A 94,137-nucleotide genomic window follows, 5' to 3' on the forward strand; every position below is an offset into this window, starting at 1 on the left:
CGGCTCGCAGGCGGTGACCAGCTCCCGCAGCGGATACCGGGCCAGCAGCACATCCACCTCCGGGGCCAGCGCCGCCGCGAGCCGCCAGGCGGCCGGCCGGTCCTCGTCCCGCAGAGCCGCGACCGCCTCCTGGAGGACCGGCCGCTGCGCCTTCGGCACTCCGGCGGCCGCCCGCTCGTACAGCAGCGCGCCCTCCTGAAGGACCAGCCCGGTGTCGATGCCCGCCGGGATCTTGATGCGGGCGTGGTGCCGCCAGGTGGCGACCGGATCGGACCAGGCCTCCACCGTGAAGGTCCAGCGGCCCGACTCGCCCGCGGTGACGGTGGCGCCCCAGCGGTCGGTGCCCGGGGCGAGTTCACGCATCGGCGTCCAGGGGCCGGCCCGGCCGGCCGGATCGCGCAGCACCACGCCCGCCGCGACGGCGTCGTGCCCCTCCCGGAAGACGGTGGCGGACACCTCGAACGCCTCTCCGGTCACCGCTTTGGCGGGCCTGCGCCCGTGCTGGACCACGGGGCGCACATCGAGGACGGGGATGCGGCCGAGGACGGTCCGCGCCGTGGCGGGCTTCGCGGCCTTCTTGGCCGTGGTCTTCGTGGCTGCCGCTTTCTTGGCCGTTGTCTTTTTGGCCGGGGTTTTCTTCGCCGCTGTTTTCTTTGCCGGTTTTTTTCCGGCCGGTTCCGTCTCTGCCGCTGCCGTGGTCTCGCTGCTGGTCGGAGGTGCTGGCGAATGGTGCGTGGCGGGCATGACCGCTCCTGTCCGCGTCAACGTGGGTGTGGGCGGAGGGATGTGGGGAGGTGGGTCCTGCGGAGGTGCTGTGGGACGCCTGTGGGGTCTGTACCGGAGGAGCCTTCCCACCCTGTTCGGGTGGGCAATCCGGAACTTTGTTAACTACTCACGCGTATGTCCACCCGCAAGACCAGCCGGGTTTTCGGCCCCTCTCTCCAGGTGCCCGGCGATGGCCGGTCCACGCCCCGACACCCCCGTCCGGCAGGTCCCCACCGACGCCCGGGTAACCACTACCGTCGAGGATGACGACGAGACGTGCGGTGCCTGCCGTACGTCTCACCCCGTAACGCGCCCGAGGTGGAATGTGAAGGCGATCCGTCGGTTCACCGTCCGTCCCGTTCTCCCCGAACCCCTCCGGCCGCTGAGCGACCTGGCGCGCAATCTGCGCTGGTCCTGGCACGCGGAAACGCGCGATCTGTTCCAGTCCGTCGACCCCGAGGCCTGGGCCGCCGCCGAGAGCGACCCGGTGCGGATACTGGGCCGGGTGCGGCCGGCGCGGCTCGCCGAGCTGGCCGGGGACCGGCGCTTTCTGCGCCGGCTGACCGCGGTCGCCGACGACCTCGACGACTATCTGACCGGCGACCGCTGGTATCAGGCGCAGGCGGACGGCATGCCCGTCGCCGTCGCCTATTTCTCCCCGGAGTTCGGCATCACGGCCGCGCTGCCCCAGTACTCCGGCGGCCTCGGCATCCTCGCCGGCGACCATCTGAAGGCCGCCAGCGACCTGGGCGTACCCCTGATCGGTGTCGGTCTCCTCTACCGTCACGGCTACTTCCGCCAGACCCTGTCCCGCGACGGCTGGCAGCAGGAGCACTACCCGGTGCTCGACCCCAACGAGCTGCCGCTCACCCAGCTGAAGGAGGCCGACGGCGCCCCGGCGCGGCTCTCGCTCGCCCTGCCCGGCGGCCGGGCGCTGCACGCCCGGATCTGGCTGGCCCAGGTCGGCCGGGTGCCGCTGCTGCTGCTCGACTCGGACGTGGAGGAGAACGACCTCGGCGAGCGCGGGGTGACCGACCGGCTCTACGGCGGCGGCAGCGAGCACCGGCTGCTGCAGGAGATGCTGCTCGGCATAGGAGGTGTGCGGGCCGTGCGGACGTACTGCCGGCTCACCGGGCACCCGCGGCCGGAGGTGTTCCACACCAACGAGGGGCACGCGGGCTTCCTCGGTCTGGAGCGGATCGCGGAACTGTGCGCGGACGGGCTGGACTTCGACCCGGCGCTCCAGGCCGTGCGCGGCGGCACGGTGTTCACCACGCACACCCCGGTCCCGGCCGGCATCGACCGCTTCGACCGGGAGCTGGTCGCCCGGCACTTCGGGGCGGACGCGGAGCTTCCCGGCATCGAGGTCGACCGGGTGCTGCGGCTCGGCATGGAGACCTACCCGGGCGGCGAGCCGAACCTGTTCAACATGGCCGTGATGGGGCTCCGGCTGGCCCAGCGGGCCAACGGGGTGTCGCTGCTGCACGGACAGGTCAGCCGGGAGATGTTCGCGGGACTGTGGCCGGGATTCGACGCCGAGGAGGTGCCGATCACCTCCGTGACCAACGGGGTGCACGCGCCGACCTGGGTCGCCCCCGAGGTGCTGCGGCTCGGCGCCCGGCAGGTCGGCCCCGCGCGGGCCGAGGACGCGCTGACCGTCGGCGGCTCCGAGCGCTGGGACTCGGTCGCCGAGATCGCGGACCAGGAGATCTGGGAGCTGCGCCGCACCCTGCGCGAACAGCTGGTGCTGGAGGTACGGGAGCGGCTGCGCGCCTCCTGGCGGCAACGCGGCGCGGGGAACGCCGAGTTGGGGTGGATCGAGGGGGTCCTCGATGCGGACGTCCTGACGATCGGGTTCGCCCGCCGCGTGCCGTCGTACAAGCGCCTGACCCTGATGCTGCGCGACCGCGACCGCCTGATGGAGCTCCTGCTCCACCCGGAACGCCCGATCCAGATCGTCGTCGCGGGCAAGGCGCATCCGGCGGACGACAGCGGCAAGCGGCTCGTCCAGGAGCTGGTCCGCTTCGCCGACGACCCACGGGTGCGCCACCGCGTCGTCTTCCTGCCCGACTACGGCATGGCGATGGCGCAGAAGCTCTATCCCGGCTGCGACGTCTGGCTGAACAACCCGCTGCGGCCGCTGGAGGCCTGCGGTACGAGCGGGATGAAGGCGGCGCTGAACGGCTGTCTGAACCTCTCCGTCCTGGACGGCTGGTGGAACGAATGGTTCCAGCCGGACTTCGGCTGGGCCATCCCGACGGCGGACGGCGCGGGCACGGACCCGGACCGCCGCGACGACATCGAAGCGGCGGCCCTCTACGACCTCCTCGAACAGCGCATCACCCCCCGCTTCTACGAACGCGGACGCGCCGGGCTGCCCGACCGCTGGATCCAGATGGTCCGTCAGACCCTCACCCTGCTCGGCCCCAAGGTGCTGGCCGGCCGTATGGTCCGCGAGTACGTCGAGCGCCTCTACGTCCCCGCCGCCCAGGCACACCGGGCGCTGACCGCCGACGCGGCCCGGGAACTGGCCGAGTGGAAGGCACGGGTGCGCGCGGCCTGGCCCCAGGTGAGCGTCGACCACGTCGAGACGACGGCGACGACGGCCACCGCGGAGCTGGGCACGACGGTGGGCCTGCGGGTCCGGGTCGGCCTCGGTGAGCTCACCCCCGACGACGTGGAGGTCCAGGCGGTCTCCGGCCGGGTGGACGCCGCGGACCGCATCACGGATGCGACGGTGGTCCCGCTGAAGCCGGCCGGCGCCCCGGACCTGGAGGGCCGGCTGGTGTACGAGGGCCCCCTCGCCCTGGACCGCACCGGCCCCTACGGCTACACGGTCCGCATCCTCCCCGCCCACCGTCTCCTCGCCTCCGGCGCGGAACCGGGCCTGGTGGCGATGCCCTCGCAGGACGTGGCGGAGGGGGCGGGGGTGCTGCTGCGCTGAGCGGTGCGGGACCCGCCGGGCGGCTACGGAATGAGCGGACGCATGCCCGAGCAGTCGTCCCCGCCCGACGGGTCCGGGGCGTAGAGCCAGTAGACGCCGGCCAGCAGGAGCAGTGCCGCAAGGACCGAGAGTGCCGCCGACGCGGCTGTGATGCCGCGTCGTTCGGCGCGGGGCAGGGTGGCGAACGCCAGCAGGGCGCCGAGGGCGCAGGCGAGGCCGGTCCACGAGGTGACGTACATGCGCGTCGACGGGCCCAGGTAGCGGCAGTGCTGGAAGGTGTCGGAGTCCCAGGCGACGCGGGCGACGAGCAGCGCGACGGAGGCGGCCGTCTGCAGCGGGACGAGCAGTGCTCTGCGGGTCATGGGTGGGTTTTCGGTCATTCCTCGGACAGTCCCTCGCACAGCTTGCGCAGGACCGCACCGCAGCGGCGGGCGTACGCGTGCTGCAGGCCGCGGGTGGCCGGGCCGCCGGCCCGGGCGTACCACTTGGCTCCCTTGCTGAAGGCCGCGACCGTCAGCCACACCGTGCCGTCCCCGGTGCGGTCGACCAGGAAGGCCTCCTCGCCGCACTCGGGGTGGCCTTCGAGGGTGCCGTAGGCCCAGCCGGCCCGGCGGGGTTCCTCGGTGGTCCAGATGATGCGGCAGGGGGCCTTGATGACTCCCGCGAGGGTGACCGTGACGTCGACGTCGGGTGCCGCGCGGTCGGCGCCGGCGTCGATGCCCACGCCGAGGGCGCGGTGCATCTCCCAGGTGAGGACCGCGTCGGCGGCCCGGTGGAAGAGTTTTTGTCCCTCGCCGAGGCGGGTGCGGACGAGCAGGGGATGGAAGCCGGGCGGGCAGTACGTCAGGTCGTCGCGGGTCGCGCCGACCGGCTCGTAGGTGAAGGGCGCCGAGGACATGGGTCACAAGGGTAGGGCGGCACCCGGGACGATTTCCGTCCGGGTGCCGCCCGGTGTCACCTTCGGGTGCGTCAGCTGACGTTGACGGCGGACCAGGCCGCCGCCACCGTCTTGTACTCGGTGCTGCCGGCGCCGTACAGGTCCGAGGCCGCCTTCAGGGTGCCCGAGCGGGCGTCCGAGTAGTCGGTGGTGGACGTGAAGTACGTGGTCAGCGCCTTGTACCAGATCTGCAGCGCCTTGTCCCGGCCGATGCCGGTGACCTTGGAGCCGTCGGACGTGGGCGAGTCGTAGCTCACGCCGTTGATCGTCTTCGCGCCGCTGCCCTCCGACAGCAGGTAGAAGAAGTGGTTCGCCACGCCCGAGGAGTAGTGGACGTCCAGGTCGCCGACGGAGGAGGACCAGGAGTCGGCCGAGCTGCCGTCCTTGCTGGGCTTGTCCATGTAGCGCAGCGGGGTGCCGTCGCCGTTGATGTTGATCTTCTCGCCGATGAGGTAGTCGCCCTTGTCGGACGCGTTGTTGGCGAAGAACTCCACACCGGTGCCCATGATGTCGCTGGTGGCCTCGTTCAGGCCGCCGGACTCACCGCTGTAGTCCAGGCCCGCGGTGTTGGCGGTGACGCCGTGGCTCATCTCGTGGCCGGCCACGTCCAGCGAGGTCAGCGGGTCCTTGTTGCCCTCGCCGTCGCCGTAGGTCATGCAGAAGCAGCTGTCGTCCCAGAAGGCGTTGACGTAGCTGCTGCCGTAGTGGACGCGGGAGTAGGCGCCGACACCGTCGTTCTTGATGCCGCTGCGGCCGAAGACGCTCTTGTAGAAGTCCCAGGTCTCCTGCGCGCCGTAGGCGGCGTCGGCGGCGGCCGTCTGGTCGCTGGCGGAGGTGGAGGCGGTGCCCGTGCCGAAGGTGTTGGTCGAGCTGCTGACCAGGGTGCCCTTGCCGGACGTCTTGCGGGCCAGGCTGTACGTCTTGTGACCGCCGCGGGAGGCGTCGGTCAGGTTGTACGAGGAGCCCGACTGGGTGGTGGTGAGGCTGACGGTGCCCGAGTACAGCGTCTTGCCGGTGCCGGTCGCGTTCTCGATGCCCTGGTACTGGAAGAGCTTCTTGCCGGTGGCGGCGTCGGTGATGACGTGCAGCTGGTTCGGGGTGCCGTCGTCCTGGAGGCCGCCGACGACCGTCTCGTAGGCGAGGACGGGCGTGCCGGAGCCGGCCCAGATCACCTTGCGGGCGCCGTTCGCGGCGGACTTGGCGGAGCCGAGGGTCCGGGCGGCGGAGACCGCCTGCTGCGCGGCCTTGGCGGCGGTGATCTGCGGCTTGAGCGAGGCCACCTTGATGGTCGCCTTGGTCGCCTTGGTGACGCCCTCGGTCTTGCCGGACTTGGCGGTGTGGACGACGAGGTCGCCGCCGAGCACCGGCAGGCCCGCGTAGGTGCGCTCGTAGCGGGTGTGGACGGTGCCGTCGGTGTCTCTGACGACGTCCTTGACGACCAGCTTCTCCTTGGCGCCGAGGCCTATGTGCTGCGCCGTCGCGGAGGCGTCGGCCTCCGCCTTCTGTATGAGGGAGGTGCGGGCGGCGGCGGAGAGCGAGGTCGGGGCGGCGGCCAGGGGTTCGGCGGCGGCACCGGCCGGGGTCTGGGCGGAGGCGCTGGTGGCCAGACCGGTGGAGATGAGGGCTCCGGCGGCAACGGCGGTGGCGATGGCCAGAGTGGTGCGCTTGTGACGCGCATAGAGGGGGCTCACGCAAGCTCCTTCTCGTGGGGGAGTCCGGTCAGCGTGGGGATACTGGCCGGAGTTGTGTGGTGAAGCTCAGCGGCGGGTGAAGGAAGGGTGACATCAGGGGCGCGTACATGTCAGGGCCCTGAAGTGATGTTGGCCGAAAACCGACTGACCGAGAAACGTTGCAGGTGTGTTAACGGGCGCCGCCCGAGGGTGCCGCACCCTCGGACGACGCCCGGTTTCCGGGCTTGTTGCGGATGATTTACGGGAACGTCAGCTTCCATCCGTTGATCGTTCCGGTGTCGTACGTGGCCTGATCCTGCACCTTCAACTTCCAGGTGCCGTTGGCCTGTTCGGTGGCGGCGTTGACCGTGAAGGTCTGCTTGACGTTGTCCGCCGAGTCCGAGGAGCTGAAGTTCTTCAGCCGGTACGTCTTGCCCGACGGGCCGACGAGGTCGATCACCAGGTCACCGCGCCAGGTGTGGGTGATGTCGACGCCCACCTGAAGGTTGCTCGGCGCGTTGCCGGTTCGGCCGGAGACCGTGATGGGCGAGGTGACGGCGGGCCCGTTGTCCGGGATGGCCACCTGGGTGTTGCTCTCGTACGTCGAACCGGTGTCGCCGCCGCCGGAGCGCGCGCCGACCGCCACCCCCGCCCACGCGTCCTGCACCGCCTTGTACTCGGCGCTGGAGGTGCCGTACAGCTCGCCGGCCGCCGCGAGGGTGCCGGTGCGGGCGGCGGCGTAGTCGGTGGTGGAGGTGAACTTGGTGGTCAGCGCCTTGTACCAGATCTGCAGCGCCTTGTCCCGGCCGATGCCGGTGACCGGAAGTCCGTCCGCCGTCGGCGAGTCGTAGCTGACGCCGTTGATCGTCTTGGCGCCGCTGCCCTCGCTCAGCAGATAGAAGAAGTGGTTGGCGACGCCCGAGGAGTAGTGCACGTCGAGGCCGCCGACGCCCGAGTACCAGGAGTCGGCCGAGCTGCCGTCCTTGCTGGGCTTGTCCATGTAGCGCAGCGGGGTGCCGTCGCCGTTGATGTTGATCTTCTCGCCGATGAGGTAGTCACCGACGTCCTTGCTGTTGTTGGCGTAGAACTCCACGCCGGTGCCCATGATGTCGCTGGTGGCCTCGTTCAGGCCGCCGGACTCGTCGCTGTAGTCCAGGCCCGCGGTGTTGGATGTGACGCCGTGGCTCATCTCGTGGCCGGCCACGTCCAGCGAGGTCAGCGGGTCGTTGTTGCCCGATCCGTCGCCGTACGTCATGCAGAAGCAGCCGTCGTCCCAGAAGGCGTTGACGTACGCGTTGCCGTAGTGCACGCGGGAGTAGGCGCCGACGCCGTCGTTCCTGATGCCGCTGCGGCCGAAGGTGTTCTTGTAGAAGTCCCAGGTCTCCTGCGCGCCGTAGTGGGCGTCCGCGCCCGCGGTCGCGGCGTTCGACGTGGTGCCGTTGCCCCAGGTGTCGTTGGACTGCGAGAACAGCGTCCCGGTGCCGGAGGAGCCGTGGTTGAGGTTGTACGTCTTGTGGCCGCCGCGCGCCCCGTCGGTCAGCGTGTACGTCGAACCCGACTGGGTCGTGGTCAGGTTCACCTGCCCGCTGTACTGGGTGTTGCCGACGCCGGTCTCGATGCCCTGGTACTCGTAGAGCTTCTTGCCGGTGGCGGCGTCGGTGATGACGTGCAGCTGGTTCGGGGTGCCGTCGTCCTGGAGGCCGCCGACGACCGTCTCGTAGGCGAGGACGGGCTTTCCGCTCGCCGCCCAGATGACCTTGCGGACGGAGTCGGCCGCGGACCTGCTGCCGCCGCGCGCCTTGGCCCGCTGGACGGCCTGCTTCTCGGCAGCGGCCTTCGAGACGGCCGGGGTGAGGCCGGAGACCTTCACCGTGGCGCGGGTGGCCTTGATGACGTCCATGGTCTTGCCCGAGGCGGAGGTGTCCACGACGAGGTCGCCGCCGAGCACCGGCAGGCCGGCGTAGGTGCGCTCGTAGCGGGTGTGGACGGTGCCGTCGGCGTCCTTGAGGACGTCCTTGACGACCAGTTTCTCCTTGGCGCCGAGGCCCAGTGAGCGGGCGGTGGCGGCCTTCGTGGCGTCGGCGTGGCGTATCAGCTCGACGCGCTGCGAGGGCGTCAGCCCGACCGCGACATGGGCCGCGTTCACCTTGGCCGGCTGCGGCTTCGCCGGTGCGGCGCTGGCTGCGCCCGACTGGACGGCGGCGGCGATCAGGGCGGCGACACCGGCGAGGGCGACGGTGGCGGTGCGGTGGTGCCCCGTGGGGCGCTGCGCTGTGTGGGAGGTGCGTCTGCGAGAGGAACTGCTTCTCAACACTGACTCCTTCTGCGTGACCGCGGGTCGCGCGGCCAGGGGAGACCGGACGGTGGGTTGGGACGTCCGGGCAGAACAGGGCGTTACGCGGAACCACGTGCAGGCCGCTCATCGACAGCGGATGGGTCTGTGGGGTTGCTGTGAGTCGGCCTGGGAAGAGTGACAGGGGATCAGCACGCCTGTCAGGACCGCGTCACAAACTTGGCCGGAAATGCTCCGTTGACCGGATGTTCACGTTCGATATGCGAACCGCTCACCGGGGGAGAGGGTGCGGTCACCGGGGCGGCGGACCGGGACGACGGTCCCGCCACCAGTCGTACACGGGGGCGCGGTTGTCTGGTTCCGGGCGCCGCGGGTCACGCCCCTGCCGCGGTGTCGCCGTGCCAGGTCCGCCACAGGGCGGCATAGGCGCCGCCGGCCGTCACCAGGTCCTCGTGCCTGCCCAGCTCCGTCAGGCGGCCGTCCTCCATGACGGCGACCCGGTCGGCGTCATGGGCCGTGTGCAGACGGTGCGCGATGGCGATGACCGTACGGCCCTGGAGGACGGCGGCGAGCGCGCGTTCGGCGTGCCGGGCCGTCGCCGGGTCCAGCAGGGCGGTCGCCTCGTCCAGGATCACGGTGTGCGGGTCGGCCAGCACCACCCGGGCCAGGGCGAGTTGCTGCGCCTGGGAGCCGTCGGTGGCGCAGCCGCCCTCGCCGAGCCCGGTGTCGAGGCCGTCCGGCAGCGCACGGACCCAGTCGTCGGCCCCGACCGCGGTGAGCGCCGCCCACAGGCCGGCGTCCGTCGCCTCCGGCTCGGCGATCAGCAGGTTGTCGCGGACCGAGCCGAGGAAGACATGGTGCTCCTGCGTCACCAGTACCACCTGGCGGCGCAGCACCTCCGGCTCCAGTTCGGCGACCGGCACCCCGCCGACCGTCACCGTGCCGCTCCCGGGCCGGTCGATGCCCGCGAGCAGCCGGCTGAGCGTCGTCTTCCCGGCGCCGGAGGGGCCCACCACCGCGAGCCGCTCCCCGGGCCGTACCGTCAGGTCCACCCCGCGCAGCACCTCGCCGCCCCGCTCGTACGAGTACCGCACCCCGCGCACGTCGATCCGGTCGTCCGCCGGAACCGGCGAGCCGGCCGCACTCTCCCCGCGCGGTGCCTGCGCCAGCCCTTCCACACGGGCGAACGAGGCGCTGCTGGACTGCAGTTGCTCCACCCGCATCAGGATCTCGTCGAGCGGCTCGGTGAACTGCCGCAGATACAGCGCCGCGGTCACCACCGCGCCGACCCCGATCGCAGCGCGCTGGTGCAGCCACCCGCCGAGCAGCAGCACACCCGCCACGGGCACGGTGTACGTCACCTCGACCGCCAGGAAGAACACCGTCCGCAGGGACAGGGTGTACAGCCGGGTACGGAGGGACCGCTCCAGGGCGTCCCGGCTCGCCGCGATGCGCCGCCCGCGCAGCCCGAACGCCTCGACGGTCCGGGCCCCGGCCGCCGTGGCGGCGACGATCTCCGCGACCTCGGACGTGGCCGCGCCCTCCGCGAGATAGCCGTCCCGGGCCCGCCGCAGATACCAGCGCAGCGCCAGCCAGATCGGCGTCAGTCCGAGCACCCCGAACGCCCCGAGCACCGGGTCGAGCGCGAACACCGCGACCAGTACGAACAGCGCCTGCACGGTGTTGACCAGCAGCTCCGGGCCGACGTCGCGCAGCGTGGTGCCGACGACCGCCACGTCCGCCGTGCCGCGCGCCGTCAGATCGCCGGTGCCGGCCCGCTCCACCGTCGACGCGGGCAGCGCCAGCACCCGCTCGACGTACTCCTCGCGCACCCGGGCCAGCGTCCGCTCCCCGAACCGGTACCCCACCAGGCGCGCCCAGCGGGCCAGCAGCACCTGCGCGAGCGCGCACAGCAGGATCCACACTGCGAGCCGGTCCACCGTGCCGACCCCGTGCCGGGCCCGCACCTCGTCGACGATCCGCCCGACCAGCCACGGCCCGACCAGCCCCGTCCCGGCCGCCAGCGCGTTCAGCACCAGCGCGGCGGCGAACGCCCGCCCGTCGGCGCGCACCAGCCGCAGCGCGGCGCGCCGCACCCGGCCCCGGTCCGCGACCGGCAGCAGCCCCTCGCCCGCCGTCATCGCACGGCCCCTTCCGGGTCCCGCTCCGGATCCTGCCCCGGACCCTTCTCTGTGTCCTTCGCTGTGTCCTGCTCCGTGTCCCGGGCGACGAGTGCCCGATAGCCCGGCTCCGCTGCCAGCAGCCGCCGGTGCGGTCCGCTCGCCGCGACCTTCCCGTCGACCAGGAACACGACCGTGTCCGCGCGGTCCAGCAGCAGCGGCGAGGTGGAGGTCACCACCGTCGTACGGCCCTCGCGCGCCGCGCGCAGCCGCCGGGCGACCGCCGCCTCCGTGTGCGCGTCCAGCGCCGAGGTCGGCTCCACGGCGAGCAGCACCTCGGGATCGGCGAGCAACGCCCGCACCAGCCGCACCCGTTGCCGCTGTCCGCCGGAGAGGCTGCGGCCCTGCCCGGCCACCGTCGACTCCGGCCCGCCCGGCAGTGCGCGTACGACGTCCTCGGCGGCGGCCGCGTACAGCGCCCGGGCGAGCGCCGCCTCGTCGGGGGTGTGCCCGGTGGCCACGACCTCGCGCAGCGGCCCGGCGAACAGATCGGCCTCGTTGTCCGCGACCAGGATCCGCCGCCGTACGTCGTCGAGCGGGACCGCGTCGAGCCGTACCGCACCCCAGGTGGCATCGGTCGGCCCGAACCGGCCGAGCCGGTCGACCACGGCGGCGGCCTCGGCGGGCCGGGCCGCGGCCAGCGCGGTGAGCCGGCCCGGCACCACCCGCACCCCGGACACCGGTTCGTGCAACTCGGCCGGCCCCTCGGGCGCCGGGTGGATGCCGTCGTCCGGCGCCGGCTCCAGCCGCAGCAGCCGGACGATCCGGCGGGCGGCCACCACGCCCCGGTTCATCTGGTAGCTCATCTCCACGAAGAAGGCCACCGGACCCACCAGCACCGCCACATAGCCGTACACCGACACCAACTCGCCGATGCTGACAGCCCCTTGGGCGGCGAGCCGGGCCGCCAGCCAGGTCACCACGGCCAGGAACAGGGTGGGCAGCCCCACGCCGAGCGCCTGCACCCAGCTGGCCACCGCGCCCACCCGGTAGCCCTGCGCGCGCAGCCGCCGCGAGTCCGTGCGGAAGGCATCCGCGAACAGCCCCTTGCCGCCGAGCCCGTTGAGCACACGCAGTCCGCCCGCGAGATCCCCGATGCGCGCCGTCAGCACCCCCTGCCGCTCCCGGTACCCGCTCTCCGTGCCCTGCAGCCGCAGCGTCAGCGGCCCCGTGACCAGCGCGATCACCGGCAGCCCCAGCAGGACGACGGCGGCCAGCGGCACCGAGATCGTGAGCAGCAGTCCGGCCACCACCGCATAGACGACGGCCGAGCCGACGCCCGGACCGACCACGGTCATCGCCTGCGCGATGGTCTGTACGTCGCCCACCCCGATCGTCACCACCTCACCGGCCCCCGCCCGGCGCGGCAGCACCGCCCCGAGCCGCACCACCTGGCCCACGACCACCTTCACCGTGCGGAAGTTGGCGTCCATCCGCACCCGGGTCATCGTGCGGTGCCGCATGATGCTCAGCCACGCGTTCACCGAGCCGAGCACGAACATCGTCCCGGCCCAGCCGGCCAGCACCCCGAGCCGCCCCGGCACCAGCCCGTCGTCCACGGCCCGCGCCATCAGATACGGCTGCGCGGCCAGCAGCACCATCCACACACTGCCGAGCAGCGCCCCGGCCACCGCCCGCCCCGGCTGGCGCAGCACCAGCCACCACAGAAAGTGCCACCCTCCGCGGATGTCGGGCGTGCCCGGATCCTCGTACGCGTCGATCACCGTCGTCCCCCGGTCGGCTCGCCCCCGCTGGGAAACCCCGAATTTATCGGGACCGGGGACACCGGCTCCATCGAATATCGCGGGGACCAGGCCCCACGGCAGCATGGGACGATGACCGCCATGGCAGGTCAGATCTGGGTGTCACTCATATCGTTGGGCGGCGTCGTCCTCGGCGGCTTGTTGTCCTACCTCGTCCAGCACCGGACCCAGCTGTCGGCGGAACGTGCCGAACAGCAGCGGCAGCGGATCGCGTTGTCGGAGACCCGGCGCGCGGAGCGGCTGGCGCTGCTGGAGCGGTTCATCGAGGCATCGGCGGAGGCGGAACGATGCGCCTACACCCGGCCGTCCGAGTGGGACGACACCGATGACTGGTACCTCGTGACCCGGGACGTCATGTCCAGGTTCTGGGTCGCGGACCGGCTCCTGCGCGTCCAGTTCCCCCGGCCTCTGCCCGACGCCGCACACGCGCACTTCCTCGACCTCAACAGGACCGTGTGGCAGGGCCTGCCCGACGGTGAGAGCGTGCGGGACTACCTTGAGGGAAACCGGTCGGCGTTTCTCGACGCGGCCCGTGAGGTCATGGGGTAGCGCACCGCCGGTCAGCAGTGCGGCTCAGCCCAGGATCCCGCGGTCGTACCCCGCCGCCACCGCCGCCGCCCGGTCGTTGACGCCGAGTTTGGTGTAGAGGTGGGTGAGGTGGGTCTTGACCGTGGCCTCGCTGATGAAGAGTTCGCGGGCGATCTCGCGGTTCGAGGTGCCCCTGGCGACCAGGGCCAGGACCTCGCGTTCGCGGGCGGAGAGGGGCTCGTCGCCGGGCCGGCGGGGAGTGCGGACCGCGAGGACCAGGCGGGAGGCGACGGCCGGGGAGAGGACGGTTCGGCCCTCGGCGGCGGCGCGGACGGCGGTGAACAGCTCGTCGCGCGGGGCGTCCTTCAGCAGATAGCCCGTCGCGCCCGCCTCGATCGCGGGCAGGGTGTCGGAGTCGGTGTCGTACGTGGTGAGGACCAGCACCTTGGCGCGGGCGCCGCGCCGGGTCAGCTCGCGGATCGCGTCCACCCCGGAACCGCCGGGCATCCGCAGGTCCATGAGGATCACATCCGGGTCCAGGGCCGCGGCCCGCTCCACCGCCGCCGTGCCGTCCGGGGCCTCGCCGAGCACGGTGAATCCGGGGGCGGACTCGAACATGCCGCGCAGGCCGTCGCGGACCACGGGGTGGTCGTCCACGATCAGGAGGGAGATGGGGGCGTCAGTGGTCATCGCGCACCAACGGTACGCGAGCCGACACCGCCGTGCCGCAGCCCGGTTCCGACTCGACCGTGAGGGAGCCCGCGATGCGTTCGGCACGGGCCCGCATGCCGTCCAGACCGAAGCCGCCGGTGGGGGTCCCCCCGCTCGAGCGAAGCCGAGAGTGGGGGACGGTGCGTCGCGGTACGGCGGCCGGGTCGAAGCCGGTGCCGTCGTCACGGATGTCCAGCGTGACCTCGTCGCCCATGAAGGACAGGGTCACCCCGACCCGGGCCGGGCGGGCGTGCCGGGCCGCGTTGGACAGGGCCTCCTGGCAGATGCGCAGAAGGGTCGCCGCGACCTCGTCGTGCAGCTGCTCGATGGTGCCGGTGACCGTGAAGTCGGCGCGCGCACCGGTGCGTTCGCCCCACTCCGTGACCGTCTTCTTCAGTGCCTCCGGCAGCCCGTCGACGGCGAGGGCGACCGGCGTGAGGTTGTGCACCGAGCGGCGGGCCTCGCCGAGGCTGTGCCGGGCGAGGCCGGAGGCGCGCTCCAGGTGGGTGCGGGCCGTGTCCAGGTCGGGGGCGTTCGCCACCACCTGGAGCTGGGCGATGATCCCGGTCAGGCCCTGGGCGATGGTGTCGTGGATCTCGGCGGCGAGCCGGCGGCGCTCGTCGGCGACGCCCGCCTCCCGGGCCTGGACGAGGAGCTGGGCGTGCAGGGCCGCGTTCTCGTCCAGGGCCTGCTGCAACGCCGTGTTGGTGCGCTCCAGTTCGGCGATGATCCCGGCCTGGGCCTGGGTGAGGGCCTGTTCCTGCCGGCCGAACCGGGTGAAAACGGAGACCAGTCCGAGGTTGGCGCCGAAGACCACGACGAAACCCGTCCACGCCAACAGCCCCTGTGGCGGCAGCCCGCCGATCTGGCTGCCGGCCATGGTGATCGCGGTCAGGCAGAGTCCCGGCATGACCAGCCGGCGCGGCAGATGCCGGTCGGCGCTGTAGTAGCCGGCGGCGGCGTAGAAGGCGAAGAACGGGTTCAGCCAGGCGAGGACGAAGCCCAGTGCCCAGCGCGTGAAGTACAGCGCCGCGCTCCACCGGTTCGGTCCCGGCGTGTTCTGCCTCGCCCGCCCCAGGCGCATCTGGAGCGGCACGGCGGTGACCGCCAGCGCGCCGGCCGCGTACATCTCGTCCCGTGTCATGCCGAGCGCGCGGGCCGCGCCCGCCGCCGTCACGACCGACACGGCGAGCAGCACGTAGGGTCCCCAGGAGTCGAAGAAGACCCGGCGCAGCGGTTCCACGGTGTTCGTCATGCCCTCAGTGTCCGGCACGGCTCGCTCCCCCCCCGGGGGGCTCTCCCCGCTCACTCCCAGCGGAACCAGCGCGCGGCACCGGCCGTCAGCAGTACCGTCCACAGGACGAGCACGCCGAGGTGCGCCCAGCCGGGCCAGTGCCCGGAGGCCGCCTCGTTCAGGGCGCGGGCCGCCGCGCCGAACGGGGTCAGCTGGACCACCCGGGCCAGCGTGTGCGGCATGGACTGGATGGGCAGCCAGACCCCCGCACAGAACATCATCGGGAAGAACACGGCCGAGCCGATCGCGCTCGCGATCTTCGTGGTCCGGGACAGCGCCGAGACGACGTTGCCGAGGGCGAGCGCGGCCGCCGCGGCGAGCAGCAGGGCGAGCAGATAGCCGGCCGGCTGCTGAGGCAGTGTCACATCGAAGGCGACACGGCCGACCACGACGACGAGCAGCGCCGAGGCCAGGGCGACCACGCCCTGCACGAGCATGTGCGCCGACAGCAGGGCGGAGGGCCGTACCGGAGTGGCGGACATCCGGCGCAGGATGCCCCGCTCCCGGTAGCCGGTCAGGGCCTGCGGCAGCGCCTGCACCCCCGACATGAGCAGGGCGACCAGCACGGCCACCGGCACATAGGCGTCGATGGGCCGCAGCCCGCCCATCGATGTGTCGACGTGCCGGAACGAGGGGATCGAGCCGAGGATCACCAGCAGCAGCGTCGGGAACAGAAAGATCCAGAACCAGGCCGCGGGCTCGCGGCGGAACAGACGGAACTCGGTGCGCAGCACGGCGGTGTTCATGCCGCGGCCTCCTCGGTGTGGTCACGGGTCAGGTCGAGGAACGCGTCGTCCAGGGTGGCGTCGGTGACGCGCAACTGGTGCGCGGTGATGTGATGGCGGGCGAGCAGCGAGATGACCGCGTCGACCGTCTCGTCGGTGCCGGTGAGGGTGATCCGGCCGTCCCGGTGCTCCACGGAGGCCAGCGCGGGCAGCCCGGTCAGCTCCCGTTCGTCCAGCGGCGCCGACGGTGTGAAGGACACGACGGTGGCCCCGGCGGAACGCCGGATGAGACCGGCCGGTGTGTCCAGCGCCGCGACCCGCCCCTTGTCGATGACCGCGATACGGTCGCAGAGCCGCTGCGCCTCCTCCATGAAGTGGGTGACGAGCAGCACGGTCACCCCGCTCGCCCGGACGTCCTCGATGAGCTGCCAGGTGTCGCGGCGGGCGCGCGGGTCGAGGCCGGTGGTCAGCTCGTCCAGCACCACGACGCGGGGACTGCCGATGAGCGCCAGCGCGATGAACAGACGCTGCTGCTGCCCGCCGGACAGCTTGCCGAACCGGGTGCCCAACTTGGGCGTAAGGCCCAGGCGTTCGGCCAGCGGCCGCCAGTCGGCCGGGTTCGGATAGAAGGCGGAGTACAGCTCCAGCGCCTCCCGCACGGTGAGCTTGGCCTGCAGTTCGCTCTGCTGGAGCTGGGCGCCGAGGATCCTGGCGACCTCGTCGTGGTCGGCGACGGGGTCGAGACCGGCGACCCGGATCCGGCCGCCGTCGGGGACGCGCAGCCCTTCGACGCACTCCACGGTGGTGGTCTTGCCGGCGCCGTTCGGGCCGAGGATCCCGAAGATCTCGCCCTCCTCGACGGTGAAGGAGACGCCGTCGACGACGGCCCGGCCGCCGTACGACTTGCGCAGTTCGGTGACTTCGATGACGGATGGCATGACATGAGAATCCCGTTCCGGCGGGGCCCGGCACATCGGCCGGCCCGCTCGAAGCGGCATCAGCCGATCGGTTGATGCCGGGCTACGACCCCTCGTGACCAGGGTGTGGGGGGTATCCAGCCCAGTTGGACGGCCTGGCCGAGGTCGTCGTGGTTGGCCCAGTGCTCGATCAGCCGCCCGTCGGCGATGCGGCACCAGTGGGTCTGGGGGACGGAGAAGGTCTTCCCGGTCGGGGGGAAGGCCCCGTCGGGCCGGGCGTTCTCGTCGTAGGTGACGAACGTGCCCGTGTGGCGGGCCGACTTCGAGGCGCTCATCCACCCCGAGGCGGTCAACCGGGAGAGCCGAGCCGCCGTCGGCCATCAGCCGCAGACAGCGGATCGCGAGGTCGCGCGGGCTGAGCTGGGAATCGGTCATGATCGGGTCCTCTCCGCAAGCGTCGGCGCTGCCCGCAGGGTCGCCGGACGGCATGTCAACCGGCTTACAGCGAGCCGTCACGGCCACCCGGGCAGCGCGGTGACGGCGTCGGTGAACAGCGTGACCATCTCGTCCCGGGCCAGGGGAGCGCTGCGCACGGGAGGCAGCGACGCGAGCAGTCGGGTCACCCGGTTCTCCAGGCGCGGTCCGGCGAACCGCCGGCAGCGGCCGGGATCGGTGCCGCTCCGTGCGGCGTGGTCGGTGACGGCGGCGTGCAGCCGCGCCGCGGTCTCGGGGACACCGAGGACGGCCAGGGCGACGACGCCCGCGTGGAGCGCGCCGAGTTCGTCGGAGCCGTTCGGCTGCCGCTCGAACACGGCGACCGCGCGCACCAGGAGATCGAGGGCCCGGCGCGCGCCTTCGCGGGCCCCTGCCGGACCGGCCGGCAGATACCAGGCCGGCTGGAGATCGCTGATGGCTTCCCCCGAGGTGAAGCCGGACCGCGCGGCGATCGAGCGTGCCCTGGTCAGGGTCGCGACGACGGCCGGCATGTCCCCGTCCTGGAAGTGGACCAGGGCGATGCCCCACAGCGCCGACCAACGACGGGATCTTCGGCGGCACGGTCAGCGGACCGAGCTGGTCCGGCCGATCCGGAAGACTGCGGTTCGGTGCGCGTTCACGCGGGCTATGGTGGATGGTCGACGGGACGTCACACCGCCTCGCCCGCGTGTCCGAAGCCCTTTCCGGGCCCGTCGCCAAGGCCGCTTCAAGCCTCAGTCGCGCGCTGCTCTCGCGCGGACAAACGTTCAACCAAATGAGCCCTCGGTCGGGCAAAGAGGTCTACCCGCATAGATGGTCCCGGTGCTGTCATGCCCATGACCGGCCCGGTTCTGCCGGGCACCCCCACCGGGAGACCCCCACATGTCCCGAATATCGCGCCCCGTGGTCACCGCCCTCTCCGCCCTCGCCCTCGCGGCCGCGGGCCTCGGCGTCACCACCGGCTCCGCCCACGCCGCCAGTTGCAGCCAGTCCAACCTCCCCCTGCCCGACCCGGCCTGTACCCCCGGGGACTTCAACCCCGACGTCACCCAGTCCACCATCGACTCCACCATCTGCGTCCCCGGCTGGACCGGGACCGTGCGGCCCCCCAGCTCCTACACCACCGCGCTGAAGAAGAAGCAGATCGTCGAGTACGGCTACGCCGACACCAACCCCTCGGACTACGAGGAGGACCACTTCGTCCCGCTCGAACTCGGCGGCGCCCCGCGGAGCGAGCAGAACCTCTGGCCCGAGCCGCACAACGGCGACAAGACCTCCGCGGACAAGGATGTCGTCGAGAACAAGCTGAAGAAGGCCGTCTGCGGAGGCGAGGTCACCCTCGCCGCCGCGCAGAAGGCCATAGTCGACGACTGGACGACCGCCCTCTCCACCCTCGGCCTCGGCTGAAACCTTCCCTCAACGCGGGTGCCGGTCCCTCCGGACGCGAGGAACCGGCACCCGCCGGGTCGGCTCCGCGCCGACTCGGTGTACTGCGCCACCGAAATGCGCCACCGAAAGACGTCCGGCAGCGGGGATCACGGCACCCCCAGCTCGAACAGGACGTATCCCGCGTACGACCCGGAGGCGAGGGCCGCGATGCCGAGCAGGGCGCACTGCACGGGCAGGCTCAGCCGGCGCATCGCGGCCGCGAGCGGCAGGAACAGCGGGAAGCAGGGCAGCAGATAGCGGGAGACGTTCGCGAAGATCTGCTGGCTGCCGAGGACCAGGGCGAGCGTCAGGACCGTGTGGACCACCAGGATCGACGGCGGGCGCAGCCGCAGCAGCAGCGGGAGCAGCGCGAAGGCCAGCAGGACCACGCCGACACCGATGACGTCCGCGAAGGGGTACGCGAACAGATAGTCCCCGAAGTGGCCCACCGGCACGGACGTCAGCACGTCCAGGGTCTGCTTGCCGTAGTCGAACTCGTGCGCCCAGGCACCCGACTGGAGCTTGAAGTAGCCGCCCAGGTCACCCATGCGGTTGCCGACCCAGAGCAGGTAGCCGAACAGGCCCAGCGGGGCCATTGCCGCGGCCAGCAGCGGGCGCGGGACGCCGTCCTCGTGGCGGCGCAGGGACAGCAGCGCGGCGACGCCCACCCCGGCGATCAGCGCCGCCGCCGTGGGGCGGTTGAGGCCGGCCGCGAAGGCGAGGACACCGGCGGTGAGCCAGCGGCCGGTGATGACCGTGTAGCAGGTCCAGGCGGCCAGGGCCACATAGAGGGAGTCCGAGTAGAGGGCCCACTCCACTCCCGAGCCCGGCCACACCGCCCACAGCCCGGCCGCGGCGAGCCCGGCCCGCCGCCCGCCGAACCGCTCGGCGATCGCGTAGACGCCGAGGGCGGCGGCGAAGGAGGCGAGCACCGACACCAGCATGCCCGCGCCGTACGGGCCGAGGCCGGTGACCGCCATGACCATCCGGACCAGGGCCGGGTACAGCGGGAAGAACGCCGCCGAGTTGCCCTCCAGCGTGATCAGTCCGGTGGCGCCGGGGACCTCGACGAGCTTCGGGTCGTAGCCGTGCAGGGCGATCTGCTGGTACCACCAGCCGTCCCAGGTGGCGAGCACGTCCCAGGCGTGCGCTCCGCCGCCGAACCGGGGGTCCCTGGTGCGGTAGTCCCCGGCGGAGGACAGCAGATACATGAAGGAGAGGAAACCGGTCAGCTTGAGCGCGCCGAACAGCGCGAGCACGGGGCCGTGCCGGCGGCCGGCGGCCCGCAACCGGGAGCCCGGCCGAGAGCCGGGGCCGGAGCCGGAGCCGGGTCGTGCGGTGGGGCTCTGCGGCCGGGACAGGGTCGCGGTCATCCGACGCCCCGTCCGCCACGGCGACGGCGCTGGGCCAGGGTCCGGCGCATCCGGATGATCCCGCGCACGTCGGCCAGCGCGGTCGCGACGATGTCGACGCTGCTGTCGGGGTCGTCCACCCAGTCCACCGGGACCTCATGGATCCGCAGGCCCGCCCGCTCGGCCAGCACGAGCAGCTCCGTGTCGAAGAACCACTCCCCGTCCCGCACCAGCGGCAGCAGCCGCTCGGCGGCCTCGCGACGCACCGCCTTGAAACCGCACTGCGCGTCGGAGAAGCCGACGGTCAGCGTGCAGCGCAGCAGGACGTTGTAACAGCGCGAGATCACCTCGCGCTTGGGGCCGCGCACCACGCGTGCGCCGGGCGCGAGCCGGGTGCCGATGGCCAGGTCGGAGTGGCCCGACAGAAGCGGCGCGACCAGCGGCAGCAGCGCCGCGAGCCCGGTGGACAGATCCACGTCGAGGTACGCCAGCACGGGCGCCCGCGAACCGGTCCAGGCCGCCCGGAGCGCCCGGCCGCGGCCCTTCTCGGGCAGCCGCAGCGAGACCACCTCGGGCAGTTCGCCGGCGAGCCGGGCGGCGATCACCGGGGTGGCGTCGGTGCTCGCGTTGTCGGCGATGGTGATCCGGAACGGGTAGGGAAAGGTGTCCCGCAGATGGGTGTGCAGCCGCCGGACGTTCGGCTCCAGGTCCTTCTCCTCGTTGAACACCGGTACGGCCAGGTCCAGAACCGGTTCCTCGGCATGGGGCGGCAACGGGGCACGCCGGGGTGCGGGGGTGGGGGCGGGCGCCGGTGCCGACGACCGGCCCGGTCGGAGTTTCATCATGTTGCTCCCCGTTTGTTCCTGTCAGGAGGGCATGCCGAAGGCACGCGGATGGGTGGGGACGGGTGGGGGCGGGCGGGAAGGGGCGTCAGCGGGTCGGGCTGATCACCGATGAGGGGGTGTCCGAGGGGTCGGGCGGCGCGCTCTCCGTCGCGGAGGCCGGCGGTGCGGTGGTGCTCTGCGCGGTGGCCGTGGACGTGGCTGGCGGCTGTTGCGTGCTGGTGGCCGAACTTCCGCCCGCGCCGGGCGCGTTCGAGGTCGTCGGGGTCGAGTCCGGGGTGGCGGTGCCGGTCGAGGACGAGGACGGCGGCCCGCTCGGCGAGTCGGTGCTGCTCGGTGGTGCCGACGGGCTCGGCGAGGTGCTCGGGACGGGGACCGGGCTGGTCGCGGGGTGGGGGCGCGGGGCGCTGGGCCGGTCCTCGACACGACCGTGCGGCCACAGGAACAGCCCGAGCCCGAGACCGGCCACCGCCAGCAGCGAACCGGCCGCCCGGCGCGCCGTGCGCACCCGGCGCCGGGCCCGCACGCCCGCGTGCAGCCGGTCCCGGCGCGGGATGTCGTAGGACGTCTGCTCATGGGCGCCGTGCATGAGCAGCGCGAGCTGCCGCTCGAAGTGGTCCTTGTCCTCCACGTGCTCTCCGTGCTCCATGTCTCCCCCCTCACCCCACCGGCTCGATGACGTCGGCCAGCAGCCGGCGCAGGCGGGCCACCCCGCGCGCGGCATGGGACCGGGCGGTGCCCACCGGGCAGCCCAGAATCTCCGCGACCTGACGGTCGGGCAGGTCCTGGTAGTAGCGCAGGACGACCGCGGCCCGCTGCTGCGGGCTCAGGAGGGCCAGCGCCGCCTCCAGCCGGGAGCGCTCGGCCACGGCCGCCGACAGATCGCCGGCCGCCGCCACCTCGGGCAGCTCCTCCACGGGCCGCTCGCCCCACCAGCGCCGACGGGCCGAACGGGCCGCCGCCCGCGCCAGCACCGTGCGGACGTACGCCTCGGGTGCCTCGTCGGCCACCTTCGGCCAGACGAACCACAGCTTGACCAAGGACTCCTGCAACAGGTCCTCGGCCCGGTGCCGATCCCCTCCGGTGAGCAGACGGGCCAGATGGAACAACACCGACCAGCGGGCCGCCACGAACGCGTCGTACTCACCGGCCCGAGCCTGCTCCATCCTCACGGTCCCTGTCCTCGCCGGCTGTCTACACCAGGAGAAAGGCCCTGGACCCCCGCCGGCGCTGCACCCGGCGAGCGTGATCCGCGTCACGCTCAGCCGTCACACAGGGGCCACCCGCAGCAACAGCACCGCCCGCTGCGGAACCGTCAGCTCCGTTCCCGCCGCGTGCACCGTGCCCGGCGCCTCGGCCTGGTCCTCGCGGGAGGTGTCCACGACCACCTCGTACCGTTCGGCCCACGGCGGACCCGGCAGGGCGAAGGTCGTCGGGGCGTCGCCCGCGTGCAGTACGGCGAGAAAGCTGTCGTCCTCGACCGGCGCACCCCGCTCGTCACGGCCCGGGATGTCCCGCCCGGAGAGATACATGCCGAGCATGGCCGCCGGGGCGTACCAGTCGGCCTCGGTCATCTCCGTGCCCCGCGCCGTGAACCAGGCCAGGTCGCGCAGTCCGTCCGCCGAGTGCGCGCGGCCGGAGAAGAAGGCGCGGCGGTGCAGCACCGGGTGCCGGTGGCGCAGTGCGATCAGCCGGCAGGTCAGCTCGAACAGCGGGCGCCAGGCCGGGTCGTCCAGCAGCGACCAGTCCACCCAGCTGACCTCGTTGTCCTGGCAGTAGGCGTTGTTGTTGCCGCGCTGGGTGCGGCCCAGTTCGTCGCCGGCCACCAGCATCGGCACACCGGTGGACAGCAGCAGGGTCGTCAGCAGGTTCCGCAGCTGGCGGCGGCGCAGCGACCGTACTGCCTCCTCGTCCGTCTCGCCCTCCGCCCCGCAGTTCCAGGAGCGGTTGTCGTCGGTGCCGTCGCGGTTGTCCTCGCCGTTGGCCTCGTTGTGCTTGTGCTCGTACGACACCAGGTCGCGCAGGGTGAGACCGTCGTGCGCGGTGACGAAGTTGACCGAGGCGTACGGCCGCCGGCCGCCCCAGGCGTACAGGTCGCTGGACCCGGACAGCCGGTAGCCCATCTCGCGGACGTCGGGCAGAGCATGCCGCCAGAAGTCGCGGACCGTGTTGCGGTAGCGGTCGTTCCACTCCGTCCACAGCGGCGGGAAGGCGCCCACCTGGTAGCCGCCGGAGCCGATGTCCCAGGGCTCGGCGATCAGCTTGACGCGCCGCAGGACCGGGTCCTGGGCGATGACGGCCAGGAAGGGGGAGAGCATGTCGACGTCGTGCATCGAGCGGGCCAGCGCCGCCGCGAGGTCGAAGCGGAAGCCGTCGACGCCCATCTCCGTCACCCAGTAGCGCAGCGAGTCGGTGATCAGCCGCAGCACCTGGGGCTGGACGACGTGCAGGGTGTTGCCGCAGCCGGTGTAGTCGGCGTACCGGCGGGCGTCGTCCTGGAGCCGGTAGTAGCCGCGGTTGTCGATGCCCTTCAGGGACAGCGTCGGGCCCAACTCGCCCGCTTCCGCCGTGTGGTTGTAGACCACGTCGAGGATCACCTCGATGTCGGCCGCGTGCAGTGCGCGCACCATCCGCTTGAACTCGCCGACCTGCTGTCCCGTCGTACCGGAGGCCGCGTAGGCGGCGTGCGGGGCGAAGTAGCCGATGGAGTTGTAGCCCCAGTAGTTGCGCAGGCCACGGCGCAGGAGATGGTCCTCGTGCGCGAACTGGTGGACGGGGAGCAGTTCGACGGCCGTCACGCCCAACCGCACCAGGTGCTCGATCGCCGCCGGATGCGCCAGACCGGCGTAGGTGCCGCGCAGCTCCTCGGGGATGCCGGGGTGCAGCCGGGTGAAGCCGCGCACATGCAGCTCGTAGATCACCGAGTCCGCCCACGGCGTCTTCGGCCGCCGGTCGTCGGACCAGTCGTCGTCATCGTGGACGACGACGCCCTTCGGGACGTACGGCGCCGAGTCCCGGTCGTCGCGCACGGTGTCGGCGACCGACTGCTCGGGCCAGTCCCGGACATGCCCGTACACCTCGGGCGGCAGCCGGCAGAAGTCGTTGCCCGCGGCGCCGTCCACCGCCCGCGCGTACGGGTCCAGCAGCAGCTTGGCCGGGTTCCAGCGGGCGCCGGTCCACGGGTCCCAGCGGCCGTCCACCCGATAGCCGTACCGCTGCCCCGGCATCACGCCCGGCACGAAGCCGTGCCAGATCTCGTGCGTCAGCTCGGTCAGCGCGAGCTGTGTCTCCCGGCCCCGCTCGTCGAACAGACACACCCGGACCGCCTCCGCACCGGCCGCCCACAGCGCGAAGTTGGTGCCCGCGACCCCGTCCGGACCGACCCGGAACCGGGCCCCGAGCGGGGTCGGCGCGCCCGGCCACACGACCGGGACCGGCACCGCGGCGCGCCGGGCGCCGTTCACCACGGCCGGCTGCTGCCCGGTCCCGGCGGCCGGCTCCCCGGCCGGTGCCCGCTGCTCGGCTGCGCTCGTCACCTGTCGGCCCCTCTTTCAGTGGCTCGCCCCGGAGCGGCGCAGTCGGCCGTGCCGAAGGGCCGGGTGTGCCCCACGGCACCCCCCGGCCACCCGGTACGGCTGCGCCCCGGCAGGAGGGGGTGCCTTCCCGACCGGCGGCGGCCGTACTCGTCCCTTACGGCCGGCCGATCCAGAAGGCGCCCCCCTTCGGCGCGGGCGCGGCGGCTCCCCAGCATGTCGTCCTTCCCACTGTTCTGCCCAGTGCGTGCGTCGCACTCACGTTTCCCCGGAGCGGGCCCGGTCGTTGAGCCCGGCGTGAGGCACGTACAAGGACGCGCACGGCGCGCGGGAGCCGTGCTGGCCGCGGTCATGACATGGGCGGGCCTGCTCGCGGGCTGCTCCGCCGTCGGTTCCGGCCCGCTCGGCCTGGCCGGAGCACCGGGCACACCCCCGGCACCCGAGGACTACGTCCAGGTGACCCCCGTCGACGCCGCCAAGGCCGTCCGCCCAGGTCAGAGGCTACGGGTCCGGGTGTCCCGAGGGCGCCTGGAGAAGGTGGCCGTCGTCCGGTCGCAGGACGCCCAGGACACCACGGTGCACGGGCGGATCAGCGCCGACGGGCTGACCTGGCGGCCGGACGAGGACCGGCTGGCGCTCGCCGCCCGGTACACCGTCGACGCGGTGGCGCTCGCCCCGGACGGCCGCCGCTCGGCCCGGCACACCACCTTCACCACACTCGTCCCCGGCGAGCGGTTCGTCGGCTACGTCACCCCCGAGAACCGCGCCGTCGTCGGCACCGGCATGATCGTCTCGCTGGCCTTCAACCGGGAGATCACCGACCGCGCCGCCGTCGCCCGCGCCGTCCGGGTCAGCGCGCAGCCCCCGGTCGAGATCCGCCCGCACTGGTTCGGCGGGAACCGGCTGGACTTCCGCCCCGAGCAGTACTGGAAACCCGGCACCGAGGTCACCGTCGACCTGAACCTGCGGGACGTCCAGGGGGCGCCCGGTGTCTACGGCCTCCAGGACAAGACCTTCTCCTTCACCGTCGGCCGCAGCCAGGTCTCCCTGGTGGACGCGGCCCGGCACACCATGCAGGTACGCCGGGACGGCCGGCTGCTCGCCACCGTGCCGATCACCGCGGGCGCCCCGCAGAACCCCACGTACAACGGCAGGATGGTGGTGATGGACATGCTCGACGTCACCCGCATGAACAGCCACACGGTCGGCTTCGGCGGCGAGTACGACATCCCCGACGTCCCGCACGCCATGAAGCTCACCGACTCCGGCACCTTCCTGCACGGCAACTACTGGTCGCCGGACGCCCCCGGGCGCGTCAACGTCAGCCACGGCTGTGTGGGCCTCAGGGACGTCAGGGGCGGCGGCTCGGACACCCCCGCGGGCTGGTTCTTCGACCGCAGCCTCATCGGTGACGTCATCGAGGTCGTCCACAGCCACGAGAAGACCGTCGCCCCCGACAACGGACTCGGCGGCTGGAACATGACCTGGGCGCGGTGGACGGCGGACACCGGGGCGCAGTGACGGCGGGCAGCGCGGCGCAGTGACGGCGGGCAGCGCGGCCGCGTGACCAAGTCCCCGCATACCGGCACGCTTTCGGCCCGGGACGGGTAGACGTCCCAGGGGCGGGGTCCGGGGCGGGCGGGCCCGGCGCAAGTTGCGACGGAACGGTGACATTCACCTGACACCTCGCCCAGAACCAGACAGTTAATATGCGCGCACCAGTGTGGTGGGAGCGGGTCTGACCAGGCCCGGCGAGGGGAGAACGAGTTGAACGTACGGCCTGTATCGGGGGCGTCGGCGGCGGGGCGGCGAGGTCGTAAGGGACTGGCACTCATGGCCGGCACCCTGGTGCTGTCCCTTGCCGCGTGCGGCGGGGGCGGCGGCAAGAGTTCGGACGACGGCAAGGGCAAGGACGGCGGCGGCACTCAGCAGGCCGAACGGCAGTCCACCGCCGCCGTCACCATCGTGCCCAAGTCCGGTGCCACCGGCGTCGACACCAGCGGCGCGCTGAAGGTGGACGTCGCCAAGGGCAAGCTGACCGAAGTCACCGTCAAGGACGCCAAGGGCGCGACGGTCGACGGATCCATATCCGGCGGCGGCGCGTCCTGGACGCCGTCGGCCCATCTGGCCGCCGCCACCAAGTACACGGTCCACGCGGTCGCCAAGGACTCCGACGGCCGCGCGGCCGCCGAGGACTCCACCTTCACGACCCTGACCCCGAAGAACACCTTCCTCGGCGACTTCACCCCCGAGGACGGCTCCACCGTCGGGGTCGGCATGCCGTTCTCCGTCAACTTCACGCGGGGCATCACCGACCCGAAGGCCGTCGAGAAGGCCATCAAGATCACGACCAAGCCCGCCGTCGACGTCGAGGGCCACTGGTTCGGCAACGACCGCCTGGACTTCCGCCCGGAGAAGTACTGGAAGGAAGGCACCAAGGTCACCGTCGACCTCGACCTCGACGGGGTCGAGGGCCGCTCCGGTGTCTACGGCAAGCAGCGCAAGACCATCACCTTCACCATCGGCCGCAACCAGGTCTCCGTCGTGGACGCCAAGAAGCACACGATGAAGGTCACCCAGGACGGCAAGGTCATCAAGACCATCCCGGTCACCACCGGCAAGCCCGGCTACGAGACCTGGAACGGCCAGATGGTCATCAGCGAGCGGCTCAGCGTCACCCGGATGAACGGCGAGACCGTCGGCTACGGCGGCGAGTACGACATCAAGGACGTCCCGCACGCCATGCGCCTGACCACCTCCGGCACCTTCCTGCACGGCAACTACTGGGGCGGCGACGCCTTCGGCAACTACAACGCCAGCCACGGCTGCGTCGGCCTGAGCGACGTACGCGGCGGCTACGACAAGTCCACCCCGGCCGCCTGGATGTTCGACCACTCGATCCTCGGCGACGTGGTGATCGTGAAGAACGCCCACGACCAGACGGTGGCCCCGGACAACGGCCTCAACGGCTGGAACATGTCCTGGGCGGACTGGACGAAGTGACCTTTCCCTGACGTACGGGCCCGGTGCTGTGAGGTACGGCACCGGGCCCGTTCCCGTTCGCACCTGACCAGCCGCCGTTGATCCCCGTGCTGTGTCTGCCTGGGGGCAACCCCCGGACCCCCGGCCGAATGTGATCGACCGCACCGGACCAGCCGCCGTTAATCCCCGTGCTGTGTCTGCCTGGGGGACAACCCCCGGACCCCCGGCCGAATGTGATCGACCGCACCGGACCAGCCGCCGTTAATCCCCGTTAACCTGCCTCCATGACCGTCAATCTCGAAGTCGCCGAAGGTGTCGGAATCCTGCGTCTGGACCGGCCGCCGATGAACGCGCTGGACGTCGCCACCCAGGACCGGCTGAAGGAGCTGGCCGAGGAGGTCACGCGCCGTGACGATGTGCGCGCCGTGGTGATCTACGGCGGCGAGCGGGTGTTCGCGGCGGGCGCGGACATCAAGGAGATGCAGAACATGGACCACCCCGCGATGGTCCTGCGCGGGCGCGCTCTGCAGGACTCCTTCACGGCCGTGGCCCGTATCCCCAAGCCCGTCGTCGCCGCCATCACCGGCTACGCCCTCGGCGGCGGCTGCGAGCTGGCGCTGTGCGCCGACTACCGCATCGCCGCCGAGAACGCCAAGCTCGGCCAGCCCGAGATCCTGCTCGGCCTGATCCCGGGCGCCGGCGGCACCCAGCGGCTGCCCCGGCTGATCGGCCCCTCCAAGGCCAAGGACCTCATCTTCACCGGCCGTATGGTCAAGGCCGACGAGGCCCTCGCGATCGGCCTGGTGGACCGGGTCGTCCCGGCCGCCGAGGTCTACGAGCAGGCGCACGCCTGGGCCGCGAAGCTCGCGCAGGGCCCGGCGATCGCCCTGCGGGCGGCGAAGGAGTCGGTCGACAGCGGACTGGAGACCGACATCGACACCGGCCTCACCGTCGAACGCGGCTGGTTCGCGGGCCTGTTCGCCACCGAGGACCGCGAGCGCGGCATGCGCAGCTTCGTGGAGGAGGGCCCGGGCAAGGCCAAGTTCCTCTGACCGCCGGTGGCTGAACCTCCCCGTAACTCTCGTGGCACTCCTGGCAATTGACGCCTCGTCGCATCGGCGTCCCTCGATGGAGCGGTTTATGGGAGCCTTAAGGCACCCTGAAGTCCGTGCCGTCGAGGGAGCCTGACGATTGCCCGGAAGCGAGCCGTCCTCGCAGGTCAGTCAGGCCCTACCGGCCAGTGACATGACGTCGGCATATGCCGGTCGCGCGGCGTGGAACAGGGGCGTGCAGGGGGCGCATTCCTCCGGAACGGCCCCCAAGAGGCCTCCGGGCCGCCATCATGGGGGCATGGCGGGGCTGGAGGGCATCGAACAGCCGCGGGGACACAGCCGTGCGGCCGCGGCTCGCTGGTCGCCCGCGGTCGAGGACGAACAGGCGCTCAAGGCGCTCGAACTGTTCGGCAACCCGGCGGAGGCGGAGGTACCCCTGCCGTCCCGCCCGGAGTCCGCGGCCACCGCGCGCCGCCTCGCCCAGGTCGTCGTTCTGCGCACCTGGCGGCTGTCCCCCAAGCTCACCGAGGACGCGGTCTTACTCGTGTCCGAACTCGTCGGCAATGCCGTACGGCACACCGGTGCCCGGGTCTTCGGCCTGCGGATGCGCCGCCGTCCCGGCTGGATCCGGGTAGAGGTCCGTGACCCCTCGCGCGGGCTGCCCTGTCTGATGCCGGTTCAGGAGATGGACATCAGCGGCCGCGGCCTTTTCCTGGTGGACAAGCTGTCGGACCGCTGGGGCGTCGACCTGCTGCCGAGAGGCAAGACGACATGGTTCGAGATGCGGGTCGCCGACCGCTGAGCGCGTCGCAGGGGCGCGGAAGCCGCCCGGAGCGCTATCGCATTGGCCCGACGCGACCCGAAATCATCCCCCTTTCGGGGCAATCGGTGGTTTTCTTACCTATCGCCCCTTAAATGGTGCGGGTGACCACCACCAACCGACGCGAGGTGCTGCGCGCGGGCGCCGGGCTCGTCGCCGGCGGCGCGCTCGCCGCCGGTTGCGGCGCGGGCCAGGCCGCCCCGTCCCACGCTGCGGACTCCGCGCCCCCCTCCGCCTCTCCCTTCGGCCATCGCACCGCCGGCGCCTCCGCGTCCGGCGCCGGCACGGCCCCCGCCCCGCGCGCCTATCCCGGGCAGCCCGCCCAGATCACCCACGGCCCGCGCAGCCGCCCCGAGGTCGCCCTCACCTTCCACGGCCAGGGCGACCCCGGCATCGCCCACAAGCTGCTCGACACGGCGGAGAAACACGGCTCCCACCTCACCGTGCTCGCCGTCGGCACCTGGCTGGACGAACATCCTGACATCGCCCGCCGGATCCTCGACGGCGGCCATGACCTCGGCAACCACACCCAGCGGCACATCTCCGTCAACACCCTGGCCGAGGCGGACGCCCGCAAGGAGATCACCGACTGCGCGGACCGGCTGAAGCGGCTCACCGGCTCCATCGGCACCTGGTTCCGCCCCTCCCGCGCACCGACCGCCTCCCCGCTGGTCGCCCGGCTCGCCCGCGCCGTCGGCTACCCGCACGTGCTGTCGTACGACGTCGACTCGCTCGACTACACCCGGCCCGGCGCCGCCGCCGTCACCCGCAAGGTCCTCGCCGAAGTGCGCGGCGGATCGGTGGTGAGCCTGCACTTCGGGTACCCGGACACGGTCGCCGCGCTGCCCGATCTCCTCCACGAACTCGACCGGCGTGCACTGCGCGCGGTCACCACCACGGAGCTGCTGAGCTGATGCGAACCACGAAAGCCGCCCGCCTGCTGGCCGCGGGCGCCGCCCTCACCGCCCTGACGCTGCTGTCCGCGTGCAGTTCCGGCTCCCGGCGGCACGAGAACGAGGCCCTCGACAGCAAGGCCCCGGTGCGGCCGCGGGTCGACGCGCAGCGGGTGAACGTGCTGCCCGGGATGCCGCCGGTCGACAACCCCAAGGACCTCTACGCCGCCGACCGCCCGAACCGGCTCTCGCCGGTCGTCAGGGACTTCCCGTCCCGGGTGTACGTCCCCAACACCATCTCCGACACGGTCAGCGTCATCGACCCGCAGACCTACAAGGTCATCGACACCTTCCGGGTCGGCCGCCAGCCCCAGCACGTCGTGCCGTCCTGGGATCTGAAGACCCTCTGGGTCAACAACGACCTCGGCAACAGCCTCACCCCCATCGACCCGAGCACCGGCAAGGCCGGCAAGCCGGTCGCCGTGCACGACCCGTACAACCTGTACTTCACGCCCGACGGCAAGTACGCCGTCGTCATGGCCTCCATGGACCGTCAGCTGGTCTTCCGCGACGCGCACAGCATGAAGGTCGTCAAGGCCGTCCCGGTCCGCTGCTACGGCGTCAACCACGCCGACTTCTCCCCGGACGGCCGCTACTTCATCGTCTCCTGCGAGTTCAGCGGCGAACTCCTGAAGGTCGACACCGCGCGGATGACGGTCGTCGGCCAGCAGAAGCTGCCGTTCCGCGGCGCGATGCCGCAGGACGTCAAGATCTCCCCGGACGGCAAGCTGTTCTACATCGCCGACATGGTGGCCAACGGCATGTGGATCCTCGACGGCGACCGGTTCGGCCCGCCCCGGTTCCTGCCCACGGGCAAGGGCGCCCACGGCCTCTACATCAGCCGTGACTCCCGCCAGATGTACATCTCCAACCGGGGCGAGGGCACCATCTCCGTCTTCGACTTCACCGCGGACCGGCTCACCGAAAGGTGGCATCTGCCCCACGGCGGCAGTCCCGACATGGGCGGGGTCTCCGCCGACGGCAAGATCCTGTGGCTGTCCGGCCGTTACAACTCCGAGGTGTACGCCATCGACACGAAGACCGGAAAGCAGCTGGCCCGCATCAAGGTCGGCAGGGGCCCGCACGGTCTCGCGGTCTATCCGCAGCCGGGCCGCTACTCACTCGGCCACACGGGCATCTTCCGCTGAACCGAGCGCGGAACGGACCGAATCCAGCCGGACACGCCGCCGTTCGGGTGACAGTCCGCGTGCCGCCGCAGCGGAGTGGGGATCGTGCTGGGCATGATCTCAACTCGCCTGCGGCGGCAGTTCGTTGCCGCCGTCCTGTCCCTGGGCGCCGTCCTCGCCACGACGGCCGCCACCGCTCCCACGACCCGTGTCGCGGCGGCGTCCGCCAAGGCCGCACCGTCCTGCCCCCCGTTGGAGGACAAGCTCCGGGCCGCCGCCGACCGGAACGTGGACCTCGGCCGGATCACCCCGGAGCCCGCCTGGCGCACCACCTGCGGCACCCTGTGGCGCAATGACAACCGGGCGCCGGAGGCCATCTTCGAACAGGGCTTCTTCCCGCGGGACGTGGTCAACGGCCAGTACGACATCGAGAAGTACGTCCTGGTCAACCAGCCCTCGCCGTACGTCTCCACGACATACGACCACGACCTCTACAAGACCTGGAAGTCGAAGTACAACTACTACATCGACGCGCCCGGCGGCATCGACGTCAACAAGACCATCGGCGACACCCACAAATGGGCCGACCAGGTCGAGGTCGCCTTTCCCGGCGGCATCGCCCGGCAGTACATCGTCGGCGCCTGCCCGGTCGACAAGCCCACCAAGACCGAGATCCTCAGCGACTGCGTGAGCAACCCGTACTACCGTCCCTGGCACTGACACCTCAAGGAGCGGGCCGCCCGGGCCCGCTCCTTGAGTCTCCACCCGCTGGAAGGGGCAGACTCGCAGACATGACCGAAGACGGCACCGGACTGCTCACCATCGGCGCGCTGGCCCGCGCCACCGGACTGACCGTGCGCACCATCCGCTACTGGTCCGACGAGGACGTCCTCACCCCGGTGGCCCGCTCCACCGGCGGCTACCGGCTCTACGACACCGCCGCCGTCGCCCGTCTGGAGCTGATCCGCACCCTGCGCGAGCTGGGGCTCGGCCTGGACGAGGTACGCAAGGTGCTGGCCGGGGAGCGCACCGTCGCCGAGGTCGCGGCCCCCCATGTCGCGGCCCTGGACGCGCAGATCAGCGCGCTGAAGGTGACCCGCGCGGTGCTGTCGACGGTCGCCCGGCGAGGCTCGGACGCCGAGGAGGTGACCCTGCTGAACAAGCTGGCCCGGCTGCCCGCAGCGCAGCGGCAGCGGATCGTGGACCGCGTCGGCGTGCAGTTGCCGGACGACCCGCCCCCGGAGCAGGCCGACGTCTGGGCGGAGCTGGCGGAGCTGCTCCGGAACCCGGACTCCCGGGCCCTGCTGCGCCGGATGATCGAGTTCGACGCGGCCGACCGCACCCCGGACACCCCGGCCCGCGCCTCGGCCGGCGTTCTCCGGACGGCTGGTCGAGCCGGCCGTCGCCGCCCGGGGCCGCGGAGTGACCCCGCGCTCACCCGGGGCGGACACCGTGCCGACCGAACCGCTCGGCACGGACACCGACCGCCCGGTCGTACGGCGCCGTCGGCCTCGGTGACGAGGCCGCCCGCCACCGTGAGCCGGCGGCCGTGGCACTGAAGGCCTGGCCGGGCCGTTAATCTGACCAGCGTCAGTACGCCAGCACGGCAGCAGAAACACGACTAAAAGGGGCGGATCGGTGGCGGACATCGAGGAAGCACGCAAGCAGTTCGACCGGATCGACGCGAACGGCGACGGATTCATCACGGCCGCCGAGTTCAAGTCCGCTCTGGCCCAGGAGGGCGACTGGAACGTCACCGAGGCGGTGGCGGAGTCCATCATCAGGCAGCGCGACCTCAACGGCGACAAGGTCCTGTCGTTCGACGAGTTCTGGGCGTACCTGAACAAGTGACGTGCCGAGAGGGGCCCTCCGCGGGGAGGGCCCCTTCGTCATGCCCGCCGGATCCGCACGCTCCACCGGCCCTCGCGCCGCTCCAGGACGAGCGGCAGGCCGAAACACATGCCGACCCGGTCGCCGGTGAGGACCTGTGCGGCCCGCCCCTGCGCGATCACCCGGCCCTCCCGCAGCAGCACGGCGTGGGTGGTACCGGCCGGCAGCTCCTCCAGATGATGGGTGACGAGCACGGTCGCCAGCCGCGGACGCTCCGCCCGCAGCCCGTCCAGCGCCTCGATCAGCTGTTCCCGGCCGGGAAGATCCAGGCCGGTCGCGGGCTCGTCCAGGAGCAGCAGCCGGGGTTCGGGCATCAGGGCCCGCGCGATCAGTGTCCGGCCGCGCTGCCCCTGCGAGAGCGTCGGCCAGCGGGCCTCCCGCAGTGCCGCGAGCCCCAGCGTCCCGATCAGCGCCTTCGCCCGCTCCCGATGTTCCGGGGACGGCCGCCACCTCGGCACCGGCGCCACGGAGTTGGTGGCCCCGGTGAGCACCACCTCCCGTACGGTGAGCGGCGCGGTCAGCGGATGGCGCGGGTCGACGTGCCCGACAAGCGCCCGCAGCTCCCGCAGATCGACCCGGCCCAGCCGCCGTCCGAGCACCTCGACCGTGCCCCGCGTCGGATGCGCCACCGCCCCGAGCAGCCCCAGCAGACTGGATTTGCCCGCGCCGTTGGCGCCGAGCAGCGCCCAGTGCTCACCGGCCCGGACCGTCAGGGACACCTCCCGGAGGATGGGCCGCCCGTCCCGGACGAGATCGACACCCTCGGCCCGCAGCACCTCGCTCACCGGGCCGCCGCCCGGTTCACCGCGGACAGCACCGCGCGCACGGCGGCCGACGGACCCGTGCCCGCACCCCAGGCCGTGACGCCGTCGACCCGGCACTCGGCGAAGGCCGCCGTCCCGTCCTCCGAGAAGTCCAGGACGTCCACCGCGAATCCGGCACCCGCCAGGGCGTCGGCGAACGCGGTCAGCTGCCCCGCGCCCGTGCCCTCGAAGTCACCGACCCGGTCGCCGGCCTCCAGCGTGCAGACGAAGCGGTGCACGCCGGGCGGCTGTTCGTGCACGGACCAGGTGTGCAGTCGTACGGGCCCGTCCGCGAGGTAGGCCGCCCGGAACAGCTCGTACAGCTCCTTGGGTGTCGCCTCGCGCCCGCTGTCGTCCGTGGCCGTCTGGACGATCCGGGAGAAGCCGGGCCGCATGCGCGGCGGCAGGTCGATACCGTGGTGCGTGCGCAGCAGATACGCCACCCCGCCCTTGCCCGACTGGGAGTTGACGCGGATCACCGCCTCGTACGACCGTCCCACGTCCGCGGGATCGATCGGCAGATACGGCACCTCCCATGGCGCCTGCCGCTGCGACACTCCCAACTCGGCCGCGCGCCGGGCGTGTTGGGCGAGGCCCTTGCTGATCGCGTCCTGGTGGGTGCCGGAGAACGCCGTGTGCACCAGCTCGCCGGCGTACGGGTGGCGCGGATGCACAGGCAGCCTGTTGCAGTGCTCGACCGTCTCCCGTACGGCGTCCAGGTCGCCGAAGTCGACCATGGGATCGACCCCTTGGGCGAACAGGTTCAGGGCGAGGGTCACCAGGTCGACGTTGCCGGTGCGCTCGCCGTTGCCGAACAGGCAGCCCTCCACGCGCTGAGCGCCGGCCAGCACGGCCAGCTCGGCGCAGGCCACACCGGTGCCGCGGTCGTTGTGCGGGTGCACCGAGAGGATCACCGAGTCCCGGCGGGAGAGATTGCGGTGCAGGTACTCGACCTGGTCGGCGTAGACGTTCGGGGTGGCGATCTCCACGGTCGCCGGGAGATTGTGCGTGACCGGCCGGTCCGGGCTCGCGTCCCACAATTCGGTGAGCCCGTCGCACAGGTCCAGGACGAGGTCGGGCTCGGTCAGATTGAAGGTCTCCGGCGAGAACTGGAACCGGATGCCGGGCGCGTCCCCGGCCCGCCGCGCCATGCGCTCGGCCGCCTCCCGCACCGTCCGCCGCACCTCGGCCCGGCTCCGCCCGAGCACCACCTCCCGCCAGACCGGCGAGGTCGCGATGTACAGATGCACGACGGCCCGCGGCAGCCCCTCGACCGCCTCGAAGGTCCGGTCGATCAGATCGGCCCGGGCGGGGGTGAACACGACCGGAGTGACATCGTCGGGCACGGCCCCACAGGTCACCAGGTGCCGTACGAAGTCGAAGTCGGTGCGGCTCGCGGACGGGTAGCCGACCTCGATCTCCTTGAAGCCCACGCGCACCAGCAGATCGAAGAAGCGCCGCTTGCGGGGCGTGTCCATGGGTTCGGCCAGCGCCTGGTTGCCGTCGCGCAGATCGACGGGGACCCAGAGGGGCGCGTGCCCGATCCGGGCCGAGGGCCAACTCCGGCCGTCTGCGGGGACGTTCACCCGGTCCTGGTAGGGGCGGTAGCGGTGGTACGGCATGGGGCTGGGGTGCTGTGGGTTCCAGAGGGTCTTCATCGGCGGTCACTGCCTTCGGGCCGGGTGGGACGGTGACCGGCAGCACGGCGTCCCGCGGCGGGGCGCCGGTCGCGTCAAACCCCGCCGCGGCAGCCGAGAAGAAGGAGACCGCGGAGCGTCACACCGGGTACGCTAGCGACACCTCAGCTCCTCAGACAAGTGGGTGAACCACATGCCGCTCGGGCCCCTCCGCCCCAGCCCCCTGGTCGAGCAGGCCGCCGACCGGCTGCGCGACCGGATCGCCGCAGGCCACTGGCCGGTCGGCGGCAAGCTGCCCGGCGAGACCACGCTCGCCAAGGAGCTGGGTGTCGGCCGCTCCACGGTCCGCGAGGCGCTGCGCGCGCTCGCCGGCGCCGGGCTGGTTCGGCCGCGGCACGGCGCCGGTGTCTTCGTCATCGCCGTCGAGCCGGCCGAGGACTGGCCCACCCGGCTCGGCCGGGCCGCCGTCACGGACGTCTACGAGGTCCGCATGGGCGTCGAGGTACAGGCCGCCCGCCTCGCCGCACAGCGCCGCACCCCCGAGGACGTCACCGCGCTGCGAGCCGCGCTGAAGGGCCGCCGGGCGGCGGCCGCCGCAGCGGACACCGCTTTCGTGGACGCCGACATCGCCCTGCACACGGCCGTGGTCGCCGCCGCCCACAACCCGGTCCTGACCGACCTGTTCACCGAGTTCGTCCCCGTCCTCCGGGAAGGTCTGGTGACCCTGCTGCACCTCACCCGCCTGCGTGAGAAGGTCCCCGACACCGGCGACGACTCCCATGCGGCACTCGTCGAGGCCATCGCGGACGGCGCCGCCGAACAGGCGGTCGCGGTGCTGCTGGGGGAGCTGGAGCAGACACTGGAGCTGCTGCGGGGGAGCGGCTGACTACGAGACACCCCTTCGATACCGCCCCGGTGCCACCCCGTACTCCCGCTTGAACGCCTTGGCGAAGGCGAACTCCGAGGTGTAGCCGGTGCGTTCGGCGACCTGGCGCAGGGAGAGGTCGTCATGGCGCAGCAGCCGGCTCGCCGTCGTCATCCGCCACCACGTCAGATACGTCAGCGGCGGCTCGCCCACCAGCGCCGCGAACCGGCGGGCGAAGGCCGCGCGGGACAGCCCGCCGGCGGCGCCCAGCTCGGCCACCGTCCAGGCGCGCGCCGGTGCGCCGTGGATCGCGCGCAGCGCCGCCGCGACCGCCGGATCGGCCAGCGCCGCCGCCCAGCCCCGCGCCCGGCCCGCCGCCCGCTCGCTCTCCCACCAGGCCCGCAGGATGTACAGCAGCAGCGTGTCGAGCAGTGAGGTGACGATCGCGTCGGTGCCCGGCCGCTGTTCCTCAAGCTCCATCCCGAGCAGTTCCACCGCGGCCTGCAGCGAGCGGTGGCCGCCGACCCGGGCCGGCAGATGCACGACCTCCGGCAGCTCGGCCAGCAGCCGGTGTGCCCGCTCCCGGTCCAGCCGGTAGACCCCGCACAGCGTGACGGTGTCCGGGCAGCCCTCCCCCGGCCCCTCGGGTGCCGTCCCGCTCCAGGTGCCGTCGGGCAGCAGCGCTACGTCCCGCACGGCCACGCCGGGCGCACTGACCAGGCAGTGCCCGAGCCCGTGCGCGAGGAAGACCACATCCCCGGGTGCCAGCGCCACCGGCTCCCCGTCCTGCGGTATCAGCCAGGCCGAGCCACGCAGCACCACATGGAACCCGACCTCGTAGGCGGCGGCGAACCGCAGCCCCCACGGCGCGTACTTGTAATGGCGGGCGGAATGCGGCCGGCCGGCCCGCATGGCCGCGACGACATCGCTGAGCACGTCCATGCCCCCACCCTAGTCGGCGCGTTCCCACCCGGAAGACGTACGGACATGAAAACAAGACCAGGAGACATGGAGCGTCTGGCGGAGGGGCCATAGCGTCGACGGCATGACAACAACGTCCGCACGCACAGTGCTCTTTCACGAGATCGGCGGCCCCGACGTGCTCACGGTCGAGGAGGCCGCGCTGCCCGCACCCGGACCGGACGAGGTCCTCGTGCGATGGGAGACGCTCGGCCTCAACCGCGCCGAGGCCCTCTTCCGCGCGGGTACTTACTACTACCAGCCCACCCTGCCGGCCTCCCGCATCGGCTACGAGGCGGCCGGCGAGGTCGAGGCCGTCGGCGCGGACGTGACCGCGTTCGCGCCGGGCGACCGGGTGCTCGCCGCCGCCAACTTCCCCCTCGGCTCGCACGGCGTCCACGCCGAACGCTCCGTCCTGCCGGCCGCCGCCCTCGTCCCGTGCCCCGCCGGCCTCGACGCCGTCACCGGCGCCGCCCTCTGGCTCACCTACACCACCGCCTACGGCGCCCTGGTCGAGCGGGCCGGGCTGCTCCCCGGGCAGCGGGTGCTGATCACCGGGGCCTCCAGCGGGGTCGGCACGGCCGCGATCCAGGTCGTCCGGCGGGCCGGGGCCGTACCGATCGTCACCACGCGCACCGAGGGCAAGCGGCGGCAGCTGCTCGAACTGGGCGCGGAGCACGTGATCGTCAGCGACGACGAGGACGTGGTGCATCAGGCGCGCCGGCTGACCGACGGGCGGGGCGTGGACATCGTGCTGGACGCGATCGGCGGCCCCGGCTTCGCGGAACTCGGCGGCGCGATCGTGCGGGACGGCACCCTGGTCAGCTATGGCTGGCTGGACGAGCGGCCCATCGCGCTGCCCCGGCAGTGGCCGCTCACCGTCCACGGATACGCCAACATCGTCCTCAGCGGCGACGCGGCCGGCCGCCACCGCGCAGCCCACTACCTGGCCGCCGGTCTCGCGGACGGCAGTCTGCGCCCGGTGATCGCCGAGGTCTTCGACGGCCTCGACAGCATCCGGGACGCGCACCGCCTGATGGAGTCCAACCGCCATACGGGCAAGCTCGTCGTACGCCTGTGACCTGAGCCGCGGCGAACGTCCACCCGTTCGCCGCCGGGCCGGAATACTCCCCGGCCGCCCCGGGTTGAGTCCCACGAAGGCGCATGCGTGTGCATGCAACTGTCACTCATCCGGAAGGCCTGTCATGAAGATCGGCATCATCGGTGCGGGGAACATCGGCGGCAACCTCACCCGGCGGCTCACCGCCCTCGGCCACGACGTCTTCGTGGCCAACTCCCGCGGCCCCGAGACACTCGGGCAACTGGCCGAGGAGACCGGCGCGACCCCGGTCCGGGCCGAGGACGCGGCCGAGGGCGCCGAGATCGTCGTCGTCACCGTCCCGCTCAAGGCGGTCCCGAACCTCCCCTCCGGCCTGCTGGACGGCGCCGCCGAGGGAGCGGCGGTGATCGACACCGGCAACTACTACCCGCGCGAACGCGACGGACGGATCGCCGCCATCGAGGACGAGCACCTCACCGAGAGCCGCTGGACCGAACAGCACCTCGGCCACCCGGTGATCAAGGCCTTCAACGGCACCTACGCCCAGGACATCCTGGACCGCCACCGTCCCGCCGGCGACCCGGAGCGCCTCGCCCTCCCGGTCGCCGGCGACGACGACCGGGCCAAGCGGGCCGTCCGCGCCCTCATCGACGAACTCGGCTTCGACACGGTCGACTCGGGCGGCATCGACGACTCCTGGCGCCAGCAGCCCGGCACCCCGGTCTACGGCCTCCGCGCAGGCGCGGACGAAGTGCGCAAGGCCCTCACGGACGCCTCCCCGGAACGCCCGGCGGACTTCCGGGGCTGACGTCCCCTACGGCGTTGCCCTGCGGCGTTGCTTCTACGGCGTCGGCCTTACGGTGTAGCCCAGTCCTGGAGTGCGGCCTTGCTGGCGAAGTCCGCCACGTCCTTGTCATGGGGCGTGCTGGTGTACTGGTGGAAGCGCCACTTCGCCTTGATGCGCGGATGGCCCGCGCTCACATAGTCCGCGATCCACAGACCGTCGGCCGCGTAGGACGTGGTGTCGAGGTTCAGCCAGAACTCGCGGTTGCAGTACAGGATGACCCGGTGGCCCGGCCGCAGGGCCTTCACCTTCCTGAGGAACGAGTCCTTCTCCGCATTGCTCGCGTGGGTGCCGTCGCCGGTGGTCTCCCAGTCGACGGCGAGGATGTCGCCCGCCTTCGACGGGGCCTTGGCCACGAAGTACTCCGCCTGGGCGGTGAGGTTGCCGGGCCACAGGAAGTGATAGAAGCCCACGACCAGTCCGGCGTCACGGGCGGTCTTCGCCTGGGCGCCGGCGTGGGGGTTGACGTACGAGTGGCCCTCCGTCGCTTTCATGAAGGCGAAGGAGAGGCCGCTCGTGTCGTAGGAGGACGACTGGAACGCGCTGACGTCGATGCCGCGGAGCATGTGGGGGACTCCTTGGTGTGCCGGTGAGGGATGAGGAGTTGCTGGTTGAGTGATGCCCCGCGACGGCCCGCCCGATCCGCCTCGGGCGGGGGGAACGTCAGCTCCGGGGGACCGTCGAACTCAGGACCGACGCGGACTTCGTCGACCAGTCGGAGGTGATGATGCTCGCGTGGTTCTTGGCGAGCAGCGCCAGCCTGGCGGCGACCTCGGCGTCCGTCGGGTCCGTGGAGGAGATGGCCGGGGAGACGCCGGCGGCATCGGTCATGATCGAGATGTAGTGGTTCGTGGAGTAGAACGCGGTGTCGTAGCCCTTGTTCACATAGGTGGCCGCGTCACCGTCGAAGAACACGAACCAGGGGCGGATCGAGGGGTCGGAGGTCCAGCGGGTCGCCCGCGGGTCGCCGCCCGCCGCGCCCAGCACCGCGGGGAAGGCCTCGGCCCGGGAGATCTGCCCGGCCGCGTACAGATCGCGCAGATGGTCGCCGTACTCCTGGTCCGTCCAGTAGTGGTCGAACGGGTTGGCCTGCTCGACGGTGCCCGGGATCATCTCGAAGAGGAACTTGCCCTTGAGGGAGTCGCGGCTCGGCCAGGCGTTCGCCTTCGCCGCCGCGTCGAGCGAGCTGTAGGTGCCCCCCAGCAGATCGGCCGGCTTGTAGACGCTGCTGCCGAGCTTCTGCGCCACGAGCGCGTCGAACTGCCCCGGCCCCATGCCCCCGTTGTTGTTGAAGCCGACCTTCATCTCCACCTTGATGACGATCGGCGGGTGGTCGGGGTGGAGCTGGTTCCACGCGGCCATGTTGTCCAGGCAACTGCCGAGATCCTGGTCGCGGTTCTTGCTGTACAGCTCGCCCGGGGTCTTCGCCGCCTCGCAGTTGTTGTTGTCGCCCAGCGGATTGCTGTGGCTGACCCGCCAGCGGTGGGTGAGGCTGTCCACGTACACGTCCAGCTCCAGCAGTGAGGCGCCGGAGTCCAGCGCCTGCGCGAAGTACGTGTACTTGGCCTTGTCGTACGCGTTGTGCGTGCCGATCGCCGTCGTCCCGGAGAACGCGGGGGCTGCCGCGTGCGCGGTGCCCGGCCCCACCATCAGCACGGCGGCCGCTCCCAGGACCGCCGCCGCCCGTCCCACTGCGCCCATCGCTCAACTCCCGTTCCGTCGAAACCAGTTGGCGCAAGAGTAGGAGCAGGCGGTTACTGCGCGGTAGCTCCCGGAGGAACAGCAGTCACTCCCGGCCGGTGTGTGACGGGTCCGGACTGAGGTGCGACTGGCGGCTAGATTGCTAGCATGCTAGCGTCGAAGGCGTGGGAGACGAGGAAGTCAAGCAGTTCAACGTGTACCTGCCGATCGGGCTGATCAAGCAGGTCAAGTACCGCGCCATCGAGTCGGGTTCGTCCCTGTCCGCGCTGGTCGCGGACGCGCTGCGGGCCTACCTCGACGACGCCCATGGGCAGGGAAAAGGACCGCAGCCGACCGAGAAGGAGACCTGACATGGCGACCGAAGGCATCGAGGCCGTGTTCCTGGAGACCCACAACTGGGGAAAGGCGGCCCAGTTCTTCCAGGCGCTGGGCTACGACCTGGAGTTCGAGACCGACCACAACTCCGGCCAGTTCCGCAACGGCGAGGGACCGTACGTCTTCATCGCCGAGATCCCCGAGGACCGCGAGCCCCGGACGCAGCTCGTGCTGAAGGTGCCGGACGCGGACGCGTTCCGTGCCGATCCCGCCGTCGAGGTGGTCACACCGTTCGAGGACACCCACTTCGGCACGCGCCTGATGACGGTCCGCGATCCGGACGGACGCCTGTGGAGCCTCCAGGCCCCCCGCAAGGACCAGCCGTGACGGCCGAGGGCACACCGGACAACACCGCCGTGCGATGCGCCCTGTGGCGGGCGATGCACGTCCTGACGGACCCGCCTCCGCATGTCCTTCGGGACGAGGTCGGTCTGCGCCTCGCGGATCCGGGCGACGGCTGGCGCGAGCGCCCCGACATGGATCCGCGGGCCACCCGTGGGTTCCGGGCGGCCGTCGTGGCCCGCGCCCGGTTCATCGAGGACCTGGTCGCCGAGCAGGCCGCGCGGGGCGTCGACCAGTACGTCCTGCTGGGCGCCGGCCTCGACACCTTCGCCCAGCGCGTCCCGGAGACCGCCTCCCGGCCGCGCGTCTTCGAGGTCGACCAGCCCGGCCCGCAGCAGTGGAAGCGCGACCGCCTCACGTCTCTCGGCTACGGCATCCCCGACTGGCTGCGCCTGGTGCCGGTCGACTTCGAGGCGAGCGGCGGCGCCTGGCGGGAGCAGCTCACGGCGGCCGGATTCGACCCGGGCCGGCCGGCGGTCGTCGCCTCCAGCGGCGTCACGATGTACCTCACCAAGGAGGCCACGGCGGCGACCCTGCGGCAGATCGCCGGGCTGGCCCCGGGCTCGACCCTCGCCATGACCTTCCTGCTGCCGGAGGACCTCGTGGCCGAGGCCGACCGTCCGGGCCTGCGCGCCAGCAAGGCGGGCGCACGCGGCTCGGGCACGCCCTTCCTCAGCTTCTACACCCCCGAGGAGATGCTGCACCTGGCCCACGAGGCGGGCTTCCCCCAGGTCCGGCACGTCCCGGGCACCTCACTCGCCGAGCGCTACTTCACCGATCGCAGCGACGGCCTGCGCCCGTCGACGGGGGAGGACCTGCTGCTGGCGACGGTGTGAGGGGCTGCCACCGGAGAATCCCGGCGCTTCGAGTGCCTCCTCAGCACTCGATGATGTTCACCGCCAGCCCGCCTCGCGCCGTCTCCTTGTACTTGACGGACATGTCCGCGCCGGTGTCCTTCATGGTCTTGATGACCTTGTCCAGGGACACCTTGTGGGAGCCGTCGCCGCGCATGGCCATCTTGGCGGCGGTGACCGCCTTCACCGCGGCCATGCCGTTGCGTTCGATGCACGGGATCTGGACCAGGCCGCCGACCGGGTCGCAGGTCAGGCCGAGGTTGTGCTCCATGCCGATCTCGGCCGCGTTCTCGACCTGCTCGGGGGAGCCGCCGAGGACCTCGGCCAGCGCGCCCGCGGCCATGGAGCAGGCGGAGCCGACCTCGCCCTGGCAGCCGACCTCGGCGCCGGAGATGGAGGCGTTCTCCTTGAAGAGCATGCCGATCGCGCCCGCCGCGAGGAGGAAGCGGACCACGCCGTCCTCATCGGCGCCGGGGACGAAGTTGATGTAGTAGTGCAGGACGGCCGGGATGATGCCGGCCGCGCCGTTCGTGGGGGCCGTGACGACGCGGCCGCCGGCCGCGTTCTCCTCGTTCACGGCCATCGCGTAGAGCGTGATCCACTCCATGGCGTGGGCCAGCGGGTCTCCCTCGGCACGCAGCTGGCGGGCGGAGACGGCCGCGCGGCGGCGGACCTTCAGACCGCCCGGCAGGATGCCCTCGCGGGACATACCGCGCCGCACGCACTCGCGCATCACCCGCCATATCTCCAGCAGGCCCGCGCGGATCTCGTCCTCGGTGCGCCAGGCCCGCTCGTTCTCCAGCATCAGCGAGGAGATCGACAGGCCCGTCTCGCGGGTGAGGCGCAGCAGCTCGTCGCCGGTGCGGAACGGGTACTTCAGGACCGTGTCGTCCAGCTTGATCCGGTCCGCGCCGACCGCGTCCTCGTCCACCACGAAGCCGCCGCCGACCGAGTAGTAGGTCTTCGACAACAGCTCCGCCCCGGAAGCGTCGTACGCCCAGACCGTCATGCCGTTGGCGTGGTACGGGAGGGTCTTGCGGCGGTGCAGGACCAGGTCCTTGTCGAAGTCGAAGGCGATCTCGTGCTCGCCCAGGAGCCGGATCCGTCCCTCCGCCCTGATCGCCTCCACGCGCGCGTCCGCCGTCTCCACGTCCACCGTGCGCGGCGAGTCACCGGCGAGGCCCAGCAGGACGGCCTTCGGGGTGCCGTGGCCGTGCCCGGTCGCACCCAGGGAGCCGTACAGCTCCGTGCGGACGGAGGCGGTCCTCTCCAGCAGGCCTTCGTTGCGCAGCCGGCGGGCGAACAAGCCTGCCGCGCGCATCGGGCCGACCGTGTGGGAGCTGGACGGGCCGATGCCGATCGAGAACAGGTCGAAGACCGAGATGGCCACGGTCACTCCTCAGGAAACAGGGGGTGGCGGGACACCCACCGGCGCTCTGCGTCAGCCGCCGGAGGGCGCCCCACCAGGGACTTACGGGTCGGGCCTACTTGTTCAGGCCCGCGTACAGCGGGTGCTTGTCGGCGAGCGCCTTCACGCGCGCCTTGAGGGCCTCGGCGTCGTAGGACGGCTTCAGCGCCTCGGCGATCACGTCCGCGACCTCGGCGAAGTCCTCGGCCGTGAAGCCGCGGGTCGCGAGGGCGGGCGTGCCGATGCGCAGTCCCGAGGTGACCATCGGCGGGCGAGGGTCGTTCGGGACGGCGTTGCGGTTGACCGTGATACCGACCTCGTGGAGGCGGTCCTCGGCCTGCTGGCCGTCCAGCTCGGACGCGCGCAGGTCGACCAGGATCAGATGCACGTCCGTGCCGCCGGACAGCACGTTCACCCCGGCCTCGCGGGCGTCCGCCGCCGTCAGCCGCTCGGCGAGGATACGGGCACCCTCAACAGTACGACGCTGGCGCTCCTTGAACTCCTCCGAGGCCGCGACCTTGAAGGAGACCGCCTTCGCCGCGATCACATGCTCCAGGGGGCCGCCCTGGAAGCCCGGGAAGACGGCCGAGTTCAGCTTCTTCGCGAAGTCCTTGCCGCGGGCGAGGATGATGCCGCCGCGCGGGCCGCCGAGCGTCTTGTGCGTGGTGGAGGTCACCACGTCCGCGAACGGCACCGGGTTCGCGTGCAGGCCGGCCGCGACCAGGCCCGCGAAGTGCGCCATGTCGACCCACAGGTACGCCTCGACCTCGTCGGCGATCCGGCGGAACTCGGCGAAGTCCAGCTCACGGGGGTACGCCGACCAGCCCGCGATGATCACCTTCGGGCGGTGCTCCTTGGCGAGCCGCTCGACCTCGGCCATGTCGACCAGGCCGGTCTCGGCGTCCACGTGGTAGGCGACCACGTTGAACTGCTTGCCGGAGAAGTTCAGGCGCATCCCGTGGGTCAGGTGGCCGCCGTGCGCGAGGTCCAGGCCGAGGATGGTGTCCCCGGGCTGGGCCAGCGCGAACAGGGCCGCCTGGTTCGCGGAGGCGCCGGAGTGGGGCTGCACATTGGCGTACTCGGCGCCGAACAGCTCCTTGATCCGGTCGATGGCGATCTGCTCGGCGACGTCGACGTGCTCGCAGCCGCCGTAGTAGCGGCGGCCCGGGTAGCCCTCGGCGTACTTGTTGGTGAGGACCGAGCCCTGGGCCTCCATCACCGCGAGCGGTGCGAAGTTCTCGGAGGCGATCATCTCCAGCGTGGACTGCTGGCGGCCGAGCTCGGCGTCGACCGCGGCGGCGATCTCCGGGTCCAGCTCGTGCAGGGGCGTGTTCAGGACGGTCATACGGCTACGACTCCTCAGCTGCCGGAAAACTCGGTGTACTCGGCGGCGGAGAGCAGGTCGCCCGGCTCCTCCGCGACGCGTACCTTGAACAGCCAGCCGCCCTCGAAGGGGGCGGAGTTCACCAGCGACGGGTCGTCGACGACGTCCTCGTTGACCTCGGTGACCTCACCGGAGACCGGCGAGTACAGATCGGAGACCGACTTGGTCGACTCCAGCTCGCCGCAGGTCTCGCCCGCGGCCACGGTGGCGCCGACCTCGGGGAGCTGCACGAAGACGACATCGCCGAGCGCGTTGGCCGCGTGCTCCGTGATGCCGACCGTCGACACGCCGTTCTCGGCGGCCGACAGCCACTCGTGCTCCTTGCTGTAGCGCAGCTGCTGGGGGTTGTTCATGGCCTGAATTCTCCTGTACGCGCGTGTGTGCTGGTGAAGGGGGGACTGCTGGAGACGCACGCGAGCAGCGGTGATGTGCCCGACGTCACATGCTGGGGCTGCTCGGGGCTACGACGGTGTCACTTCCGGCGCTTGTAGAAGGGCAGCGCCACGACCTCGTACGGCTCGTGGCTGCCCCGGATGTCCACGCCGACGCCCTCGGTACCCGGCGCCGCGTGCGCGGCGTCGACGTAGGCCATGGCGATCGGCTTGCCGAGGGTGGGGGAGGGGGCCCCGGAGGTGACCTCGCCGATCACCTCGCCGCCCGCGACGACGGCGTACCCGGCGCGCGGGACGCGGCGGCCCTCGGCGATCAGCCCGACCAGGATCCGCGGCGGGTTCTGCTCCGCCTCGGCGGCGGCCTCGGTGAGCGCCTCGCGGCCCACGAAGTCGCCCTCCTTCTCGAACTTCACCACCCGGCCGAGCCCGGCGTCGAACGGCGTCAGAGCCGTGCTCAGCTCATGCCCGTACAGCGGCATGCCCGCCTCCAGGCGCAGCGTGTCCCGGCAGGACAGACCGCACGGGGCCAGACCGGCGCCCTCGCCGGCCTTGGTCAGCGCCTGCCACAGCTCCACGGCGTGCTCCGGCTTCACGAACAGCTCGAAGCCGTCCTCGCCGGTGTAGCCGGTGCGGGCGATCAGCGCGGGGACGCCGGCGACCGTGCCGGGCAGGCCCGCGTAGTACTTGAGGCCGTCCAGGTCGGCGTCGGTGAGGGACTTCAGGATGCCGGGGGACTCCGGGCCCTGGACGGCGATCAGGGCGTACGCGTCCCGGTCGTCGCGCACCTCGGCGTCGAAGCCGGCAGCGCGCTCGGTGAGCGCGTCCAGCACCACCTGGGCGTTGGAGGCGTTGGCCACCACCATGTACTCGGTCTCGGCGAGCCGGTAGACGATCAGGTCGTCCAGGATGCCGCCGTCGGCCCGGCAGATCATGGTGTAGCGGGCGCGGCCGACGCCGACGGAGGCGATGTTGCCGACCAGGGCGAAGTTCAGCAGGGCGGCCGCCTGGGCGCCGGTGACGGTGATCTCGCCCATGTGGGAGAGGTCGAAGAGGCCCGCCTTCGTCCGCACGGCGAGGTGCTCGTCGCGCTCGGAGCCGTAGCGCAGGGGCATGTCCCAGCCGGCGAAGTCGGTCATGGTCGCGCCGAGCGAGCGATGCAGCGCATCCAGCGCGGTGTGGCGCAGCTCGGTGGGTTCGGTACTGCTCATCGGTCGGTCGTCTCCCAGGGCAGGCATGACGGGCGAGGAACGTTCCTCCCCATCTGTCATCGGAACCTGAGAGGTTCGCCGGGACCGCCACGGGGACGATCACGGCTTGCACCTTGGGTGGAGCCACTGACACAGCGGCCCGCTTTTCAGATGTGCCTCGCCCGCGCGGTAACGGGGCCTGAGAGATTCAAGGGAGGGACTTGCTCCTTCGGCGCCCCAGCGAAGGCTGCTGAGGACTCTCCCGCGCGGATTCAAGCGGCCGGTATGCAGTTGGCGGCCACATCATTGCACGCCACACCCCCACCCGTCAGGGCCCCATCTGTAACCGACCTGTGGCAGTAGGCGAACCCCGCTGTCGACGATCGTCCATTACCTTCTCTTTACGCATTGCGGGCAGGGCTATTACCAAGCCGACCGGGAAGGACGATCACTGTGAACAGCACCTCGGCGTACGCCACCGCCGGCACCGCCCTCGCGGTGCCCGCGCAGCCCGGTGCCCCGGCGCGCGAGCGCCGCGCCGGGCGCCCGGCCCAGGTCGTCCGCGATCTGCGCGACCGCGCCGGCCGCAGCCCGCGCGCCCTGGTCTTCGGCCCCGCCGACCTGGTGGTGATGACCGGCCTGCCCGGCAGCGGCAAGTCCACCCTGATGCGGCGCGCGGTCCCCGGCCGCGCGATCGACTCCCAGGACACCCGCGACCGCTTCGCGGCCCGCCTGCCCCGCTTCCTCCCCTACGCGCTCTACCGCCCCCTGGTCCGCCTCGCCCACTACGCCGGCCTGCGCCGGGCCCTGCGCTCCGGACAGGGCGTCGTCGTCCATGACTGCGGCACCCAGTCCTGGGTGCGCGACTGGCTCGCCCGCGCCGCCCGCCGCCGCGGCGGCACCCTGCATCTGCTGCTGCTCGACGTCACCCCCGAGACCGCCCGCGAGGGCCAGCGCGAGCGCGGCCGGGGCGTCTCCCGCTACGCCTTCCGCCGGCACCGCCGTACGGCCGCCCGGCTGCTCGGCGCGGTCGAGCGGGGCGAGCTGCCCGCGGGCTGCGGCTCGGCGGTGCTGCTGGACCGGGCCGCGGCGGACGCCCTGCGGCGGATCGCGTTCACCGGGTGAGGCCGCGGGTGCACCCGGAGGGGGCGCGAAAGGTGAGGTCCTGTCACAGCCACCCGCTAGCCTTCATGGTCACAGCAGTTGTTCCCAGCAGGCGGTAGGCAGATGGACTTCCCGGCGGACATTCCCGCGGACTTCCCGGCACAGGCGCACCCCCAGCCGCACAGCGGCTGGCCCGGCAACGAGCTGGAGGAGGTGCTCTCGGCCTCCCTCGGCGTACCCACCGCGGCGGGCCGGATCATCGAGGTCCTCGGCCGGAGCCTGCTCTGGGTCCCGCTGCCGAGCGGCGGCGGCCCGGGCAGCGGCCCGCTCGACCTGCCCACCCTGGACATCGCCGGGCAGGTGTACGTCCCGGTGTTCAGCTCCGAGGAACAGCTCCGCCAGGTGACCGGCACCCATATGTCGTACACCATCGCCCCCGCCGTGGAGTTCGCCCGCGGGCTGCCCCCGCAGGTCGGCATCGCGGTGAACCCCGACGCCCTGATCGGCATACCGCTGCCGCCCGACGCGGTGGCCGAGCTGTGCCGGGCCGGCCGCACCCCGCTGGACGGCCCCGCCAGCGGCGGCCGGGTCCGCCTCTTCGAGCCCGACTGGCAGGACGACCCGGTCGACTTCCTCTCCGCCGCGTCCGCCGAGTTCACCGAGACCGGTGTGGTCCGCACGGCCCGCCGCTGCCTGGCCGCCATCGAGACGGACGACCCGGTCATGTTCGTCGGCGTCGAGCTCTCCCAGTGGGAGGGCGACCTGCGCGATCTCCCGATGCAGGCCCTGGGCAGAGCCCTCGGTAAAGTCTCCGTCAAGTGGCCGGTCACCCTGGTCCTCCTGGACGTGACCGACGACCCGGTGGCCGAATGGCTCAGGTCTCACGTCCGCCCCTTCTATCAGTACGGTCACTGACGTACCTCAAGGGGCGCGAGGAGTCGCGCGAATACCACCCGTGAACCCGCGCTCGCGCACGAACCCGAGGCCGCACCCCGGTAGGCGCTTAAGCTGTCTCCGAACGCGGGGCACGGAAAACAGAAGGGCACGACAGGTGAGCGCGAGCCACAGCGGCAGCGTCGAGCACATGCTGCGCCAGGTCACCCCCGGCCGCTACGACGCCTACGAGGCTCTGCTGCGCGCCCTCGCCGCCCCGTCCTCCGGCCAGATCTGGATGCTGCTCTGGCACGGCCAGGCCGGCTCCCCGGACGCCCAGTACGGGGACATGGAGGTGGACGGCTTCCACTACGCCCCCTGTGTCACCTCCGCCCAGGAACTCTCGGCCAGCGGCTGGAACCGGTCGTACGAGGTCGTCGACGCCCTCGACGTGGCCCGCACCCTCTATCCGGACCACTACGGCCTCTGGCTCAACCCGCACGGTCCGGGCGGCGGCGTCGGCATCCCCTGGCTGGACCTGCGCCGTATCGCCACCGGCCTGGACCGCCAGCCCGCCGGACCCCTCCGGCTGACCGAGCCCGGCATCGAGATCCCGCAGTTCTACGCCCTGATCGCACAGAACGCCCATCGCACCCCGGCCCTGCGCTCGCTGCGCCGCGCCTGGGTGCAGCCCGCGCTCGGCGCGCCGTATCTCGCGATCGGCCTGGACGTCTACGAGACCTCCCCGGCCGCGGTCGACTCGGTCCGCGCGATGATGCAGCAGTCCGTCGGCGCCGTCCCCGAGGGCCTGCCGGTGTCGACGGTCGCGATGACCGACGACTACGACCCGGTGGTCATCTGGATGCGAGCCAACGCGCGCCCGTTCTACGACCGCGAGGTCCACGCGGCCCCGCCCCAGCCCCAGCTGCAGGCCTCCCCCCAGCAGGCCCCGGCCGCCGGATACGGATATCCGCCGGTGCGCGGCAGTTACTGACCGCGGTCGTTGACCTGCGCCGAAGGGCCGTCGAGCGCCCTTTTCGCGCGGCCTGTTCGTGCCGTCGTGTCCCGCTTTGTACCGTCCGGTCGTCGTGACTTCCTGTCCGCATAACAGGAAACGCCTGCTTGCATCACGGTTGCGCATCCATTCGTTGTCAAGGCTGGCGGCTGATCGCGCCAGCGTTGAAGACTCCCCCTTCAAGGGGTTCGCCCCTGTGTACGCAAGGGGTTCGCCCCTGTGTACGACGGACTGTTTGATGCCGCTACCAGCGGCAAGTGCGGGCCGGCTACCGCCGGTTGAGAGGGGTCCCAGCCTAATGACGGCACCATTGCACGAACCGACCGCGGAAGCGGCCCCGGGTGCGGCAGAGGAAGCGGCGGTCGCAGCCACCGACGCGAAGGCCGTCCAGGGCCGGTCCCTGGGCCGGATCGCCTGGGAACGCCTCAAGCGGGACAAGCTCGCCCTGACGGGCGGCGTCGTCGTGCTCCTCCTCATCGTGATCGCGCTGCTCGCACCGGTGATCACGAGCCTCGTCGGCCAGGACCCGGACGTCTACAACCAGGGCTTGATCGACCCGCTGTTCAGCACCCCCAAGGGTTCCCTGGGCGGCATGAACGGCGACCATCTGCTCGGTGTCGAGCCGGTCAACGGCCGCGACATCTTCGCCCGCATCCTGTACGGCGCCCGGATCTCGCTGCTCGTCGGCTTCCTGTCCGCGGTGGTCGCCGTCATCCTGGGTACCGTCCTCGGTATCCTGGCGGGCTTCTTCGGCGGCTGGGTGGACTCGGTCATCAGCCGCGTCATGGACGGCCTTCTCGCCTTCCCGCAGCTGCTGTTCATCATCGCGCTGGTCTCCGTGATGCCCAACCAGATGCTGGGGCTCACCGGCACGGGCGTGCGGGTGTTCGTGATGATCCTGGTCATCGGCTTCTTCGGCTGGCCGTACATCGGCCGGGTGGTCCGCGGCCAGACGCTCTCGCTGCGTGAGCGCGAGTACGTCGAGGCGGCCCGTTCGCTCGGCGCCGGGCAGTTCTACATCCTCTTCAAGGAACTGCTGCCCAACCTCGTCGCGCCGATCATCGTGTACACGACGATGATGATCCCCACGAACATCCTCACCGAGGCGGCGCTCAGCTTCCTCGGCGTGGGCGTCAAGCCGCCCACGTCCTCCTGGGGGCAGATGCTGTCGAGCGCGATCGACTACTACGACTCGGACCCCATGTACATGGTGATCCCGGGCGTGGCGATCTTCATCACGGTTCTTGCCTTCAACCTCTTCGGCGACGGCGTGCGGGACGCGCTCGACCCGAAGGGCTCCCGCTGAAGTGCCGTACCCCAAGCGTCCCGTGAGTTCATCCACGGGGTCTCTCATCAATTCCGGAGGATCCGAGATCGTGACTACCCAACGCACCTCAGGGCGGCGCAAGCAGGCCCTTGCCGCTGCCGCAGTGGTCGCCGGGCTGCTGACCACGGCGGCGTGCGGCGGAGGCAACGGCAGCTCGAAGGACGGCGCGGCCGGCTTCGACGCGGCGAACAACAAGGTGGCCCAGGCCGACCAGGTCAAGAAGGGCGGCACCCTGAAGTTCGTGAGCACGCAGGACGCCGACTCGTGGGACACCACGCGCGGCTACTACGGCTTCATGTGGGACTTCTCCCGCTACTACAGCCGTCAGCTGCTCACCTACAAGACGGCGCCGGGTGCCGAGGGCGCGAAGCTCACCCCGGACCTCGCCACCGACATGGGCAAGGTCTCGGACGGCGGCAAGACCTACACCTTCACGCTGCGTGACGGCGGCACCTGGGAGGACGGCAAGCCGATCACCTCCCAGGACATCAAGTACGGCATCGAGCGCTCCTGGGCGCAGGACGTCCTGTCCGGCGGTCCGGTCTACCTCCAGCAGATGCTGGACCCGAAGAACACCTACAAGGGTCCGTACAAGGACACCTCGAAGGACCACCTGGGTCTGAAGGCGATCGACACGCCGGACGCGAAGACGATCGTCTTCCACCTGCCGACGGCCAACTCGGACTTCCTCCAGGTGCTGGCGATGACCGCGGCCTCGCCGGTCCGCCAGGACATGGACACCAAGTCCAAGTACGGCCTGCACCCGTTCTCCTCGGGCCCGTACAAGTTCGAGTCGTACAGCCCGGGCAAGAACCTGGTCCTGGTCCGCAACACCAGCTGGAAGGCGTCCTCGGACCCGGTCCGCAAGGCGTACCCGGACAAGGTCACCCTGGACATCTCCACCAACCAGGCCGACTCGGACCAGCGCCTGATCGACGGCGACTACGACATCGACGCCTCGCAGACCGGCCTGGGCCCGCAGGGCCGCCAGATCGCCCTGAAGCAGCACAAGGACAACCTGGACAACCCGGTCTCCGGCTTCATCCGCTACGCGGTCTTCCCGCAGAGCGTCAAGCCGTTCGACAACGAGCACTGCCGCAAGGCCGTGATCTACGCCGCCGACCACGTGTCGCTGCAGACCGCCCGTGGCGGCCCGATCGCCGGTGGTGACATCGGCACCAACATGCTCCCGCCGTCGGTCGCCGGTGGCGAGGGCCAGAAGTACGACCCGTACAAGATCGCGACCAAGAACAAGTACGGCAACGTCAACCTGGCCAAGCAGGAGCTCAAGGCCTGTGGTCAGCCGAACGGCTTCTCGACGACCATCGCCGTCCGCAACAACAAGGCGCAGGAAGTCGCCACCGCCGAGTCCCTGCAGGCCGCGCTGAAGAAGGTCGGCATCAACGCCGACATCTACCAGTACGACGGCTCGCAGAGCCCGGGCATCATCGGCTCCCCGTCGAACGTCGAGAAGAAGAAGCTCGGCATCATCATCATGGGCTGGGGTCCGGACTTCCCGACCGTCCAGGGCTACGGCATCCCGCTGTGGGACAGCAAGTACATCCTGCAGAGCGGTAACAACAACTACGCCCTGATCAAGGACAAGACGATCGACGGGCTCTTCGACCAGTACACCACCACGCTGGACGAGGCGAAGAAGACCCAGATCTCCACGGAGATCAACCACAAGGTGATGGAGGGCGCGTACTACCTGCCCTTCACCTTCGAGCGGCTGCTCAACATCCGCTCCTCGCGTCTGGGCAACGTGTACACGACGAACGCGTACAGCGGTTACTACGACTTCGTCAATCTCGGCCTGAAGTCCACGAAGTAGTCCCGGCACACCCGCCGAACGGCACGAAAGGCAGGTGAAGGCCGGCGCGGCGAGCCGCGGGCCCACCGGAAGATCTCCGGGGGCCCGCGGTCCGCGGCGGGCCGTTAGCTGTGCTCGCTTACCTCATCAGGCGGCTGTTCGCCGCCATAGTGATGCTGGTGGTCATCATCCTGGTGGTCTTCAGCATCTTCTTCCTCGTCCCCAAGTGGGCGGGCGTGGACATCGCCACGAGTTTCGTGGGCAAGCAGGCGGACCCGCACGCCGTCGAGGCGGTGCGCGAGAAGCTCGGTCTGAGCGACCCGATCTACTCGCAGGTCTGGCACTTCTTCAAGGGCATCTTCGTGGGCCGCACCTACGCGGCCGGCGGCGATGTCACCCACTGTGCCGCGCCGTGCTTCGGCTACTCCTTCCGCAGCGAGCAGGCCGTCTGGCCGGTGCTGACCGACCGCTTCCCGGTGACCCTGGGTCTCGCGCTCGGTGCCGCCGTGCTGTGGCTGGTCCTCGGTGTCGCCGCGGGTGTGCTCTCCGCCCTCAAGCGGGGCAGCCTGTGGGACCGCGGTGCGATGGTCGTCGCCCTCAGCGGTGTCTCCCTGCCGATCTACTTCACGGGTCTGCTCTCGCTGGCGATCTTCAGTTACGGACTGAACTGGATCAACGGCCAGTACGTCTCGATCTCCGACAGCTTCTCCGGCTGGCTGGGCGGCATGATCCTGCCCTGGATCACCCTCGCCTTCCTGTACGCGGCGATGTACGCCCGTATCACCAGAGCCACCATGCTGGAGATCCTCGGCGAGGACTACATCCGCACCGCCCGCGCCAAGGGCCTCACGGAGCCGGTCGTCATCGGCAAGCACGCCATGCGCTCGACGATGACCCCGATCCTGACCATGCTCGGCATGGACCTCGGCGCCCTGATCGGTGGTGCGATCCTCACCGAGACCACGTTCAGCATCCCCGGCCTCGGCCAGGCCGTGCTGACCGCCATCAAGAACCAGGACCTGCCGATCATCCTGGGCGTCACCCTGATCACCTCCCTCGCGGTGCTCATCGCCAACCTCGCGGTGGATGTGCTGTACGCCGTGATCGACCCCCGAGTGAGGCTCGCATGACCGAACTCAGCAAGACCGGAGCAGCCGTGGGCGAGCCCACCGACTCCTCGCCCAAGCCGAGCTCCTTCCTCGAAGTGCGCGACCTGAAGGTGCACTTCCCGACCGACGACGGCCTGGTGAAGTCCGTCGACGGCCTCAGCTTCCAGCTGGAGAAGGGCAAGACCCTCGGCATCGTGGGCGAGTCGGGCTCCGGCAAGTCCGTGACCTCGCTCGGCATCATGGGCCTGCACACCGCCGGCCAGTACGGCAAGCGCAAGGCACAGATCTCCGGCGAGATCTGGCTGAACGGCACCGAGCTGCTGTCCGCCGACCCCGACCATGTGCGCAAGCTGCGGGGCCGCGACATGGCGATGATCTTCCAGGATCCGCTGTCCGCGCTGCACCCGTACTACACGATCGGCGCGCAGATCGTGGAGGCCTACCGGATCCACCACGACGTCGACAAGAAGACCGCCCGCAAGCGGGCGGTCGAGATGCTCGACCGCGTGGGCATCCCGCAGCCGGACAAGCGGGTGGACAGCTACCCGCACGAGTTCTCCGGCGGCATGCGCCAGCGCGCCATGATCGCCATGTCGCTGGTGAACAACCCCGAGCTGCTCATCGCGGACGAGCCGACCACCGCGCTCGACGTGACGGTCCAGGCGCAGATCCTGGACCTGATCCGCGATCTGCAGAAGGAGTTCGGCTCCGCGGTCATCATCATCACCCACGACCTGGGCGTCGTCGCCGAACTGGCCGACGACATCCTGGTGATGTACGGCGGCCGCTGCGTGGAGCGCGGTCCGGCCGAGAAGGTGTTCTACGAGCCCCGCCACCCCTACACCTGGGGTCTGCTCGGCTCGATGCCGCGCCTGGACCGCGACCAGCAGGAGCGCCTGATCCCGGTCAAGGGCTCCCCGCCCTCGCTGATCAACGTCCCGTCCGGCTGCGCCTTCAACCCGCGCTGCCCGTACGCCGACGTCCCGAAGGACAACCTGACCCGCACGGTCCGCCCCGAGCTGACCGAGGTCGGAACCAAGCACTGGGCCGCCTGCCATATGTCGCAGGAGCAGCGGGAACGGATCTGGACCGAAGAGATTGCGCCGAAGCTGTGAGTGAGAACGCAGAGGACAAAGAGGTGAAGGCGGCCGGTGCGGCCACCCTCAGCAAGGACGCCGCGCCCGGCGAGACCCTGCTGAAGGTGACCGGGCTGCAGAAGCACTTCCCCATCAAGAAGGGCCTGTTCCAGCGACAGGTCGGTGCCGTGCGCGCGGTCGACGGCCTGGACTTCGAGGTCCGCTCCGGGGAAACCCTCGGTGTCGTGGGCGAGTCGGGCTGCGGCAAGTCGACGATGGGCCGGCTGATCACCCGGCTGCTCGAACCGACCGCGGGACAGATCGAGTTCGAGGGCAAGGACATCACGCACCTCGGCGTGGGCGGTATGCGTCCCATGCGCCGCGATGTGCAGATGATCTTCCAGGACCCGTACTCGTCGCTGAACCCGCGGCACACCATCGGCACGATCGTCGGCGCTCCCTTCCGGCTCCAGGGCGTCGAGCCCGAGGGCGGCATCAAGAAGGAAGTCCAGCGGCTGCTGTCGGTGGTCGGCCTCAACCCCGAGCACTACAACCGCTATCCGCACGAGTTCTCCGGCGGTCAGCGCCAGCGCATCGGCATCGCCCGCGCGCTCGCCCTGAAGCCGAAGCTGGTCGTCGCGGACGAGCCCGTCTCCGCGCTGGACGTGTCGATCCAGGCGCAGGTCGTGAACCTCATGGACGACCTCCAGGAGGAACTGGGCCTGACATATGTGATCATCGCGCACGACCTCTCGGTCGTCCGGCATGTCTCGGACCGTATCGCGGTGATGTACCTCGGCAAGATCGTCGAGCTGGCCGACCGGGAGTCGCTGTACAAGGCGCCGATGCACCCGTACACCAAGGCGCTGATGTCGGCGGTGCCGATCCCGGACCCGCGGCGCAAGAACGCCAAGAGCGAGCGCATCCTGCTCAAGGGCGATGTGCCCTCGCCGATCTCGCCGCCCTCGGGCTGCCGCTTCCACACCCGGTGCTGGAAGGCGACGGAGATCTGCCGGACCACGGAGCCCGCGCTGCTGGAGCTGAAGCCCGGTCAGCGGGTGGCCTGCCACCACCCGGAGAACTTCGAGGACCAGGCCCCGCAGGACACGGTCCTGCTGACCGCCGCGAAGGAGGCGGCGGAGCTGGTCGCCGACGAGGTCCTCGCCGAGTCGGCGGAGACGTCGGCGGCGGTGGCGGCGGAGCTGGCGGAGGAGGACACGTCCGAGGAGAGCACGTCCGAGGAGAGCACCTCCGAGGAGGCCACCTCCGAAGCGAGCACCTCCGAGACGAGCGCTCCCGAAGCCGCTGCCTCCGACGAGAGCACCGAGGAGACCGGGTCCCAGGAGTCAACCGACAAGTAGCACATGACAACTGGGCAAAGTCATGCACATGCCCGAACGGGAGAGCGCAGAGTCGTCCGTGTCCGACCACTGATCGGTACACGCTCGAAAGGGACGACTCATGGCACTCTCCCGTTCGGCACGTCTGGGCACCCTCGCCACCGCGGCGGTCTCCTTCCTCGTGATCGCCGCCGCCCCCGCCCCGCACCCCGGCGCCCCCGGCATCGGTGACCCCTACTTCCCGGACCTCGGCAACGGCGGCTTCGACGCCCTCCACTACGACCTCGACGTCGCCTACGCCCCGGACACCGGCCGCCTGGACGGCCGTACGACCCTCACCGCGCGCGCCACGCAGAACCTGTCCTCCTTCGACCTCGATCTGCAGCAGCTGGACGTCAGCCGGGTCGAAGTCGACGGCAGACGCGCCGAGTTCACCCGCACCGGGGACGAACTCGTCATCACCCCGCGCCACAGCCTCGCCCGGGGCCGCGCCTTCCGGGTGAGCGTCACCTACGGCGGCATACCACAGCCCCTCGGCGGGCCCATCGTGTTCGGCTCCAAGTACGGCTGGATGAAGACCGCCGACGGTGTCTTCGTCGCCTGTGAGCCCAACGCCGCCTCCACCTGGTTCCCGTCCAGCGACCACCCCTCCGACAAGGCCACCTACGACATCCGGATCAAGGCGCCCGAGGGACTGACCGGTGTCTCCAACGGCCGGCTGGTGTCGACGTACGCCAAGGGCGGCTCGACGTACACCCACTGGCGCGAGTCCAAGCCCATGGCGACCTATCTCGCCACCGCCACCATCGGGAAGTTCGATGTGCGCACCGGCCGGACCCCCGCCGGCACCCCGATCTATGTGGCGATCGACCCCGTACTGAAGAACAGCAACAAGGTCGATGTGTACGCCGTCACCGCCGCCGCGACCGACTACTGGTCGAAGGTCTTCGGGCCGTATCCGTTCGAGGAGACCGGCGCGATCGTGGACGACATGCCCGAGGCGGGGTTCTCGCTGGAGGTGCAGAGCAAGCCCGCCTACTCGGCGGTGCGCAGCGAGACGACGATCGTGCACGAGCTGGCCCACCAGTGGTTCGGCGACTCGGTGAGCGTGGCGCAGTGGAAGGACATCTGGCTCAACGAGGGCTTCGCCACCTACGCCCAGTGGCTGTGGGCGGAGCACCAGGGCACCCGCTCGGCCCACGACTCCTTCCTCGCCGCCTACAACGCCCGCCAGGCGGACGACGCCTTCTGGCAGATCAAGGTGGCCGACCCGCAGCGCGACACGATGTTCGCCTCCGCGGTCTACCTGCGCGGTGCGATGACGCTCCAGATGCTCCGGGAACGGATCGGCGACCAGGCCTTCTTCAGGCTGCTGCCCGCCTGGACCAGGCTCCACCGGTACGGCAACGCGAACACCGCCGACTTCATCCGCCTCGCCGAGCGCGTCAGTGGGCAGCAGCTGGACGGCCTCTTCGACACCTGGCTGTTCACCACAGGGAAACCCGCCCTGTGAGCCTGGCTTTGTAAGGTTCACGTCGTTCGGCAGGTGAGAATACCGGGGTGCAGCTCCAGCAGATCTTCAGTCCCTCCGTCCAGCACACGCTCGATGTCATCGGCATCTTCGTGTTCGCCATCTCCGGCGCGCTGCTGGCCGTCCGCAAGAACTTCGACGTGTTCGGCATCGCCGTGCTCGCCGAGGTGACCGCGCTGGGCGGGGGGCTGTTCCGCGACCTGGTCATCGGAGCCGTGCCCCCGGCCGCCTTCACCGACCTCGGGTACTTCGTGACCCCGCTGCTGGCCGCGCTGGTCGTCTTCTTCCTGCATCCGCACGTGGAACGCATCCAGGCGGCGGTGCTGGTCTTCGACGCGGCCGGCCTCGGGCTGTTCTGCGTGAGCGGTACGACGAAGGCGTACAGCTACGGACTCAACCTGACCGCGTCGGCGACGCTCGGCCTCGCCACCGCGGTCGGCGGCGGTGTGCTCCGGGACGTACTGGCCAACGAGGTGCCCTCACTGCTGCGCTGGGACCGCGATCTGTACGCGGTCCCAGCGATCGTCGGCGCCACGATGGTCGTGCTGTGCCTGCACTACGACGTGCTGACCCCGTTCACCAGCGGGCTCGCCGCCGTCACGGCTTTCGTGCTGCGCCTGCTCGCGATGCGGTTCCACTGGCGAGCTCCGCGCGCGTGGAACCGCCGGTCGACGGTGACCGAGGAGTAGACCCCATGGCTCCGGCGGCGTTCCCGGTCAGGGTTCCGGGGGGCTTGGTAAGAGAGCGGTCCTGCCCCTTGGCGTGGTTCTGGCCCATCTGCAGGGTCAGCCAGCGGAACACCGTGTCGACCTGGGGCTTCCACAGCGCCATGTTGTGACCGCCCGCGCTGCGCGGCAGGAACACCACGTGCACGGTCGTCGGCGCCTTGGCGATGGACTCCAGCGCCACGCCCGCCTGATAGCCGTCACCGGACTCGCCGGAGACGTAGAGCGCGATCGGCGGCGGCACGGCCGACTTCTTCAGGATCAGGTAGGGGTTGTTCTCGTTGCGCACGGTGGGGTTCTGCGCGGCGAGGGAGTTGCGCTCGCCGATCGGGTCGTTGTAGCCGGACAGGCTCACGGCCGCCCGGTAGCGGTCCGGGTGCGCCACGGCCAGCTTGACCGCGCAGTGGGCGCCCGCCGAATACCCGGCCACGGCCCAGCCCTTCGGTGCCGGCTCGGCCCGGAAGTTGTCCATGACCATCTTCGGCACGTCGATGCTGAGCCAGGTGTCGGCGTTGACCTGGCCGGGGATGTTCGCGCAGCCGGTGTCGACGCCGGCCAGCAGGTTGGTGCGCGGGGCGACCAGGATGAAGGGGGCCACCTGACCGCTCTTCATCAGCGGCAGCAGCTGCTCGTGCGTCTTCATGGAACCGAACCAGGCCTTGGCGGAACCGGGGTAGCCCGGCAGCAGCTCGACCACCGGGAACTTCTTGTTGCGGTAGGCCGGGTCGTTGTACTGCGGCGGCAGCCAGACGTAGACCTCGGCGTTCACCCCGGAGACCCGGCCCTTGAGCTGGGTGACCCGCACGCCGCCGGCCTGGCCCATACCGGGGCCGGAGGCCTTCGTGAAGTTCTGCTTGACCTTGGGCAACCGTTTCACCGCTATGCCGCCGGTCCCGTCCTTGCCCAGGTCCTGGGCCTGCTGGACGTGGTCGCCGGTGCCGAGCAGGTCGGCCCAGTTGTCGTACAGGTTGTTCTGGTTGTTGACCATCACGAAGATCAGTGTGACGGCGGTGCCCTGGGCGAACAGCAGCATCAGCAGGCGTGAGGCGGCGCGCAGGGGTTTGGGACCGCGCACTCGCGACCACAGCACGAGCGGCAGTATCAGTGCGACCACAGCCAGCACGATGGTCGTGTAGAGGAACGGAGTCCCGGTGAGGCTCATGCCCCCATAGAGGGGAATCTGCCGCTTGAGGTTGTGGACGTGTCCGGACACTTACCGAGAAATTGCCAGAACCTCACTCGTTCGAGGGATCCGGCGGGTCCGGCGGAGTGATCCGAGACTACTCCGTCATCCGCCGTCTCCGCACAAAGCTACCGCTTAGTAGTTTCCTGTTATACCGTTCCTCCATGCCAGAAGCAGCTTCCGCACCCTCCCCGTCGCGAGCCGTGATCGGCGACAGCGAGTTCGACCGCGACAGCGCGGTCACCCGGCGCGAGCCCGGTGTCTACGACATCGAGCTGTCCGCCGGCTGGACCATCTTCGGTGCCGTCAACGGCGGCTTTCTGCTGGCCGTGCTCGGCCGGGCCCTCGCGGACGCGCTCCCGCACCCCGACCCGTTCGCCCTCTCCGCGCACTATCTGACCGCCTCCCGGCCCGGCCCGGCGGTGGTGCGCACCGAGGCCGTCCGTACCGGCCGTACCCTCTCCACCGGCCAGGCCTCGCTCTTCCAGTACGACGACGAGGGCAACGAGGTGGAACGCATCCGCGTCCTCGCCTCCTACGGCGACCTCGCCGCCCTCCCCGACGACGTCCGTACGACGGCGGTGCCGCCCGCGATCCCGCCGCTGGAGCAGTGCTTCGGCGCCGACGACGCACCGGAGCCGGTGCCGGGCGGTTCGGCGATCGCCGGCCGGCTGATGCTCAAGCTCGACCCCGCCACCCTCGGCTGGGCGCTCGGCGCGCCCTCCGGCAAGGGCGAGATGCGCGGCTGGTTCGGTCTGGCCGACGGCCGTGACCCGGACCCCTTCTCGCTGCTGCTGGCGGTGGACGCCCTGCCGCCCACCGCCTTCGAGATCGGCATCCAGGGCTGGGTGCCCACGGTGGAACTCACCGTCCACGTCCGCCGGCGCCCGGCCCCAGGACCGTTGCGGGTGTCCATCACCACCCGCAACCTGGCCGGCGGGTTCCTGGAGGAGGACGCCGAGGTCTGGGACAGCGAGGACCGCCTGGTCGCCCAGTCCCGCCAACTGGCCCGGGCGGGGCTCGGTCGAGCGGACGAGCCGAGCGGACGAGTCCAGCGGACGGATTGACAGCCGGCGGACAGGGCGCGCCCAAGTACCGCCAAGGCGCCGTTGGTTGAGTGCGGCTCTCAGGACTTCCTCATATTTCCCGGAGCTGAATCTCATGAAGCGCGTCCGTCTCGTCCCCGCCGTCGCCCTGCCGGCGCTGTCCCCGCTGCTGCTGACCGCGTGCGGCTCGGGCGACTCGTCGTCCTCCGGCGGTTCCTCCGGCAGCGGTACCTCCGGTCGGCAGCAGAGCTGTCAGCGGCCCTCCGGCATGCCCGCCGGCGGCGCCAAGGGCCACCGCCCGAGCGGGTTGCCGTCGGGAGCGTCCCGCGTGAAGCCGACCGGCGCACCCAGTGGTACGCCCACCGGTATGCCCTCGGGCATGCCGAGCGGCGCGCCCGGCGGCCGGGGCGGGGCCGGGGCCGGGGGCGGCCAGGGTGGCGGCTGCGGCGTTCCCGGCGGGGGCCGGGCGGGCGGGCGGAGCGGGGGCCAGGCCGGGGGCCGGGCTCAGCAGGGCTGACCGGCGGTCGGGACCGAGGGTCGTACGACGACAGGGGCGGTGTGCCGGGCGTGCCGCCCCTGTCAGGTGTCCGTGGCGGCTCGGCCGGCCTGGTCCAGCCAGTGGCTGCGGCCGACGGTGATGAGCCGCAGCTGCCGGGTGGCGACCTGGGTGACGCGCTCCCGGTCCTGCGCCGGGGCCTCCAGGGCCTCCAGGAACAGGGAGGCGGTGATGAGCATCTGGTCGACGTAGAGGTGCGCGAGCATCAGCAGGTCGTCGTCGTTCCAGCCCGCCGCCTCGGGGTCCTTGGCCAGCTCGGCCTTCACCTCCTCGGCGAACCGGACCAGTTGGGCCCGGATGGCCTCCCGTACCGGCTGCACCCCGCCGTGCCGCTCCCTGGCGATGAACCGGACGTGCGCGGGGTGGGTGTCCACGTGCCGGGCGATCAACTCGATGGCCCGTGCGATGCGTTCCTCGCTGCCGCCCGCCGTGGACACCGTCGTCCGCACCATCGGGTGCAGGCTGCCCAGCGCCTCGTCGACCAGTGCGACACCGAGGTCGGCGGTCGAGCGGAAGTGGCGGTAGAAGGCGGTCGGGGCGACGCCGACGGCTCGGGTCACCTCGCGCAGACCCAGGCTGCTCAGGCTCTGCTCCTCCAGCAGCGCGAGCGCGGCGTCGAGGAACGCCTGCCGGGTCTTCTGTTTCTGCGCCTGCCGGATGCCGAGGGTGTGACTCATGTCATCCAGTTAACAACTGTTCTCTGGAATTGGAAAGCCGTGCGGCACGCTAGAGTAGAAGTCAGTGAACAAGTGTTACTACAACTGTTCACCGAAACTTCACACCAGCCCGCATCGCAAGGCATCCCGGAGGGGGATCTGATCCCATGCTGTTCCTCGTCGCCGCACTCATGCTGCTCGGCGTCGTCCTGGGCACCGTGGCCCACGCACCGCTGACCGTCACCGCCGCCGTCGCCGCGGTCATCGCCGTCTGGCTCGGCATCTTCGCGATCCGCGAGCGCCACGGCCGCCGGCGCCGTACGTCGGCCAACTGACCGTCCGCCACGACTTCCAGGAGCTGAACATCATGCAACTCACCGCACCCGTCACCACGAGCGACGCGACCCGTCCCGCCGCACGTGACGCCGACGGCATGGCCGTCGCGTCCTTCATCCTCGGCCTGCTCGGCCTGCTCGTCCTCAACATCTTCCTCGGTCCGGTCGCCATCGTCCTCGCGGTGGTGTCCCTCTGGCGCGGCACCGCCCGCCGTGGCCGAGCCCTCCTGGGCCTGGCCCTGGGCGTCGCCGACCTGGCCGTCCTGGCGATCGCCATGCAGGTGTCCCATACGCTGTCGTGGAGCCTGTGACCCAGGACCGTCCCGCCGCAGCCGGAGCCCCGAGGACGACGGGGCCCCGACCGCTGCCGCACGGCGCACGGCCCGGGCCGATCGCGGGAACCCGGCGCCGTAGAATCGCCTCACCATGGCTTACCTCGACCACGCCGCGACAACCCCGATGCTCCCGGAGGCGGCAGAGGCACTGACCGCCCTGTTGAGCATCACGGGCAACGCTTCTTCCCTCCACGCGTCCGGCCGCCGGGCACGCCGTACGGTCGAGGAGTCCCGCGAGACCCTCGCGGAAGCACTCGGCGCCCGCCCCAGCGAGGTCGTGTTCACCTCGGGCGGCACCGAGGCCGACAACCTCGCCGTCAAGGGCCTGTACTGGTCCCGCCGCACCGCCGACCCGGCCCGCACCCGCGTCCTGGCCAGCCCCGTCGAGCACCACGCCGTCCTGGACGCGGTCCATTGGCTCGGCGAACACGAGGGCGCGACCGTCGAGTACCTCCCGGTCGACTCCTACGGCCGGGTCCACCCCGACGCCCTGCGCGAGGCGATCGCCCGCAACCCCGACGATGTCGCCCTGGCCACCGTGATGTGGGCCAACAACGAGATCGGCACGATCCTGCCGGTCCGTGAACTCGCCGACGTGGCGGCCGAGTTCGGCGTCCCGATGCACGCGGACGCGGTCCAGGCCTTCGGTCAGGTCCCGGTCGACTTCGCCGCCTCCGGCCTCGCCGCGATGACCGTCTCCGGCCACAAGATCGGTGGCCCGTACGGCATCGGCGCCCTCCTGCTCGGCCGCGACCACGCCCCCGTACCCGTGCTGCACGGCGGCGGCCAGGAGCGGCATGTCCGCTCCGGCACCCTCGACGTCCCCGCCGTCGCCTCCTTCGCCGTCGCCGGCCGGCTCGCCACCGAGCGGCGCGCGACGTTCGCCCGCGAGATCGGCGCCCTGCGCGACCGGTTGATCGCGGCCGTCCGTACGGCCGTCCCGGACGCCATCCTCGGCGGCGACCCGGCACCCGGGGGCCGGCTGCCGGCCAACGCGCACTTCACCTTCCCCGGCTGCGAGGGCGACTCCCTGCTGCTCCTGCTGGACGCCCAGGGCATCGAGTGCTCGACCGGTTCCGCCTGTACCGCGGGTGTCGCCCAGCCCAGCCATGTGCTGCTCGCCACCGGCACCGACCCGGACCTGGCCCGGGGTACCCTGCGCTTCTCCCTCGGGCACACCTCGACGGAGGCGGATGTGGAGGCGGTCGCCCGGGCGATCGGACCGGCGGTGGGGCGGGCGCGCGCCGCGGGCCTGAGCTGAGACATGACCTGAGCCGAGGCGCGAAGACCCGTGCCGAGGCATGAAGCGACCTACGAGGCGGGTTCCCTTCGCCGGCATTGTCCGGATCAGGTAGTTGGGGGTCGCCTTCCGGTCCAGTCCTTGCGACCTTCCAGCCTCTCAGCCCGAGCGTCGACGTCGGCACCAGCGGAGACGATGTACCTCTCGATGAAGAGAACAGGTATCTCTCGCTGACGTCGGCTACTCCGCTTGAACTCCCTCACTCGTCCCGTAGGTCTTCTCCCAGCATAGAACTGCCCATAGCAGACAAAAAGGGCCTACGCCTTGATTTTTTAGCCGGCGACCCGGGTTCCCGCGGCCCCGTACCCTGGAAGGGCTATGACTGAGACCCCGCAGCGCCCCCTCCGCGTCCTCGCCGCCATGTCCGGCGGTGTCGACTCCGCCGTCGCCGCCGCGCGTGCCGCGGAAGCCGGCCACGACGTCACCGGCGTCCACCTCGCGCTCTCCGCGAACCCGCAGTCCTTCCGGACCGGCGCCCGGGGCTGTTGCACCATCGAGGACTCCCGCGACGCCCGCCGCGCGGCCGACGTCATCGGCATCCCCTTCTACGTCTGGGACCTCGCCGACCGCTTCCGTGAGGACGTCGTCGAGGACTTCGTCGCCGAGTACGAGGCCGGCCGCACCCCCAACCCCTGTCTGCGCTGCAACGAGAAGATCAAGTTCGCGGCGCTGCTCGACAAGGCGCTGGCCCTCGGTTTCGACGCGGTGTGCACCGGCCACTACGCGAAGGTGATCCTGCGCGAGGACGGCTCCCGCGAGCTGCACCGCGCCTCCGACATGGCGAAGGACCAGTCGTACGTCCTCGGCGTCCTGGACGAGAAGCAGCTCGCCCACGCGATGTTCCCGCTCGGCGACACGGTCACCACCAAGGAGGAGATCCGCGCCGAGGCCGAGCGCCGGGGCCTCGCGGTCGCCAAGAAGCCCGACTCGCACGACATCTGCTTCATCGCCGACGGCGACACCCAGGGCTTCCTGGCCCAGCGGCTCGGCAAGGCGGAGGGCGACATCGTCGACGAGTCCGGCGCGAAGGTGGGCACCCACGAGGGCGCGTACGGCTTCACCATCGGCCAGCGCAAGGGCCTGCGCATCGGCACCCCGGCCCCCGACGGCAAGCCGCGCTACGTCCTCGACATCTCCCCGGTCACCAACACGGTCACCGTCGGCCCGGCCGCGGCCCTGGACGTCACCGCCCTCACCGCGATCAGGCCCCGCTGGTGCGGCACCGCCCCCACCGGTCCCGGCGGCTACACCGCCCAGCTGCGCGCCCACGGCGGCGAGACCGAGGTCACCGCGGAACCGGTCGACGGCGAGCTGCGCGTGACCTTCACGGAGCCGGTCCGCGGTGTGGCCCCCGGTCAGGCGATCGTCCTGTACGACGGCACACGCGTGGTGGGTTCGGCGACGATCGCGACGACCACGCGCACACCGGCCGCGGCGCTGTAGCCGCCGCTCACCCGGCGACGAACTCCGCCAGCACCGGTCCCAGCACCTCCGGCTCCACCCTGTGGGTCTGCCGCTCCAGGACCCGGTACGTGCCCTGGGGCACGGTCTGCGCGACCGCGCGGGACGCCTCGCGCATCCACTGCGGGCTCGCCCCGCCCGCGACCGACAGCACCGGCACGGGGATCGCCGCGAGCCGCTCGCGCGGGAGCAGGCCGTCGCCCATCACCGTGTCGTCGTACGCGAGACTCGGCGCCACCGCCTCCATCCCGGCCCACATCGGTGACTGCCGGGCGCCCCGGATAATCTCCTCGCCGAGCCCGGTCAGCCGCAGGAACAGCTCCACCGCGTCCCCGCGCCGGCCCGCCGCGAGCGCCTCGGTCAGTGCCGCCTTGTACGCGGCCTCCCGCTCGGCGCCGCCCTGGAGCGTGTCGGCGTAGGGCACCTCGTACACCGCCGCCCGGGGGACCGGCAGCCCGCTCGCCGCCGCCCGGAGCACCAGCGCGCCGCCCGAGGAGACCCCGAACAGCACCGCGTCACCGCCCACGGCGTCGTTCAGCGCGGCCAGGTCCTCGATCTCCCGCTCGACCGCGTACGGCGCGGTGTCACCGCTCGCGCCGCGGCCCCGGCGGTCGTAGACGACGGCCGTGCAGCGGTCCGCGAGCCGCTGGGCCAGGGGCGCCAGGGTGCCCCCGGTGGACATGGCGCCGCTGACCAGGATCACCGCCGGCCCCCGGCCGCTCACGCCGTACGCGAGGGCGGTGCCGTCCCGCGAAGTCGTCTTCTTGTCCATGCCGGTGCAGACTGCCCTACCGGCCGGAACTCATCGCTCACGACACGTCGGCGGCGTAGAAGCAGAAGTGATCCTTGATCTCCGCCACGTCCGGCTTCGGTTCCGGGTACGCCCACACCAGGTCCGGCGCGTCCGGCAGCGACCAGTAGGACGCCGTGCCCTTGAAGGGGCACACGGTGTGCGTGCCGGAGGGGGTCAGCAGGTCGAGGCGTACGTCCTCGGCGGGGATGTAGTACCGCACCGGACAGCCCGTCTCGCGCAGCACCAGCGGCCGGTCGGTCTCCGCGAGCACCTGGCCGCCGTGCACCACACGCACGTGCTGCCCGCTCTTCTCGATGGTGATCGTGTGTCCCTGTGTCATATCCGGTCAGCACCGGCGGGCCCGCGCTTCTTCCCCGTATCCGGCCCGGCCGTACGGTAGGGGCCATGAACATCTGTGTCTTCCTGTCCGCCGCCGACCTCGACGAGCGCTACACGCGCCCCGCGCGCGAGTTCGCGCAACTGCTGGGAAAGGCCGGGCACACCCTGGTCTGGGGCGGTTCCGACGTCGGTCTGATGAAGGTCGTCGCCGACGGGGTGCACGGTGCGGGCGGCCGGCTGCTGGGCGTGTCCGTGGAGTTCCTCGCCAACACGACGCGGCCCGGCGCCGACGAGATGGTCATCGCCGCCGACCTCGCCGAACGCAAGAAGCTGCTGCTGGAGAAGGCGGACGCCGTGGTGATCATGGTGGGCGGCACCGGCACGCTGGACGAGGCCACCGAGATCCTGGAGCTGAAGAAGCACGGCCGCACCGAGAAGCCGGTCGTCCTGCTGAACACCGCGGGCTTCTACGACGGCCTCAAGACGCAGTTCCGTCGCATGGAGGACGAGGGCTTCCTGCCCCGCCCGCTGTCCGAGCTGGTGTTCTTCGCCGAGGAGCCGGCGGCCGCGCTGGCCTACCTGGAGGCACACCTGTCCGGCCGCTGATGCGAGCATGGCGGACATGGCTACTCATGTGATCACCGGGGCGGGGTCCGGCATCGGCGCCGCCGTCGCCCGCCGTCTGCAGGCGCGCGGGGACGAACTCGTCCTGCACGCGCGCGACGCGGGCCGTGCGAAGGAACTGGCGGCGCGGTTCCCCGGCGCCCGGACCCTGGTGGGCGACCTCGCCGACCCGGACAAGCTGTCCTGGGCGTTCTCCCACCAGAGCCTCCCGGACCGGGTGGACTCGCTGCTCCACATCGCCGGGGTCGTCGACCTGGGCGAGGTCGGCGAGCTGACGCCCAAGTCCTGGCGCCACCAGCTCAACGTCAACCTGATCGCCCCCGCCGAGCTGACCCGGCACTTCCTGCCCCAGCTCCGCGCGGCCCGCGGCCATGTGATCTTCGTCAACTCGGGCTCAGGCCTCAACGCCCACGCCGGCTGGTCCGCGTACGCCGCCTCCAAGCACGGCCTGAAGGCCCTCGCCGACTCCCTGCGCCAGGAAGAACACGCAGCCGGCGTCCGGGTCACCTCGGTCTACCCCGGCCGCACGGCGAGCCCCATGCAGGCCAAGGTCCATCAGCAGGAAGGCAAGGAGTACGACGCGGCGAAGTGGATCGACCCGGAGTCGGTGGCCACGACGATCCTGATGGCCCTGGATCTGCCGAGGGACGCGGAGGTCAACGACCTGACGGTGCGGCCGGGGCACTGACCGCTCGGCCGGTCGGCATACCCTGCCGGGGTGAGTGAGAACAGCGAGTTCAGGTTCCCGCCGGCCACCGGAGTGGGGTCCATGCCGGGCGGCGATGCGCGGGAGGCCGCCAAGACGGTCACGGGCAGCTTCGAGGACTTCCCGTTCCTGCCCGAGCTGCCCGCGCGCGGGCCCGGCGCCGACATGATCGGCCGCACCGCCGGCATGCTCGTCGAGCTGTACGCGCGCGTGGAGCCCAGCGGCTGGCGGATCGGGGACCGGCCGGGCCGGGACACGAAGCGGGCCAGGTCCTGGCTGAGGGAGGACCTGGACGCCCTGGAGGAGTTCACCCAGGACTACGAGGGCGATCTCAAGGTGCAGGCCGTCGGCCCCTGGACGCTGGCCGCCGCCCTGGAGCTGAGGAACGGCGAGTCGGCCCTCTCCGATCCCGGCGCCTGCCGTGACCTCGCCGCCTCCCTCGCCGAGGGCCTGCGGCTGCACCTCGCCGAGGTCCACCGCCGGATCCCCGGCGCCCGCCTCGTCCTCCAACTGGACGAGCCCTCCCTCACCGCCGTACTGCGCGGCCAGGTCCGTACCGCCAGCGGCTATCGCACGCACCGCGCCATGGACCGGCAGATCGTGGAGTCCGCCCTGCGGGACACGATCGCGGCGCACCACGGCGGGCCGGTGGTCGTGCACTCCTGCGCCCCCGACGTGCCGTTCGCCCTGCTGCGCCGGGCCGGCGCGGCCGGTGTCTCCTTCGACTTCTCGCTTCTCACCGAGCGTGACGACGACACGATCGGCGAGGCCGTCGAGGCCGGCACGCGGCTGTTCGCCGGTGTCGTGCCGGGCACGGACGGCCCATTGTCAGACCCTGCCGGTAGCGTCATGGGTGTCAGGACGCTGTGGCGCAGGCTGGGGCTGCAACCGGGGCTGCTCGCCCGGGCGGTCACCCTCACCCCGGCGTGCGGTCTGGCGGGCGCTTCCCCCGCTTTCGCACGCCAGGCGCTCGCCCACTGCGTCCGGGCGGCGAGATCCCTCGCGGACAACCCAGAGTAACGGGAGGACAACACGGTGGCCGGCGACAAGCAGCAGGCGGAGACGGCAGTGCCCGCCGAGGCACGTGACAAGCACGCGCAGCTCGCTGAGCAGATCGAGGAGCACCGCTTCCGGTACTACGTGAAGGACGCTCCCGTCATCAGCGACGCCGAGTTCGACAGGCTCCTGAAGACTCTGGAGGCCCTGGAGGAGCGGTATCCGGAGCTGCGCACCCCGGACTCGCCCACCCAGAAGGTCGCGGGGTCGTACGCGACGGAGTTCACGGCGGTCGAGCACCGCCAGCGCATGCTCTCGCTCGACAACACCTTCAACGACGAGGAGCTGGCCGCCTGGGCCGACCGCATCGCGCGTGAACTGGGCGACCAGGAATACCACTTCCTGTGCGAGCTGAAGGTCGACGGCCTCGCGGTCAACCTCACGTACGAGCAGGGCCGCCTCACCCGCGCGGCCACGCGGGGAGACGGCCGTACCGGCGAGGACATCACGCCCAACGTCCGTACGATCACGGAGATCCCGGACCGCCTGAAGGGCGACGAGGTCCCGGACCTCGTGGAGATCCGCGGCGAGGTCTACTTCCCGATGGAGAAGTTCCTCGAACTGAACGAACGCCTGGTCGCCGCCGGTGACAAGCCGTTCGCCAACCCCCGCAACGCCGCCGCCGGTTCACTGCGCCAGAAGGACCCGCGGGTCACCGCCACCCGCCCGCTGCACATGGTCGTCCACGGCATCGGCGCCCTGGAGGGCTTCACGGGCATGACCCGCCTCTCCCAGGCGTACGACCTGCTGAAGGCCTGGGGCCTGCCCACCTCCTCGCACAACCGCGTGGTCGACGACCTCGACGGCGTACGGCAGTTCATCTCCCACTACGACGGCGAGATGCGCCACTCGGTGGAGCACGAGATCGACGGCGCCGTCATCAAGCTGGACGAGATCCGCCTCCAGGGCCGCCTCGGCTCCACCGCGCGCGCACCCCGCTGGGCGATCGCGTACAAGTACGCGCCGGAAGAGGTCAACACCAAACTCGTCGACATCAAGGTGGGCGTCGGCCGCACCGGCCGGGTCACGCCGTACGCCCAGGTCGAGCCGGTCACGGTCGCGGGCAGCGAGGTGGAGTTCGCCACCCTGCACAACCAGGAGGTCGTCAAGGCCAAGGGCGTCCTCATCGGGGACACGGTCGTCATCCGCAAGGCCGGTGACGTCATCCCGGAGATCCTCGGCCCGGTGGTCGACCTGCGCGACGGCGGCGAGCGGGAGTTCGTGATGCCGGGCGAGTGCCCCGAGTGCGGGACGCCGCTGCGGCCCATGAAGGAGGGCGACATCGACCTCCGATGCCCCAACGCCCGTACCTGTCCGGCCCAGTTGCGCGAGCGGGTGTCCTACCTCGCGGGCCGCGAGTGCCTGGACATCGAGCACTTCGGCGCGGTGGCCGCGGCCGCGCTCACCCGCCCGCTGGAGCCGGCCGACCCGCCGCTGGTGGACGAGGGCGACCTGTTCGACCTGACGGTGGAGAAGCTGCTGCCCATCAAGGCCTATGTCCTCGACCCCGACAGCGGTCTGCCCAAGCGGGACCCGAAGACGGGCGAGGAGAAGGTCGTCACGGTCTTCGCCAACCAGAAGGGCGAGCCGAAGAAGAACACCCTCGCCCTGCTGGAGAACATCGAGGCGGCCAAACAGCGCCCGCTGGCCCGTTTTCTGAACGGCCTGTCCATCCGGCACGTCGGCCCGGTGGCCGCACAGGCCCTCGCCCGCGAGTTCCGCTCCGTCGACCGCATCGAACAGGCCACCGAGGAGGAGCTGGCGGCCACCGACGGCGTCGGCCCCATCATCGCCGCCGCGCTCAAGGAATGGTTCGCCGAGGACTGGCACCGCGAGATCGTCCGCAAGTGGAAGGCCGCGGGAGTCCCGCTGGAGGACGAGTCGACCGGCGAGGACGAGGGCCCGCGCCCGCTGGAGGGACTCACGGTCGTCGTCACCGGCACGCTGGAGCACTTCACCAGGGACGGCGCCAAGGAGGCCCTGCAGAGCCGGGGCGCGAAGGTGACCGGATCGGTGTCGAAAAAGACCTCGTTCGTCGTCGTGGGTGACAACCCCGGATCGAAGTACGACAAGGCTGTCCAGGCGAAGGTTCCGGTGCTGAACGAGGACGGTTTCACCGTCCTCTTGGAGCAGGGCCCCGAAGCGGCGGCCGAAGTCGCGCTTTCGGCCGACGAGTAGCGGTTGAAGGCCACCCGTTCGGCGCATATCAGTTGCATACGGGTGGCCCGGGCGCATTCGGGCAACCGTCGACGACCGGTGCCCGTGGAAGCCTTCCGCGGCCTACTGTTGTGGTGTGCACCTGCCGTGCCCAGCTGCGGTTGGGGCATTCCCGTGCGCTCCCAGGGCGCGGGGAAGGGTTCTTCGACGCGGAGCTGCTGATGGGTGTCGGACATCGGCCCGCGTGGCGTGGGCACCGCCGGCTGTGAGAGGGACGGGAATGGAACCGACCGAGAGCGTCGCCCCGGACTCACGGCTACGCCTGTGCCGCCGCGCGGTCACCTGGCGGGGCCTGCGATGGACGGGACGGGGCCACGGCCGTACGGCCGGCCGGGCCCGCGCGGCCGCAGGGGGCACCGCCGCCGACGCCCACCCGCGGATACCCCTGGCCATCGAGCCCGCCCCCGGTCTGCCGGGCGCCGACTCCGAACGGCATCTGTCCTGGCCCGCACTGCCCGCGGCCGTCGTGGCCGCCGCCGCGTTCGTCCTCGGCGCCGGCTTCTACCGCGGCTTCAGCGGCCATCACGCCCTCTTCCCGAGCGGCACCGCCGGCTGGTCGCTGGCCCTGCTCACCGGCGTCATCGTCGGCCATCTCGTGATGCTGGGCCGCGCCCGCTGGTGGGGCGGCACCGGCTCCGGCGCCGCCCTCACCCTGGCCGTCCTGCTGCTGTACGGCTGGGTGCCCGCCGGCATGGTCAGCCTCACCGTCGTCGTCCTGGTCGGCATCGCCCGGCGCCACCGCTGGCGGCAGGGCGTGCTGCACGGCGCGGTGGACATCCTCGGCATCGGCGCCGGCGCCCTGCTGCTCGGCGCGTTCGGCCGGGTCCCGAGCGTCGAGACGCCCTGGTGGCCGGACAGCTGGAGCATCGCGACGGCACCCGAGGTCGTCCTCGCCGCCGTCGCCTATCTCGCGGTCAGCCGCGGCCTGCAGTGGTATCTGTACGCCCCGCGCGACGGCAAGGTACCCACCGTGGCCCGCACCGCCCTGGTGAGACAGGGCCTGGTCGCCGTCGCCCTGCTGGGCATCGCACCGCTGCTGTGTGTCGTCGCCGACGCCCGGCCGGTCCTGCTCCCGCTGTTCGCCATCCCGCTCATCGCCCTCGACTCCTCCCTGTGGATGGCCCGCGCGCGTGCCGAGGAGCAACTGCGCGACCCGCTGACCGGGCTGCCCAACCGGCAGTGGCTGCTGGAGCGGATCTGGACGGCCCTCGACGACGCCGAACGCATCGGCGCCCGCTCCGCCCTCATGCTGATCGACCTCGACCGCTTCCGGTCGGTGAACGACACCCTCGGTCATCTCGCCGGTGACCGGCTGCTGCTGCAGATCGCCGACCGGCTGCGGCTCGCCCTGCCGCGCGGAGCGGAGGCCGCGCGACTCGGCGGCGACGAATTCGCGGTCTTACTCCCCGTCGCCGACTCCACCACGTCGGCCACGCGCGTCGCCCGCGGTCTCGTCGCCGCCCTCAGCTCCCCCCTGGACCTCGACGGGCTCACCCTCGTCCTGGAGGCCAGCGCCGGCGTCGCCGTCTTCCCCGACCACGCGCTGGACGCCGAAGGGCTGCTGCGGCGCGCCGATGTGGCGATGTACCAGGCGAAGCGGGACCGTACGGGCGTGGAGGTGTACGAGTCCAAGCGGGACTCCAACACCCCGGACCGGCTCGGCCTGCTGGGCGATCTGCGCCGGGCGCTCGACGCGCACGAGGTGCAGCTGCACTACCAGCCCAAGGTCCGCTTCGACGGACAGGTCGCGGGCCTGGAGGCGCTGGTGCGCTGGGTGCACCCCGAGCGAGGGAAGGTTCCGCCGGACGAGTTCATCGCGATCGCCGAGTCCTCCGGGCTGATGCCCCATCTGACGGAATACGTCCTCGACACCGCGCTCGCCCAGGTCGCCAGGTGGCGTGCGCAGGGGCTGCGGGTGCCGGTGGCGGTCAATGTCTCGCCGCGTGATGTGCACACACCCGGTTTCGCGGGATCGGTCGCGGCCCGGCTGGCCCGGCACGGGGTTCCCGCGGGTGCCCTGCAGCTGGAGATCACCGAGCATGTGCTGCTGGAGGACCCGCAGCGGGCCGCCGACACCCTCGCCGGACTCACCGGGCACGGCGTGAAGATGTCCCTGGACGACTTCGGCACCGGGTACTCGTCCCTGGTGCATCTACGGCGGCTGCCGGTGAGCGAGCTGAAGATCGACCGCTCCTTCGTGGCCCGGCTCGCGGTCGACAACGAGGACGCGGAGATCGTGCGCTGCACGGTCGACCTGGCGCACTCCCTGGGACTGCTCGTCGTCGCCGAGGGCGTGGAGGATGACGAGACCTGGGAGCGGCTGCGGGACCTCGGCTGTGACGCCGTGCAGGGATGGCTGGTCGCCGCGGCGATGCCGCCCGAGGAGACGACGGCGTGGCTGCGGGCCCGTGGGTCCCGCGGGTGGCAGCGGCCGCGCGCCGCGCTGCCTGCCGCCGAGTAGTCGGCGATCAGTAGCCTCAGGCCTTCCTCGTGAGCCGCGAGCAACTCGCCGAACGCCTCCCGGAGCGCCGCGGGGCCTCCTCCGTGGCGGAGGCCAGGTCGACCAGGTGGGTGAACATCGCGTCGTAGAGGGCGTCGTAGAGGGCGGGCCGGCTGTACTCGATCTCGACGGCCAGCCCGCGGGTGGTCACCGCGTCCCAGCCCTCCGCCTCGGCCGGTTCCCGCGCGGCCGTCACGATCAGCTGCTCACCAGCGTCGCTGTTGTTCCTGGCGTTGCCAGGAAGCAGAAAGCAGAGTCCTGCGGCACGGCGGGGCGAAGGCGGTCGCCTTCGGGATCCACCTCGCCACCGCGGTCGTTGTACTGATCAGCGCGGGGCCGCTGTTCGCCGTCTGATCACCGGACCACGCGCTGCCGGACCAGTCGCTGCCTGATCACTCACCGCCCGATCACTCACTGCCGGACCACTCACCGGGGGAGCCCTCATGTCGCTGTTCGTGCCGCATTTCGACGAGTCCGTGATCGTCCGTGCCGCCGAGGCCGAGGTCGTCGGCCGCGCACCCACCACTGTCCGTCTGCTGGCCGACAGCAGCGCCACCGGCGGCGCCCTGTCCACCCAGCGCGTCACCCTCGCGCAGGGCGCCGACGGCGCCAAGCCGCACTGGCACGACAACTCCGCCGAGATGTTCTTCCTGCTCGACGGCGCCGCCGACATCCTCTCCGGCGACGACGTCGTCACCGCGGGCCCCGGCGACCTCGTCGTCGTGCCGCCCGGCAAGCCGCACGCCTTCGCCGCCGTACCGGGAGCCGACGCCGACCTGCTCATCGTGATCACGCCCGGCGTCGAGCGTTTCGAGTACTTCCGCCACCTCCAGCGCATCCGCCTCGGCGAGGCCACCCCGGAGAGCCTGCTGGAGGTCCAGGAGCTGTATGACAACCACTTCCTGAAAAGCGCCGTGTGGGACACCCGGCGCCGCTGAGCGCGAGCCCACGGGAAACCGTTTCACGGGCACCGGGTCCCGCCCCATAGGATTGGGGACTGGCGTCACATTTCCGCCTGCCGCGCGACGCCTGGCACGCACGCTCGCTGCGTTGCCGAATCGCCCACGTGGCTCCGCCACGCGGGCGCTCCGGCGCCTTGCGATCGCACGCACCAGACGCCGTGCGGCCCGCCCTTCGGGCGGACGGCGGAAATGTGACGCCAGCCCCCAGCCCCAAACCACACACACTCACCCCAGAGGATCGCTGCATGCCTGGCATCACGCGCGAGGAGGTCGCCCACCTCGCCCGGCTGGCGCGTCTGGAGCTGAAGCCCGAAGAACTCGACCACTTCGCGGGACAGCTGGACGACATCATCGGCGCGGTCGCCCGCGTCAGCGAGGTCGCCGACCAAGACGTACCGCCGACCTCGCACCCGCTCCCGCTGACGAACGTCATGCGGCCGGACGAGGTCCGTCCCTCGCTCACCCCCGAGCAGGCGCTCTCCGGCGCCCCGGCCCAGGAGCAGCAGCGTTTCAAGGTGCCGCAGATCCTGGGGGAGGAGTGACCGACATGACGGACAGCAACATCATCAAGCTCACGGCCGCGCAGATCGCCGGGAAGATCGCCTCCGGCGAGCTGACGGCCGTCGAGGTCACCGAGGCCCACCTCGCCCGCATCGAGGCCGTCGACGAGAAGGTGCACGCCTTCCTGCACGTCGACCGCGAGGGCGCCCTCGCCCAGGCCCGCGCTGTCGACGAGAAGCGCGCGCGGGGGGAGGAGCTCGGCCCGCTCGCCGGCGTGCCCCTCGCCCTCAAGGACATCTTCACCACCGAGGGCGTGCCCACGACCGTCGGTTCGAAGATCCTCGAAGGCTGGATCCCGCCGTACGACGCGACGCTCACCAAGCGGCTGAAGGCCGCCGACGTCGTCATCCTCGGCAAGACCAACATGGACGAGTTCGCCATGGGGTCCTCCACCGAGAACAGCGCGTACGGCCCGACCGGCAACCCGTGGGACCTCACCAAGATCCCCGGCGGCTCCGGCGGCGGTTCCTCCGCCGCGCTCGCCTCCTTCGAGGCCCCCCTCGCCATCGGCACCGACACCGGCGGCTCCATCCGCCAGCCGGCCTCCGTCACCGGCACCGTCGGCGTGAAGCCGACGTACGGCGCGGTCTCCCGCTTCGGCATGGTGGCGTTCTCGTCCTCCCTCGACCAGGGCGGGCCCTGCGCCCGTACGGTCCTGGACGCGGCCCTGCTGCACGAGGTCATCGCCGGGCACGACCCGCTCGACTCCACCTCCATCGACGCCCCGGTCCCGCCGGTCGTCGAGGCCGCCCGCAACGGCAGCGTCCAGGGCATGCGCGTCGGCGTCGTCAAGCAGTTCCGTGGCGAGGGCTACCAGGCCGGTGTCATCCAGCGCTTCGACGAGTCCGTCGAACTGCTGAAGGAGCTGGGCGCCGAGATCGTCGAGCTGGACTGCCCGTCCTTCGACCTCGCGCTGTCGGCGTACTACCTGATCGCGCCCTCCGAGTGCTCCTCCAACCTCGCCCGCTTCGACGGCCTGCGCTACGGCCTGCGGACGGGTGACGACGGCACGCACTCCGCCGAGGAGGTCACCTCCTTCACCCGCGAGGCCGGCTTCGGACCCGAGGTCAAGCGCCGCATCATGCTCGGCACGTACGCCCTGTCGAGCGGGTACTACGACGCGTACTACGGCTCGGCCCAGAAGGTCCGCACGCTCATCACGCGCGACTTCGAGAAGGCCTTCGAGCAGGTGGATGTGATCGTGTCTCCCACGACGCCCACCACCGCCTTCGCGATCGGCGAGCGCGCCGACGACCCGATGGCGATGTACCTCGCGGACCTGTGCACCATCCCGACCAACCTGGCGGGCAACGCGGCCATGTCCCTGCCCTGCGGTCTCGCCCCGGAGGACAACCTCCCGGTGGGCCTGCAGATCATCGCCCCGGCGATGCAGGACGACCGCCTGTACAAGGTGGGCGCCGCCGTCGAGGCCGCCTTCGTGGAAAAGTGGGGACACCCGCTGCTGGAGGAGGCTCCGTCGCTGTGAGCAAGCTGTCCAAGGCCAAGGACTTCAAGAAGTCCAAGTCCGGTACGTACCTGTCGATGGCCACCACCGCGTTCGGCGCGATCGGGGTCACCAAGCAGATCAAGAAGGCCCGCGCCGAGCACGACACGCTGCGGCTGATCGACGCCACGGTCTCCGCCGTGGCGATCGTGACCGGCCTCGCGATCCTCTACCGCGAGCTGAAGCGGCTGGGCGACGACGACGTCCTGCTGGGCTGAGAGGGAAGTTTTCACCGTGACCACCACGACCGACCTGGTGTCGTACGAGGACGCGCTGGCGTCGTACGACCCCGTCATGGGCCTTGAGGTCCATGTCGAACTCGGCACCAAGACCAAGATGTTCTGCGGGTGTTCGACCGAGCTGGGCGCCGAGCCCAACTCGCAGACCTGCCCGACCTGCCTCGGCCTGCCCGGCGCCCTGCCCGTCGTCAACGCGACCGGCGTCGAGTCCGCGATCAAGATCGGTCTCGCGCTGAACTGCGAGATCGCCGAGTGGTGCCGCTTCGCCCGGAAGAACTACTTCTATCCGGACATGCCGAAGAACTTCCAGACCTCCCAGTACGACGAGCCGATCGCCTTCGGCGGCTACCTCGACGTGCAGCTGGAGGACGGCGAGACCTTCCGCGTGGAGATCGAGCGCGCCCACATGGAGGAGGACACCGGCAAGTCGACGCACGTCGGCGGCGCCACCGGCCGTATCCACGGCGCGTCCCACTCCCTGCTGGACTACAACCGCGCCGGCATCCCGCTCATCGAGATCGTCACCAAGCCCATCGTCGGCGCCGGCGAGCGCGCCCCCGAGGTGGCCAAGGCGTACGTCCGTGAGCTGCGCGAGGTCATCCGTGCCCTCGGCGTGTCCGAGGCCCGCATGGAGATGGGCCAGATGCGCTGCGACGTGAACTTGTCGCTGATGCCGAAGGGCGCCGAGAAGTTCGGCACCCGCAGCGAGACGAAGAACGTCAACTCGCTGCGCTCGGTGGAGCGCGCGGCCCGCTTCGAGATCATGCGGCACGCGGCCGTGCTCGGCGACGGCGGGACGATCATCCAGGAGACCCGCCACTTCCACGAGGACACGGGGTCCACGACCTCGGGCCGCGTGAAGGAGGAGGCCGAGGACTACCGGTACTTCCCGGAGCCCGACCTGGTCCCCGTCGCACCCTCGCGCGAGTGGGTCGAGGAGATCCGCGCGGCGCTGCCCGAGCTGCCGCTCGTCCGCCGTACCCGGCTGCTCGCCGAGTGGGGCATCACCGCCACCGACATGCAGGCGATCCTCAACGCCGGCGCCCTGGACCCGATCGTCACCACGATCGAGGCCGGTGCCGACGCGGCCTCCGCCCGCAAGTGGTGGATGGGCGAACTGGCGCGCAGCGCCAACGAGTCCGGTGTGTCCCTGGACGAGCTGGCGATCACGCCGCAGCAGGTCGCTCGGGTCACCGAGCTGGTCAGCTCCGGCGACCTGAACGACAAGCTGGCCCGCCAGGTCATCGAGGGCGTCCTCGCGGGCGAAGGCACCCCGGACGAGGTCGTCGACAAGCGCGGTCTCAAGGTGGTCTCCGACGACTCGGCCCTCGGCACGGCCGTCGACGAGGCCATCGCCGGCAACCCGGGCGTCGCCGACAAGATCCGCGGCGGCAAGGTGGCCGCGGCCGGCGCCCTGGTCGGCGCGGTCATGAAGGCGACCCGCGGTCAGGCCGACGCGGCCCGCGTGAAGGAACTGATCCTTCAGAAGCTGGGCGTGAGCGAGGGCTGAGCCCGACGCGCACACGGTACGGCCCCGGAAGGCCCGCCCTCCGGGGCCGTACGCGTGTCGTGCGGCCCCGCCGCACCTGTTCGGGGCCGAAGGCACTACGCTCGCCCGCCATGAGTGGACGCACCGATTCCGATGTCGGACCCGCGATAGCGGAGAACGCGGAGCAGCCGGGGGGAGACCAGCCGATCGGGGAGGCCCGGCGGGCCCGTTGGGTCGCGGCCGCCACCGGGGCGCTGCTCGCGCTCGCGGGGCTGGCGGCCGCCCTGGTGCGGTTCACCGGTGCCGCGCCGGCCCGTGTCCCCGCCGCGTTCGCCCTCGGCGCCGCCGTGTGCGCGCTGGCCGCGGTGCTCGGAGCCAGGGGCCGTACCCGCAGGGCCTTGTGGCTGTTGATCGCGGGGACCGCGATCATGGCGTTCGGAGACCAGTCCGACTGAGGCCGGCGAAGTGCCGCTCGGGATGACGGAGTTCGCCGGGATGTCCTGTGACGTCCCTCCCACTCCTGTGAATAACCCCACGAACGCGGCAAACGATCATATTCGCCTGCAAGAGTGTCCTGCGGTTGCTCATACCTTCTTTGCGGGCTGTTCGGCTTTTGGCGATCGTTCCCGGCCAAAGAACCACACATCGTCCTCTGGGAGCACGTCCGTGGCAGACCTCGCCCGTTGGTGTGTCCGGCATCGGCTGATCACCGTGCTGCTGTGGCTCCTCGCCTTCGGCGGCGTCACCGCCGCCGCCACCGTGGCCGGTTCTTCGTACTCGAACGACTACGAGGTCCCCGGCACCGAGTCCGGCCGCGCGACGCGACTGCTCGAAGAGGGCTTCCCGGGCCTCGGCGGAGACAGCGACACCGTCGTCTGGCACACCGTCACCGGCACCGTCCGCGCCGCCGACGTCGAACAGACCATGAACAGCACCCTGGACCGGATCGCCGCCCTGCCCGGCGTCGCCTCGGTCAGCGGCCCGGACGACGGTGACGGCACGCACCGGATCAGCGCCGACGGCCGCACGGCCTACGCCACCGTCACCTTCACCCGGCCCGTCGAGGACATCGGGGCGTCCGAGGCACGGGCCGTGGTGGACACCGCCAGGGCCGCCAAGGGCGACGGACTCCAGGTCGAGCTGGGCGGCAGCGCCATCGGGCTCACCCAGTCCCCGCGCGAGCACACCGCCGAGCTGGTCGGCGTACTCGTCGCGGCCGTCGTGCTGTTCCTCGCCTTCGGCTCGCTCGCCGCTTCGCTGCTGCCGATCGCCACCGCGCTCGTCGGCGTGGGCACCGCCTACGCCGGCATCGGGCTGCTCGGACACGCCATGACGGTCGCCGACTTCGCCCCCATGCTCGGCATGCTGATCGGCCTCGGCGTCGGCATCGACTACGCGCTGTTCATCGTGACCCGGCACCGGCGCGGACTGAAACGCGGCCTGAGCGTCACCGAGTCCGCCGTACACGCCGTGGCCACCACCGGGCGCGCGGTCGTGTTCGCGGGTGCGACGGTGTGCATAGCCCTGCTGGGGATGCTGACCCTGCGGCTGGGCTTCCTCAACGGGGTCGCCGTGGCCGCGTCGCTGACGGTGGTGCTCACCGTCGCCGCCTCGGTCACCCTGCTGCCCGCCCTGCTGTCGTACCTCGGCCCCCGCGCCCTCAGCCGCCGCGAGCGGCGCCGGCTCGCCGAGCACGGGCCCCGCCCGGAACTGCCCACCGGCCTCGCCGCCCGCTGGTCGGCGCTCGTCGAACGCCGCCCCAAGCTGCTCGGCACGCTCGCCGTCGCCGTCATCGCCCTCCTCGCCCTGCCGACCCTCTCCCTCCATCTCGGCACCTCCGACCAGGGCAACGACCCGCGCACCGCCACCACCCGCAAGGCCTACGACCTGCTCGCCGACGGTTTCGGACCCGGCGTGAACGGCCCGCTCACCCTGGTGACCCGGGTGGACGGCGGCGCCGACAGGCTCGCCCTGGACAACCTCGACGACACCCTGCGCGCCACCCCGGGCGTCGCCTCCGTCACCCCGGTCACCTACGCCACCGGCGGCGGCACCGCCTCCCTCACCGTCGTCCCCGACTCCGCACCCCAGTCGCAGCACACCAGCGACCTCGTGGACCGGCTGCGCACCGAGGTGCTGCCGCGCGCACAGACCGGCACCTCCCTCGACCTCCAGGTCGGCGGGGTCACCGCCGGCTACGACGACTTCGCGGATGTGATTGTCGGCAAACTGCCGTTGTTCGTCGGCGCGGTCATCGGGCTCGGCTGCCTGCTGCTGCTCGTCGCGTTCCGCTCGCTCGGCATCCCGCTGAAGGCCGCCGCGATGAACATCGCCGCCGTGGCCGCCGCGTTCGGTGTCGTCGTCGCCGTCTTCCAGTGGGGCTGGGGCAGCGAACTGCTCGGCCTCGGCCGGGCCGGTCCCATCGAGCCGTTCCTGCCGGTCATCATGGTGTCGGTGCTGTTCGGCCTCTCCATGGACTACCAGGTCTTCCTGGTCAGCCGGATGTACGAGGAGTGGCTGGAGACCGGTGACAACCGGCGCGCCGTCCGCGTCGGCCTCGCCGAGACCAGCCGGGTGATCAACTCCGCCGCCGTCATCATGATCTCGGTCTTCCTCGCCTTCGTGCTCAGCGGCGACCGTGTGATCGCGATGTTCGGCATCGCGCTGGCCGCCGCCGTCGCCCTGGACGCCTTCGTGCTGCGCACCCTGCTCGTGCCCGCGCTGATGCATCTGCTCGGCGCCGCCAACTGGTGGCTGCCCGGCTGGCTGGCGCGCCGGCTGCCCCGCGTCAGCATCGAGCCGCCCGAGTGCCGGGCCGCCCATGAGAGGCTCGGCGGGGTCCAGGTGGAGGAACTGCGGGAGGAAGAGCACCGCGATGTACGCGATATCCCTGGGTGACGACGGCGCCGAGCTGCGGCCCCTGGAGGTGTGGCACGCCGAGGAGCTCCTCGCCCACATCGACCGGGGACGGGAGTTCATCGGCCGGCACATCTCCCTGCCCGAGGTGGTCTGCGACCTGGAGGGCGCCCGGTCCTGGCTGAAGTCGTACGCCGACCGGCGCGCCGTCGACGGCGGCGGCCTGCACGGCATCTGGCTGGACGGGAAGCTGGTCGGCGGGGTGCTGTTCCGGGTGTGGGACACCCCGGGCGGAGTGTGCGAGGCCGGCTGCTGGCTGGAGCCGGCGGCGGCCGGGCGCGGACTGGTCGCCCGGGGCATGCGGGTGCTGCTGGACTGGGCCTTCGAGGAGCGCGGCATGCACCGCGTGGAGTGGCACGCGTCCTCGGCCAACGAGCCCAGCATCAACGTGGCCCGGCGGCTCGGCATGACCCGCGAGGGCGTGCTCCGCGAGAACTTCCCGCACCGGGGCGTGCGCACCAGCACCGAGATCTGGGCCGTGCTCGCCCCGGAATGGCGTGCGGCACGCGCGCGTACGGCGCACGGCGATCATTAGACGATCATTAAGAGACCTCTCAGACAGCGTCCGTACGGTGCCTGGCATGGCTACGAAGACTGAGGAAGGCGCCGAGGCGCGAGACGACGAGAAGACGGAGGTCACGGAGGGGACGGAGGCCACGGAGGCCGGGGAGGATGCGCGGGCCGAGGCCGGGGAGGCCGAGGGCCTGGACGCGGCCGAAGGGGCGCAGAACGCCGACGGCGACGGCGACGCGGACGCCGGGACCGAGACCGATGCCGACCTGGATGCCGACGCGGACGGCGACGCGGACGGCGGCGACGTGGCTTCCGGGGTCGGGCAGGGCGCCGGTGCCGTCGTCTCCGCCGCGCTGGGCCTCGTCTCGCTCAGCGGCGGCTGGATCGGCACCGTCGCCGGTGCCCGCCAGCAACTCGAAGGCCAGCTGCGGACCTCCTCCACGGCGAGCGTCGCCACCCAGATCAAGGCGGTCTACGGCAACGCCTGGCACAGCACCGCCCTGTGGGCCGGCCTGTTCGCGCTGGCGGCGCTGCTCACGGCCGTGGTCGTGCTCGTGCGGCCCGCCTTCGGCACGCCCGGCCGCCCGCAGGCCCCCTGGATCAGGTCGGTCGCCTGGGCGGGTGTCTGGCTCGGCGCCATCGGCCTGCTGCTGGCCGTCCTGAAGTACTCCGACGCCCTCCTCGGCCTGCCCTCGACGGGCTGAGAACCCGCAGGTCCCAGGGGCCTTAGGGAATCCATGAGCACCTTATGGACTCTCTGAGGCCCCTTACGCGCGCGCACGGCCCGTACGCCGCCCCAAGATGCGGAACTCTCCCGATGTGGCACACCCCCCTGGGAGACGAAGGTGGAGGCATCGCAGAAAGCGACGCACCACACCGACTCTCCCCGAAGGACACACCGTGATCGAGTTCGAGTACCACAAGATGCGCTCCGCCCAGCTGATCCGCGAGGCCGAGCAGCAGCGCCTGGCCCGCGCGGTCGTCCGAGCCCGGCGCACCGTCCGTGGCGCCGCCTCCGCCGGCCACGAGGCCCCGGCCGCCGAGTCCCATACCGACCGCCCCCGCAGGCGCCGGATCCCGCGCACCGCGTGAGCCCCGGACCGGCGGGCCGGGCCCGGCCCGCCAGCCTGGTGGCCGTACGGGGGTCGGCCACCGGTACGACGATCGCACCGGACCTGTGGAAAACCACTGCCGTGCTGTCCGGGCCTCGTGCGATGCTCGGGCCCGTGGAGACCAGGTCCGTCAGTCCCGTGTTCGTCGGCCGCGCCGACGAACTGCACACGTTGAACGGCGCGCTCGCCCGCGCCCGCGCCGGCGAGCCGCAGGCGCTGCTGCTCGGCGGCGAGGCGGGAGTCGGCAAGACCCGCCTCGTCGAGGAGTTCGCCGCGGCCGCCGGCCGGCATGCGGTCGTCGCGGTCGGTGGCTGTGTGGAGATCGGCGCCGACGGACTGCCGTTCGCGCCCTTCTCCACCGCCCTGCGCGCCCTGCGTGACGCCCTGCCCGAGGAGTTCGCCGCCGCCGCGCGGGGTCAGGAGGAGGAATTGGCCCGCCTCCTGCCCGACCTGGGCGAGGCCGGCGCCGGCCGCCACGACGAGCAGGGCATGGCCCGCCTGTTCGAACTGACCGCCCGTCTGCTGGAGCGGGTCGCCGCCGAGCAGCCGGTCGCGCTGGTGCTGGAGGACCTGCACTGGGCCGACGCCTCCACCCGCCACCTCCTCGCCTACCTCTTCCGCACGCTGCGCGCCGGCCGGCTCCTCGTCCTCGCCAGCTATCGCTCCGACGACATCCACCGCCGCCACCCGCTGCGCCCCCTGCTCGCCGAACTGGACCGGCTGCGCACCGTCCGCCGCATCGAACTCGCCCGCTTCACCCGCGAGGAGGTCGGCCGCCAGATCGCCGGCATCCTCGCCGCCGAACCCGACCCCGCCCGGGTGGACGAGATCTTCGAACGCTCCGACGGCAACGCGTTCTTCGTCGAGGAACTCGCCGTCTCCGACTGCGAGGGCAACTGCACCGGTCTCACCGACTCCCTGCGCGACCTGCTGCTGGTCCGGGTCGAGACACTGCCCGAGAGCGCCCAGCGGGTCGCCCGGGTCGTCGCCGAGGGCGGCTCCACCGTGGAGTACCGGCTGATCGTCGCCGTCGCCGGGCTCACCGAGGACGATCTCATCGAGGCGCTGCGGGCCGCCGTCGGCGCCAACATCCTCACCGTCGCCCAGGCCGGCGACGGCTACCGCTTCCGGCACTCCCTGGTCCGCGAGGCCGTCGCCGACGACCTGCTGCCCGGCGAACGCTCCCGGCTCAACCGCCGCTACGCCGAAGCCGTGGAGGCCGACCCCACGCTCGTCCCCGCCGACGCGCGCGTGATGCGCCTGGCCAGCTACTGGTACCACGCGCGGGACGCCGCCAAGGCCCTGCCCGCCGTCCTGGCCGCCTCCGTCGTGGCCCGCCGCCGGCACGCCTACACCGAGCAACTCGGGCTCCTGGAGCGGGCGATGGAGCTGTGGGACAGCGCTCCGGAGGAGGTGCGCTCCGCCCTGCGTCCGGTCGACTGCATCGAGGTCTATCCTCCCCCACTGCCCGAAAGGCGTGGCGGGACCACCAGCGGCGGCGACACGGCCACGACTCCGCTGAGCTATCTCGACCTGATGGCCGAGGCCGCCGTCGCGGGCCGCTTCGGCGGCGAACGCGAACGCGCACTGAAGATCACCAAGCGGGCGCTGCGCCTGCTCGACGACGACCCGGACCCCTTGCGCGCCGCCTGGTTCTGGGTGCAGCGCTCCCGGCTCGTCCAGGCCCAGGCCCGCGGTGACGGCTGGCAGGCACTGGCCACCGCCCAGGACCTGGTGCGCGGACTGCCCCCGTCCGAGGTGCACGCCGAGGTGCTGGCCCTCGTCGCCAACTGGTCCATGCTGCACCGGCCCGGACCCGAGGCCTTCGCCGCCGCCGAGCGCGCCGTCGAGTACGCGCGCATGGTCGGCGCCCGCGACATCGAACTGCACGCCCGCCTCACCCTCGGCGTTCTCAAGGTGGACTCCGGCGACTACGAGACCGGGCTCGCGGAGATGCGACAGGTGCTGCGGGACACCCTCGCGGAGGGCGTGCACGATGTCGCGGGCCGTGCTTATGTGAACCTGCCGTCCGAGCTCCAGAGCGTTGGCCGCAGCCGGGAGGCCGCCTCCCTCCTGCGCGAAGGCATCGCCTTCGCCCGCGAGTACGGGCTGATGGACTCCGAGGCGTGGATGCGGGGCAATCTGTCCGCGGCGCTCTACGCGCTCGGACAGTGGACCGAGGCCGCCGAGACCGCCACCCACGCGACCGGGGTCGGGCACAGCGCCAAGCCGCGCGGCGCGGGCGCCCTGCGCCTGGCCCATCTCGCCCTGGCCCGCGGCGACCTCGCCGAGGCCGGCCGGCAACTCGCCGCCGCCCGCGGCCACTGGGGCACCCACGACCCCATGCCCCAGCAGTCCCTGCCGCTGGCCCGGGTCGCCCTCGGCGTCGCCGCCGAGGAGGGCCGGATCGACGACGCGCGCGCCGAGCTGCTCCGTGCCCTGGACGCCGGTTTCCCGCCCGGCACCCAGCGCTACGGCTGGCCGCTGCTGCGGGCCGCCGCCACCGCGGAGGCCGAGACCCGCGCCCTGCCCGCCGGCCGGGCCGGCCGCACCGAGATCCTCGACCGCCTCCGCGAAGCCGCTCGGTCACTGGCCACCGGCGCCCCGCTCTGGCAGGCCTACGACCTCTGGACCCGCGCGGAACTGCGGCGCGCCGAGGCCACGGACACCCCCGACGACTGGTCGCCGGTCGTCACCGCCTTCGAGTGCCTGGACCGCCCCTACGAACTGGCCCGGGTCCGCCACCGCCTCGCCGCGGCACTCCTCGCCGTCGGCGGCGACGAGGAGCGCGAGCGCGCGACGGAGCTGCTCCGGCTGGCCGCCGCGGTCGCCGCGCACCTCGACGCCCGGTCCCTCGCCGACGCCGTCACCCGCCTCGCGCAGCGCGCCCGCCTCATCCTGACCCGCGCGGCCGGTGCGGCCCTCGCCCCCGCCGACCCGGCCGAGGCCCTCGGCCTCACCAGCCGGGAGCGGGACGTGCTGCGCCTGGTCTCGGCCGGCCGCACCAACCGGCAGATAGCCGAGGAGCTGTTCATCTCCCCGAAGACCGCGAGCGTCCATGTCTCCAACATCCTGGGCAAGCTCGGCGTCTCGGGCCGGGGCGAGGCGGCGGCGATGGCGCACCGGCTGGAACTGTTCCCGGCCGAGACGCTCACCGTCTGAAGGGCGCGCCCGGACGTACGCTGAAGAAAAGCCACAAGGGGGAGAAAGCGGGGGGACCGTGTTCAACGCCTTCGAGGAACTGTTCGCGCCCGGCCGCAAACACACCCGGGACGAGCAGAATCGTTTGGAGCTGACCCGCGAGGACGTGGGAGACGCCGATCCCGGGCGGGGTCCGATAGATCTGTCGTCGGGCAGGGCGGTCATACGCCTGGCCGGCCCCTCGCCCGCCGAGGAGGAGCGGTCGGACGGTCGCCGAGAGGACACCGAAGGCGCGCGGGAGGACGCCGAAGAGGTGCGAGAGGACGCCGCAGAGGCGTGAGCGGTCCGCCGGACAGGCCCTAGGACACCTCCACCTCCAGCACACGGTCGTCTCCCTTCCGCGGGTGGCCCCGGCCGTCCGTGTTGCTCGTCACCAGCCACACCTTGTCGCCGCCCGCCGGGACCACCGTGCGCAGCCGGCCGTACTGTCCGCCGAGGAAGGCCTGGGGTGCCGCCGCGGCCTGGACGCCCCGCAGCGGGATGCGCCACAGGCGCCGGCCCTTCAGACCGGCCATCCAGATCACGCCCTTGACATAGGCGATGCCGCTGGGCGAGGCGTCATCGGTGTGCCACTGGGCGACCGGATTCTGGAACGCGGCATCGGAGGACCTGCCTTCGGCCCGCGGCCAGCCGTAGTCTCCGCCCGGCTTGATCGCGTTGAGTTCGTCCCAGGTGTCCTGGCCGAACTCCGAGGCGAACAGCCGCTGTCGGTCGTCCCAGGCCAGGCCCTGGACATTGCGGTGGCCCTGCGAGTACACGGGGGAGCCGGGGAAGGGGTTGCCCGGGGCCGGTTCGCCCTCCGGGGTCAGGCGCAGGATCTTGCCGCCCAGGGACTTCCGGTCCTGGGCCAGGCCACGCTCGCCGCTCTCCCCGGTGCCCGCGTACAGCATCCCGTCCGGGCCGAACGCGATCCGGCCGCCGTTGTGGACACGGCCCTTGGGGATGCCCTTGAACACCGTGTCCGGGGCGCCCAGTTGCTCACCGGCCGGCTTTCGCTCGTCGTACAGCACACGGACGACGCGGTTGTCGGACGCCGAGGTGAAATAGGCGTAGATCATGTGGTCCGAGGCGTAGCCGGGGGAGAGGGCGATGCCCAGCAGACCGCCCTCGCCCGCCGGGGAGACCCCGGAGACCGTGCCCAGTTCGGTCCTGCGGCCCGTCTTCTCGTCGATCCGGGTGATCGTCCCGTCGTCGCGGGAGGACACCAGCAGACCGCCGTCGGGCAGCGGGGCCAGTCCCCACGGTGTCCTGAGGCCCTCGGCCACGGTGCGCAGCACCTTCACCGAGCCCTTGGCCGGCGGCACCGGCCCGGTGGCCCGGCCGGAGGGGGTCGTACCCGCGGCCGGGTCCGTGGGGGCCGTCCGCCCGCCGGCGCCAGGGGATACCCCTGCGCCGGAGGAGCAGCCGGCGGCGAGCAGGAGGGCGGCCACGGCCGACACGGCCGGCACGGCTCGACGTCGCACGATCACGGTCCCTTCGAGGTGGTGCCCACAGACAGTTGCTACCTCTCCTACCCCGTCTACCCCGCCGGCTCCGCCCGGGTTCCCGCTCGGCCTCGATCGACTCCGCAAACCCCCGACGCCCGGTCGGCGCGAGCCGCTTGCCGTAAGCCACCCGCCGAACCCGGGCGACCCCGTCGGCCCCCAGACGCAGACGCGCCCGTCGACCCCCAGAACTCAGACGTGCCCGTCGGCCCCAGCCGCAGACGCCCCCCTCGCCCCCAGACCCGCGCCCGTCGGCCCCCAGACCCAGACGCCTCCGTCGGCCTCGACCCAGACGCCCCCGTCAGTCCCAGGACCCCTGTGCCGGCGGCAGGCGGGAGATCTCCGTCAGGTCCTCTCCGGTCAGCCGGACTCCGCTCGCCGCGGCGTTCTCCACGGCCCAGCGTTCCTGTTTCGTACCCGGGAGGGCGATCACATGGCGGCCCTGGGCCAGGACCCAGGCCAGGGCCACCTGCGCCGGGGTGACGTGCTCACCGTGGCGGCGCGCGACGCGGCGCAGGCCCGCGACGATCGGCTGGTTGGCCGCCATCATCTCGGCCGTGAAGCGGGGGTGGCGGGCCCGGACGTCGTCCGGTTCGAAGCCCTCGCCGGGGGTCAGCGTGCCGGTCAGGAAGCCGTTGCCCAGCGGCATCGCCGCGAGGAAGCCCACGCCCCGCGCCTCGCACCACGGCAGCAGCGCCCGCAGGGCCTCCGCCGACCACACCGACAGCTCCGCCTCCACGGCGGCCACCGGGAACACCTGCTGAACTCGCTGCAGCTGGCGCAGGGTCGCATCGTGCATCCCGCCCCCGGAGCGGCGGCCACCGCGCGCGCCCACCGCGCACAGGCCCAGCGCCCGCACCTTGCCGGCCCGCACCAGCTCGGCCATCGCACCCCAGGTCTCCTCGACGGGTATCTCGGGGTCGGCGCGGTGCAGCTGGTAGAGGTCGATCACATCCGTCTGCAGCCGCCGCAGCGAGGCGTCGCAGGCCCGCTTCACATAGCCGGGGCGGCCGTTGGCCACGATGTGCTGCTCGCCCACCAGCAGCCCTACCTTCGTGGACACGAAGGCGTCCGCGCGCCGCTCCTTCAGCACCCGGCCCACCAGCAGCTCATTGGTGAACGGGCCGTACATGTCCGCCGTGTCGAGGAGGGTCGAGCCCGCGTCCAGCGCCCGGTGCACGGTCCTGAGCGAGGCCTCGCCCCGCTGCCGTGATCCGCTGTACGCCCAGCTCATCGGCATGCACCCGAGTCCGACGGCCCCCACCGCGAGCGCCCCCGCGCCGATCGTCCTGCGCTCCACCTGCTCGTGAACCTCCCTCTGCCCGGCCCCCAACCTAACCTCTGCACGCGCGCGTACCTGACATAGCCTCCATGCCATGACTGCTGATGTGTGGCTTCCCATCGAGCCGGTGCGGATCGAGGGGCTTCCCGAGGGCCCCCGGTATCTGTTCTGGGACGGCGGCGAGGACGGTGACCAGCCCTTTCCCGGCGACCCGGCACAGTGCGTGCTGTACGTGGTGCCGTACATGAAGCGGTTGTCGGTCAGGACCCGTCCGCTGGCGCGGATGACCGGTGTCCGGGTCATCCAGACCCTGACGGCCGGCGTCGACGACATCACCGCACAGCTGTCGGTCATCCCGCCGGGCGTGCGGCTGTGCAACGCGCGAGGGGTGCACGAGGCGAGCACCGCCGAACTCGCCCTCACCCTGACCCTCGCCTCCCTGCGCGGCATCCCCGGATTCGTCCGCGCCCAGCAGCAGGAACGCTGGGAGAACGCCTTCCATCCGGCGCTCGCCGACAAGAGCGTCCTCATCGTCGGCTACGGCTCGATCGGCGCCGCCATCGAGGACCGGCTCGCGCCTTTTGAACTCGCGCGGGTGGCGCGCGTCGCGCGCTCCGAGCGCACCACGGCGCGCGGTCTGGTGCACCCGCTCACCGAATTGCCCTCTCTGCTTCCACACGCCGATGTCGTGATTCTGTCCACGCCCTTGACGCAGGAGACGCGGGGGCTGGTGGACGCCGAGTTCCTCGCGCGGATGAAGGACGGGGCGCTGCTCGTCAACGTGGCGCGCGGTCCCGTCGTCGACACCAAGGCACTGCTGGCGGAGCTGGAGAGCGGCCGTATCGGCGCGGCGCTCGACGTCACCGACCCCGAGCCGCTGCCGCCCGGACACCCGCTCTGGCAGGCCCCTGGCCTGCTCATCAGCCCGCATGTGGGCGGGCCCTCCTCGGCCTTCCTGCCGCGTGCCAAGCGGCTCCTCGTCGACCAGCTGACCCGCTTCGTGCACGACCAGCCGCTGCGCAACGTGATCGTCACGACCGGGGTGTAGTCCTCCCCGCCCCCTGCCTCGTTAGAGCGGTAGGGCGTCCGTCCGGCACCCTCCGCAACCTCTCGGACGCGGCCTGTACTTGCATACGCGCTGGTCGTCACGGAGCGTAGAGAAGCTATGTCCCTGAGTGACGATCCTGGTGTATCGTCCCGACAGGGGCTGCGCCGTCCACATTCGGCGCCGGGGATGGACATTTCAGATTTGTGAGGGGGGCGACGGGCGATGCACGGCCTATGGACGAACGATCCGACGCGGCGGAGCCGCCGACGGCGGCCCTGGCGCACGGCCGCGCGCAGGCGCGACCACCACACCAGCCATCACCAGCGGAGGCCGAGCGGCCGCAGGAGGCACACGCATCCAGCGCACCGGGACCGTCGGGACCCGGGAGCGGCGCGGACCGGGAGGCCCCGGTGAGCGCGCCGCCCTCGATGACGACCGCCCTCGACGGAGCGGTGCGCGCACCGCTCACGCAGCAGGCGCCGCCGCCCCACCGGCCGGCCGCCGACGAGGGCACCCGCACGCTGGAGCAACTCGTTCTCGCCCTGGTCTGCGCGGCCTACGCCGTGGGGGCCGCGTTCGACTGGGGTTCGGGCGAAATGGCGCTGATCATGGGCGACTTCGGGCTGAGCGCCGCGGCGGGCGCCGCCGCCGTCTCCTGCTTCCTGTACGCCCGTAACGCACGCGTCCGCTTCCGTTCGGCATGGCTGCTGTTCGCCCTCTCCTCGGCGATGGCAGCCCTCGGCAACGCGGTCTGGGGGTGGTACGAAGTGGTCCTCGGACGGCCCGTGCCCAGCCCCTCCTACGCCGACCTGTTCTTCCTGTGCTTCGCGCCGCCCGCCATCGTGGGCCTGCTGGTGCTCGCCAAGCGCCCGGTGACCAAGGCCGGCTGGATCTGCCTGGGGCTGGACGCCTGGCTGATCGGCGGCTCGCTGCTCACGCTGTCGTGGAGCCTCGCGCTCGCCCAGGCGGCCCGGTTCGACGGACCGAGCGTGGCGCACACCGCGCTGTCGCTGGCGTACCCGCTGCTCGACATCGCGCTGGTCAGCATGGTGCTCGCGCTGCACTTCCGGCGCTCCCCGGGCAACCGCACGGCGGTGAACACGGCGATCGGCGCGCTCGCGCTGACCGTGATGTGCGACGCGCTGTTCACCTCGCCGCTGCTGCACAGCAGTTACCACTCCGGCCAGCTGCTGGACGCGGGCTGGTTCGCCGGTTCGCTGCTCCTCGCTTACGCCCCCTGGGCCGCACCGCGCGGCAAGGGCGCACAGGAGACGCACGTACCGGACGGGCACACCCGCGTGGTCCACGAGCATCTGCCGGGACAGCGCGGCACGGTCCACCAGCACGTGTCCGTGCCCGCCCCGGGAGGTGATCACAGCCGGTATCCGGCCGGCAGGCCGCTCACCGGCTCCCTCGCCGCGCTCACCCCGTATCTCGCCGCCGCCGTGTGCACCCTGGGCATCCTGTACAACGTCCTCAACGGCCGCCGGCCCGACCACGTGGTCCTGATCACCGCGGGCGCCGTCGTCCTCGCGCTCGTCATGCGCCAGGGCATCATGCTGCTGGACAACATCACCCTCACCCAGGAACTGGCCCAGAAGGAGAACCACTTCCGCTCCCTGGTGCAGGGCTCCAGCGACGTGATCATGATCGCCGCGCCCAACGGCGTCCTGCGGTACGTCTCCCCGGCCGCCGCCGGGGTCTACGGCCGGCCCGCCGAGGACCTGGTGGGCAGCGAGCTGGCCTGTCTGATCCACCCGGAGGACCTGGGCTGCGTGGTGCACGAGGTGCGCCGCTTCCTCGCCGCGAGCCCGCTGGATGAACCCACCACCCGTATCGAGTGCCGTTTCCGGTCGGGCGAGGGCGGCTGGCTCAACGTGGAGTCGACCGTCAACCGTCACCACGGCGGGCTGATCTTCAACAGCCGGGACGTGACCGAAAGAGTGCGCCTGCAGGCGCAGTTGCAGCACAACGCCGAGCATGACCCGCTGACCGACCTGCCCAACCGCGCTCTGTTCACCCGGCGTGTCCAGCAGGCCCTGTCCGGCCGCCGTGCCACCGACCGGGGCGCCGCCCTGCGCAACACGGCCGTGCTCTTCATCGACCTGGACGGCTTCAAGGCCGTCAACGACACGATCGGGCACCAGGCCGGGGACGAACTGCTCGTCCAGGCCGCCCGCAGACTCCAGGACGCGGTCCGGCACGGGGACACCGCGTCCCGGCTGGGCGGCGACGAGTTCGCGGCCCTGATCGTCGGGGACGGCACCCGGGACCGCGCCGCCCGGGAGCGCAACATCCTGGAGCTCGCCGACCGCCTCAGGCTGACCCTCTCCCAGCCGTACGCCATCGACGGCAGGGACGTGCGGGTCAACGCCTCCATCGGCGTCGCCTTCGCCGAACCGGGACTCGGCGCGGGCGAGCTGCTGCGCAACGCCGACCTCGCGATGTACCGCGCGAAATCGGCCGGCAAGGGCCGGGTCGAGCTGTACAAGCCGCAGATGCAGCAGGACGTCGTACGCAAGGCGGAGCTGGCCACCCGGCTGCGCGCCGCGCTGCACGACGGCGAGTTCGTGCTGCTGCACCAGCCGGTGGTGTGTCTGGACGGCGGTCGGATCACGGCGGTCTCGGCGCAGGCGCGCTGGCGCTCCTCGCAGGGGGTGCTGTTCACCCCGGCGGAGTTCCTGCGGTTGGCCGAGGACGGCGACAAGACCGCCGAGCTGGACCGCTGGATCCTGCAGGAGGCCGTCGAGCAGGCCGCCGAGCGGGCGGCCACCGGGGTCGTGGTCCCGGTGACCGTACGGATGAGCGCCCGGCGGCTGCTGGACCGCTCCATGCCGCTCGGCTCGGTGGAGGCGCTGCTGACCCGGCACGGGCTGCCGCCCGGCGCGCTGGTCGTGGAGCTGTCCGACACCGATCCGCGGATCTCCCTGGACGAGCTGGAGCGCCGGCTGACCGCGCTCAGCCGGCTCGGGGTGCGGATCGCGCTGGACGGCTTCGGCAGCGGCTACGCGGCCATCACGGCCCTCAGAAGGCTCCCCGTCGACGTCCTGAGGCTCGATCGCAGCCTGGTCGAGGGTGTCGTGGAGTCCGCGCGGCTGCACAAGATCACCGGCGGTCTGCTGCGGATCGCCGGCGATCTCGGGCTGCAGTCCGTGGCCGAGGGCGTGGATCTGCCGGAGCAGGTCGTCGCGCTGCGCGCGATGGGCTGCACGCACGGACAGGGCATGGCGTTCGCCGGGCCGCTGGACGAGTACCGGCTGCGCCGGGCGCTGGGCACCGGGCACTACCCGGTGCCGCACGCACCGGCGGAACCGGCGTTCGCGGGCGGTCTCAGGGAGCCGCAGGGGCGTGCGGGGGTGTACACAGGTGGTGTCCCCGCTGTCCTGGGAGGCGGCAGTGCCCTTCGCTCACATTCTGAGACTCCTGTCCCACCCACTTGACACTCGGTGCGCGTCGGGGGGAGGGTCAGTGCCATGCGCACCCGAATTCTCGTACTTGGACAGCGCGTCGGCTGAGCTGGGACCCACCGGAGGACGATCCGGAACCCCCAGCGACCACACCGGCGCGCTCCCCTCGCTTGCCCTACGGCACGAGGGGTTTTTTGTTGCACATGTGCTTTTCGTGCAGCGCTTGAACTCCGTACAAACCTCGCAAAAACCCTCAGCATCGAGAAGAGAATGCCGATGACCGAGCAGGCCACCGGGGCCCATCCGCAGCCGCGGCCCCGATCCGGAGGACAGCAGTCCGCCCCCGTCGAGCATGTGACGGGTGCGCAGTCCCTCATCCGTTCCCTTGAGGAGGTCGGCGCGGACAC

The 94,137-nt window shown here is 71.6% G+C and carries 85 protein-coding genes, 3 pseudogenes and 2 riboswitches; of the genes and pseudogenes, 54 read left to right on the forward strand and 34 right to left on the reverse strand.

Going from position 1 to position 94,137, the window contains the following annotated elements:
• Positions 1–744 (reverse strand): maltotransferase domain-containing protein (locus tag IE277_RS34110; RefSeq protein WP_189957606.1); only part of this gene is annotated, 744 nt, incomplete at its 3' end.
• 346 nt (positions 745–1,090) lie between these two features.
• Between IE277_RS34110 and glgP the strand changes: the two genes are divergently transcribed.
• Positions 1,091–3,709 (forward strand): alpha-glucan family phosphorylase, encoded by a 2,619-nt coding sequence (gene glgP, locus IE277_RS34115; RefSeq protein ID WP_189957607.1) that lies wholly within the window; start codon positions 1,091–1,093, stop codon positions 3,707–3,709.
• 23 nt (positions 3,710–3,732) lie between these two features.
• On the opposite strand, the gene IE277_RS34120 is transcribed toward glgP, so the two are convergent.
• From IE277_RS34120 to IE277_RS34145, 6 genes are all read right to left on the reverse strand, one after another.
• Entirely contained in the window at positions 3,733–4,071 is a 339-nt protein-coding gene (locus IE277_RS34120; protein WP_189957608.1) for a hypothetical protein, read from the reverse strand.
• Between the two features lie 14 nt (positions 4,072–4,085).
• Entirely contained in the window at positions 4,086–4,607 is a 522-nt protein-coding gene (locus tag IE277_RS34125; protein WP_189957609.1) for a DUF1990 domain-containing protein, read from the reverse strand.
• 71 nt (positions 4,608–4,678) lie between these two features.
• Positions 4,679–6,337, reverse strand: a complete 1,659-nt coding sequence (locus IE277_RS34130; RefSeq protein ID WP_189957610.1) for a M4 family metallopeptidase — start codon at positions 6,335–6,337, stop codon at positions 4,679–4,681.
• Between the two features lie 238 nt (positions 6,338–6,575).
• A complete protein-coding gene (locus IE277_RS34135) occupies positions 6,576–8,627 on the reverse strand; it encodes a M4 family metallopeptidase (protein WP_189957611.1) in 2,052 nt (683 codons plus the stop codon).
• Positions 8,628–8,983: 356 nt separating this feature from the next.
• Complete coding sequence (locus IE277_RS34140; RefSeq protein WP_189957612.1) at positions 8,984–10,750, reverse strand: ABC transporter ATP-binding protein; 1,767 nt, start codon at positions 10,748–10,750, stop codon at positions 8,984–8,986.
• Positions 10,747–12,513 carry an ABC transporter transmembrane domain-containing protein gene (locus tag IE277_RS34145; RefSeq protein WP_189957613.1) on the reverse strand — a complete coding sequence of 589 codons (1,767 nt, stop codon included), beginning with the start codon at positions 12,511–12,513 and terminating at the stop codon, positions 10,747–10,749. Before IE277_RS34145 ends, IE277_RS34140 begins: the two co-directional genes overlap by 4 nt.
• 111 nt (positions 12,514–12,624) lie before the next feature.
• Here IE277_RS34145 and IE277_RS34150 point away from each other — a divergent pair, with 111 nt between their 5' ends.
• Positions 12,625–13,101: a hypothetical protein gene (locus IE277_RS34150; protein WP_189957614.1), complete on the forward strand. Its 477-nt coding sequence runs from the start codon at positions 12,625–12,627 to the stop codon at positions 13,099–13,101.
• A 24-nt stretch (positions 13,102–13,125) separates the two neighbouring features.
• On the opposite strand, the gene IE277_RS34155 is transcribed toward IE277_RS34150, so the two are convergent.
• From IE277_RS34155 to IE277_RS34180, 6 genes are all read right to left on the reverse strand, one after another.
• Entirely contained in the window at positions 13,126–13,770 is a 645-nt protein-coding gene (locus IE277_RS34155; RefSeq protein WP_189957615.1) for a response regulator, read from the reverse strand.
• Positions 13,760–15,046: a sensor histidine kinase gene (locus IE277_RS34160; protein WP_189957616.1), complete on the reverse strand. Its 1,287-nt coding sequence runs from the start codon at positions 15,044–15,046 to the stop codon at positions 13,760–13,762. Before IE277_RS34160 ends, IE277_RS34155 begins: the two co-directional genes overlap by 11 nt.
• A 50-nt stretch (positions 15,047–15,096) precedes the next feature.
• Complete coding sequence (locus IE277_RS34165) at positions 15,097–15,831, reverse strand: ABC transporter permease (RefSeq protein WP_189957617.1); 735 nt, start codon at positions 15,829–15,831, stop codon at positions 15,097–15,099.
• Positions 15,828–16,748 (reverse strand): ABC transporter ATP-binding protein, encoded by a 921-nt coding sequence (locus tag IE277_RS34170; protein ID WP_189957618.1) that lies wholly within the window; start codon positions 16,746–16,748, stop codon positions 15,828–15,830. The genes IE277_RS34165 and IE277_RS34170 overlap by 4 nt, the downstream gene beginning before the upstream one ends.
• Positions 16,749–16,807: 59 nt before the next feature.
• A complete protein-coding gene (locus IE277_RS34175) occupies positions 16,808–17,062 on the reverse strand; it encodes an ester cyclase (RefSeq protein ID WP_189957619.1) in 255 nt (84 codons plus the stop codon).
• A 177-nt stretch (positions 17,063–17,239) separates the two neighbouring features.
• Positions 17,240–17,713 carry a hypothetical protein gene (locus tag IE277_RS34180; protein ID WP_189957620.1) on the reverse strand — a complete coding sequence of 158 codons (474 nt, stop codon included), beginning with the start codon at positions 17,711–17,713 and terminating at the stop codon, positions 17,240–17,242.
• Positions 17,714–18,083: 370 nt separating this feature from the next.
• Here IE277_RS34180 and IE277_RS34185 point away from each other — a divergent pair, with 370 nt between their 5' ends.
• Positions 18,084–18,608, forward strand: coding sequence for a hypothetical protein (locus tag IE277_RS34185; RefSeq protein ID WP_189957621.1), 525 nt, complete (start codon positions 18,084–18,086; stop codon positions 18,606–18,608).
• A gap of 128 nt (positions 18,609–18,736) precedes the next feature.
• On the opposite strand, the gene IE277_RS34190 is transcribed toward IE277_RS34185, so the two are convergent.
• From IE277_RS34190 to glgX, 5 genes and pseudogenes are all read right to left on the reverse strand, one after another.
• Positions 18,737–20,002, reverse strand: a complete 1,266-nt coding sequence (locus tag IE277_RS34190) for a putative hexosyltransferase (RefSeq protein ID WP_189957622.1) — start codon at positions 20,000–20,002, stop codon at positions 18,737–18,739.
• A gap of 29 nt (positions 20,003–20,031) precedes the next feature.
• A pseudogene (locus tag IE277_RS34195) lies at positions 20,032–20,823 on the reverse strand (dolichyl-phosphate beta-glucosyltransferase); the annotation flags it as partial.
• Positions 20,824–20,911: 88 nt separating this feature from the next.
• Positions 20,912–21,472, reverse strand: coding sequence for a hypothetical protein (locus IE277_RS34200; protein ID WP_189957623.1), 561 nt, complete (start codon positions 21,470–21,472; stop codon positions 20,912–20,914).
• A gap of 10 nt (positions 21,473–21,482) precedes the next feature.
• A complete protein-coding gene (locus IE277_RS34205) occupies positions 21,483–21,989 on the reverse strand; it encodes a SigE family RNA polymerase sigma factor (protein ID WP_189957624.1) in 507 nt (168 codons plus the stop codon).
• A 102-nt stretch (positions 21,990–22,091) separates the two neighbouring features.
• Entirely contained in the window at positions 22,092–24,359 is a 2,268-nt protein-coding gene (glgX, locus tag IE277_RS34210) for a glycogen debranching protein GlgX (RefSeq protein ID WP_189957625.1), read from the reverse strand.
• 294 nt (positions 24,360–24,653) lie between these two features.
• Between glgX and IE277_RS34215 the strand changes: the two genes are divergently transcribed.
• The 9 genes and pseudogenes from IE277_RS34215 (at position 24,654) to IE277_RS34255 (ending at position 33,141) form a co-directional block, all read left to right on the forward strand.
• A complete protein-coding gene (locus IE277_RS34215; protein WP_229882167.1) occupies positions 24,654–25,877 on the forward strand; it encodes a L,D-transpeptidase in 1,224 nt (407 codons plus the stop codon).
• A 246-nt stretch (positions 25,878–26,123) separates the two neighbouring features.
• Entirely contained in the window at positions 26,124–27,359 is a 1,236-nt protein-coding gene (locus IE277_RS34220; RefSeq protein ID WP_373310952.1) for a L,D-transpeptidase, read from the forward strand.
• 263 nt (positions 27,360–27,622) lie between these two features.
• Positions 27,623–28,390 carry an enoyl-CoA hydratase/isomerase family protein gene (locus tag IE277_RS34225; protein WP_189957628.1) on the forward strand — a complete coding sequence of 256 codons (768 nt, stop codon included), beginning with the start codon at positions 27,623–27,625 and terminating at the stop codon, positions 28,388–28,390.
• A gap of 298 nt (positions 28,391–28,688) precedes the next feature.
• Positions 28,689–29,192: an ATP-binding protein gene (locus IE277_RS34230; protein ID WP_189957629.1), complete on the forward strand. Its 504-nt coding sequence runs from the start codon at positions 28,689–28,691 to the stop codon at positions 29,190–29,192.
• A gap of 113 nt (positions 29,193–29,305) precedes the next feature.
• Positions 29,306–30,124 carry a polysaccharide deacetylase family protein gene (locus tag IE277_RS34235; protein WP_189957630.1) on the forward strand — a complete coding sequence of 273 codons (819 nt, stop codon included), beginning with the start codon at positions 29,306–29,308 and terminating at the stop codon, positions 30,122–30,124.
• On the forward strand, positions 30,124–31,311 hold the full coding sequence (locus tag IE277_RS34240) for a YVTN family beta-propeller repeat protein (RefSeq protein ID WP_189957631.1): 1,188 nt from the start codon (positions 30,124–30,126) through the stop codon (positions 31,309–31,311). Before IE277_RS34235 ends, IE277_RS34240 begins: the two co-directional genes overlap by 1 nt.
• 93 nt (positions 31,312–31,404) lie before the next feature.
• Positions 31,405–32,010 (forward strand): ADP-ribosyltransferase, encoded by a 606-nt coding sequence (locus tag IE277_RS34245; RefSeq protein ID WP_189957632.1) that lies wholly within the window; start codon positions 31,405–31,407, stop codon positions 32,008–32,010.
• 71 nt (positions 32,011–32,081) lie between these two features.
• A pseudogene (locus tag IE277_RS34250) lies at positions 32,082–32,796 on the forward strand (helix-turn-helix domain-containing protein); the annotation flags it as partial.
• Positions 32,797–32,928: 132 nt separating this feature from the next.
• Positions 32,929–33,141: an EF-hand domain-containing protein gene (locus IE277_RS34255; RefSeq protein ID WP_189957634.1), complete on the forward strand. Its 213-nt coding sequence runs from the start codon at positions 32,929–32,931 to the stop codon at positions 33,139–33,141.
• A 38-nt stretch (positions 33,142–33,179) separates the two neighbouring features.
• On the opposite strand, the gene IE277_RS34260 is transcribed toward IE277_RS34255, so the two are convergent.
• Positions 33,180–33,965: an ABC transporter ATP-binding protein gene (locus IE277_RS34260; protein WP_189957635.1), complete on the reverse strand. Its 786-nt coding sequence runs from the start codon at positions 33,963–33,965 to the stop codon at positions 33,180–33,182.
• Positions 33,962–35,641, reverse strand: coding sequence for a 2-isopropylmalate synthase (locus tag IE277_RS34265; protein ID WP_189957636.1), 1,680 nt, complete (start codon positions 35,639–35,641; stop codon positions 33,962–33,964). The genes IE277_RS34260 and IE277_RS34265 overlap by 4 nt, the downstream gene beginning before the upstream one ends.
• Positions 35,642–35,813: 172 nt before the next feature.
• Here IE277_RS34265 and IE277_RS34270 point away from each other — a divergent pair, with 172 nt between their 5' ends.
• Positions 35,814–36,506, forward strand: coding sequence for a FadR/GntR family transcriptional regulator (locus IE277_RS34270; protein ID WP_189957637.1), 693 nt, complete (start codon positions 35,814–35,816; stop codon positions 36,504–36,506).
• Here IE277_RS34270 and IE277_RS34275 read toward each other — a convergent pair whose 3' ends face one another.
• Positions 36,507–37,427, reverse strand: a complete 921-nt coding sequence (locus IE277_RS34275) for an AraC family transcriptional regulator (RefSeq protein WP_189957638.1) — start codon at positions 37,425–37,427, stop codon at positions 36,507–36,509.
• Between the two features lie 103 nt (positions 37,428–37,530).
• On the opposite strand from IE277_RS34275, the gene IE277_RS34280 reads away from it, so the two are divergent.
• Positions 37,531–38,526, forward strand: a complete 996-nt coding sequence (locus tag IE277_RS34280; RefSeq protein WP_189957639.1) for a zinc-dependent alcohol dehydrogenase family protein — start codon at positions 37,531–37,533, stop codon at positions 38,524–38,526.
• Between the two features lie 124 nt (positions 38,527–38,650).
• The gene (locus IE277_RS34285) at positions 38,651–39,313 is read left to right on the forward strand and encodes an NADPH-dependent F420 reductase (protein WP_189957640.1); all 663 of its coding nucleotides are present in this window, start codon (positions 38,651–38,653) and stop codon (positions 39,311–39,313) included.
• 47 nt (positions 39,314–39,360) lie between these two features.
• On the opposite strand, the gene IE277_RS34290 is transcribed toward IE277_RS34285, so the two are convergent.
• Positions 39,361–39,915 (reverse strand): glycoside hydrolase family 25 protein, encoded by a 555-nt coding sequence (locus IE277_RS34290; RefSeq protein ID WP_189957641.1) that lies wholly within the window; start codon positions 39,913–39,915, stop codon positions 39,361–39,363.
• A 97-nt stretch (positions 39,916–40,012) separates the two neighbouring features.
• Entirely contained in the window at positions 40,013–41,050 is a 1,038-nt protein-coding gene (locus tag IE277_RS34295; protein WP_189957642.1) for a phosphatidylinositol-specific phospholipase C domain-containing protein, read from the reverse strand.
• Positions 41,051–41,214: 164 nt separating this feature from the next.
• Between IE277_RS34295 and IE277_RS34300 the strand changes: the two genes are divergently transcribed.
• Genes IE277_RS34300 through IE277_RS34310 form a run of 3 tightly spaced genes read left to right on the forward strand, consistent with a single transcriptional unit; the run spans position 41,215 to position 42,603 of the window.
• Positions 41,215–41,400 carry a ribbon-helix-helix domain-containing protein gene (locus IE277_RS34300; protein WP_189957643.1) on the forward strand — a complete coding sequence of 62 codons (186 nt, stop codon included), beginning with the start codon at positions 41,215–41,217 and terminating at the stop codon, positions 41,398–41,400.
• A gap of 1 nt (position 41,401) precedes the next feature.
• Positions 41,402–41,752, forward strand: a complete 351-nt coding sequence (locus tag IE277_RS34305) for a VOC family protein (RefSeq protein ID WP_189957644.1) — start codon at positions 41,402–41,404, stop codon at positions 41,750–41,752.
• The gene (locus IE277_RS34310; protein WP_189957645.1) at positions 41,749–42,603 is read left to right on the forward strand and encodes a class I SAM-dependent methyltransferase; all 855 of its coding nucleotides are present in this window, start codon (positions 41,749–41,751) and stop codon (positions 42,601–42,603) included. Before IE277_RS34305 ends, IE277_RS34310 begins: the two co-directional genes overlap by 4 nt.
• A 40-nt stretch (positions 42,604–42,643) precedes the next feature.
• Here IE277_RS34310 and IE277_RS34315 read toward each other — a convergent pair whose 3' ends face one another.
• From IE277_RS34315 to gcvT, 4 genes are all read right to left on the reverse strand, one after another.
• Complete coding sequence (locus IE277_RS34315; RefSeq protein ID WP_189957646.1) at positions 42,644–44,011, reverse strand: L-serine ammonia-lyase; 1,368 nt, start codon at positions 44,009–44,011, stop codon at positions 42,644–42,646.
• 94 nt (positions 44,012–44,105) lie between these two features.
• Complete coding sequence (gene glyA, locus IE277_RS34320; RefSeq protein WP_189957647.1) at positions 44,106–45,374, reverse strand: serine hydroxymethyltransferase; 1,269 nt, start codon at positions 45,372–45,374, stop codon at positions 44,106–44,108.
• Between the two features lie 14 nt (positions 45,375–45,388).
• A complete protein-coding gene (gcvH, locus tag IE277_RS34325) occupies positions 45,389–45,766 on the reverse strand; it encodes a glycine cleavage system protein GcvH (RefSeq protein WP_189957648.1) in 378 nt (125 codons plus the stop codon).
• A gap of 119 nt (positions 45,767–45,885) precedes the next feature.
• Entirely contained in the window at positions 45,886–47,013 is a 1,128-nt protein-coding gene (gcvT, locus tag IE277_RS34330) for a glycine cleavage system aminomethyltransferase GcvT (protein ID WP_189957649.1), read from the reverse strand.
• 43 nt (positions 47,014–47,056) lie between these two features.
• Positions 47,057–47,169: riboswitch (glycine riboswitch) on the reverse strand.
• A riboswitch (glycine riboswitch) is annotated at positions 47,170–47,267 on the reverse strand. It lies immediately after the preceding riboswitch.
• A 172-nt stretch (positions 47,268–47,439) separates the two neighbouring features.
• Here gcvT and IE277_RS34335 point away from each other — a divergent pair.
• The 10 genes from IE277_RS34335 to IE277_RS34380 all read left to right on the forward strand — a co-directional run bounded on the left by IE277_RS34335 (position 47,440) and on the right by IE277_RS34380 (position 58,869).
• Positions 47,440–48,117: an AAA family ATPase gene (locus IE277_RS34335; RefSeq protein WP_189957687.1), complete on the forward strand. Its 678-nt coding sequence runs from the start codon at positions 47,440–47,442 to the stop codon at positions 48,115–48,117.
• A gap of 102 nt (positions 48,118–48,219) precedes the next feature.
• Entirely contained in the window at positions 48,220–49,011 is a 792-nt protein-coding gene (locus tag IE277_RS34340) for an enhanced serine sensitivity protein SseB (protein ID WP_189957650.1), read from the forward strand.
• A 169-nt stretch (positions 49,012–49,180) separates the two neighbouring features.
• Positions 49,181–49,963 carry an enhanced serine sensitivity protein SseB C-terminal domain-containing protein gene (locus IE277_RS34345; RefSeq protein WP_373310955.1) on the forward strand — a complete coding sequence of 261 codons (783 nt, stop codon included), beginning with the start codon at positions 49,181–49,183 and terminating at the stop codon, positions 49,961–49,963.
• 319 nt (positions 49,964–50,282) lie between these two features.
• Positions 50,283–51,290, forward strand: a complete 1,008-nt coding sequence (locus IE277_RS34350; protein WP_189957652.1) for an ABC transporter permease — start codon at positions 50,283–50,285, stop codon at positions 51,288–51,290.
• Between the two features lie 70 nt (positions 51,291–51,360).
• Positions 51,361–53,145, forward strand: a complete 1,785-nt coding sequence (locus IE277_RS34355) for an ABC transporter substrate-binding protein (protein ID WP_189957653.1) — start codon at positions 51,361–51,363, stop codon at positions 53,143–53,145.
• A 110-nt stretch (positions 53,146–53,255) separates the two neighbouring features.
• Positions 53,256–54,254: an ABC transporter permease gene (locus tag IE277_RS34360; protein ID WP_189957654.1), complete on the forward strand. Its 999-nt coding sequence runs from the start codon at positions 53,256–53,258 to the stop codon at positions 54,252–54,254.
• Positions 54,251–55,348 (forward strand): ABC transporter ATP-binding protein, encoded by a 1,098-nt coding sequence (locus IE277_RS34365; protein ID WP_189957655.1) that lies wholly within the window; start codon positions 54,251–54,253, stop codon positions 55,346–55,348. The genes IE277_RS34360 and IE277_RS34365 overlap by 4 nt, the downstream gene beginning before the upstream one ends.
• Positions 55,345–56,670 (forward strand): ABC transporter ATP-binding protein, encoded by a 1,326-nt coding sequence (locus IE277_RS34370; protein WP_189957656.1) that lies wholly within the window; start codon positions 55,345–55,347, stop codon positions 56,668–56,670. Before IE277_RS34365 ends, IE277_RS34370 begins: the two co-directional genes overlap by 4 nt.
• A gap of 100 nt (positions 56,671–56,770) precedes the next feature.
• Positions 56,771–58,162 carry a M1 family metallopeptidase gene (locus IE277_RS34375; RefSeq protein WP_189957657.1) on the forward strand — a complete coding sequence of 464 codons (1,392 nt, stop codon included), beginning with the start codon at positions 56,771–56,773 and terminating at the stop codon, positions 58,160–58,162.
• A 47-nt stretch (positions 58,163–58,209) separates the two neighbouring features.
• Complete coding sequence (locus tag IE277_RS34380) at positions 58,210–58,869, forward strand: trimeric intracellular cation channel family protein (RefSeq protein ID WP_189957658.1); 660 nt, start codon at positions 58,210–58,212, stop codon at positions 58,867–58,869.
• Here IE277_RS34380 and IE277_RS34385 read toward each other — a convergent pair.
• Positions 58,778–60,067: an alpha/beta hydrolase gene (locus IE277_RS34385; RefSeq protein WP_189957659.1), complete on the reverse strand. Its 1,290-nt coding sequence runs from the start codon at positions 60,065–60,067 to the stop codon at positions 58,778–58,780. The genes IE277_RS34380 and IE277_RS34385 overlap by 92 nt on opposite strands.
• 185 nt (positions 60,068–60,252) lie before the next feature.
• On the opposite strand from IE277_RS34385, the gene IE277_RS34390 reads away from it, so the two are divergent.
• Positions 60,253–61,155, forward strand: a complete 903-nt coding sequence (locus IE277_RS34390) for a thioesterase family protein (RefSeq protein WP_189957660.1) — start codon at positions 60,253–60,255, stop codon at positions 61,153–61,155.
• Between the two features lie 94 nt (positions 61,156–61,249).
• On the forward strand, positions 61,250–61,651 hold the full coding sequence (locus tag IE277_RS34395; RefSeq protein WP_189957661.1) for a hypothetical protein: 402 nt from the start codon (positions 61,250–61,252) through the stop codon (positions 61,649–61,651).
• Between the two features lie 62 nt (positions 61,652–61,713).
• On the opposite strand, the gene IE277_RS34400 is transcribed toward IE277_RS34395, so the two are convergent.
• Entirely contained in the window at positions 61,714–62,367 is a 654-nt protein-coding gene (locus tag IE277_RS34400; RefSeq protein WP_189957662.1) for a TetR family transcriptional regulator, read from the reverse strand.
• Between the two features lie 146 nt (positions 62,368–62,513).
• On the opposite strand from IE277_RS34400, the gene IE277_RS34405 reads away from it, so the two are divergent.
• The 4 genes from IE277_RS34405 (at position 62,514) to mnmA (ending at position 65,759) form a co-directional block, all read left to right on the forward strand.
• Positions 62,514–62,681: a hypothetical protein gene (locus tag IE277_RS34405; protein WP_189957663.1), complete on the forward strand. Its 168-nt coding sequence runs from the start codon at positions 62,514–62,516 to the stop codon at positions 62,679–62,681.
• A 32-nt stretch (positions 62,682–62,713) separates the two neighbouring features.
• Positions 62,714–62,992 carry a DUF4190 domain-containing protein gene (locus tag IE277_RS34410; RefSeq protein WP_189957664.1) on the forward strand — a complete coding sequence of 93 codons (279 nt, stop codon included), beginning with the start codon at positions 62,714–62,716 and terminating at the stop codon, positions 62,990–62,992.
• 115 nt (positions 62,993–63,107) lie between these two features.
• Complete coding sequence (locus IE277_RS34415; RefSeq protein ID WP_189957665.1) at positions 63,108–64,277, forward strand: cysteine desulfurase family protein; 1,170 nt, start codon at positions 63,108–63,110, stop codon at positions 64,275–64,277.
• Positions 64,278–64,634: 357 nt separating this feature from the next.
• Positions 64,635–65,759, forward strand: coding sequence for a tRNA 2-thiouridine(34) synthase MnmA (gene mnmA, locus IE277_RS34420; RefSeq protein WP_189957666.1), 1,125 nt, complete (start codon positions 64,635–64,637; stop codon positions 65,757–65,759).
• 7 nt (positions 65,760–65,766) lie between these two features.
• Here the strand turns inward: mnmA and IE277_RS34425 are convergent, their stop codons facing one another.
• Together IE277_RS34425 and IE277_RS34430 are read right to left on the reverse strand one after the other, a co-directional pair.
• Positions 65,767–66,549: an alpha/beta fold hydrolase gene (locus IE277_RS34425; RefSeq protein ID WP_189957667.1), complete on the reverse strand. Its 783-nt coding sequence runs from the start codon at positions 66,547–66,549 to the stop codon at positions 65,767–65,769.
• A 37-nt stretch (positions 66,550–66,586) separates the two neighbouring features.
• Positions 66,587–66,910 carry a DUF427 domain-containing protein gene (locus IE277_RS34430; RefSeq protein WP_189957668.1) on the reverse strand — a complete coding sequence of 108 codons (324 nt, stop codon included), beginning with the start codon at positions 66,908–66,910 and terminating at the stop codon, positions 66,587–66,589.
• A 65-nt stretch (positions 66,911–66,975) separates the two neighbouring features.
• Between IE277_RS34430 and IE277_RS34435 the strand changes: the two genes are divergently transcribed.
• The 5 genes from IE277_RS34435 (at position 66,976) to IE277_RS34455 (ending at position 73,973) form a co-directional block, all read left to right on the forward strand.
• Positions 66,976–67,515 (forward strand): LOG family protein, encoded by a 540-nt coding sequence (locus IE277_RS34435; RefSeq protein WP_189957669.1) that lies wholly within the window; start codon positions 66,976–66,978, stop codon positions 67,513–67,515.
• A 7-nt stretch (positions 67,516–67,522) separates the two neighbouring features.
• A complete protein-coding gene (locus IE277_RS34440; RefSeq protein ID WP_189957670.1) occupies positions 67,523–68,221 on the forward strand; it encodes an SDR family oxidoreductase in 699 nt (232 codons plus the stop codon).
• 30 nt (positions 68,222–68,251) lie between these two features.
• Positions 68,252–69,259, forward strand: a complete 1,008-nt coding sequence (locus tag IE277_RS34445) for a methionine synthase (RefSeq protein ID WP_189957671.1) — start codon at positions 68,252–68,254, stop codon at positions 69,257–69,259.
• A gap of 15 nt (positions 69,260–69,274) precedes the next feature.
• Positions 69,275–71,473, forward strand: coding sequence for an NAD-dependent DNA ligase LigA (gene ligA, locus IE277_RS34450; RefSeq protein WP_189957672.1), 2,199 nt, complete (start codon positions 69,275–69,277; stop codon positions 71,471–71,473).
• Positions 71,474–71,732: 259 nt separating this feature from the next.
• Positions 71,733–73,973 (forward strand): putative bifunctional diguanylate cyclase/phosphodiesterase, encoded by a 2,241-nt coding sequence (locus IE277_RS34455; RefSeq protein ID WP_189957673.1) that lies wholly within the window; start codon positions 71,733–71,735, stop codon positions 73,971–73,973.
• 16 nt (positions 73,974–73,989) lie between these two features.
• On the opposite strand, the gene IE277_RS34460 is transcribed toward IE277_RS34455, so the two are convergent.
• Entirely contained in the window at positions 73,990–74,208 is a 219-nt protein-coding gene (locus IE277_RS34460) for a TetR family transcriptional regulator (RefSeq protein ID WP_229882168.1), read from the reverse strand.
• A 59-nt stretch (positions 74,209–74,267) separates the two neighbouring features.
• Here IE277_RS34460 and IE277_RS50155 point away from each other — a divergent pair.
• From IE277_RS50155 to IE277_RS34520, 13 genes and pseudogenes are all read left to right on the forward strand, one after another.
• Positions 74,268–74,366, forward strand: a pseudogene (locus IE277_RS50155) (DUF4267 domain-containing protein); the annotation flags it as partial.
• A gap of 89 nt (positions 74,367–74,455) precedes the next feature.
• Positions 74,456–74,950: a cupin domain-containing protein gene (locus IE277_RS34465; RefSeq protein ID WP_189957674.1), complete on the forward strand. Its 495-nt coding sequence runs from the start codon at positions 74,456–74,458 to the stop codon at positions 74,948–74,950.
• Positions 74,951–75,219: 269 nt separating this feature from the next.
• Positions 75,220–75,516, forward strand: a complete 297-nt coding sequence (gene gatC / locus IE277_RS34470; RefSeq protein ID WP_004925108.1) for an Asp-tRNA(Asn)/Glu-tRNA(Gln) amidotransferase subunit GatC — start codon at positions 75,220–75,222, stop codon at positions 75,514–75,516.
• A 5-nt stretch (positions 75,517–75,521) separates the two neighbouring features.
• The gene (gatA, locus tag IE277_RS34475; RefSeq protein ID WP_373310953.1) at positions 75,522–77,021 is read left to right on the forward strand and encodes an Asp-tRNA(Asn)/Glu-tRNA(Gln) amidotransferase subunit GatA; all 1,500 of its coding nucleotides are present in this window, start codon (positions 75,522–75,524) and stop codon (positions 77,019–77,021) included.
• On the forward strand, positions 77,018–77,257 hold the full coding sequence (locus IE277_RS34480) for a hypothetical protein (protein WP_053662973.1): 240 nt from the start codon (positions 77,018–77,020) through the stop codon (positions 77,255–77,257). Before gatA ends, IE277_RS34480 begins: the two co-directional genes overlap by 4 nt.
• Before the next feature lie 16 nt (positions 77,258–77,273).
• Positions 77,274–78,788: an Asp-tRNA(Asn)/Glu-tRNA(Gln) amidotransferase subunit GatB gene (gene gatB / locus IE277_RS34485; RefSeq protein WP_189957676.1), complete on the forward strand. Its 1,515-nt coding sequence runs from the start codon at positions 77,274–77,276 to the stop codon at positions 78,786–78,788.
• Positions 78,789–78,898: 110 nt separating this feature from the next.
• Positions 78,899–79,222: a hypothetical protein gene (locus tag IE277_RS34490; protein WP_189957677.1), complete on the forward strand. Its 324-nt coding sequence runs from the start codon at positions 78,899–78,901 to the stop codon at positions 79,220–79,222.
• 211 nt (positions 79,223–79,433) lie between these two features.
• Positions 79,434–81,665 carry an MMPL family transporter gene (locus IE277_RS34495; RefSeq protein ID WP_189957678.1) on the forward strand — a complete coding sequence of 744 codons (2,232 nt, stop codon included), beginning with the start codon at positions 79,434–79,436 and terminating at the stop codon, positions 81,663–81,665.
• Positions 81,643–82,218 (forward strand): GNAT family N-acetyltransferase, encoded by a 576-nt coding sequence (locus tag IE277_RS34500; protein ID WP_189957679.1) that lies wholly within the window; start codon positions 81,643–81,645, stop codon positions 82,216–82,218. The genes IE277_RS34495 and IE277_RS34500 overlap by 23 nt, the downstream gene beginning before the upstream one ends.
• Before the next feature lie 46 nt (positions 82,219–82,264).
• Positions 82,265–82,900 (forward strand): hypothetical protein, encoded by a 636-nt coding sequence (locus IE277_RS34505; protein WP_189957680.1) that lies wholly within the window; start codon positions 82,265–82,267, stop codon positions 82,898–82,900.
• Between the two features lie 196 nt (positions 82,901–83,096).
• A complete protein-coding gene (locus IE277_RS34510) occupies positions 83,097–83,288 on the forward strand; it encodes a hypothetical protein (RefSeq protein WP_189957681.1) in 192 nt (63 codons plus the stop codon).
• 122 nt (positions 83,289–83,410) lie between these two features.
• Positions 83,411–86,470, forward strand: a complete 3,060-nt coding sequence (locus IE277_RS34515; RefSeq protein ID WP_189957688.1) for a helix-turn-helix transcriptional regulator — start codon at positions 83,411–83,413, stop codon at positions 86,468–86,470.
• A 58-nt stretch (positions 86,471–86,528) separates the two neighbouring features.
• The gene (locus IE277_RS34520; protein ID WP_189957682.1) at positions 86,529–86,789 is read left to right on the forward strand and encodes a DUF6191 domain-containing protein; all 261 of its coding nucleotides are present in this window, start codon (positions 86,529–86,531) and stop codon (positions 86,787–86,789) included.
• A 19-nt stretch (positions 86,790–86,808) separates the two neighbouring features.
• Here the strand turns inward: IE277_RS34520 and IE277_RS34525 are convergent, their stop codons facing one another.
• Positions 86,809–87,972, reverse strand: a complete 1,164-nt coding sequence (locus IE277_RS34525; protein WP_373310954.1) for a PQQ-dependent sugar dehydrogenase — start codon at positions 87,970–87,972, stop codon at positions 86,809–86,811.
• 322 nt (positions 87,973–88,294) lie between these two features.
• Positions 88,295–89,293 (reverse strand): aldo/keto reductase, encoded by a 999-nt coding sequence (locus IE277_RS34530; protein WP_189957683.1) that lies wholly within the window; start codon positions 89,291–89,293, stop codon positions 88,295–88,297.
• 76 nt (positions 89,294–89,369) lie between these two features.
• Between IE277_RS34530 and IE277_RS34535 the strand changes: the two genes are divergently transcribed.
• Together IE277_RS34535 and IE277_RS34540 are read left to right on the forward strand one after the other, a co-directional pair.
• Complete coding sequence (locus IE277_RS34535) at positions 89,370–90,323, forward strand: 2-hydroxyacid dehydrogenase (protein ID WP_189957684.1); 954 nt, start codon at positions 89,370–89,372, stop codon at positions 90,321–90,323.
• Between the two features lie 410 nt (positions 90,324–90,733).
• The gene (locus IE277_RS34540) at positions 90,734–93,763 is read left to right on the forward strand and encodes a putative bifunctional diguanylate cyclase/phosphodiesterase (protein WP_189957685.1); all 3,030 of its coding nucleotides are present in this window, start codon (positions 90,734–90,736) and stop codon (positions 93,761–93,763) included.
• The last annotated feature ends 374 nt before the right edge of the window (positions 93,764–94,137 follow it).

Source organism: Streptomyces alanosinicus (assembly GCF_014650595.1).
Taxonomy (GTDB): Bacteria; Actinomycetota; Actinomycetes; order Streptomycetales; family Streptomycetaceae; genus Streptomyces; species Streptomyces alanosinicus.

What these genes read in the sequence shown, in the direction of transcription:
- gcvH (WP_189957648.1), bottom strand. Translation starts at nt 45,766, where the DNA reads ATGAACAACCCCCAGCAGCTGCGCTACAGCAAGGAGCACGAGTGGCTG.
- IE277_RS34385 (WP_189957659.1), bottom strand. Translation starts at nt 60,067, where the DNA reads ATGAGCCTCACCGGGACTCCGTTCCTCTACACGACCATCGTGCTGGCT.
- IE277_RS34465 (WP_189957674.1), top strand. Translation starts at nt 74,456, where the DNA reads ATGTCGCTGTTCGTGCCGCATTTCGACGAGTCCGTGATCGTCCGTGCC.
- IE277_RS34535 (WP_189957684.1), top strand. Translation starts at nt 89,370, where the DNA reads ATGACTGCTGATGTGTGGCTTCCCATCGAGCCGGTGCGGATCGAGGGG.
- IE277_RS34435 (WP_189957669.1), top strand. Translation starts at nt 66,976, where the DNA reads ATGAACATCTGTGTCTTCCTGTCCGCCGCCGACCTCGACGAGCGCTAC.
- gcvT (WP_189957649.1), bottom strand. Translation starts at nt 47,013, where the DNA reads ATGAGCAGTACCGAACCCACCGAGCTGCGCCACACCGCGCTGGATGCG.
- IE277_RS34505 (WP_189957680.1), top strand. Translation starts at nt 82,265, where the DNA reads ATGGCTACGAAGACTGAGGAAGGCGCCGAGGCGCGAGACGACGAGAAG.
- IE277_RS34155 (WP_189957615.1), bottom strand. Translation starts at nt 13,770, where the DNA reads ATGACCACTGACGCCCCCATCTCCCTCCTGATCGTGGACGACCACCCC.
- IE277_RS34430 (WP_189957668.1), bottom strand. Translation starts at nt 66,910, where the DNA reads ATGACACAGGGACACACGATCACCATCGAGAAGAGCGGGCAGCACGTG.
- IE277_RS34190 (WP_189957622.1), bottom strand. Translation starts at nt 20,002, where the DNA reads ATGACCGCGACCCTGTCCCGGCCGCAGAGCCCCACCGCACGACCCGGC.
- IE277_RS34200 (WP_189957623.1), bottom strand. Translation starts at nt 21,472, where the DNA reads ATGGAGCACGGAGAGCACGTGGAGGACAAGGACCACTTCGAGCGGCAG.
- IE277_RS34340 (WP_189957650.1), top strand. Translation starts at nt 48,220, where the DNA reads ATGGACTTCCCGGCGGACATTCCCGCGGACTTCCCGGCACAGGCGCAC.
- IE277_RS34350 (WP_189957652.1), top strand. Translation starts at nt 50,283, where the DNA reads ATGACGGCACCATTGCACGAACCGACCGCGGAAGCGGCCCCGGGTGCG.
- IE277_RS34140 (WP_189957612.1), bottom strand. Translation starts at nt 10,750, where the DNA reads ATGACGGCGGGCGAGGGGCTGCTGCCGGTCGCGGACCGGGGCCGGGTG.
- IE277_RS34235 (WP_189957630.1), top strand. Translation starts at nt 29,306, where the DNA reads ATGGTGCGGGTGACCACCACCAACCGACGCGAGGTGCTGCGCGCGGGC.
- IE277_RS34230 (WP_189957629.1), top strand. Translation starts at nt 28,689, where the DNA reads ATGGCGGGGCTGGAGGGCATCGAACAGCCGCGGGGACACAGCCGTGCG.
- IE277_RS34400 (WP_189957662.1), bottom strand. Translation starts at nt 62,367, where the DNA reads ATGAGTCACACCCTCGGCATCCGGCAGGCGCAGAAACAGAAGACCCGG.
- IE277_RS34500 (WP_189957679.1), top strand. Translation starts at nt 81,643, where the DNA reads ATGTACGCGATATCCCTGGGTGACGACGGCGCCGAGCTGCGGCCCCTG.
- IE277_RS34165 (WP_189957617.1), bottom strand. Translation starts at nt 15,831, where the DNA reads ATGAACACCGCCGTGCTGCGCACCGAGTTCCGTCTGTTCCGCCGCGAG.
- IE277_RS34285 (WP_189957640.1), top strand. Translation starts at nt 38,651, where the DNA reads ATGAAGATCGGCATCATCGGTGCGGGGAACATCGGCGGCAACCTCACC.
- IE277_RS34375 (WP_189957657.1), top strand. Translation starts at nt 56,771, where the DNA reads ATGGCACTCTCCCGTTCGGCACGTCTGGGCACCCTCGCCACCGCGGCG.
- IE277_RS34415 (WP_189957665.1), top strand. Translation starts at nt 63,108, where the DNA reads ATGGCTTACCTCGACCACGCCGCGACAACCCCGATGCTCCCGGAGGCG.
- IE277_RS34410 (WP_189957664.1), top strand. Translation starts at nt 62,714, where the DNA reads ATGCAACTCACCGCACCCGTCACCACGAGCGACGCGACCCGTCCCGCC.
- IE277_RS34185 (WP_189957621.1), top strand. Translation starts at nt 18,084, where the DNA reads ATGTCCCGAATATCGCGCCCCGTGGTCACCGCCCTCTCCGCCCTCGCC.
- gatC (WP_004925108.1), top strand. Translation starts at nt 75,220, where the DNA reads ATGCCTGGCATCACGCGCGAGGAGGTCGCCCACCTCGCCCGGCTGGCG.
- IE277_RS34390 (WP_189957660.1), top strand. Translation starts at nt 60,253, where the DNA reads ATGCCAGAAGCAGCTTCCGCACCCTCCCCGTCGCGAGCCGTGATCGGC.
- IE277_RS34305 (WP_189957644.1), top strand. Translation starts at nt 41,402, where the DNA reads ATGGCGACCGAAGGCATCGAGGCCGTGTTCCTGGAGACCCACAACTGG.
- IE277_RS34395 (WP_189957661.1), top strand. Translation starts at nt 61,250, where the DNA reads ATGAAGCGCGTCCGTCTCGTCCCCGCCGTCGCCCTGCCGGCGCTGTCC.
- IE277_RS34205 (WP_189957624.1), bottom strand. Translation starts at nt 21,989, where the DNA reads ATGGAGCAGGCTCGGGCCGGTGAGTACGACGCGTTCGTGGCGGCCCGC.
- IE277_RS34425 (WP_189957667.1), bottom strand. Translation starts at nt 66,549, where the DNA reads ATGGACAAGAAGACGACTTCGCGGGACGGCACCGCCCTCGCGTACGGC.
- IE277_RS34490 (WP_189957677.1), top strand. Translation starts at nt 78,899, where the DNA reads ATGAGTGGACGCACCGATTCCGATGTCGGACCCGCGATAGCGGAGAAC.
- IE277_RS34175 (WP_189957619.1), bottom strand. Translation starts at nt 17,062, where the DNA reads ATGAGCGCCTCGAAGTCGGCCCGCCACACGGGCACGTTCGTCACCTAC.
- IE277_RS34365 (WP_189957655.1), top strand. Translation starts at nt 54,251, where the DNA reads ATGACCGAACTCAGCAAGACCGGAGCAGCCGTGGGCGAGCCCACCGAC.
- IE277_RS34180 (WP_189957620.1), bottom strand. Translation starts at nt 17,713, where the DNA reads ATGCCGGCCGTCGTCGCGACCCTGACCAGGGCACGCTCGATCGCCGCG.
- IE277_RS34160 (WP_189957616.1), bottom strand. Translation starts at nt 15,046, where the DNA reads ATGACGAACACCGTGGAACCGCTGCGCCGGGTCTTCTTCGACTCCTGG.
- IE277_RS34440 (WP_189957670.1), top strand. Translation starts at nt 67,523, where the DNA reads ATGGCGGACATGGCTACTCATGTGATCACCGGGGCGGGGTCCGGCATC.
- IE277_RS34125 (WP_189957609.1), bottom strand. Translation starts at nt 4,607, where the DNA reads ATGTCCTCGGCGCCCTTCACCTACGAGCCGGTCGGCGCGACCCGCGAC.
- IE277_RS34120 (WP_189957608.1), bottom strand. Translation starts at nt 4,071, where the DNA reads ATGACCCGCAGAGCACTGCTCGTCCCGCTGCAGACGGCCGCCTCCGTC.
- IE277_RS34345 (WP_373310955.1), top strand. Translation starts at nt 49,181, where the DNA reads ATGCTGCGCCAGGTCACCCCCGGCCGCTACGACGCCTACGAGGCTCTG.
- IE277_RS34245 (WP_189957632.1), top strand. Translation starts at nt 31,405, where the DNA reads ATGATCTCAACTCGCCTGCGGCGGCAGTTCGTTGCCGCCGTCCTGTCC.
- IE277_RS34515 (WP_189957688.1), top strand. Translation starts at nt 83,411, where the DNA reads ATGCTCGGGCCCGTGGAGACCAGGTCCGTCAGTCCCGTGTTCGTCGGC.
- IE277_RS34275 (WP_189957638.1), bottom strand. Translation starts at nt 37,427, where the DNA reads ATGGACGTGCTCAGCGATGTCGTCGCGGCCATGCGGGCCGGCCGGCCG.
- IE277_RS34455 (WP_189957673.1), top strand. Translation starts at nt 71,733, where the DNA reads ATGGAACCGACCGAGAGCGTCGCCCCGGACTCACGGCTACGCCTGTGC.
- IE277_RS34295 (WP_189957642.1), bottom strand. Translation starts at nt 41,050, where the DNA reads ATGGGCGCAGTGGGACGGGCGGCGGCGGTCCTGGGAGCGGCCGCCGTG.
- IE277_RS34225 (WP_189957628.1), top strand. Translation starts at nt 27,623, where the DNA reads ATGACCGTCAATCTCGAAGTCGCCGAAGGTGTCGGAATCCTGCGTCTG.
- IE277_RS34265 (WP_189957636.1), bottom strand. Translation starts at nt 35,641, where the DNA reads ATGAAGACCCTCTGGAACCCACAGCACCCCAGCCCCATGCCGTACCAC.
- IE277_RS34405 (WP_189957663.1), top strand. Translation starts at nt 62,514, where the DNA reads ATGCTGTTCCTCGTCGCCGCACTCATGCTGCTCGGCGTCGTCCTGGGC.
- IE277_RS34270 (WP_189957637.1), top strand. Translation starts at nt 35,814, where the DNA reads ATGCCGCTCGGGCCCCTCCGCCCCAGCCCCCTGGTCGAGCAGGCCGCC.
- mnmA (WP_189957666.1), top strand. Translation starts at nt 64,635, where the DNA reads ATGACTGAGACCCCGCAGCGCCCCCTCCGCGTCCTCGCCGCCATGTCC.
- IE277_RS34240 (WP_189957631.1), top strand. Translation starts at nt 30,124, where the DNA reads ATGCGAACCACGAAAGCCGCCCGCCTGCTGGCCGCGGGCGCCGCCCTC.
- glyA (WP_189957647.1), bottom strand. Translation starts at nt 45,374, where the DNA reads ATGACCGTCCTGAACACGCCCCTGCACGAGCTGGACCCGGAGATCGCC.
- IE277_RS34280 (WP_189957639.1), top strand. Translation starts at nt 37,531, where the DNA reads ATGACAACAACGTCCGCACGCACAGTGCTCTTTCACGAGATCGGCGGC.
- IE277_RS34150 (WP_189957614.1), top strand. Translation starts at nt 12,625, where the DNA reads ATGACCGCCATGGCAGGTCAGATCTGGGTGTCACTCATATCGTTGGGC.
- IE277_RS34290 (WP_189957641.1), bottom strand. Translation starts at nt 39,915, where the DNA reads ATGCTCCGCGGCATCGACGTCAGCGCGTTCCAGTCGTCCTCCTACGAC.
- IE277_RS34170 (WP_189957618.1), bottom strand. Translation starts at nt 16,748, where the DNA reads ATGCCATCCGTCATCGAAGTCACCGAACTGCGCAAGTCGTACGGCGGC.
- gatA (WP_373310953.1), top strand. Translation starts at nt 75,522, where the DNA reads ATGACGGACAGCAACATCATCAAGCTCACGGCCGCGCAGATCGCCGGG.